This window comes from Candidatus Tisiphia endosymbiont of Empis tessellata, assembly GCF_964031035.1.
In the GTDB taxonomy this organism is placed as follows: domain Bacteria; phylum Pseudomonadota; class Alphaproteobacteria; order Rickettsiales; family Rickettsiaceae; genus Tisiphia.
Window position 1 is genome coordinate 576,713 of sequence record NZ_OZ034997.1, and the last position, 115,343, is coordinate 692,055.

128 protein-coding genes, 6 tRNA genes, 1 other RNA gene and 8 pseudogenes (2 of these 143 running past the window's edge) are annotated in these 115,343 nt (G+C 32.3%); 51 read left to right on the forward strand and 92 right to left on the reverse strand.

The window, feature by feature from the left end; all coding sequences use genetic code 11:
• The 4 genes in view from AAHM86_RS02985 to AAHM86_RS02995 are tightly spaced (at most 55 nt apart) and all read right to left on the reverse strand, a layout consistent with a single transcriptional unit that may run on beyond the window.
• Window positions 1-906, reverse strand: partial view of an IS4 family transposase gene (locus tag AAHM86_RS02985; protein WP_342268249.1) — the 5' portion only. The gene continues 534 nt to the left of window position 1, outside the view; only the first 906 of its 1,440 coding nucleotides appear in the window; the start codon lies at window positions 904-906; the stop codon falls past the left edge of the window.
• 55 nt (window positions 907-961) lie between these two features.
• On the reverse strand, window positions 962-1,105 hold the full coding sequence (locus AAHM86_RS07165) for a transposase (protein ID WP_410521572.1): 144 nt from the start codon (window positions 1,103-1,105) through the stop codon (window positions 962-964).
• Window positions 1,083-1,352: a transposase gene (locus AAHM86_RS02990; RefSeq protein ID WP_342268250.1), complete on the reverse strand. Its 270-nt coding sequence runs from the start codon at window positions 1,350-1,352 to the stop codon at window positions 1,083-1,085. The genes AAHM86_RS07165 and AAHM86_RS02990 overlap by 23 nt, the downstream gene beginning before the upstream one ends.
• 5 nt (window positions 1,353-1,357) lie before the next feature.
• Complete coding sequence (locus AAHM86_RS02995) at window positions 1,358-1,750, reverse strand: IS630 transposase-related protein (protein ID WP_341747473.1); 393 nt, start codon at window positions 1,748-1,750, stop codon at window positions 1,358-1,360.
• 54 nt (window positions 1,751-1,804) lie between these two features.
• Between AAHM86_RS02995 and AAHM86_RS03000 the strand changes: the two genes are divergently transcribed.
• Window positions 1,805-1,993: a winged helix-turn-helix domain-containing protein gene (locus AAHM86_RS03000; protein ID WP_342268251.1), complete on the forward strand. Its 189-nt coding sequence runs from the start codon at window positions 1,805-1,807 to the stop codon at window positions 1,991-1,993.
• Between the two features lie 176 nt (window positions 1,994-2,169).
• Here AAHM86_RS03000 and AAHM86_RS03005 read toward each other — a convergent pair whose 3' ends face one another.
• From AAHM86_RS03005 to AAHM86_RS03030, 6 genes are all read right to left on the reverse strand, one after another.
• Window positions 2,170-4,395, reverse strand: a complete 2,226-nt coding sequence (locus tag AAHM86_RS03005; protein WP_342268252.1) for a DNA translocase FtsK — start codon at window positions 4,393-4,395, stop codon at window positions 2,170-2,172.
• A 15-nt stretch (window positions 4,396-4,410) separates the two neighbouring features.
• Window positions 4,411-4,569, reverse strand: a non-coding RNA gene (gene ssrS / locus AAHM86_RS03010) — 6S RNA.
• A 42-nt stretch (window positions 4,570-4,611) separates the two neighbouring features.
• Entirely contained in the window at window positions 4,612-4,929 is a 318-nt protein-coding gene (locus tag AAHM86_RS03015; protein WP_342268253.1) for a cell division protein ZapA, read from the reverse strand.
• A 2-nt stretch (window positions 4,930-4,931) separates the two neighbouring features.
• Window positions 4,932-5,141 (reverse strand): hypothetical protein, encoded by a 210-nt coding sequence (locus tag AAHM86_RS03020; protein ID WP_341751306.1) that lies wholly within the window; start codon window positions 5,139-5,141, stop codon window positions 4,932-4,934.
• A gap of 5 nt (window positions 5,142-5,146) precedes the next feature.
• Window positions 5,147-5,491 carry a helix-turn-helix transcriptional regulator gene (locus AAHM86_RS03025; RefSeq protein WP_341747610.1) on the reverse strand — a complete coding sequence of 115 codons (345 nt, stop codon included), beginning with the start codon at window positions 5,489-5,491 and terminating at the stop codon, window positions 5,147-5,149.
• Between the two features lie 6 nt (window positions 5,492-5,497).
• Entirely contained in the window at window positions 5,498-10,321 is a 4,824-nt protein-coding gene (locus AAHM86_RS03030; RefSeq protein WP_342268254.1) for an NAD-glutamate dehydrogenase, read from the reverse strand.
• A gap of 323 nt (window positions 10,322-10,644) precedes the next feature.
• Between AAHM86_RS03030 and mnmE the strand changes: the two genes are divergently transcribed.
• From mnmE to AAHM86_RS03075, 9 genes are all read left to right on the forward strand, one after another.
• The gene (mnmE, locus tag AAHM86_RS03035; RefSeq protein ID WP_342268255.1) at window positions 10,645-12,066 is read left to right on the forward strand and encodes a tRNA uridine-5-carboxymethylaminomethyl(34) synthesis GTPase MnmE; all 1,422 of its coding nucleotides are present in this window, start codon (window positions 10,645-10,647) and stop codon (window positions 12,064-12,066) included.
• A 3-nt stretch (window positions 12,067-12,069) separates the two neighbouring features.
• On the forward strand, window positions 12,070-13,014 hold the full coding sequence (locus AAHM86_RS03040) for a tyrosine recombinase XerC (protein ID WP_342268256.1): 945 nt from the start codon (window positions 12,070-12,072) through the stop codon (window positions 13,012-13,014).
• Window positions 13,015-13,077: 63 nt separating this feature from the next.
• Entirely contained in the window at window positions 13,078-13,497 is a 420-nt protein-coding gene (dksA, locus tag AAHM86_RS03045; protein WP_341747613.1) for an RNA polymerase-binding protein DksA, read from the forward strand.
• A 281-nt stretch (window positions 13,498-13,778) separates the two neighbouring features.
• Window positions 13,779-14,069, forward strand: a complete 291-nt coding sequence (locus tag AAHM86_RS03050) for a SemiSWEET family sugar transporter (protein ID WP_341755245.1) — start codon at window positions 13,779-13,781, stop codon at window positions 14,067-14,069.
• 130 nt (window positions 14,070-14,199) lie between these two features.
• Window positions 14,200-14,370 (forward strand): 50S ribosomal protein L33, encoded by a 171-nt coding sequence (rpmG, locus tag AAHM86_RS03055; protein ID WP_341747615.1) that lies wholly within the window; start codon window positions 14,200-14,202, stop codon window positions 14,368-14,370.
• Window positions 14,371-14,384: 14 nt separating this feature from the next.
• On the forward strand, window positions 14,385-14,720 hold the full coding sequence (gene rpsP / locus AAHM86_RS03060) for a 30S ribosomal protein S16 (RefSeq protein ID WP_341747616.1): 336 nt from the start codon (window positions 14,385-14,387) through the stop codon (window positions 14,718-14,720).
• A gap of 159 nt (window positions 14,721-14,879) precedes the next feature.
• Window positions 14,880-14,954, forward strand: a tRNA-Thr gene (locus AAHM86_RS03065).
• Between the two features lie 23 nt (window positions 14,955-14,977).
• On the forward strand, window positions 14,978-16,741 hold the full coding sequence (locus tag AAHM86_RS03070; RefSeq protein WP_410521573.1) for an ABC transporter ATP-binding protein: 1,764 nt from the start codon (window positions 14,978-14,980) through the stop codon (window positions 16,739-16,741).
• 518 nt (window positions 16,742-17,259) lie between these two features.
• The gene (locus tag AAHM86_RS03075) at window positions 17,260-17,418 is read left to right on the forward strand and encodes a hypothetical protein (protein ID WP_341747619.1); all 159 of its coding nucleotides are present in this window, start codon (window positions 17,260-17,262) and stop codon (window positions 17,416-17,418) included.
• A gap of 153 nt (window positions 17,419-17,571) precedes the next feature.
• On the opposite strand, the gene AAHM86_RS03080 is transcribed toward AAHM86_RS03075, so the two are convergent.
• The 4 genes from AAHM86_RS03080 to rpmF all read right to left on the reverse strand — a co-directional run bounded on the left by AAHM86_RS03080 (window position 17,572) and on the right by rpmF (window position 19,511).
• Entirely contained in the window at window positions 17,572-17,874 is a 303-nt protein-coding gene (locus AAHM86_RS03080; RefSeq protein ID WP_341751314.1) for a MerR family transcriptional regulator, read from the reverse strand.
• 183 nt (window positions 17,875-18,057) lie between these two features.
• Entirely contained in the window at window positions 18,058-18,357 is a 300-nt protein-coding gene (locus AAHM86_RS03085) for an HU family DNA-binding protein (protein WP_341747620.1), read from the reverse strand.
• Entirely contained in the window at window positions 18,351-19,304 is a 954-nt protein-coding gene (locus AAHM86_RS03090; RefSeq protein WP_342268258.1) for a beta-ketoacyl-ACP synthase III, read from the reverse strand. Before AAHM86_RS03090 ends, AAHM86_RS03085 begins: the two co-directional genes overlap by 7 nt.
• A gap of 6 nt (window positions 19,305-19,310) precedes the next feature.
• Window positions 19,311-19,511: a 50S ribosomal protein L32 gene (gene rpmF / locus AAHM86_RS03095; protein ID WP_341751317.1), complete on the reverse strand. Its 201-nt coding sequence runs from the start codon at window positions 19,509-19,511 to the stop codon at window positions 19,311-19,313.
• Between the two features lie 108 nt (window positions 19,512-19,619).
• Here rpmF and AAHM86_RS03100 point away from each other — a divergent pair, with 108 nt between their 5' ends.
• The 5 genes and pseudogenes from AAHM86_RS03100 to AAHM86_RS03120 all read left to right on the forward strand — a co-directional run bounded on the left by AAHM86_RS03100 (window position 19,620) and on the right by AAHM86_RS03120 (window position 23,006).
• A complete protein-coding gene (locus AAHM86_RS03100; RefSeq protein WP_341747623.1) occupies window positions 19,620-20,081 on the forward strand; it encodes an outer membrane protein assembly factor BamE in 462 nt (153 codons plus the stop codon).
• A gap of 264 nt (window positions 20,082-20,345) precedes the next feature.
• A tRNA-Glu gene (locus AAHM86_RS03105) sits at window positions 20,346-20,420 on the forward strand.
• Window positions 20,421-20,749: 329 nt separating this feature from the next.
• The gene (locus tag AAHM86_RS03110) at window positions 20,750-22,027 is read left to right on the forward strand and encodes an APC family permease (protein ID WP_342268364.1); all 1,278 of its coding nucleotides are present in this window, start codon (window positions 20,750-20,752) and stop codon (window positions 22,025-22,027) included.
• Window positions 22,028-22,872: pseudogene (locus AAHM86_RS03115) on the forward strand (M23 family metallopeptidase).
• Window positions 22,873-22,929: 57 nt separating this feature from the next.
• Window positions 22,930-23,006, forward strand: a tRNA-Arg gene (locus AAHM86_RS03120).
• Window positions 23,007-23,129: 123 nt separating this feature from the next.
• Here the strand turns inward: AAHM86_RS03120 and AAHM86_RS03125 are convergent.
• Window positions 23,130-23,420, reverse strand: a complete 291-nt coding sequence (locus tag AAHM86_RS03125; protein WP_341747625.1) for a Panacea domain-containing protein — start codon at window positions 23,418-23,420, stop codon at window positions 23,130-23,132.
• Between the two features lie 189 nt (window positions 23,421-23,609).
• Here AAHM86_RS03125 and AAHM86_RS03130 point away from each other — a divergent pair, with 189 nt between their 5' ends.
• On the forward strand, window positions 23,610-24,440 hold the full coding sequence (locus AAHM86_RS03130) for an MFS transporter (protein ID WP_342268259.1): 831 nt from the start codon (window positions 23,610-23,612) through the stop codon (window positions 24,438-24,440).
• Window positions 24,441-24,720: 280 nt separating this feature from the next.
• Entirely contained in the window at window positions 24,721-24,891 is a 171-nt protein-coding gene (locus AAHM86_RS03135) for a hypothetical protein (RefSeq protein WP_342268260.1), read from the forward strand.
• A 329-nt stretch (window positions 24,892-25,220) separates the two neighbouring features.
• On the opposite strand, the gene lpxC is transcribed toward AAHM86_RS03135, so the two are convergent.
• The 4 genes from lpxC to AAHM86_RS03155 all read right to left on the reverse strand — a co-directional run bounded on the left by lpxC (window position 25,221) and on the right by AAHM86_RS03155 (window position 28,080).
• Window positions 25,221-26,081 (reverse strand): UDP-3-O-acyl-N-acetylglucosamine deacetylase, encoded by an 861-nt coding sequence (gene lpxC / locus AAHM86_RS03140; protein WP_342268261.1) that lies wholly within the window; start codon window positions 26,079-26,081, stop codon window positions 25,221-25,223.
• Window positions 26,082-26,310: 229 nt separating this feature from the next.
• Window positions 26,311-26,853: a septation protein A gene (locus AAHM86_RS03145; protein ID WP_341751322.1), complete on the reverse strand. Its 543-nt coding sequence runs from the start codon at window positions 26,851-26,853 to the stop codon at window positions 26,311-26,313.
• Between the two features lie 8 nt (window positions 26,854-26,861).
• The gene (locus AAHM86_RS03150) at window positions 26,862-27,689 is read right to left on the reverse strand and encodes an FTR1 family protein (protein ID WP_342268262.1); all 828 of its coding nucleotides are present in this window, start codon (window positions 27,687-27,689) and stop codon (window positions 26,862-26,864) included.
• Between the two features lie 16 nt (window positions 27,690-27,705).
• Window positions 27,706-28,080, reverse strand: a complete 375-nt coding sequence (locus AAHM86_RS03155) for a cupredoxin domain-containing protein (RefSeq protein ID WP_342268263.1) — start codon at window positions 28,078-28,080, stop codon at window positions 27,706-27,708.
• A 621-nt stretch (window positions 28,081-28,701) separates the two neighbouring features.
• Here AAHM86_RS03155 and AAHM86_RS07170 point away from each other — a divergent pair.
• A pseudogene (locus tag AAHM86_RS07170) lies at window positions 28,702-29,007 on the forward strand (phosphatase PAP2 family protein); the annotation flags it as partial.
• A 320-nt stretch (window positions 29,008-29,327) separates the two neighbouring features.
• Here AAHM86_RS07170 and AAHM86_RS03160 read toward each other — a convergent pair.
• Window positions 29,328-29,465 (reverse strand): hypothetical protein, encoded by a 138-nt coding sequence (locus AAHM86_RS03160; protein ID WP_342268264.1) that lies wholly within the window; start codon window positions 29,463-29,465, stop codon window positions 29,328-29,330.
• A gap of 23 nt (window positions 29,466-29,488) precedes the next feature.
• On the opposite strand from AAHM86_RS03160, the gene AAHM86_RS03165 reads away from it, so the two are divergent.
• The 5 genes and pseudogenes from AAHM86_RS03165 to AAHM86_RS03185 all read left to right on the forward strand — a co-directional run bounded on the left by AAHM86_RS03165 (window position 29,489) and on the right by AAHM86_RS03185 (window position 34,253).
• Window positions 29,489-29,935: a phosphatase PAP2 family protein gene (locus AAHM86_RS03165; protein WP_342268265.1), complete on the forward strand. Its 447-nt coding sequence runs from the start codon at window positions 29,489-29,491 to the stop codon at window positions 29,933-29,935.
• Between the two features lie 234 nt (window positions 29,936-30,169).
• The gene (locus tag AAHM86_RS03170) at window positions 30,170-30,709 is read left to right on the forward strand and encodes a demethoxyubiquinone hydroxylase family protein (protein WP_342268266.1); all 540 of its coding nucleotides are present in this window, start codon (window positions 30,170-30,172) and stop codon (window positions 30,707-30,709) included.
• Window positions 30,710-30,729: 20 nt separating this feature from the next.
• A pseudogene (locus AAHM86_RS03175) lies at window positions 30,730-33,207 on the forward strand (UvrD-helicase domain-containing protein); the annotation flags it as partial.
• Complete coding sequence (locus AAHM86_RS07175; protein ID WP_410521574.1) at window positions 33,193-33,918, forward strand: PD-(D/E)XK nuclease family protein; 726 nt, start codon at window positions 33,193-33,195, stop codon at window positions 33,916-33,918. The pseudogene AAHM86_RS03175 and the gene AAHM86_RS07175, both read left to right, overlap by 15 nt.
• Before the next feature lie 26 nt (window positions 33,919-33,944).
• On the forward strand, window positions 33,945-34,253 hold the full coding sequence (locus tag AAHM86_RS03185) for a nucleoside triphosphate pyrophosphohydrolase (protein WP_342268267.1): 309 nt from the start codon (window positions 33,945-33,947) through the stop codon (window positions 34,251-34,253).
• 401 nt (window positions 34,254-34,654) lie between these two features.
• On the opposite strand, the gene AAHM86_RS03190 is transcribed toward AAHM86_RS03185, so the two are convergent.
• Together AAHM86_RS03190 and AAHM86_RS03195 are read right to left on the reverse strand one after the other, a co-directional pair.
• The gene (locus AAHM86_RS03190; protein ID WP_342268268.1) at window positions 34,655-36,592 is read right to left on the reverse strand and encodes a hypothetical protein; all 1,938 of its coding nucleotides are present in this window, start codon (window positions 36,590-36,592) and stop codon (window positions 34,655-34,657) included.
• Window positions 36,593-36,770: 178 nt separating this feature from the next.
• A complete protein-coding gene (locus tag AAHM86_RS03195; protein WP_342268269.1) occupies window positions 36,771-37,493 on the reverse strand; it encodes an alpha/beta hydrolase in 723 nt (240 codons plus the stop codon).
• Window positions 37,494-37,684: 191 nt separating this feature from the next.
• On the opposite strand from AAHM86_RS03195, the gene AAHM86_RS03200 reads away from it, so the two are divergent.
• Window positions 37,685-39,340, forward strand: a complete 1,656-nt coding sequence (locus tag AAHM86_RS03200; RefSeq protein ID WP_342268270.1) for a hypothetical protein — start codon at window positions 37,685-37,687, stop codon at window positions 39,338-39,340.
• 11 nt (window positions 39,341-39,351) lie between these two features.
• Here AAHM86_RS03200 and AAHM86_RS03205 read toward each other — a convergent pair whose 3' ends face one another.
• The 6 genes from AAHM86_RS03205 to dapD all read right to left on the reverse strand — a co-directional run bounded on the left by AAHM86_RS03205 (window position 39,352) and on the right by dapD (window position 44,871).
• Window positions 39,352-41,427 (reverse strand): ATP-dependent DNA helicase RecG, encoded by a 2,076-nt coding sequence (locus AAHM86_RS03205; protein WP_342268271.1) that lies wholly within the window; start codon window positions 41,425-41,427, stop codon window positions 39,352-39,354.
• Window positions 41,428-41,649: 222 nt separating this feature from the next.
• Window positions 41,650-42,261 (reverse strand): ribonuclease H-like domain-containing protein, encoded by a 612-nt coding sequence (locus AAHM86_RS03210; RefSeq protein ID WP_342268366.1) that lies wholly within the window; start codon window positions 42,259-42,261, stop codon window positions 41,650-41,652.
• A gap of 14 nt (window positions 42,262-42,275) precedes the next feature.
• Window positions 42,276-42,593, reverse strand: a complete 318-nt coding sequence (locus AAHM86_RS03215) for an FtsB family cell division protein (protein WP_341751337.1) — start codon at window positions 42,591-42,593, stop codon at window positions 42,276-42,278.
• Complete coding sequence (locus AAHM86_RS03220) at window positions 42,571-43,251, reverse strand: phosphatidate cytidylyltransferase (protein ID WP_341755274.1); 681 nt, start codon at window positions 43,249-43,251, stop codon at window positions 42,571-42,573. Before AAHM86_RS03220 ends, AAHM86_RS03215 begins: the two co-directional genes overlap by 23 nt.
• Window positions 43,238-43,927 (reverse strand): polyprenyl diphosphate synthase, encoded by a 690-nt coding sequence (uppS, locus tag AAHM86_RS03225; RefSeq protein WP_342268272.1) that lies wholly within the window; start codon window positions 43,925-43,927, stop codon window positions 43,238-43,240. The genes AAHM86_RS03220 and uppS overlap by 14 nt, the downstream gene beginning before the upstream one ends.
• 122 nt (window positions 43,928-44,049) lie before the next feature.
• Window positions 44,050-44,871, reverse strand: a complete 822-nt coding sequence (gene dapD / locus AAHM86_RS03230; RefSeq protein ID WP_342268273.1) for a 2,3,4,5-tetrahydropyridine-2,6-dicarboxylate N-succinyltransferase — start codon at window positions 44,869-44,871, stop codon at window positions 44,050-44,052.
• Window positions 44,872-44,966: 95 nt separating this feature from the next.
• On the opposite strand from dapD, the gene AAHM86_RS03235 reads away from it, so the two are divergent.
• The 6 genes from AAHM86_RS03235 (at window position 44,967) to AAHM86_RS03260 (ending at window position 48,438) form a co-directional block, all read left to right on the forward strand.
• On the forward strand, window positions 44,967-45,617 hold the full coding sequence (locus AAHM86_RS03235; protein ID WP_342268274.1) for an MJ0042-type zinc finger domain-containing protein: 651 nt from the start codon (window positions 44,967-44,969) through the stop codon (window positions 45,615-45,617).
• Window positions 45,618-45,722: 105 nt separating this feature from the next.
• Window positions 45,723-46,208, forward strand: a complete 486-nt coding sequence (locus AAHM86_RS03240; protein WP_341751342.1) for an RDD family protein — start codon at window positions 45,723-45,725, stop codon at window positions 46,206-46,208.
• Window positions 46,209-46,486: 278 nt separating this feature from the next.
• A complete protein-coding gene (gene recR / locus AAHM86_RS03245; protein ID WP_341747653.1) occupies window positions 46,487-47,086 on the forward strand; it encodes a recombination mediator RecR in 600 nt (199 codons plus the stop codon).
• A 180-nt stretch (window positions 47,087-47,266) separates the two neighbouring features.
• Window positions 47,267-47,707, forward strand: coding sequence for a sensor histidine kinase (locus AAHM86_RS03250; RefSeq protein ID WP_342268275.1), 441 nt, complete (start codon window positions 47,267-47,269; stop codon window positions 47,705-47,707).
• Entirely contained in the window at window positions 47,682-48,032 is a 351-nt protein-coding gene (locus AAHM86_RS03255; protein ID WP_342268276.1) for a sensor histidine kinase, read from the forward strand. Before AAHM86_RS03250 ends, AAHM86_RS03255 begins: the two co-directional genes overlap by 26 nt.
• Window position 48,033: 1 nt before the next feature.
• Entirely contained in the window at window positions 48,034-48,438 is a 405-nt protein-coding gene (locus AAHM86_RS03260) for a response regulator (protein ID WP_342268277.1), read from the forward strand.
• Window positions 48,439-48,460: 22 nt separating this feature from the next.
• On the opposite strand, the gene grxD is transcribed toward AAHM86_RS03260, so the two are convergent.
• Window positions 48,461-48,793, reverse strand: a complete 333-nt coding sequence (gene grxD / locus AAHM86_RS03265) for a Grx4 family monothiol glutaredoxin (RefSeq protein WP_342268278.1) — start codon at window positions 48,791-48,793, stop codon at window positions 48,461-48,463.
• A gap of 50 nt (window positions 48,794-48,843) precedes the next feature.
• Here grxD and nth point away from each other — a divergent pair, with 50 nt between their 5' ends.
• The 4 genes and pseudogenes from nth to AAHM86_RS03285 form a co-directional block, all read left to right on the forward strand.
• Window positions 48,844-49,482: an endonuclease III gene (gene nth / locus AAHM86_RS03270; protein ID WP_342268279.1), complete on the forward strand. Its 639-nt coding sequence runs from the start codon at window positions 48,844-48,846 to the stop codon at window positions 49,480-49,482.
• Between the two features lie 412 nt (window positions 49,483-49,894).
• Window positions 49,895-49,982 (forward strand) — tRNA-Ser (locus tag AAHM86_RS03275).
• 326 nt (window positions 49,983-50,308) lie between these two features.
• A complete protein-coding gene (locus tag AAHM86_RS03280) occupies window positions 50,309-50,845 on the forward strand; it encodes a transposase (protein WP_342268280.1) in 537 nt (178 codons plus the stop codon).
• 178 nt (window positions 50,846-51,023) lie between these two features.
• Window positions 51,024-51,317, forward strand: a pseudogene (locus AAHM86_RS03285) (transposase); the annotation flags it as partial.
• Window positions 51,318-51,368: 51 nt separating this feature from the next.
• On the opposite strand, the pseudogene AAHM86_RS03290 reads toward AAHM86_RS03285, so the two are convergent.
• Together AAHM86_RS03290 and AAHM86_RS03295 are read right to left on the reverse strand one after the other, a co-directional pair.
• Window positions 51,369-51,536: pseudogene (locus AAHM86_RS03290) on the reverse strand (IS3 family transposase); the annotation flags it as partial.
• Between the two features lie 12 nt (window positions 51,537-51,548).
• The gene (locus tag AAHM86_RS03295; RefSeq protein ID WP_342268281.1) at window positions 51,549-52,565 is read right to left on the reverse strand and encodes an IS3 family transposase; all 1,017 of its coding nucleotides are present in this window, start codon (window positions 52,563-52,565) and stop codon (window positions 51,549-51,551) included.
• Window positions 52,566-53,200: 635 nt separating this feature from the next.
• Between AAHM86_RS03295 and AAHM86_RS03300 the strand changes: the two are divergent.
• The 5 genes and pseudogenes from AAHM86_RS03300 (at window position 53,201) to AAHM86_RS03320 (ending at window position 55,433) form a co-directional block, all read left to right on the forward strand.
• Window positions 53,201-53,743, forward strand: a pseudogene (locus tag AAHM86_RS03300) (recombinase family protein).
• A gap of 96 nt (window positions 53,744-53,839) precedes the next feature.
• Entirely contained in the window at window positions 53,840-54,019 is a 180-nt protein-coding gene (locus tag AAHM86_RS03305) for a hypothetical protein (protein ID WP_342268282.1), read from the forward strand.
• A gap of 20 nt (window positions 54,020-54,039) precedes the next feature.
• Window positions 54,040-54,717, forward strand: coding sequence for a hypothetical protein (locus AAHM86_RS03310; protein WP_342268367.1), 678 nt, complete (start codon window positions 54,040-54,042; stop codon window positions 54,715-54,717).
• A gap of 204 nt (window positions 54,718-54,921) precedes the next feature.
• The gene (locus tag AAHM86_RS03315) at window positions 54,922-55,176 is read left to right on the forward strand and encodes a hypothetical protein (RefSeq protein WP_342268283.1); all 255 of its coding nucleotides are present in this window, start codon (window positions 54,922-54,924) and stop codon (window positions 55,174-55,176) included.
• A complete protein-coding gene (locus AAHM86_RS03320) occupies window positions 55,176-55,433 on the forward strand; it encodes a type II toxin-antitoxin system RelE/ParE family toxin (protein WP_342268284.1) in 258 nt (85 codons plus the stop codon). The genes AAHM86_RS03315 and AAHM86_RS03320 overlap by 1 nt, the downstream gene beginning before the upstream one ends.
• Before the next feature lie 255 nt (window positions 55,434-55,688).
• On the opposite strand, the gene AAHM86_RS03325 is transcribed toward AAHM86_RS03320, so the two are convergent.
• From AAHM86_RS03325 to AAHM86_RS03345, 4 genes are all read right to left on the reverse strand, one after another.
• On the reverse strand, window positions 55,689-56,093 hold the full coding sequence (locus AAHM86_RS03325; RefSeq protein ID WP_342268285.1) for a type II toxin-antitoxin system VapC family toxin: 405 nt from the start codon (window positions 56,091-56,093) through the stop codon (window positions 55,689-55,691).
• Between the two features lie 2 nt (window positions 56,094-56,095).
• The gene (locus AAHM86_RS03330; RefSeq protein ID WP_342268236.1) at window positions 56,096-56,350 is read right to left on the reverse strand and encodes a type II toxin-antitoxin system Phd/YefM family antitoxin; all 255 of its coding nucleotides are present in this window, start codon (window positions 56,348-56,350) and stop codon (window positions 56,096-56,098) included.
• 421 nt (window positions 56,351-56,771) lie between these two features.
• Window positions 56,772-57,257: a transposase gene (locus AAHM86_RS03340; RefSeq protein WP_342268286.1), complete on the reverse strand. Its 486-nt coding sequence runs from the start codon at window positions 57,255-57,257 to the stop codon at window positions 56,772-56,774.
• Between the two features lie 15 nt (window positions 57,258-57,272).
• Window positions 57,273-57,668 carry an IS110 family transposase gene (locus tag AAHM86_RS03345; protein WP_342268287.1) on the reverse strand — a complete coding sequence of 132 codons (396 nt, stop codon included), beginning with the start codon at window positions 57,666-57,668 and terminating at the stop codon, window positions 57,273-57,275.
• A gap of 278 nt (window positions 57,669-57,946) precedes the next feature.
• On the opposite strand from AAHM86_RS03345, the gene AAHM86_RS03350 reads away from it, so the two are divergent.
• Window positions 57,947-59,146 (forward strand): ATP-binding protein, encoded by a 1,200-nt coding sequence (locus tag AAHM86_RS03350; RefSeq protein ID WP_342268288.1) that lies wholly within the window; start codon window positions 57,947-57,949, stop codon window positions 59,144-59,146.
• A gap of 26 nt (window positions 59,147-59,172) precedes the next feature.
• Here the strand turns inward: AAHM86_RS03350 and AAHM86_RS03355 are convergent, their stop codons facing one another.
• Together AAHM86_RS03355 and AAHM86_RS03360 are read right to left on the reverse strand one after the other, a co-directional pair.
• Window positions 59,173-59,472 carry a type II toxin-antitoxin system YafQ family toxin gene (locus AAHM86_RS03355; RefSeq protein WP_342268289.1) on the reverse strand — a complete coding sequence of 100 codons (300 nt, stop codon included), beginning with the start codon at window positions 59,470-59,472 and terminating at the stop codon, window positions 59,173-59,175.
• The gene (locus AAHM86_RS03360) at window positions 59,469-59,771 is read right to left on the reverse strand and encodes a hypothetical protein (protein WP_342268290.1); all 303 of its coding nucleotides are present in this window, start codon (window positions 59,769-59,771) and stop codon (window positions 59,469-59,471) included. The genes AAHM86_RS03355 and AAHM86_RS03360 overlap by 4 nt, the downstream gene beginning before the upstream one ends.
• A 1,852-nt stretch (window positions 59,772-61,623) precedes the next feature.
• Between AAHM86_RS03360 and AAHM86_RS03365 the strand changes: the two genes are divergently transcribed.
• From AAHM86_RS03365 to AAHM86_RS03375, 3 genes are all read left to right on the forward strand, one after another.
• Window positions 61,624-62,037, forward strand: a complete 414-nt coding sequence (locus tag AAHM86_RS03365) for an IS110 family transposase (protein ID WP_342268291.1) — start codon at window positions 61,624-61,626, stop codon at window positions 62,035-62,037.
• A 69-nt stretch (window positions 62,038-62,106) separates the two neighbouring features.
• Window positions 62,107-62,571 carry a transposase gene (locus AAHM86_RS03370; RefSeq protein WP_342268292.1) on the forward strand — a complete coding sequence of 155 codons (465 nt, stop codon included), beginning with the start codon at window positions 62,107-62,109 and terminating at the stop codon, window positions 62,569-62,571.
• A 164-nt stretch (window positions 62,572-62,735) separates the two neighbouring features.
• Window positions 62,736-63,545, forward strand: a complete 810-nt coding sequence (locus AAHM86_RS03375) for an IS5 family transposase (RefSeq protein ID WP_342268293.1) — start codon at window positions 62,736-62,738, stop codon at window positions 63,543-63,545.
• A 428-nt stretch (window positions 63,546-63,973) separates the two neighbouring features.
• On the opposite strand, the gene AAHM86_RS03380 is transcribed toward AAHM86_RS03375, so the two are convergent.
• From AAHM86_RS03380 to AAHM86_RS03390, 3 genes are all read right to left on the reverse strand, one after another.
• A complete protein-coding gene (locus AAHM86_RS03380) occupies window positions 63,974-64,162 on the reverse strand; it encodes a hypothetical protein (protein ID WP_342268294.1) in 189 nt (62 codons plus the stop codon).
• A 6-nt stretch (window positions 64,163-64,168) separates the two neighbouring features.
• Window positions 64,169-64,429: an AAA family ATPase gene (locus tag AAHM86_RS03385; RefSeq protein WP_342268369.1), complete on the reverse strand. Its 261-nt coding sequence runs from the start codon at window positions 64,427-64,429 to the stop codon at window positions 64,169-64,171.
• A 255-nt stretch (window positions 64,430-64,684) separates the two neighbouring features.
• Window positions 64,685-65,032: a hypothetical protein gene (locus AAHM86_RS03390; RefSeq protein WP_342268295.1), complete on the reverse strand. Its 348-nt coding sequence runs from the start codon at window positions 65,030-65,032 to the stop codon at window positions 64,685-64,687.
• Window positions 65,033-65,518: 486 nt separating this feature from the next.
• On the opposite strand from AAHM86_RS03390, the gene AAHM86_RS03395 reads away from it, so the two are divergent.
• Window positions 65,519-66,040 carry a helix-turn-helix domain-containing protein gene (locus AAHM86_RS03395; protein WP_342268296.1) on the forward strand — a complete coding sequence of 174 codons (522 nt, stop codon included), beginning with the start codon at window positions 65,519-65,521 and terminating at the stop codon, window positions 66,038-66,040.
• 549 nt (window positions 66,041-66,589) lie between these two features.
• Here AAHM86_RS03395 and AAHM86_RS03400 read toward each other — a convergent pair.
• Window positions 66,590-67,003 (reverse strand): helix-turn-helix transcriptional regulator, encoded by a 414-nt coding sequence (locus tag AAHM86_RS03400; RefSeq protein WP_342268297.1) that lies wholly within the window; start codon window positions 67,001-67,003, stop codon window positions 66,590-66,592.
• A 655-nt stretch (window positions 67,004-67,658) separates the two neighbouring features.
• A complete protein-coding gene (locus tag AAHM86_RS03405; RefSeq protein WP_342268298.1) occupies window positions 67,659-68,132 on the reverse strand; it encodes an ankyrin repeat domain-containing protein in 474 nt (157 codons plus the stop codon).
• 375 nt (window positions 68,133-68,507) lie between these two features.
• On the opposite strand from AAHM86_RS03405, the pseudogene AAHM86_RS03410 reads away from it, so the two are divergent.
• Both AAHM86_RS03410 and cydB read left to right on the forward strand, forming a co-directional pair.
• Window positions 68,508-69,860, forward strand: a pseudogene (locus AAHM86_RS03410) (cytochrome ubiquinol oxidase subunit I).
• A 251-nt stretch (window positions 69,861-70,111) separates the two neighbouring features.
• Window positions 70,112-71,135 (forward strand): annotated as a pseudogene (cydB, locus tag AAHM86_RS03415) (cytochrome d ubiquinol oxidase subunit II).
• Between the two features lie 157 nt (window positions 71,136-71,292).
• On the opposite strand, the gene AAHM86_RS03420 reads toward cydB, so the two are convergent.
• The 35 genes from AAHM86_RS03420 to AAHM86_RS03595 form a co-directional block, all read right to left on the reverse strand.
• A complete protein-coding gene (locus tag AAHM86_RS03420) occupies window positions 71,293-74,298 on the reverse strand; it encodes an efflux RND transporter permease subunit (RefSeq protein ID WP_342268299.1) in 3,006 nt (1,001 codons plus the stop codon).
• Between the two features lie 15 nt (window positions 74,299-74,313).
• Window positions 74,314-79,392 (reverse strand): hypothetical protein, encoded by a 5,079-nt coding sequence (locus tag AAHM86_RS03425; RefSeq protein WP_342268300.1) that lies wholly within the window; start codon window positions 79,390-79,392, stop codon window positions 74,314-74,316.
• Window positions 79,393-79,527: 135 nt separating this feature from the next.
• On the reverse strand, window positions 79,528-80,634 hold the full coding sequence (locus AAHM86_RS03430; protein WP_342268301.1) for an efflux RND transporter periplasmic adaptor subunit: 1,107 nt from the start codon (window positions 80,632-80,634) through the stop codon (window positions 79,528-79,530).
• A 676-nt stretch (window positions 80,635-81,310) separates the two neighbouring features.
• On the reverse strand, window positions 81,311-82,117 hold the full coding sequence (locus AAHM86_RS03440) for a glycosyltransferase family 2 protein (protein WP_342268302.1): 807 nt from the start codon (window positions 82,115-82,117) through the stop codon (window positions 81,311-81,313).
• Between the two features lie 395 nt (window positions 82,118-82,512).
• Complete coding sequence (rpsT, locus tag AAHM86_RS03445) at window positions 82,513-82,776, reverse strand: 30S ribosomal protein S20 (RefSeq protein WP_342268303.1); 264 nt, start codon at window positions 82,774-82,776, stop codon at window positions 82,513-82,515.
• A gap of 24 nt (window positions 82,777-82,800) precedes the next feature.
• On the reverse strand, window positions 82,801-83,220 hold the full coding sequence (gene rplQ / locus AAHM86_RS03450) for a 50S ribosomal protein L17 (protein ID WP_342268304.1): 420 nt from the start codon (window positions 83,218-83,220) through the stop codon (window positions 82,801-82,803).
• Window positions 83,221-83,493: 273 nt separating this feature from the next.
• Entirely contained in the window at window positions 83,494-84,513 is a 1,020-nt protein-coding gene (locus tag AAHM86_RS03455) for a DNA-directed RNA polymerase subunit alpha (protein ID WP_342268305.1), read from the reverse strand.
• Between the two features lie 15 nt (window positions 84,514-84,528).
• Window positions 84,529-84,915, reverse strand: a complete 387-nt coding sequence (rpsK, locus tag AAHM86_RS03460; RefSeq protein ID WP_342268371.1) for a 30S ribosomal protein S11 — start codon at window positions 84,913-84,915, stop codon at window positions 84,529-84,531.
• 12 nt (window positions 84,916-84,927) lie between these two features.
• Window positions 84,928-85,305, reverse strand: coding sequence for a 30S ribosomal protein S13 (gene rpsM / locus AAHM86_RS03465; protein WP_341748193.1), 378 nt, complete (start codon window positions 85,303-85,305; stop codon window positions 84,928-84,930).
• 61 nt (window positions 85,306-85,366) lie between these two features.
• Window positions 85,367-86,005, reverse strand: coding sequence for an adenylate kinase (locus tag AAHM86_RS03470; RefSeq protein WP_341748430.1), 639 nt, complete (start codon window positions 86,003-86,005; stop codon window positions 85,367-85,369).
• Window positions 86,006-86,101: 96 nt separating this feature from the next.
• On the reverse strand, window positions 86,102-87,403 hold the full coding sequence (secY, locus tag AAHM86_RS03475; RefSeq protein ID WP_342268306.1) for a preprotein translocase subunit SecY: 1,302 nt from the start codon (window positions 87,401-87,403) through the stop codon (window positions 86,102-86,104).
• A 3-nt stretch (window positions 87,404-87,406) separates the two neighbouring features.
• Window positions 87,407-87,862, reverse strand: a complete 456-nt coding sequence (gene rplO / locus AAHM86_RS03480) for a 50S ribosomal protein L15 (RefSeq protein ID WP_342268307.1) — start codon at window positions 87,860-87,862, stop codon at window positions 87,407-87,409.
• A gap of 20 nt (window positions 87,863-87,882) precedes the next feature.
• Window positions 87,883-88,092, reverse strand: coding sequence for a 50S ribosomal protein L30 (gene rpmD / locus AAHM86_RS03485; RefSeq protein WP_342268308.1), 210 nt, complete (start codon window positions 88,090-88,092; stop codon window positions 87,883-87,885).
• A 392-nt stretch (window positions 88,093-88,484) separates the two neighbouring features.
• Window positions 88,485-89,009 (reverse strand): 30S ribosomal protein S5, encoded by a 525-nt coding sequence (rpsE, locus tag AAHM86_RS03490; RefSeq protein WP_342268309.1) that lies wholly within the window; start codon window positions 89,007-89,009, stop codon window positions 88,485-88,487.
• A gap of 15 nt (window positions 89,010-89,024) precedes the next feature.
• Entirely contained in the window at window positions 89,025-89,378 is a 354-nt protein-coding gene (rplR, locus tag AAHM86_RS03495; RefSeq protein ID WP_341748188.1) for a 50S ribosomal protein L18, read from the reverse strand.
• A 16-nt stretch (window positions 89,379-89,394) separates the two neighbouring features.
• Complete coding sequence (gene rplF / locus AAHM86_RS03500; protein ID WP_341748187.1) at window positions 89,395-89,928, reverse strand: 50S ribosomal protein L6; 534 nt, start codon at window positions 89,926-89,928, stop codon at window positions 89,395-89,397.
• Window positions 89,929-89,937: 9 nt separating this feature from the next.
• A complete protein-coding gene (rpsH, locus tag AAHM86_RS03505) occupies window positions 89,938-90,336 on the reverse strand; it encodes a 30S ribosomal protein S8 (protein ID WP_341748186.1) in 399 nt (132 codons plus the stop codon).
• Window positions 90,337-90,603: 267 nt separating this feature from the next.
• Entirely contained in the window at window positions 90,604-90,909 is a 306-nt protein-coding gene (gene rpsN / locus AAHM86_RS03510; protein ID WP_341748185.1) for a 30S ribosomal protein S14, read from the reverse strand.
• An 18-nt stretch (window positions 90,910-90,927) separates the two neighbouring features.
• Entirely contained in the window at window positions 90,928-91,467 is a 540-nt protein-coding gene (gene rplE, locus AAHM86_RS03515) for a 50S ribosomal protein L5 (RefSeq protein WP_375331539.1), read from the reverse strand.
• Between the two features lie 2 nt (window positions 91,468-91,469).
• Window positions 91,470-91,802 carry a 50S ribosomal protein L24 gene (rplX, locus tag AAHM86_RS03520; protein WP_342268310.1) on the reverse strand — a complete coding sequence of 111 codons (333 nt, stop codon included), beginning with the start codon at window positions 91,800-91,802 and terminating at the stop codon, window positions 91,470-91,472.
• Window positions 91,802-92,170 carry a 50S ribosomal protein L14 gene (gene rplN, locus AAHM86_RS03525; protein WP_341748182.1) on the reverse strand — a complete coding sequence of 123 codons (369 nt, stop codon included), beginning with the start codon at window positions 92,168-92,170 and terminating at the stop codon, window positions 91,802-91,804. The genes rplX and rplN overlap by 1 nt, the downstream gene beginning before the upstream one ends.
• Window positions 92,171-92,275: 105 nt before the next feature.
• Complete coding sequence (gene rpsQ, locus AAHM86_RS03530; RefSeq protein ID WP_341757720.1) at window positions 92,276-92,521, reverse strand: 30S ribosomal protein S17; 246 nt, start codon at window positions 92,519-92,521, stop codon at window positions 92,276-92,278.
• A 4-nt stretch (window positions 92,522-92,525) separates the two neighbouring features.
• Entirely contained in the window at window positions 92,526-92,738 is a 213-nt protein-coding gene (gene rpmC, locus AAHM86_RS03535; protein ID WP_341761531.1) for a 50S ribosomal protein L29, read from the reverse strand.
• Window positions 92,731-93,141, reverse strand: coding sequence for a 50S ribosomal protein L16 (gene rplP / locus AAHM86_RS03540; RefSeq protein WP_341748179.1), 411 nt, complete (start codon window positions 93,139-93,141; stop codon window positions 92,731-92,733). Before rplP ends, rpmC begins: the two co-directional genes overlap by 8 nt.
• Window positions 93,142-93,156: 15 nt before the next feature.
• Entirely contained in the window at window positions 93,157-93,816 is a 660-nt protein-coding gene (gene rpsC / locus AAHM86_RS03545; RefSeq protein WP_342268311.1) for a 30S ribosomal protein S3, read from the reverse strand.
• Window positions 93,817-93,819: 3 nt separating this feature from the next.
• Window positions 93,820-94,179 carry a 50S ribosomal protein L22 gene (rplV, locus tag AAHM86_RS03550; RefSeq protein WP_341748177.1) on the reverse strand — a complete coding sequence of 120 codons (360 nt, stop codon included), beginning with the start codon at window positions 94,177-94,179 and terminating at the stop codon, window positions 93,820-93,822.
• Window positions 94,180-94,181: 2 nt separating this feature from the next.
• Entirely contained in the window at window positions 94,182-94,460 is a 279-nt protein-coding gene (gene rpsS, locus AAHM86_RS03555; protein WP_341748176.1) for a 30S ribosomal protein S19, read from the reverse strand.
• Between the two features lie 13 nt (window positions 94,461-94,473).
• Window positions 94,474-95,295, reverse strand: coding sequence for a 50S ribosomal protein L2 (rplB, locus tag AAHM86_RS03560; protein ID WP_342268312.1), 822 nt, complete (start codon window positions 95,293-95,295; stop codon window positions 94,474-94,476).
• Complete coding sequence (gene rplW, locus AAHM86_RS03565) at window positions 95,296-95,595, reverse strand: 50S ribosomal protein L23 (RefSeq protein WP_342268313.1); 300 nt, start codon at window positions 95,593-95,595, stop codon at window positions 95,296-95,298.
• On the reverse strand, window positions 95,592-96,215 hold the full coding sequence (gene rplD, locus AAHM86_RS03570; protein WP_342268314.1) for a 50S ribosomal protein L4: 624 nt from the start codon (window positions 96,213-96,215) through the stop codon (window positions 95,592-95,594). The genes rplW and rplD overlap by 4 nt, the downstream gene beginning before the upstream one ends.
• A 5-nt stretch (window positions 96,216-96,220) precedes the next feature.
• Window positions 96,221-96,871 (reverse strand): 50S ribosomal protein L3, encoded by a 651-nt coding sequence (gene rplC, locus AAHM86_RS03575; protein ID WP_342268315.1) that lies wholly within the window; start codon window positions 96,869-96,871, stop codon window positions 96,221-96,223.
• Window positions 96,871-97,194, reverse strand: coding sequence for a 30S ribosomal protein S10 (rpsJ, locus tag AAHM86_RS03580; RefSeq protein ID WP_341748171.1), 324 nt, complete (start codon window positions 97,192-97,194; stop codon window positions 96,871-96,873). The genes rplC and rpsJ overlap by 1 nt, the downstream gene beginning before the upstream one ends.
• Window positions 97,195-97,325: 131 nt before the next feature.
• On the reverse strand, window positions 97,326-98,510 hold the full coding sequence (gene tuf / locus AAHM86_RS03585; protein ID WP_341748170.1) for an elongation factor Tu: 1,185 nt from the start codon (window positions 98,508-98,510) through the stop codon (window positions 97,326-97,328).
• An 84-nt stretch (window positions 98,511-98,594) separates the two neighbouring features.
• Window positions 98,595-98,668: transfer RNA gene (locus tag AAHM86_RS03590), tRNA-Gly, on the reverse strand.
• 20 nt (window positions 98,669-98,688) lie between these two features.
• A tRNA-Tyr gene (locus tag AAHM86_RS03595) sits at window positions 98,689-98,774 on the reverse strand.
• Window positions 98,775-99,365: 591 nt separating this feature from the next.
• Here AAHM86_RS03595 and rlmB point away from each other — a divergent pair.
• From rlmB to AAHM86_RS03610, 3 genes are all read left to right on the forward strand, one after another.
• Window positions 99,366-100,100, forward strand: coding sequence for a 23S rRNA (guanosine(2251)-2'-O)-methyltransferase RlmB (gene rlmB / locus AAHM86_RS03600; RefSeq protein WP_341762591.1), 735 nt, complete (start codon window positions 99,366-99,368; stop codon window positions 100,098-100,100).
• A gap of 177 nt (window positions 100,101-100,277) precedes the next feature.
• Window positions 100,278-100,421, forward strand: a complete 144-nt coding sequence (locus AAHM86_RS03605) for a transposase (RefSeq protein ID WP_342267695.1) — start codon at window positions 100,278-100,280, stop codon at window positions 100,419-100,421.
• A gap of 18 nt (window positions 100,422-100,439) precedes the next feature.
• Window positions 100,440-101,474: an IS3 family transposase gene (locus AAHM86_RS03610; protein WP_342268316.1), complete on the forward strand. Its 1,035-nt coding sequence runs from the start codon at window positions 100,440-100,442 to the stop codon at window positions 101,472-101,474.
• An 83-nt stretch (window positions 101,475-101,557) separates the two neighbouring features.
• Here AAHM86_RS03610 and AAHM86_RS03615 read toward each other — a convergent pair whose 3' ends face one another.
• Window positions 101,558-101,671 (reverse strand): palindromic element RPE1 domain-containing protein, encoded by a 114-nt coding sequence (locus tag AAHM86_RS03615; protein WP_341748328.1) that lies wholly within the window; start codon window positions 101,669-101,671, stop codon window positions 101,558-101,560.
• A gap of 123 nt (window positions 101,672-101,794) precedes the next feature.
• On the opposite strand from AAHM86_RS03615, the gene AAHM86_RS03620 reads away from it, so the two are divergent.
• Together AAHM86_RS03620 and AAHM86_RS03625 are read left to right on the forward strand one after the other, a co-directional pair.
• Complete coding sequence (locus AAHM86_RS03620) at window positions 101,795-102,007, forward strand: hypothetical protein (protein ID WP_342268317.1); 213 nt, start codon at window positions 101,795-101,797, stop codon at window positions 102,005-102,007.
• A gap of 38 nt (window positions 102,008-102,045) precedes the next feature.
• The gene (locus AAHM86_RS03625; protein ID WP_342268318.1) at window positions 102,046-102,312 is read left to right on the forward strand and encodes a hypothetical protein; all 267 of its coding nucleotides are present in this window, start codon (window positions 102,046-102,048) and stop codon (window positions 102,310-102,312) included.
• A gap of 233 nt (window positions 102,313-102,545) precedes the next feature.
• Here the strand turns inward: AAHM86_RS03625 and AAHM86_RS03630 are convergent, their stop codons facing one another.
• The 14 genes from AAHM86_RS03630 to AAHM86_RS03695 form a co-directional block, all read right to left on the reverse strand.
• Entirely contained in the window at window positions 102,546-103,301 is a 756-nt protein-coding gene (locus tag AAHM86_RS03630; RefSeq protein WP_342268319.1) for a hypothetical protein, read from the reverse strand.
• On the reverse strand, window positions 103,295-104,011 hold the full coding sequence (locus tag AAHM86_RS03635; protein ID WP_342268320.1) for a hypothetical protein: 717 nt from the start codon (window positions 104,009-104,011) through the stop codon (window positions 103,295-103,297). The genes AAHM86_RS03630 and AAHM86_RS03635 overlap by 7 nt, the downstream gene beginning before the upstream one ends.
• A 21-nt stretch (window positions 104,012-104,032) precedes the next feature.
• Window positions 104,033-105,586 carry a protein translocase subunit SecD gene (gene secD, locus AAHM86_RS03640; protein ID WP_342267305.1) on the reverse strand — a complete coding sequence of 518 codons (1,554 nt, stop codon included), beginning with the start codon at window positions 105,584-105,586 and terminating at the stop codon, window positions 104,033-104,035.
• Window positions 105,587-105,589: 3 nt separating this feature from the next.
• The gene (gene yajC, locus AAHM86_RS03645) at window positions 105,590-105,994 is read right to left on the reverse strand and encodes a preprotein translocase subunit YajC (protein WP_341748332.1); all 405 of its coding nucleotides are present in this window, start codon (window positions 105,992-105,994) and stop codon (window positions 105,590-105,592) included.
• 137 nt (window positions 105,995-106,131) lie between these two features.
• Entirely contained in the window at window positions 106,132-107,574 is a 1,443-nt protein-coding gene (locus AAHM86_RS03650; RefSeq protein WP_342267306.1) for a Ppx/GppA family phosphatase, read from the reverse strand.
• A gap of 63 nt (window positions 107,575-107,637) precedes the next feature.
• Window positions 107,638-109,374, reverse strand: coding sequence for a type IV secretory system conjugative DNA transfer family protein (locus tag AAHM86_RS03655; RefSeq protein ID WP_342268373.1), 1,737 nt, complete (start codon window positions 109,372-109,374; stop codon window positions 107,638-107,640).
• Window positions 109,375-109,376: 2 nt separating this feature from the next.
• On the reverse strand, window positions 109,377-110,369 hold the full coding sequence (gene virB11 / locus AAHM86_RS03660) for a P-type DNA transfer ATPase VirB11 (RefSeq protein WP_341748334.1): 993 nt from the start codon (window positions 110,367-110,369) through the stop codon (window positions 109,377-109,379).
• Window positions 110,366-111,817 (reverse strand): TrbI/VirB10 family protein, encoded by a 1,452-nt coding sequence (locus AAHM86_RS03665; protein WP_342267307.1) that lies wholly within the window; start codon window positions 111,815-111,817, stop codon window positions 110,366-110,368. The genes virB11 and AAHM86_RS03665 overlap by 4 nt, the downstream gene beginning before the upstream one ends.
• A 69-nt stretch (window positions 111,818-111,886) precedes the next feature.
• Window positions 111,887-112,339 carry a TrbG/VirB9 family P-type conjugative transfer protein gene (locus tag AAHM86_RS03670; RefSeq protein WP_342267308.1) on the reverse strand — a complete coding sequence of 151 codons (453 nt, stop codon included), beginning with the start codon at window positions 112,337-112,339 and terminating at the stop codon, window positions 111,887-111,889.
• Window positions 112,326-113,045 carry a virB8 family protein gene (locus tag AAHM86_RS03675; RefSeq protein WP_342267309.1) on the reverse strand — a complete coding sequence of 240 codons (720 nt, stop codon included), beginning with the start codon at window positions 113,043-113,045 and terminating at the stop codon, window positions 112,326-112,328. The genes AAHM86_RS03670 and AAHM86_RS03675 overlap by 14 nt, the downstream gene beginning before the upstream one ends.
• A gap of 450 nt (window positions 113,046-113,495) precedes the next feature.
• A complete protein-coding gene (gene mlaD, locus AAHM86_RS03680) occupies window positions 113,496-113,951 on the reverse strand; it encodes an outer membrane lipid asymmetry maintenance protein MlaD (protein ID WP_341751375.1) in 456 nt (151 codons plus the stop codon).
• Window positions 113,951-114,292, reverse strand: a complete 342-nt coding sequence (locus AAHM86_RS03685; RefSeq protein ID WP_341748339.1) for a complex I NDUFA12 subunit family protein — start codon at window positions 114,290-114,292, stop codon at window positions 113,951-113,953. The genes mlaD and AAHM86_RS03685 overlap by 1 nt, the downstream gene beginning before the upstream one ends.
• Window positions 114,280-114,888, reverse strand: coding sequence for a ribonuclease HI (locus tag AAHM86_RS03690; protein WP_342267310.1), 609 nt, complete (start codon window positions 114,886-114,888; stop codon window positions 114,280-114,282). Before AAHM86_RS03690 ends, AAHM86_RS03685 begins: the two co-directional genes overlap by 13 nt.
• A 35-nt stretch (window positions 114,889-114,923) precedes the next feature.
• A protein-coding gene (locus AAHM86_RS03695) for a DNA-3-methyladenine glycosylase (protein WP_342267311.1) crosses the window boundary here: on the reverse strand, window positions 114,924-115,343 show its 3' portion. 87 nt of this gene lie beyond the right edge of the window; only the last 420 of its 507 coding nucleotides appear in the window; its start codon lies beyond the right edge, outside the window; it ends in the stop codon at window positions 114,924-114,926.

Consider the following 115,343-nt stretch of genomic DNA (forward strand, 5'->3'; position numbering starts at 1 on the left):
ATAGAGTACTACTTTATCACCGATTTTGTGTTCAGTATTTTTTGAACCATATAATGAAGGGGTTCTAATTGGTATTAAACCAGACATATATTTTATTTCAATATTTGCCATTCTTGCTGCTTCATTGTTCTTTTTTGCAACTTGAATTACTATTTCTTTCTTTGCTGATATCTGATTTATATGGGTTTGCAAATTTGTTTTTCTTCCCTCTGTAGAAATAAATTTTCTATTTTGTCTATTACGAACAATAAACAAACTACCCTTTTCTTGACACGACCATAATAGTTCAAAGATATCTGCTTCTCTGTCACCAATAGTTATAACTTTAGTGTCTTTAGGTATAATATGCATAGTGTCCTTAAGTGCTGCTATCCACTTATAACTTTCTTTATCTTCACTAGAAGAGATATATTTTCTTCTTGATTTCTCTTGTGCAGTTTCTTCACGTATAGCACGAGCCCAACATTGTTGAGAAGGTAATCCTTCCACTGTAAACATCAAGGCACTATGCACAATCAGCCCCATTTTATGTTTTGTATAAGACTTTGAGACGCTACCGAGTCCTTTAGTTTTAATATGAGAATCAAAATCTAGGTATGTTGTATCCTGAACTGAAAATACAAACTCATTACCTTTAATCCTTTCTTGTGTTTCTTTATAATATGAATGATAAATTCCCGCTGGATCAAATTTTTTATTGCTAAATAATCTATACGCTTCTTTAGCCTCTTTCCAACTTCTGCAACTTTGATTTATTGAACCAGAAGCTTTGCTTTCTATAAGTGAGCTAGTTTTAATAAGCCTTTTTATAAGTCTTTGATCTCCAAAGTTAACATGCCTAAATTCCCTTTCTAACCACTTATCACCTAAGTTGTAAGCATTAGATAATGCTTGTATATGCCTCATTCTTTCCCCTTCTTATATTTTAAGTATATAATTCAATATTATTTTATACTTAATTTTATATTTGTGGGTAAAAGTAAGGATTTAAATCAGGGGAATAAGACGGTAAGAATTTTAGTTTACAGCCAGCTTTTTCGATTAATTCTTTAGCCCTTTTGGATTTGTGAAAGCTTGCATTATCAGCAATGACAAACCTGTCCAGGCTTTAGCTCCGGCACAAGACAATTTTCTATATAAGTTTCAAATACCTTACTATCACAGCTCCCTGTAAAGATTAATGATGCGATTAAACTATTCCGATTTAACGCACCAATAAAACTTGTTCTTTCACTACGTCTCCTAGATTTACTTCCATTACAACGACTTCCTTTCATTGACCATCCATATTCATATGATTCATTATCATTCATGCCAGCTTCATCAAGATAAACTCGTTTCTCTATCGGCACTTTTTCTAATTCACTGAGAAAATCTTGTCGCTTTCCTTCATCTCTTTCTTTATACGCATATGTCTTTTTTTTCGAGTAATATTGAGTTTCTTTAATGCACGACTGATAGTCATTATACTTACAGTATTATCTAGTTTTTTTGCTATCTCTGTAAGCGTTAAAGAGTTATCTTCTTTTATTAAATTACCAAACGCTAATAAATCAGGGATTTTATGACCATACCCTTTCTGGTATCCTTCTTTTGCCTTTATATCTCCAGTTTGTTTCTTTAATCTAATCCATACATAGAGCATTGACCGACTAATTTTAAAGGTCTCGCATGTAAATGCTATTTTTTTATGTTTTTCATAATGTTCTATAACTCTAGAACGTAAATCATAACTGTATGGTAACGGCATATTTCTATTATATAATTTTTTTATTATCTATTATTATAACTAATATCTAACTATATGTTAACTGCTATAACTAAATCAGCAATCTACAAAATTTTACATCGTCATTGTTGGCGTAAAGTTTTCCCTTGTCCCCATCATCCAAAACAAAATAAAGATGAGATGGAAACTTTTAAAAAAACTTCAGCTCAGTGGTTACCGCCGCAAATACACAATCTAAATCACAGGGACTTGAATTACAAGTGATGTTTCAAGATGAGTCTCGTTTTGGAAGGATAAATGATATAAAAACCTCAGTTGGGGTATTATATTTTAACAATCAGGTGGGCAGCCGCTTCAAACCTGATGGTTTCGATAATTTCACCGAATTTGGGATAAGAATTTGTCAATTCTTATCCCAAATTCGCGTTATATATAAGAACTTAATTTTCTGGCAATAATATTTCTCTCTTACCAGTATGGTTAGGAGGAGATATTACCCCATTTTGTTCCATTTTTTCAACAAGAGTAGCCGCTCTATTATAACCAATTCGTAAACATCTTTGTATATAGCTAATTGATACTTTTCGTTCTAATTGTACGATTTGTACTGCTCTTTTATATAAAGTTTCATCACTGCTTGAATCATCTCCTGGACTTTCGCCATTTACTTCATCATCATCTAGTTGTTGGGTCACTGCTGAAATATATTCAGGCATTCCCGTGGATATTAAATATTGGGTAACCTTATCTACTTCTTTATCATCAACAAATGGACCATGCACCCTAGTAATCTTTGAAGAATTACCCATATAAAGCATATCTCCCATACCTAGTAACTGCTCAGACCCTTGTTCACCAAGAATAGTTCTACTATCAATCTTAGAGGTTACTTTAAAACTGATACGACTTGGGAAATTAGCTTTGATTACCCCAGTAATAACATCAACAGAAGGTCTTTGGGTTGCCATGATAATATGAATACCTGCTGCTCTTGCCATTTGAGCTAGACGCTGTATTGACAATTCAATATCTTTGCCAGCTACCAACATTAAATCAGCCATTTCATCAACAATTACTACAATGAATGGTAACTTTTCCATATTCATTTCAATCGTTTCATAGATAGGCTTACCAGTTTCTGGATCAAATCCTGTTTGAATAGTACGCTCTAATATTTTACCTGACGATGTAGCTTCTGAAATTTTAGCATTATAACCTGCTATATTTCTTACCCCAATATTTGACATTGCCCTATAACGATTTTCCATCTCTTTCACCGCCCATTTAAGGGCTACTACTGCTTTGCTTGGCTCAGTAACCACTGGAGTTAGAAGATGTGGTATGCCATCATAGGTAGATAATTCAAGCATTTTGGGATCGATCATTATTAAACGGCATTCCTCTGGGGTATAGCGGTAAAGTAGGGAAATTATCATAGCGTTAATTGCCACTGATTTACCGGAACCTGTCGTACCCGCAACTAACAGATGGGGCATTTTTGCTAAATCTGCAACAAAAGGTTTGCCAGCTAGATCCTTTCCTAAAATCAATGGTAGCATAATACTGCTATCTTGATATTCCGGTGTTTCGATTAATTCTCTTAGACAAAAGAATGCTCGTTGTTTATTTGGTAATTCAATACCTAAAACGTTTCTACCCGGTATTACGGCTATCCTAGTTGATATTGCCGATAAAGATCTAGCAATGTCATCTGATAAACCGATAATCCTAGAAGATTTAGTACCTGCAGCTGGCTCAAATTCATATAACGTTACCACTGGACCTTGGCTAATATTAATTACCTGACCTTTAACCCCAAAATCACCTAGAACAGTTAATAATGCTTGGGCATTATGTTGTAGTTCTGATGAAGTTTCTACTTTGATATTTTGACTGTCAGCTTGTTTTAATAATTCGATAGGGGGCAGGTCTAGTAATTGGTCATTTTCTTTTTTGAGTGGAGATTGTTGTTTTGAAAAATGGGATTGTATGTCATTATTTTTTTCTTGTAATGCATATATTTTATGAGCATATGCGGCTTCTTCTTGATTAATAAAAGGTATCTTTTTTATCAAAACTTGTTTCGTTGACTTGGTATTTGTCGATATTGTAGGTAAAAGTATAAATTTTTTATAAGGTATTAGTTTGAATAATTTAATTATAGCGATCCCAAAAACTGAAAATTTTATTTCAGTCAATAAAAATAATAAAATAAATGTAGTAATAATTAAAACGTAATCGGCTCTAGCGTCCAATTGCTTGATTATTGGATAAATAATAGTACCTGTTGTCCCACCTGCACCTGCCGGTAAATAATTAATTTTTATATTAGTGCAGACTATCGATAATGATATAATTGACAGCAGCATCACAATTATCCTGATGGTAGCCCATTTCTTCTTTAAATGCCATACACTCAGAGACCAAAAAATACAACAAATTGGTAAAATAAAGGACGCTATACCAAAAAACTGGTAAAAAATATCTGCCAAATAAGCACCGAAATGACCTAATAAATTGCTAGGATATTTGTCTGTGATAGAATTAAAGGAAGGATCATTTGGATTATAAGTCACTAGTAATAGAGCAGTAAAACAGCCCACCAGCATTAATAAAGCAGACTGCACTCTATTATTAGTAAAAATCCTGTTTATGTAATATAGCACAAAAGTTGCCTAAAAAAATGAACCACTTCGGTCGTTGCCTAAGATCCTCAAAGAACCTGTATGTAAGGTGGAATCCATATATCTGTATAATAGATTCAGACAGGGACGGTTTCCTAATAATAAAAATTATAGTTCCGGGGCAATACGTTAAGCTCACGAACCAAGCAGCCCATTACATTTCAAACATTGATGTTTCATACACGGGATTATATAATATCACTTTCCAATCTTTCTCGCAAGGTCTTCTAAATATCCTGCTATAGTACTTAACGTTTCTGCAAATTTTTCTTCTTCGGGAGGTATATTAGCACCATCAATTTTAGCAATTTTGTTAGTCAAGTTTTGTACTTGCTCCTGTAAACTCAATGCAGACATAACTAATAATAGTTCAAATGATGCTGATGGATTAACTTTTTTTATCTGAGCAATATTTTCATTTAATTTGGCTGCAAGATTGCATAATTCTTCTCTTAATCCTTCACTACATGCGAGTTGGAAAGTTTTGCTACCAAGTGTTATTGTTACTATAGACATCTTTATGTATTTTTATGTTTTATTGCTTCAAGTTCAGCAATATATATGGCTATTTGCTCAAGTATTTTTGCATAATTATCCCTGAGCTGTTTATTTTCATCCTGCAGTTTATTGATTTCTTCATGCTGTCTAGCGATATTTGATAAGAGACCTTCAAGACCTTGATCCACTTCTTGCATTAACTTAAGTAATAAATCATTAGTTATTTTCATTCAGATTATAATATTAAGTGATAAATTATTGGAATTATTATTAATATTAAAACAGAAATAATAATTAGTTGTTTTTTCCATTTATAGTCCAATATCATTGGATATGACCTATTTCTGAGGTCAATATCTTTTGAAGATTCCTGATTGTCTTTTTCACTGAGATTTACATCTATCCCTAAATAGTTTGAGTATAATTTAAGATAACCTTTTACATAAACTTCCGCTGGCATCGAACTAAAATCCTCCTCTTCAAGAGCTACCAAATATTGCTTCCTAATCTTCAAATAGCTAGATATTTCTTCAAGAGTTTTACCAGATTCTATTCTCGCTTGTTTTAGGGATGACGACATAATGCATTACTCAAGCTTACGCAAAAAAGTTTCAAATTTTTTGTTTGCTAAAATTAAAATATTTAAGTCAATAGTTTCTTGCAATCTAATTCCTTTTACAAAATCTAAAAAAATACATGCGGCATCTATATTATTATCAATCCATAACTCTAAATCAATATTTAATTTAGAGTTGTTAATTATTTTAGCCAATAATTGTCTTTGTTTATCATATAAGTCATCTTTTAATGATTGAATTGATAATCTATTCCAGTAGGAATCATTTAGTTGTTTATCACAAGATTTACGAAGCCAATCAATACTAAATTTATTACCAGTAGTGAAATATAAATTAGCAACATCATTATTTTTAGCTTTTGTCTTTTTTGCAATATATATTATATCAAAGACAGACACTAGGCTGTCAAGAGTTGCAATCCTGTGAGCTATTTCATCTGTCACTCCTGATAAAGTATATTGCTTAACTTTATTATCGAATTTGTTTTTTGCTTCTCCTAAAAGAAGATTACCAACCACTTTACTAAGCATTCTAGCTGGTTCATAAAATTCATCAATGGTATTGCTAATATTGATAGGATGTTTTATATGCTTTAGAAACCAAGAGATACCTCTACGCATAATTTTAGCAAGCTCAGTGAACATGTCAATTTTAACTTTATGATCTATATTACTTGCTAGAGATTCTACTATAGCCCATAGATTATCTAAATCAAAAATTTCACAGATAATAGTATACGAACGAACTATATCACAAAGAGCAGCCTGAGTTTCACGTTTTATAAGATTAAGTGATGGTCCGCCTAATTGATTGACAATTTTATTTGTTACAACGGTTCGAATAATTTCATGCTTAAGCGGATGAGCTAAAATTTCCTCACGGAATTTTTCTTGCATTAGTTTTGGAAAATAATTAATCAGATAAGATTCAAAATACTTATCTTTTGAAAATGTTGCTGTTATTAAATCATGATAGACTGAGCGTTTACTATAAGAAAGTAATACACAAAGCTCGGGGCGGGTCATATTTTCCTTATTAACTGCCCTTTTACTGAGTTCTTCCTGAGTTGGTAAGAACTCAACAGTTCTATTAATTAATTTTTCTTCTTCTAAAGTATCAATAAATTGGCTAAATACTCCGATAGTTGAAGTACTAGATAATTGCATTATATCAAGTGCCTGAGTTTGTTTATAGTTATCAACTAAAACCAGTTCCTCGACGTGTTTTGTCATAGTAAATAAGAACTTATTACGTTCTTCTAAACTAATCTTATTAGAGGATATAGCCTGATTAAGAGCAATTTTGATATTTACCTCATGATCCGAACAGTCAACACCAGCTGAATTATCAATGAAATCAGTATTTATTCTCCCGCCTAGCTTGCTATATTCTATTCTACCTTGTTGTGATACGCCAATATTTCCTCCTTCTCCTATTACTTTAGCTATGATATCTTTACCATTGACTCTAAGATTATCATTTGCCTTATCGCCTATCTCTAGGTGATTTTCCATTGAAGCTTTTATATAGGTTCCTATACCACCATTCCAAAGCAAATCAACTTCTGCTTGTAGGATAGCTCTAATCAGATGTTCAGGAGATGATTCGTTAATGTTTATCTTTAGCAATAACTTGGCTTCTAGGGATAATGATATAGACTTACTGCTTCTCTCAAAAACTCCGCCACCTTTTGAAATTAATTGTTGATTATAGTCAGACCAATTTGATGTAGGTAACTTGAATAGTCGCATACGTTCACTGAAACTAATAATTGGATCAGGTTGTGGGTCAATAAATATATGTTTATGATTAAATGCCGCAACAAGTTTTATGGTATTAGACCTAAGCATGCCATTACCAAAAACATCCCCAGACATATCGCCAATACCAACAACAGTAATAGGGTCTTTTTGTACATCAATACCCATAGCATGAAAATGGCTTGCTACAGAAATCCAAGCTCCTTTTGAGGTAATAGCTATTTTCTTATGATCATAACCTACTGATCCACCGGAAGCAAAAGCGTCGCCTAACCAAAAATTATATTCAGCCGACACACTATTTGCATAATCCGAGAACGTTGCCGTACCTTTATCGGCTGCAACCACGAGATATGTATCTTCTTGGTCGTAGATAATAGTATTTTTTGGCTGAATAACTTTACCATCAATTATATTGTCAGTAATATCAAGTAATCCACGGAGAAAATTTTTATAACACTGCACCACTCTTGCCATATATTCTTGGCGAGTCATATTATCATCAGTGAAATTAACGAAAAATCCACCTTTTGAGCCAACAGGTACAATAACTGAATTTTTGGTCATTTGGGCTTTCATTAGTCCTAATACTTCTACTCTATAATCCTCACATCTATCAGACCATCTAATACCTCCGCGAGCGACGACGCCCCCTCGTAAATGGATAGCTTCAAAATCATTATCGTAAACAAATATTTCGGCAAATGGTACTGGCAAAGGCAAGTGAGGAACTTTTTGCGAGTCAAATTTAAAAGAAAAATAATTTTTACTGACTGTACTATGCTTGTTAGCTGAATTTTTTAAGTCATTAGAGCTAGGCTGATAACAGTTAGTTCTTACAATAGCTTCAATAATATCAAACATCTGTCTTAAAACCTTGTCCTCACTACTGCTAGTAATTGTATTAAGATAGTTAAAGATACTATCTTTTATAGTTTTTAAACGTTCATCTGAGAAATTTGCGGGATTAAATTTAGTATCAAACAAATCAACCAACATTTTAGTATATAAAAAATGCTTTATTAAGGTCAACTGAACGTAGCCCTTGCCATAGACAAAGCCGGTTTGATGTAAATATCTAGTTAATGCTTTAACCAACTTAACTTGCCACCAATTAAAGCCCGATAACACTATTAATTTGCTTAAAGAATCATTAGCCAAAAGTCCAAGATATATCTTATCTAGAGCCTCTTCTACGTTTGCTTTAAGTAAATCAATATTGCTTTCAATAGTTATCAATGTTTCGAGAGTGAACTCATATATCCAACTTTCTTCAATATCTCCTGCTCCTTTTATGGTAAAGCTTTGTTCATCTATAGCTTTGAATCCCAAATTTTCTATAGATGGTAATAAGTCTGAAAGAGCTAATTTAGGTGTTGGGCTGTAAATTTTTAGCTGGAACTCTTTATTATTTATAGCAATTAAATTAAATATCGGTTTGCGATAAATACTAGCTTCCTTTAAATAGTCAATATCTATTAAAGCTGTTTGTCCATTAAATTTTTCTCTATAGTCGATAGGAAAAATTGGGTCAAAAAGCTTAAAATTTACTCCCCCTTGGTATTCACCAAATTCTTTACATAACTTTTGGTAAAAATCTTCACTCCAACGAGTGGAGAGCTTATCTAATTCTTGCTCTATTAGTTCAACATCAAAATCAATATTCTTTTTACCCTGTAGCTCCAACGTAACAAATAAATATGAAAAATTTTCTACCACTTCTGCAGTATAATCTAAAAGTATTAGACCACTAAGTATATTTGATAAATAATAATTTATGCTACTATGTACTTCTAGTGTCAAACGATCTCTTGGTAAAAATATTATGACATTAATAAACGAACCAGACCAATCTTGCTGAATAAATAATTTAAGTTTTTTACTCGTTATCCCTGAGAATACGTGTAAGCACATACAGTATAGATCACCTTCATCAATTTGTATCAAAGCTTCTTTAGGCAGAGATTGAATTATATTTTTAAGTTTCTTGGTATTATATCCACCAATCGGGAAAGCGGCTTTATCTACAACAAATTTTAGTTTTTGTCTCAGTATGGGAATATCAGTAACTAATTGATAATACATTGCAGAGCTATATAAGCCAAAAATTATACTACCTGAATGATATTTTTTTTCCTGATCAATTTTCTTAATTAAAATATAATCTACTAAATTACTTCTATGTACTTTTGATAAGATATTAATTTTACCTAAAATAATTAGTTTATTTTCATGTAATGAATTTGCTGAACGTTCTATAATATCAAGCACTTCACCACTATTTTGCCATATCTTTTTAACACCATCTTCCAATGAAAAATTTTTAGAAGTTAGATCAAAGTTAATCATACCTAGAAAAGTAAAATTATCATCTTTTAACCAATCTAAGAAATTTATAGATTCATGATAATCTAAATGATTCTCATTATATAATTGCTGATTATTTTGGATATCGTTTGAAATTAACGTCACTCTGTTTAAGATTTTAGACCATACATTATAAGTAGTATCTACCTGATCTAGAACTTCATTTAAAGTCATTTCCAAAGAGTTAATATCTTTTTGATCAAAATTTCCTAGAATAGTGATATGGACTAAAGATTCCTCTCTATCTTTCTTTATATCCAATATTTCTTGTAAGTTACCATCATTGTTCCTTACACAAGCTATAATAGGATGAAGTAAAAATTTAGCTTTTAAATTTAGACTTGTTAATAAACAAATGATCGAATCAACTATAAATGATTTGTTATCATTCAGTAGCAAAATATTAATTGCAGGATCATTTTCAATTACTGTACTGACAATCTGCAACTTTCTTTTATCAGGCTGTTTTTCTTGAAAGAACTGAAAGGCCTTATTTGTAAACTCATCAAATAATTCTAGTCTATCTCTGAATCTATAGTCTACAGGGATATAAGCTAGAAATTTCTGTACAAACTTACTATAAAGAGGGATGCTATAAAGTGGATTCCCATTTTTTACTGTACTCAGTGATAAAATTTCTGATTTATAATTAGGAACTTGACAAGTAAGCTTACTCAAAGCTAAAGATGTCTTTTCTGTTGTCATAGTTGTTACCAAACTTTATAATTGTTTCAATAGATTACCAAGTAGGCAACAAGTGTTTAAATAGCTTAAATTATGAATAATATCACAGTATACTCGATGTCATATATGGACAAAGTTCATGCAATCATTCCTACTTCCCTTAATGTCATCCCTGCGTAGGCAGGGATATAGATTCCCGCTGCAGCTCGAATGACATTAAGTAATATAGTCCCCTGTCAAAGCGGAAATGACATCTTTGTATAGAATTTAAGTTGTTTAATTCTTGTCTACTTGCTATTGATTATAATTAAATAAATTACTTAAGCAAGAGGATCACTACTATTGTGGAAACTATTTTCGCTCAAAGCTCTAAACTAGGAAAAGCTGGTGTTGCAGTCTTTCGTATCTCTGGACCTAAAAGCCTATTTGCCTTAAAACATTTGCTTAAGAATAATAATATAGAGTTTGTTCCAAGAATTATGTACTGTAAAAAACTCATAAATCCTAAGAATCAAGAATTAATTGATGATGCGGTGGTAGTATACTTCCAAGCTCCAGCTAGCTTTACTGGAGAAGATGTAGTAGAAATATATACACATGGCAGTATAGCAATTGCTGCCATGCTAACTGAAACATTGTTAACCATCGATGGTTTAAGAATGGCAGAGCCTGGAGAGTTTACCCGTAGGGCGTTTTTAAATAGCAAATTTGATTTAACTGCAGCAGAAGGTATTGCTGATTTAATTGAAGCAGAAACTGTTTGGCAACATAGGCAGGCGGTTAAACAAGTTGGCGGAGGACTTGAAGAACTTTACAATGGGTGGAGACAAACTTTACTGACCATCATCGGTTTCCTAGAAGCTTATATTGATTTCCCCGATGAAGATATTCCACAAGAAATATTAAATATAGTTATGACTCTTAGTGGTGAACTTAAATATGCTATAATAAAACACCTTAACGATAATAGACGGGGGGAACTGCTTCGAACCGGTATTAAATTGACTATTTTAGGAACTCCTAATGTTGGTAAATCTAGCTTACTTAATTTTTTGATGCAAAGAGACGTTGCTATTGTATCAAACATTGAAGGTACAACTCGTGATATAATTGAGGGGCATCTAGATATAGGAGGATACCCAATTATATTACAAGACACAGCTGGTATAAGGGCGAGTAATGATTTAATAGAGCTAGAAGGTATCAAACGTGCAATTGAGTCAGCAAAAATGGCTGATATCAAAATAATTATGCTTGATGCTATAAAGTTAAGCAACTCACCCTCATATTTTGAGGAGATGGCTGATATTATAGATTTAATAGATGATAATAGCATAATGCTGGTCAATAAAATTGATCTTTTGGATAAAAGTTTGGGGCATTGTCATCCTGCTTCAGTGCGGGATATAGATTCTCGCCTACGCGGGAATGACATCATGGAAGATAGGTTGCTGCCATTAAACAAAAATTATTTAAAAATCTCTATAAAAGAAAAAATAGGACTGGATATTTTATTAAAGGAAATCGAAAATATTGCTCATAATATAGCAGGTTTAACCGAATCGCCGCATATTACTAGACAACGTCAACGAACCTGTATAGAAAAAGCGTTGGAATATTTAGAAAATTTTAATATTGAAAATGACTTAGTGCTAGCCACAGAAGATGTTAGAATGGCTATCAGAAGTTTAAGTAATGTTACTGGTAAGATTAGTGTTGAAGAAGTTTTAGGAGAGATATTTAGTAATTTTTGTATAGGTAAATGATCAATGATTCAGAAAAAAACACAAGAAGTATTAGAGCTAATAGATAAATGGCAAAAATATCTGAAATTACAAAAAAATTGTTCAGAACATACCATAATTTCTTATAAGAATGATTTAGAACATTTTCTGAATTTTATGACTCACTATAATTCTGAAATCATAACCATTAGTTCTATAAGGCAAGTTGACATAAGATTAGTACGGAGCTGGCTTTCTAAAAGGCAACAAGATAATTACCTAACAGCTTCTAACTCTAGAAGTTTGTCTGCTATAAAGAATTTTTATAAATATCTAGAGAAGACTGCTAATATCACTTGCCATGCAATTTTCTCCGTCAAAAATCCTAGGAAAGCTAAAATATTACCGAAATCTTTATCGCAGTCAGATGCTCAATTATCCATTGAACATATTGATGATTTCGCTGATTTAGAATGGGTGGAGTTAAGAAATAAAGCCCTTTTAGTGCTTATTTATGCTGCTGGGCTTAGAATATCCGAAGCATTATCTATGACTACATCTCATTTACAAAACTTAGATTTTATAAAAATAACAGGGAAGGGTAAAAAAGAACGGATAATACCATGGACACCAGTTGCTAGAAATTTAATAGAACAATATTTAAGTAAATTACCTTATAGTATAGATGAAAAAGATCCGATATTTCGAGGTAAAATGGGTAAAAAATTACAAGCTCCAGTATTTAATCGTGAACTGATAAAATTACGTCGCTTCTATGGATTATCAGAACATTTATCAGCTCATTCCTTTAGACATAGTTTTGCCACGCACTTGCTTGAGAATGGAGCAGAGTTAAGGTCTATTCAGGAATTACTTGGGCATAAAAGTTTGTCAACTACCCAGCGTTATACTAAAATTAGTCTAAAACATTTGGAAAATATTTATAATAATGCTTACCCAATATCAAAATCTAAAGGGGAAGTATTATAATCTTCTTGCCATGCTTTTTAATTATAGGTTATATTATCCCATGTTTGAATATGAGAAGCCTGTATGTCTAAAATTATTTTACTAAAAGGGTATAAACCTTCCAATGATGAAGAATATATGAATCCTCAACAGTTAGAATATTTTAGACAAAAACTCCTTGAGTGGAAAAGTTCTTTACTAGAGGAATCACGAGAAACCTTAACCCATCTCAAGGAAGAAAATTGGAATGAGCCGGATTTAAATGATCGTGCGTCAATTGAAACGGATACAGCAATTGAACTTAGGACAAGAGATAGGTATCGTAAGCTTCTTGATAAAATCGAAGAAGCTTTGGTAAGGATAGAAAAAAATGAATATGGTTATTGTGAAGAAACTGGAGAGCCAATTGGCTTAAAACGTTTAGAGGCAAGACCAGTTGCAACTTTGTGTATTGAAGCACAAGAGCGACATGAGAGTTATGAGAAACAGCATATAGATATTTAACCTCAATTTCGGATTAATTTCATTAATCCGAAATTGGAATGAGAATGTAAACAATCAGGCTTAAAGCGGTTTGACGCCTGATTGTTAAATATTTCATTTGCTAATAATCTTATTTTTATACCAATAAAAATAAGATTATTAGCGATAATAGATTAAAATGCATTCGTAGAAGCGTTTCAAGAATGCATTTTTCTGATATTTTAGCTAGTTTTAGATTAAAATTAAAAATTTTAATCCAAAACTGAGGTTATTTAGGTTCTAATAGTTAAATAGGTGCATATATGGCATATACAGAGAAAACAAAAAATAAACTAATTATTTTTTTTGATAGGTATATGATACTTGCTGGTACAATGGGACAATATTTGTTTTATACTCAGGCCTATAAAATTTTTACTACTAAGAGTGCAGATGATTTATCTCTTGATGGTTTTCTTGTGATAATTATTGTTACTTTGAGTTGGTTAATTTATGGTATAATCCACCATAACATTACAATCATTGTTGCTCAAATAGTTGGATTAGTAGGAATGATAATGGTGGTGATTGGTATATTGCTTTATGCTTCTTGAACTCAGTCTTGGGATAAATTAAGGACGATAAACAGTTGAACAACCGTTATTTTACTCTTGACTATTTTCCAGCTTACTTTATTATGACCAGCAGTTTATTTTATAAATAATACAAAAAGGTCTGATAGTTGTGGCTAAAAAAAATAAGAATGTTTTGGTAAGACTTGTTAGTACAGCTGGTACAGGGTATTTTTTGGTAAAGAAACGCAACCCTAAAACTCAAACTGAGAAGTTATCATTTAAGAAGTATGATCCTGTAGTCAGGAAGCATGTTCCTTTTAAAGAAGAAAAGATTAAATAGTGAAATAGAGGTATATGGCAACAAAAATTCGTTTGGCAAGAGGTGGGGCAAAGAAGCGTCCTCATTATAGAGTAGTTGTAGCTAATGCAACAGCTCCTAGGGATGGTGATTTTCTGGAGAAAGTAGGTACTTATGACCCAATGCTTGTCAGAGGTGATGCAAATCGTGTGGTTCTAAAATCTGATCGTATAGAATATTGGTTAAGTACGGGTGCTCAGCCTACAGATCGTGTTGCTAGGTTTATTGAAGAAGCCGGTATATTACTTCCGGCATCAATCAAAAAGAAAATGGAAGTTAAAATTAAGAATCGTAAAATAAAACCTCCTAAGAAAGAGTCAAAAAAAGCTTAAGGTGGATAAAAATATGTTCCCCGTGAGGGAGATGTCATTTTCGTGTAGGCGGGAATCCATAATATCTAATAACCTTTGTAGGCTATTTTTTGGATTTCAGCTTTCGCGAAGATGACAACAACCTTAATAGGTGCTTGACTTTAGAGCTTTTTCTTATTTGCCGGATTAGCTCAATGGTAGAGCAACCGCCTTGTAAGCGGTAGGTCGTCAGTTCAAATCCGACATCCGGCACCAGCTATTTAATAATTATGTTTACAATACATAAGACAATTCCTTATAGATTTATTAGTTACTTAAAGCTCTATAAATTAGATATAGCAATTGTTATGTTGGCCTTATTATGTGTGTCAATTTCGTTGCTAGCAATAGGTAGTAGTTTTAGACAGTTAATTGATAATGGTCTAAAAACACATTATCTGCTGTCAATTGATCAATCGATATTATATATTACTATTTTAATAGTAATTTTTAGTATAGGTAGTTTTTTCCGTTCTTATTTCATTAATAATATTGCTGAAAAAATTGTGAGTACAATTAGGCAAGAAGCTTACAGTAATATAATTAATTTTGATATTGCTTGTTTTGAAGAGCTAAAAATTGGTGATATCATCTCCCGCCTGACTATAGATATAGAACTTATCTCCAAGTTGATTATCAATTTTCTCTCTTTCTTTGTTCGTAACTCAATAATGCTAATTGGTGGAATTATATTGATGTTCTTTCAGAGTCCTAAACTTGCTGTGATTGTCATTACCATTATACCATTATTATTGTTACCACTAATGAAATTTGGTAAATATGTAAGAAATTTGTCAAAAAATGCTCTCAAGTCGCAAGCCAATATTGCAGCTAATTTAGAAGAAACTGTATCAAATATTTGCACGATACAAGCTTTTAATCAGCAGGCAAATAAAATAGCTGATTTCAATAGGAAAATTTCTGATTATTTAAAGTATACGGCAGATCGCTTAAAAATCCGTTCTATATTTTTCGCGATAGCTATTTCAGTTATACTATTCTCTATCACTATAGTTATATGGGTAGGTAGCAGAGATATAGTACATGGCGATTTATCATCAGGTCAGATGATATCATTTATTTATTACGCTATAATCGCCGGTATGAGCAGCGGGGGTATTTTTGAGCTTCTAAGTGAGGTACATTCATCTCTTATAGCTTCAGAAAGGGTTTTTGCTCTTATGGATTATTCTTCCAAAAATAATCAACACACCAATATCCAAATATGTGATTATCAAGATAATAAGACTTCTAGGATTATAGAGTTTGAAAATGTAAGCTTTATATATCCATCAAGATTAGATAGTTTAGTTATAGATGATCTGTCATTTAAAATAGATAGAGGTAAATTTATTGGTATAGTTGGCAGATCAGGTGCTGGTAAAAGTACCATGATGCAGTTAATGTTAAAATTTTATTTTCCTAAAAAAGGAATTATTAGAATTGCCAAGCAAGATATATCAGAGACTAATGACCAGCAGATAAGGCGTATGATTGCCTATGTCCCACAGGATTCAAGTATTTTCTCTGGTACGATTAGGTCAAATATCGTTTTTGCTAAACCAGATGCTAGTGAAGAAGAAATAATAAAAGCAGCTAATTATACCGGAATAATAGATTTTGTTCAAAATCTTCAAGAAGGACTAGATACCGAAATTGGTGAGAAGGGCATTAAATTATCTGGAGGACAGAAACAACGAATAGCTATTAGTAGGGCAATTCTATATAACCCAGAAATTTTACTTCTAGATGAAGCAATGAGTGCTTTAGATAGCGAGAGTGAACAAAAATTACTAGATAGATTACAAAAAATAATGAAAGACAAAACTATATTATCTATCGCTCATCGTATTTCAAGTATAGAGCAGGCTGACGAAATTTTGGTAATTGATCATGGACGGTTAATTGCAAGGGATACTCACGCTAAACTGCTTGAGAAATGTGAAATTTATAAAATAATTTGCAAAGAACAGTCAATAAACTTACCAAGTGTGCAAGTTTAAGTAAGTATAATAGTCCTTCACAATTGTCATTACGCAAATTCGGGATAAGAATTTGTCAATTCTTATCCCAAATTCGGTGAAATTATAGATCAACTATGTTCGCAATAAAAATTTAAATAAATTTGGTTTAAATTTTTATTGCTTCGTCGACCTACAGTCTCCTCGTAATAGACGTTTTATAGACGTATATGTCTATTAGCGAGCGAACATACGTGAGCATGGCAATCCATTTTGCTAAAAACATGATTTTAATTTTTTAAAATCATGTTTTTAGCTTTAGCAAGGTTTAAAATGCATTCGCAAAACCGCTTTAAGCCTGATTGTTTACATTCTTATTCCAATTTTGGATTAATTTCATTAATCAGAAATTGAGGTTTAAAATAAATATATTAACCAAAATGACACAGAGTTATTACATTAATAATATATTTTTATAATAAAGGGTAATTCTACCTATTTTGACTTGAATATTATACAGTTTAAGCTAGAATCACCAATACAAAAAAATGAGGTTTATTATGAAAAATTTATTAACTATTCTTCTAACTTTAGCTTTCTCTATTTCTGCTTTTGCTGCAGCGACTCCTGAGAAAAAAGATCCGCAGCAAGACGAAGTGAACGTGGATGAAAACAACATGAACAAGAAAGACCCGAAGAAAGAAGAAGTGAAAAAATAAATCCCTGTTTTCTAAAGCTGGTGTGGAGTTTTTCTATGCCAGCTTTTTTGTAATATGATTATTAATCGTATTCAGTCTTTTCAAGGCTTTTCTTTGGCAATTCATACAGAATGTTCCTATTTAAGTGCAATTCTATGTAAGAATTATTAATTTTTATCTAGAAATAATTCGCTGGATAGTCAACGATAAGTCATAAAAATTTTTGATCAGGCAATCAATTTTATTTATTTGATTATGGGATAGCTTTGAGATAATAGGCTGTGATTCTATTGGTATATTCTTGGTTGTCATATAGGTTTTCAAGTATTCAATATCTTGTCTTGTATAATATCGTCTGTTACGTATCTTATGTATAGTTAGATTTGGTAGTAGCCGCTCTAGATATCTTAGCTGGTGAGAGTGAATATTTAGAAGTTTTGTTACTTCACTAATGGAGTAATATTTCTTATTCTGCATTTTTAATAGACCTCTTGCATAATTCTACTGTTGCTGGCAAAATTTAAAAGTCATAGGAAAAATAGCTTGGCGTCATTGCGAGAAGGCACTTTGTGGCGACGAAGCAATCTAATGAATGTGGATTGCCACTACACTCACGTGGTCTTCTAATAACGTCTTGTACTTTTCTGCAATTTTTAAATGCTATACGTAAGGTGAATTAATTAATAATTTTAACTTTTTAGCTGGTATAAAACGCATTACCTCTTTTTCTGGAATTATCACTATCTCTTTTGTATGAAAATTTATGCCAGGCCTAGGTTTTTTTGTGCTAGTACAAAAGCTTCCAAAACCTGCTAACGTCAATCTTTGATTGCTTGCCATTTGCTGAATATTCTTAAATATTTGATCGACTATTTCCTCGCATATAATACTTGATAGCCCTAGCTTAGATTTTAATATGTGAGCAATTTTTTCTCTAGTAATAGTCTTAGTTGTTACCATCTGATTAAAACCGATCCCCAAGTTATTCCAGCACCGATAGCTGTAAAAAGGAGTATATCACCTTTTTTGATATTAGCATAAGATTTAAGAGAAGCAAGAGCCAAAGGGATTGAAGCAGCAGAACAATTAGCATGTTCTGCAACCGTTTTTACTACTTTACTTGGATTAATTTTTAGTCGCTCTATAACTGCATCTATAATCCTTATATTTGCCTGATGTGGAATAAAATAATTAACATCATCTATGGTAAAATTATTATTATGTAATATGTATTCAGCTGATTTGCTCATTTTTTCTACTGCATGCCTAAAAACTTCCCGTCCTTTCATTTTTATTTTACCGCTTTTGCCATCTGTACTTACACCACCATCAGTGTAAAGAATATCAAAATAACGACCATCCGAGTAAATATTACTATCTATTATACCAGAACTATCCTCACTATATTGCAGAATTACAGTACCAGCACCATCACCGAATAAGACGCAAGTAGTTCTATCGCTCCAATCTAGTAGAGACGACATTTTTTCAGCACCAACCAGTAATATTGTTCTATATTTTCTAGATTCAATCAAAGAGTCAGCAACATGTAAACCATATACAAAACCCGAACATACCGCTTGGAGATCAAATGAAGGTACATTATTAAGCTCAAGATAACCTTGTAACTTAGAAGCTATAGAAGGAAAACTATTATCTGGAGTGGTGCTGCAGGTAATTATTAAATCTATAGATGATGCCTTTAATCCAGCATCATCTAGAGCATTCTGACTGGCTTTAAGAGCTAAATGTGACGTATATTCATCGTTCCCGGCAATGTGCCTTTGTAATATACCCGTCCTTGAGCGAATCCATTCATCGTTGGTATCAACCGATAACGATAATTCTGCATTGTTAACAATACGTTCCGGCAAATATGCACCACACCCAAGAATTTTACAAGCCATACTGGTTTATGCTACTTCTTCATCTTTTTCTTCTTTCTTCACAATAACTTGACGACCATTATATGTGCCATCAGCTAAAGATATATGATGAGGAAGTTTATATTCTCCTGTTTGAGAATCTACTACTACATTAATCTTACCAAGTGCAAGATGAGAGCGTCTCATATTACGTCTTGATTTTGATGTTTTCTTCTTTGGAACTGCCATATAGCCTCTTAAAAATTATACTTAATTTGTGAAAAAGTGTTTGTCAAATCGATGAAGCAGTATATTATACTTCCATTGCAAAATCTAGGTATTTCAAACATAAATTTTATGAAATTTTTTATAATTCGGACTTTTCTTGTTTCATCAATATTCTTTACATTATGTAGTTGTCAAACTATAGAATCAAGAGGGCAGTATGTGGATGATAATTTATTACCTACGCTTGAGGAGAGGAGGCTTAGTAAGTCCGAGGTAAAAGATTTAATTGGCACACCAACAATTATACCTGACTATACACCGAATACTTGGTATTATATTCAACGTTCTTTAGCTAGGAGAGCATGGTTTAAACCAAAAGTGATTGAACAAAGAATAGTAAGAATTACTTTTAATAAAAATGATATAATTGAAGAAGTTTTAGTACTTAATGACTCACATAAAGAAGATATAATGTTAATTAAAGAGTATACTAAAACTTATGGTACAGAATTAAATGGACTACAAAAGTTTGTAAAAAATATTGGTAGGTTTAATAAAACTACCGACGGAAAAAATAAGAAGAAACGATAAAATCATACTTGCAATATTTCATAGATACTGTATAAACTAGAACGCTCTGATTCTGAGAATATTAGATAATCTGAGAATGTTTTAGTTGCATGTTGATATCTTAGTTAAAAATATGTTATCCCTGCGAAGGTAGCGGAATATATAATATCTAATAGTCTTTTAGGCTATTTTTTTAGATTCCGCTACCTACGTGGGAATGATATTAAGGCTATCACCATTGCTATGGCTAAAACCTTCTTTGGTTAGCTATACCAAAGAGTTTATGACCCCTTCGTCTAGTGGTTAGGACGTTACCCTTTCACGGTGAAAACACGGGTTCGAGTCCCGTAGGGGTCACCAGTATCTTTATGTGGTAAAAATGATGTCATCCTTGCGTAAACTTTGCCAACGTAGATCACTAGTATGTCATTCTTAGCAATGGCGGAAATCTATAATATCTAATAGCCTTTTCAGGCTATTTTTTGGATTCCCGCTTTTAGCTAGGAATGACCTACTCATGATCTACGCCGGCAAAGCTATATGCGGTCGTAAGAAACAACAATATAATTGTCGAATGTAATATATTGCTTGCAAAAACTTGAAAATTGATAGATCAGTTTTCAAGTTTTTATTTTTTTATGTAAAGTTTATGATTACTACATCTTAAGGATTATATGTCACAAGATTACATGTCACAAAAGCTTGGTTTTTGGTCAGTTTTGGGTTTAGTTATTGGTAGCCAACTTGGCACTGCTATTTTGATATTACCAGCAGGTTTAGCCCCATTTGGTATTTTTAGTTTAGTTGGATGGATAGTATCTTCCTGTGGTGCCATAATAATAGCACTTTTATTTGGTATACTTTGTGCACGATTTCCACAAACAGGTGGACCTCATGTTTATTTAAAGCAGGCATTTGGCAATGATGTAGCATTCTTCACTGGGTGGACTTATTGGATTATTTCATGGGTTAGTACAGCTGTAGTAGTTATTTCAGCTGTTACATATTTAACACCTTTAATTGGTGTGCATAATAGTTTTATATGCTTAATTCTGCAAATATTATTGTTATTTGCTGTTATGTTACTAAATTTTAAAGGTATAGGAGTAGCAGGGCGTGCTGAATTTATACTAGCAATGTTAAAATTTATTCCATTAATAATAATACCAGTTGTAGCATTATATCAGTTTGATAGTAATAATTTTGTTATGGATAAGAGAATAACTAATTTAACTTTTTCTCAAATTCTTGGTGAAGTAACGTTACTGACATTTTGGGGATTTATTGGTGTAGAGTCAGCAACTGCTCAAGCTGGTTCAGTAATTAACCCATCAAAAACAATACCAAGAGCAATAGTAATGGGTACACTCTGTGTGGCTATTTTATACCTTATTAATAGTATTGGAATAATTGGTTTAATTCCACGAGAAGATTTGATACATTCTAACGCCCCTTATGTAGATGCTACTCAAATAATTTTTAGCGGTCAGTGTCATCTACTTATTTCTTTGCTTGCTTCAATTATTTGCATTGGAACGTTAAATGCTTGGGTATTAATCAGCGGACAAATTGCTTTAGGATTAGCACAAGACGGTTTAATGCCATCTTTTTTTGCTAAGAAAAATAAAAATGGAGCTCCAATTTGGAGTTTGTTTGTAAGTTGCATTGGAATATTATTATTATTGATTAGTACAACAAATGAAGATTTGTCAGAACAAGTTACCGCAATAATTAGTTTTTCAGTTATCTCTTTTTTATTTGTATATCTAGCCTGTAGTGTAGCTTTTTTAAAATTACTGCTAGCAAAGTTAGAAGAATCTTCACTATATAAATGGTTAATTGCTTTCGGATCAATTGCTTTTTGCCTATGGATTATTTGTGAGACACCATTAAAGGTCATAATACCAGCTATCTCATTTATATTAAGCGGAGTACCGGTTTATTTTCTTTGGTATAAAAGGCAATAAATGCTTAAATTTTGTATATTTTTGTTAACTATACTATTATTATTACAAGGATGTAGCTCCTCATCTACCAACAAGACGCTTTTAACTATTACTACTCAGCAATTACAAAAAGATCATAAACTAAATCACGGCACTTTAATTATACAATATAATTTAGCAGCACTAAGTAAAAATAACTGCATCTATGCAAAAGATTTTGGTCTTATTATTAATGATAGACAATATAATAAGACTTTCTTACAAAAGTTTAAAGCCAGTTGTGCTGAGAATATTAATAACCAAGCAATGATCAGGTCAACCAAGATTAAGAACCTGCTACTAAAATTAAATTGTAAGTATAAGTTCTTATCCCAAGAAGAATTACGATTTGTTCAAAAAGCTAGTAATAAAAATAGTTCCCATAATATTAATGAGCTAGCACAATTAGATAAGCTAACTGCTACTATTCCTATAATGTTACCACAATATAATAACGTAAAGATTATCAGTCATTACGGCGTACGCAAACATCCTAGGAAAAAACAAAATTCCACTGTGGGACAGACTTAAAAGGCTATAGTAGCTCTCCTATTTATGCCTCTGCTGATGGAATAATTACTACCATAAGGCGAGAACGTGCTTATGGAAATTTGATAGAAATAAAACATTCAAATAAATTTATCACCAAATATGCTCACTTGAGAAAAATACATGTAAAAGAAGGAGATATGGTTATAAAAGGTCAAATGATTGGGCTTCAAGGGAATAGTGGCAATAGTACTGGGGAACATTTACATTTTGAGATTTGGCTTAATAATAAACATGTCAATCCTTTTGATTTTGTGTCACATGCTTGTAACTGTTGAAAATTTTGCTATAATAGACCTCTTGTCTAATGATTAATCTTCAAAAACAGTAAAAAAGAAGCCGTAGCTCAGCAGGATAGAGCGAGCGATTCCTAATCGCTAGGTCGGAGGTTCGAATCCCCTCGGCTTCACCAAATAAATGTAGTAAATTCCCTACATTTCCATATTTTTTTCTAATATTTTAGAACAATTAGATTTAGTTTAACAATTTAATTTAATAACTGTAATTTATTTAGGTAGTATATATGCAAAACAATTCATTTACTTTTACTAAAGAGGCTATAGACAAAATTACCCCTCCTGCATTTACAAGAGATAATAAAGGCAAAGTTATTCGTCCTGAAATTGTACAACATGTTTACATATTTAAAATTATCAAATATTTTCTGCAATACCCTAACTACAGCCTCCTGTTTCCACGCTTCAATTTCTTCATTAAACAAAGGTCTATCTAATAAAGCAAGGCTTACCCCTTGTGCAAAATAAATTAACTTCTGCAATTTTAGTTGAGTTATGGTATCTCCAGCTTCTCTATCTACTAAAACCAAGAAGTAATTAGCTATATCAAAGCAGCTTAATATTCTTTTCTATTACGTGCATAGTTCTCATTTTTTTATCTAATTACTTTTATAACACACATTTGTTATTATTAACATACTATTAGTAAGAAATTCATTTTAACTTAAATATTAATAATGTTAAGATACACTAAAAATTAGTATGTAAAGGGTATAACTATGGATGAAATTATTCAATCAAAGGTAACACTTACTCAGACTCATCTGACAACAGAGCAAAAATATACTACAGGTTTACTTTTGATAGGTACATTTTTAGAGTATTTTGATCTGATGCTATATATTCATTTAGCAATTCTGTTAAATGATCTATTTTTTCCTAAGACTGACCCACACGCTGCTTCACTCCTAGCTGCTTTAACTTTTTGTTTGACCTATATATTCAGACCTGTTGGTGCTTTGATTTTTGGTTATATAGGAGATAATATTGGTTACAAAGCAACAATTGTTACAACAACTTTTATAATGGCTATTTCATGTATTATTATTGCTAATTTACCTGTTTATGACCAAATAGGTATTGTCTCTACTTGGATAATTATCATATGTCGAATTTTGCAGGGCATATCATCCTTAGGAGAAATAGTAGGTACAGAACTTTTTCTGACTGAAATGACCAAGCCACCCATTCAATATCCGGTTGTCGCATTAGTTTCAGTTTGTACGATCATCGGAGGAATGGCAGCACTTGGTATAGCATCTTTTAGTACGTCATTTGGAATCAGTTGGCGTATGGCTTTTTGGGCAGGTGCATTAATTGCCGCTGTTGGGACAATGGCTAGGACAATGCTGAAAGAAACACCAAAATTGTTAAGGCAAAAATCAGTAGTGGATAATTCTATTGGGTCTACAAAATCTAATATGACAACAATGTTAGCTTACTTTTTGATACAGTGTGGATGGCCTATATGCTTCTATTTTGCCTATATCCATTGTAGTAGCATTTTAAAAAACTCTTTTTTATTCGTCGGAGGCAGTAATTCATCATAATTTTATTCTTTCTATATTATCTTTGGTTGGCTATTTAATCTTTGCTTATTCAAGTTATAAAATATACCCATTAATAATTCTTAAGATAAGACTAGTAATATTCTGTATTTTTGTTATTAGTTGTCCTTATTTGCTAGACCATTATAAAACCCCATTTACCCTATTGCTAATCCAATTCATTACTGTGGTATTTGGTTTCTACTCCATGCCAGCTGATACAATTTTTTTCCGACATATCCCTATTTTTAGACGATGTACTCACGTTAGTTTGTCTTTCGCTTTGTCTCGTACTTTAATGCATATTATTGCTTCTTTTGGTTTGGTATACCTAATAGAATATTTTGGTAATTATGGGTTATTAGTTATTATGATTCCAATAACCCTAGGGTTTGCTTTTGGCATCTATCACTTTGAAAAGTTAGAAAAGCAAGCTGGTTTTATTAATCCATAGACCTTACGCATGATTTTTCTAAGATATCGGGTATCTTGTAACGTGTTAAGCGTTTCTACTATTTTTCTCATATAAACCTCTTATTATCTGAATACTAGTTTCGATAGGTAATTTTGTGGTCACAATCCCTCTACCATAGCTAGTTAAAAAAAAGAGACCTATTAATAGCACTAAATTATGACCTTATCCCGAATTGACATAATACCGATACTAGAGTTAACGATAGCTGCACATAAGGCGTATAAATATCCCCTCTTTAAATTATTCAAGTATACTGCAAAAACTTGAAGAGTTGGTAAACCAATTTTCAAGTTTTTGGGTAAAAAAACCTAAATTTCTCTAGCACTAACCCATTGATAGGAGCTGCGATCACTAAACACTTGTCGTAAGAATTGGTTATTCAGAGCATGACTAGTTTTATAACCCGTGATGTCAGCTATTAGATGACCTCCTGTAGTATATAAATCTCCGAACAGATCGAGAAGTTTGTGCCGTACAAATTCATCTTTATATCTAAGTCCATCGTGATTTATTATAATATCTTGATCTATACCTATAGCATTATCGAGAGATGCACCACGTGCCAAACCCTTGCCTTTTAAATATTCAAGTTCATGGATAAATCCAAAAGTTCTAGCATCAGCAATGTTATTCTTGAAAGACTCATTCTCTGAGAAGACTAAATTTTGCTTGCCAATAGCTTTGCTAGCAAAATCTATTGTCATATCAACTGTCATGCTATGAGCAGGGCTGCACACTAGCTCACAATCTTTGTGAATTGCCCTAATTTCTTTTAATATTTTTAGGTATTTCTTTGGAGCATTTTGTAATTGTCTACCAGCACATTCTATCATAAAGACGAATGGTTTACTGCTACCATCCATTATCGGGATTTCAGGACCATCGATTTCAATTATTAAATTATCGATTCCACATCCCCAAAGAGCTGCCATTAAATGTTCTATAGTTGAAACATAAATATTATGTTCATTTTTTATAGTAGTAGATAAAGAAGTTTCTGAAACATTTAAACAACTAGCTTGAATAAAATTTATCTCTTGCCTTACATCAGTTCTGACAAAAACAATACCGGTATTTTCTACAGCTGGTCTTAAAGTCATCTGAGTAATGTTACCGGAATGAACGCCTACACCATAACAACTTACTGGGTTTAGTATTGATACTTGCATTGGTTAATTTTGTTAACATTTTAGAAATTCAACTTATTTTAATGCCTTAAACAATTACATGCAAGTTACATTATGTTACAAAATATTTCATCAATCTATATACTGCTCGTAAATGAAGATTTGATAGACGATAGAATTAAAATCATGGTAGTAGTGTGACTAGTTGTACGTGAGCATGCGAATCCATGATATTTTCAAAAAACAATTCTTAGGAACAGAAGAGTATACCTTACTCTGTTGAATCTGGAAGTCTGTTCTTCAGTATAAAAGGTAGTTGTAGTAAAAAGAAAATGATCGTTATAGGTATTGCTCCAAATATTTTAAATATAACCCATGTAGATTCTGCAAAATTACGCCATATTATTTCATTTAACACTGCCATGAACAGTAAAAAACCAGCAGATCTATAGCTTAAAATATTCCAGTTCTTATCTTCAAGTTGGACAAAATGATTAAACATATATTTCAAAAAGGCCTTATTTCTTATGGCACTGATAAAAAATGTACTACTAAAAATTACATATAGAATAGTTGGTTTGATTTTGATATACATAGAGTTACCACTAATCAAAACTATACTAGCTGAGACTAACAACACTCCAGAAGATACTAAGGAGGATTTGGAAACTTTGCCTTCTATAAGATAACACAGACTAATACAAATAATTGAAGTAATAAGTATATATAACGTCGCACTTTGTATACTACCACCATAAAAATAGCCAATAAAAAAAGCTATAAGCGGAGCAACTTCTGATAAAAAATTAATCATAAATAGTTTTATTTCTCTGTTACTACTTTTGTGTGTCTGATTTTTATTTGTATTAAGATATTAATTAAACCTAGAGTGCAAACATAAAAAACAACTTGTAATCCGTTAGGTCTAGCAATATATCCAGTAATCATTTTTAGGAATTTACCATAGATACTTCTGTCAGAAATGAGCCAAGAGCTATCCCAAAGCTGGTCGGATAAAATAGTAATAATCCCTGAAGAACTCAATATACCAGCAGCTTCCGCTGCAAAACCACTAGCAACAAGCATTAATAAAATGGAAGATATACGAAATATATATAGTTGGTTTACTATTTTTATTAAACCTAAATAGATAATGACACCCAAGGTTAGACCACTGACTATACCAATAATTAGTCCTAGTAGATAGCTATTACTGTCAATAATTTCGACTGAAGAAATACTATAAACTAATATAATAATTTCCATTCCTTCTCGAAGAATAGTTGCCGCAACAATCAGTACTAGCATTATATAACTACTATCACCGCTACTAATTTTTACAGACAAATCATTAAGATTTTGTTTTATCTTAATACCATAACCTTGCATCCATACTATAGTCCAACCAATTAATGCAACTGTTAACAAAATAACTCCAGAGTTAAATATCTCATCACCTAGACCACTAAATGCTACGGTTATACTACGAGCAAAGAAAGCGAATAACGCAGCAGAAACTGTACCAAGCATGACTCCAGCAATTATATAAATTCTAGATTTTTCTAATTGTTTTGTCACAGCAAGTATTACACCAAGCAACAAAGCTATTTCTAAGCATTCCCTGAATAACACTAATGCTATTTTAAACATCTAAACCTAAATAAATTTAATTAACAATGAGAGACCCTTGTGCTGTCTCTTGATGAAAGTCTCCAAAAAAATCATATTTACCTGGGGCTAAAGGGGCAAGGATGATATTTATAGAGTCATTTGGCATAATAATCTTTTCTCGGTGCAGATCATGACTCTCAAACTCTTCTACTGTACTATCTTGGTTGTGTATAGTAAAACGAATCTTCTTACCACTTTCTACTCTAATAATATTTGGCTCAAATCTATGATTCTTTATAACCGTTACAATTTCTACTATATGAGTATCTACATCATTCTTAGATGTGCTTCGATGATTAATTGCAAAAATTATTATACCTATCAATAGAATAATACCTCCAAAAAATTGAAGGATAGTTTTTTTTCCCATAGTTTTAACTTGAAAGCTTTATTAAAGTTACAAAATACACCAATACAATCATAGCTACAAGCATATATAATAGAGTGTAGTTTTTTTGTTTTTTATGATCCTTCATTTTTTTGGGTAAATTCATAAGCACCCTCCCTATATTATACAATATATTAGATTTCCACTAAGTCATCAAGAATCAAATATTTTTTATAACAATACTTTGTTTCTCCTCTAACCAATTAATGATTAAACTGAACAAGATTCTAGAATTAGCTAGCTAACTCTGATAGTTTGTACAATAAGTAATTAGCTATTGATAAAATGATAAAATCTTGTATACATAGTATCTGTACAATGGGTGAAGATTAATTGACAACCAAGTAAATAATAGTGTTTATAAGTTCAAATCTTCTACAATTTTTTATGTTAGATAATGTTGCTAAGATTTTTTTAAGTTTTAGTCATGATATAGTCATTATCCCACTACTGATACTAGGCTATATTTGGTTAGAGCAAAAAGTGTTTTTTAATGCAATATGTTTAATATTAATAAGTATGTTATTTAATTTTGCTCTAAAAATTACATTTTAAGTACCACTATCCGCTCATATTGGTAAATAAGGTTTTGCTTTTCCAAGTGGTCATATGCAGTCTTCAGTTGTTTTGTATGGTTGGCTGATGACAAAAACACAAAGCCGTATATGTAAAATTCTGATAACTGGCTTGCTATTTGGAATAGGAGTGAGTTTAGTCTATTTTGGCTATCATAATTATTTTGATATTCTAGGAGGCATATTTTTTGGTTCTTTATTAATAGCCTTTTATACATTTCTTGCGAGCACAAAAAAGCAAATATTGCCAGCAATTTTATTGACTTTTACTACATTTTTGATGTTGTACATTGCATCTATACATAGTTGTACATTGCATCTATACATAAGGTAGAAGAACATCTATATATGGCATATTACGCTCTTATTATAAATCTACGAAGCAAAATATCAGCAACAATACTGTGTTTTTTCATGCTCTTTATAGTCAAAATGCTTTTTACAATTGGTTATATCTCCTCTTTACCATTAGCTATCAGGCAAATACAATGGGCTATAATCGGATTTTGTATCCCAGCATCAGTTTTTATTGCAAACTATATTAATCATTATAAGCGTTCTTTCCATGATAGATTCTAGTTGGATTGTAGAAATAAGAACAGATTTTCTAACAACCATATTTAAGTTATTTCCATTTTTTGCTAGTGATTACTTTTATATTACCATTACTGCTTTAGGATATTGGTTAAATCCATCGGCATTATTATTTAGATCATTAGGATTTTTAATATCTTTTTGTACTTTACTTAATTGCTTGTTAAAGAATTTATTTAAAATATCGCGTCCTGACATATCTTTACATTTAATATCTGTGTATGATCCTTTTGGCTTTCCTAGTGGTGATGTTCAAGTGGCAACCAACTTTTTGGCTAGCAATCTTTTTAAGTCTTAAAAATAGTCCTTTCAAGTATTTATGTTTACTGCCAATAATTGGTATTGGTCTTTCAAGAGTATATCTTGGTGTTCATAGTATATATGATGTAATTGGTGGTTTGATATTTGGATTTTCTGTTTTACATATATGGAAAACATATTTAGAAAGAGCATTGCTTGTAGAAGTGTTTCAACATAGTTGCAAAAAATTTTGGTTTTTACTTGCTATAATAATTTCACTATACACCATAGTGTCTCAATCTTTACCATGGCCACCTATGATACCGATGGCAATAGGAGCTCTCATTAGCTTTGGGCTATCCTTACGATGGATAGAAAATCAGGCAGTTGGTCTAACCAGCACAAAATTAGTATTCCAACCGCTCTAATATCCCTAGCCATTTTAATTGGCATAGCAAAATTCATACCTACTGTAAAAATAAACATTTTTATTTTCTATTGTAGTATTATATTAAAATATAGTTTTCTTGTTTTTGGAATTTTTGTATTAATTCCTAGTACTATCTCTAAGATCACTAGATCTAATAAAATTGATATATTATAAAATACCCGAATTCGCGTAATGCAATAAATTATCCGTTATTTAGATACTAAGGCAGCATATGGCAAGACCAGATTTCACCAATTCAGACAATATCATAAAAGAAATGATTAGAGTAAATCATGCTGGAGAATATGGGGCTAAACGAATTTATCAAGGGCAATTAAATTATTGCAAAAACCACGAAGATTCCTCTACAATAAAACATATGATGCAGCAAGAAGAAGTACATTTGAGCTACTTTACTAACTTGTTATTACAACATAATGTTAGACCAACTATTTTGATACCATTTTGGCATATTATTGGCTATGTACTTGGTAGTGGATCGATATTGATAGGAACAAAAACTGCCATGCTACTAACGCAAAGTGTAGAAGAAGTGATTGAACAACATTATCAGAAACAAATAGATTATCTCGAATTGTATAATTTAGAGAAAGAATTAGTAAATAGCATAAAACAATTTCAGGCTGAGGAAATTGAACATAAAGATATAGCTCTAGTACAAGGTAGCAGTAAGGTAGTATTTGCTTCCTTAATTAATAAAGTTATTAAATTAATGTGTAATATGGCTATTAATGTGAGTAAAAAAGTTTAAGTTACTCAAATAGAAATAAAATGAATGAATTACAACAACAAGCATCTGACCCAGAATATTCTGTTTGGGTTTCTGCCTCATCTGGTACAGGCAAAACCAAAATTTTAACAGATAGGGTGCTACGGTTACTAATTAAGGGAGTTCCATTTGAAAAGATCCTATGCTTAACTTTTACTAATGCAGCCACCCTTGAAATGCAGAGTAGGATTAAAAATAAGCTTGCTCAATTTGCTGCAAACGAAACCGCTAAATTAACTGAAGAGTTAGGTTTATTACTTACTAGAGAGCCTTTAGAAAGTGAGGTACAATATACCAAAACTTTATATAACAGACTACTAAACTCTGAAGATGGTATTAATATTTATACTATCCATGCTTTCTGTCAGAAGATGCTTAAATTATTTCCTTTTGAAGTTGGCATTAATCCAAAATTTCAGGTTCTTGACGAGATTACAGCACAAGGGGTTGTTAGCAAAATAAGAAACCAAATCTATTTAGATCTGACTTATAATGAGCTGATTAGTTTTTTTCTGACAAATTTCCATGAAACAACTATCAATGATATTTTCTCTGAAATAATCCAGCAAAAAATTAAGTTTAAGAAATTATTTGCCAAACAAATGGATTTTGTAGAGTACGATGCTCAAACTATTTTTGCACAATTATCAAATATTTATGACCAAGCTAGGCAATTATTGGCAAAATACTCAATAGCTATTGACTTAGATCAAGAAATTCAGCAATTTTTTCTTACTAAAGAAAACCTTAAGCGTAAGAATATATTGCCTAAATCTATGGCAATGAAGTATCCAAAGTTATTGAATGAACTTGAATATATTCAAGAGAAAATTTTTCAGCTAGATCAACAAGCTAAAATGCAAGATATGGAGAATTACTCAAATTCATTACGTAACTTGGCAAAGATTTTTCTTGATAAATATGATTCCTACAAAACCCAGCATAGTTTGCTTGATTATGATGATTTAATTTATCTTACGCAGTTATTATTAACGGATAATGCTGCAAAAAATTGGGTAGCTTATAAACTTAATGGTGGGATTGACCACTTGCTTGTTGACGAAGCACAAGATACTAGCCCGGAACAATGGGACATTATCACTGCAATTATAGCAGACTTTACTTCTAGCACTAAGCAAAAAAGTACTATTTTTGTCGTAGGCGATGAGAAACAGTCGATTTTTAGCTTCCAAGGAGCAGATATTAGCTTTTTTAGTTATGTTAATGAAAATTTGTATAAAAACCTATCTGATGCAAATAAGAATTTCAGAAATATTACTCTCCAGTGGTCTTATAGATCTACTAAAGAAATTATTGATATTGTCTATCTAATTTTTCAACAAATTAAACATACTACTCCACAATTATTTACATCTGATAATCCTAAAATTTTGCCATTTCGTCAAACTCATAAAGGTAGAGTTGAACTTTGGCCATTAGTTAAGGGTGAAAAAGAGAGTAAGTTGTTTTGGCCTTTACTAGAAGAGCATAATAAATCCAAATCTGCTCAGCAATTACTTGCACAACAAATTGCTAGTTTTATAAAAAGCCAAATAGCAAGTAGAAGAATCCTGCCTGCTACTAATTCCGCAGTCAAAGAATCAGATTTTATGATTTTGGTACGCAAGAGAGATGAGTTGATTTTTGAGATTATTAACTGTCTTAAGCAACATGGTTTGCCAGTAGAAGATGTTGATCGGATCACTTTAAATAAAAGTTTGTCAGTATTAGACTTAATGAGCATAGCGAAATTTGTACTACTACCTCAAGATGACTTGAATTTGGCTAGTCTATTAAAATCACCAATAATTGGTATGAGTGAACAGGCACTACAAACTATTTCAGTTTCTCGGGGCAAGAATTCTATTTGGGGTTACCTACAAACTGTCCTAGACTATGCAAGTATATATAAGAAACTATGTCATTTCTTGCAGCTATATAAGGTTGCCAATTGTGAGAATTTTTTTTCACTTATTGTCGATTGTTTGGATGTTAGAAAAGTTTTAGTTGAGGCTAATGGATTTGATAGTAATGACGTAATAAATGAATTGATATATTTGAGTAGCAATTATGCTAATAATATAGATAGCTCATTGCAAAGCTTTGTTTATTGGTTTGAAAATAACAAAATTGAGATTAAAAGAAATTTAGAATCGTCAAGTAAGATAAAAATTATGACCGTGCATGCTTCTAAAGGTCTGCAAGCACCTATTGTTATTCTGTGCGATACTAGTTCAGTACCAACTAATAGTAATAAATTCATTTGGGACGAAAATCAAGTGTTCTCTACCACTCAATCAGCCAATAGCCCAGAATTCTTTAAAGTTCTCAAAGAAAAGGAGCAACAAAAAGACTTACAAGAATATATTAGACTACTTTATGTTGCAATGACTAGAGCCGAAGACCATTTAGTGATATGTGGTTATCAGTCAAGTAGTAAGCTACCACAAAATTGTTGGTATGAGTTGGTTGCTAGAACAATGAATATGCACGGGAAGGTACAGGAAAATGGTATTATAGTTTATGAATCAGTTATTGAAGGAAGTGGAAATGGGCAGGAATCTAAAGAAATAGACCAAAAAGGTGCTTTAGATATTCTAGATCCCGCACCAAAGCAGGATGACATTGAAGGCAGCCGGAATGACATTGAAGATTGGATACCAAACCTTTTTTTAATTAATAAAATCACCAAAAATACAAAGCAAAATTATTCAGTCAATTCTCCTCTTATAGTTAATGATCATTTGGAATATGGTAAGATATTTCATAAAATTCTAGAAGATGCCACAAAGATCAATGATTTTTCTATGATGAATAAACATCCGTTTATTCACAAGTTACCAACAACTCTGCAAGAAAAGATTCATAGCAATATTGATAAATTACTGAATAATATAGAATTTATGGCACTTATTTCCCAAGAGCTAAAAACTGAAATGACGATAGGAACAACTCTAAATGATGAGGTTAAGATAGGAAGAATTGATTTACTTGCCATTGATACAGGGAAAATAACCATTATTGATTATAAATCCGATGCTAGTCCACCTAAGACCTGTCAATTAGTTAAGGAATCTTATATTGACCAGTTGAATTTTTACCGACATATAGTAGCAAAACTATATCCTAACAATGAAATGATTTGCAAAATTTTATGGCTAGAAAATGCCAATTTTATGACGATTGGTTAACCTTTAACCAATAATACACAGGTAATATGACAAAATTAGTGAGAGATTTAGTTCCGCAAATTATCTTAAAATCTGGTCGAATACCAGTCTTTCGTATTGCAGAATTGGCTGAGTATAAACAATTATTAAGACAGAAACTTTCTGAAGAGGTAGAAGAATTTTTAGAAAGTGAATCTATCAAAGAAATTGCTGATATCATAGAAATACTTGAGGCAATATGCAATAGCAACTCTTATAAATTAAAGGATATACTAAACATTAAAAAGCACAAAAAAGATACCAATGGTGCTTTTGACAATAAAATAGTTTTAGAAAAAATAACCATAAAAACCTAAGCTACTCAATAACAATCAAGTGAGTCAATTATTAAAGGGCTGGTGACTAATTTCAAAGATTGTAGTGATAAGCTGGAAGACATGGCGGTTTAAAAGTCACAACTAATGATAGAAAATTTGTTTTTTTAAAATGCATAAATGTCATTGCGAGAAAGCACTGCAAGCGGCGACGTAGCAATCTTTTGAAGTAATACTTGTCCCTATTTCACAAGATTGCCGCGTTGGCGATTCCATCGCCTCCTCGCAATGACCTTGGTTATTTTTCTGCAACTTTTAAACTGCCATGATGAACTCTAAAACTGCTTCCTCTTCGAACTTTCGATAGCTCTGACCTACAATCCCTGAAGACGATAACACAATTCTTGATTTTCTATCTGAGTATACCCTGCAAGGTCTTTTGTTTATCTTACTTTACCCATTCTAGCTTTTGGTGTAGATTTTACCGTTACAGGTTTTACTTTGGGTTCTAACAATATTTCTTTAATTTTTAGGCTTTCAGCTACAACCTTTTCTGTGTCATCTATCTTAGCCAATTTTTCAGGAGTAATTTTATGCATCAAATGCTTCGATAAACTAGAGAGTCCTATTTTCTCACAAAAATTTGCTACCTTATAACGCATCTTATCTGCAACAGTTAAATTAGGGGTCGTCATTTCCATTAAGTGAGCTGTTGCTACAATATTCTCTTTATAATGCAGATCGTTCTGTATTGCCTTAACATCCTCATCAGTAAGGTGTTTTTCTTTGTTTAGATGGGTTAATAATTTGTCGTAAAACCTTTCTAGTTTTTCTATAGTAATCTTTTTACTTGCTGTTACTGTTTCTTTTATGAAATCCTCAACTTTCTTTCCAAAAGATTCAAGACGTTTGTCTATATCTGCAACATATTCTGTTGGATTCAAACTTGTTACACTTTTTTGAACCTTCGACACCGAGACTTCTAGCTCTTGCCATTTACCATCTAGACTCTTTTGCCATTGTTGTTCTTGAACATTTATTGTTACAGGTTGAGTAGGAACTTTAATTTGATAATCATGTTCGCTAGCCCACTGTAAAGCACTTTTTCCTTCAATTTCAATATTATGGTGAGCTGCATAGGCTACCGGGTCTTTAATAGGAGATTTAGCAAAAGTTTCTAACCACTGACCGTTTTTAAATTCAGGAGATACATTACTAAATTTAGCCACTATGTCTGCTGCTCTTGCTACCTCTTTCATATTATTGAGGTTTTCCTTGATATGTTCTTTATAAAATGTACTTAATTCATTAAAATCATTAATTTGCTTTTCTTCAAATTTATTACCTTCAAATCTAGCTGCTACAATGAGACCTTCTGGAGAGAACCCATGTTTTTTCAATTCATCAACTTTTTGATCAATTATAGCCTCTATTTGCTGATCGTTTAACTGATTGGTCATTTGTGCTAATGCTTTACTATATTTTTCAATGTTAAACGATAAGTTACCTGCCTTAATAGCTTCAGTATAGTTAACTCCATTCTCTGAAAACATTTTATGTGTTGCCTCAATCATCGCACCAAAATCTTGGTGAAACATTTCAAAAGATCTACCGTGATCTATTTTAGTTACAGTCTTCCCATCCTGCACCATCAAATTACCGGCATGATAATCCAATTCCCCTAACATATGACAAGCAGCAATAACCTTTTCAAATCCTTCTAATTCTTTTAATTTTTGATCATTTGCTCCAACGCTAGTAGTATAAGTACCCTTAGCAAACTCTGCAAGCTGCACCACGTTATTAAAAAATTTAGAACGTATAGCAATTGATGGTGAATTGACCTGATCAGATACTACTAATGCCTCTTTAGGGGTGCGATCATATAATAAAAACTGATACATAGAAGAACCGATTAACTCCCGCACACCATCATCCCGATCTGCTAAAGCTTGCTGCTGTTTTTCTCCCTGTAGAGCTAAACAACTCCTATGCTGTTTATAGAAACGTTTTAACATGAAAATATTACCAGTTGCGGTTTCCTTAGCAATATATCCAGCAGATACACCAGCTTGCTTATTACCTTTTTTTGTAAATTCTGTATTTTTAACCGTTATTCTATCTCGTAGCATAGTTTCAAGCGAATCTTTTTTGGATTCTTCTAGCTTTTTTGGACGTGCTGGCTTATTTTCTGCAACTAATGCATCCATAAGTGGAATATCTATTAGCTCTCTTAATATTTGATTTTGATCTCCAGGAAATGCTTCTTTTATTACCTTTAATGCTTCACTTACAATGTATTTAGAATGTGTAAGTTTCCGCATTTTCTTTTTATACAAATCAATATTAGAGTCTGATGGCTCTTGAGCAAGTGCTATCACGCTACTAGCAAGTTTTTCACATTTTTTAGAGATTCTATCATTTACAACTTGATCTTTACCATTTGACTTTGTCAGTTTTATTAAAGTTGTAAATAATTGGGTATGTAAAGATTATTTAATTTCTTCTTGGTTTGTTGCCATAAAAATCTAACTCTTTATAATTAATTGTTAATTGCAGTTAATCTAAAAAAACCTTTTGTAGCGGTTTGTTTGCTAAATTTTCTTCAGTAAAAAAATCCTTCTTTAAATGCGTAACCTGATTATTCAATAACCTTAATTGTAAGTAATCATTAATTGCTTGGGTAAATTCACCAAGTTTGTTTCGAAAAAAATGATCGGCTCCTTGGATAATCTTATAATCGACAGTTATATGTTTCTGCTTAGATAATTTATCTACTAGTTCAAGCACTGATTCTTCTGGTACAATACTATCATTGTCACCTTGTATTACAAAGCCAGAAATAGGACATTGAGATAAGAACGAAAAATCATATTTATTCACTGGCGGAGATATCGCAATAAAATTATTAATCTCTGGCCTTCTCATGATAAGTTGCATGGCTATCCATGCTCCAAAAGAAAACCCCGCTATCAAATTTAGACTGCTAGTAGGGTTGTTAAGTTGCAGCCAATCAAGTGCTGTTGCAGCATCAGTCATTTCGCCAATACCATTATCAAACTCTCCTTGGGAACGTCCAACGCCCCTAAAATTAATTCTGAGTACTGTGAACCCATTAGCTACTAATGATTTATATATATTGTAAATCACTTTGTTATTCATAGTACCACCGTAAAGCGGATGTGGATGTAATAATAAAGCAAGGGGGGCTTTAGGATTACTAAATTTAGTATAAAGCCCTTCGATCCGACCGGCAGGACCATTAAAAAAAACGTTAGCCATAATTATAACATATAATATATCAATTTATATCGATCACTAAGACCAAAAAATAAAATTATAACATGCCATTTTATAGATTTCAAGATAACTATATGTTAGTAATGTTATAAGACTGACTTTTAAATTCCCCTAGATATCAATTAGTATTTCCGCTAGGTTCTTATTATGCAAATTTGTACGTTTAAATAACCATGAAGAATATATTAATTATTAAACTATTACTTTTATTATTTACGATTACAACCGCTTTGGCACAGCCATTGTCAATTGATAGCATATATCAGCATTTATTGATAACATATCCAAGTTACAACAATATTACCTATAATAAACCTTCAACCAATTATTTAATAGCAAATAATTGGTTACTGCAAACGCCAAATATTTGGGGTGCTACTTTAGAAGAATATGGAGAAGGGCTTACGCCAGTTGCAGATAACGTGATAGATGCACAATTTTTTGTCCCAACATGCCGTACTCAATCAGATTGTCGCGGAATCAGTACTTGTAAAACTGGTGATTTTACTTTGGATAATAGAACATTATGTTTAACAAATGCATATAATGTGTTAAACACTATGTATAATACAATTATTAACGCTACTACATCTGTAGATATTACAACTATTGGTAGAAATTACTTTAGTTCAGGAGCATTTACTGCTATGTTGCAAAATGCTATCATAACGCTAGGTAAAAAAAGCATTAATTCTCCTCATCTTATAACTATACGCTTATTATTACGGTTATTATATGGTACGTATAAAGAAGTCCCACCTGAATGGATGAAAAGCTATTTAAATAATATTATTTCTAAATTACCAGCCAATAATAAACTAATTATATCAATTGCTAATATTAGGTCATGTACATTTAAATCCAATTGTGGAAATCAAGAGAAACAACATGATATCTCTCTTGATTTCTCTTGGAATCATGGCAAAATTATTGCGGTGGATGGTAATACATTAATCACTGGTGGAGAAAATTTATTTGGTCAGGATTACACTCAAGCAGAGCCAGTTAATGATGCCAATATTAAAATATTTGGACCTGTTGTAAATGGGGCAACAACTTATGCTAATATATTATGGAAATATGTACAACATCATCGAGCTATAGCAGTAAACCGTTGTTATACATATAAGAAGGGGTATATTTCAACAAAATGTGCTAAAGCTATTTCCTTAAATAACGAATTTAATGTTAATAGTTCATTACCTGTACAGGCAATGTTTATTAGTAAATTGAACAATGGAATTGGCATTGGTGATGATGCTGATCAATCAGAAATTGCAAGGGTATTTGCTCTAAAAAATGCTACTCGCTCTATCAAAATTAGCCAACAAGCCCTATTTTTTAAAGAGAGTAATTATCCACTGCTAGATAAAGTACTGCCACCAATTAGTACTGTTAATGGCAATATTATTCAAGCAATAGCATATGCTATACATAATAATGCAGTAGATACATATATAGTGACCAGCAACTTATTCAGATTTAATTACTCAGATCATGTAGATTTACAATATTTATATGATTATATACTTAATACGATAGTTTCTAATTATCATGTTGAGAGTAAAATAGCCGCACAAGAATTAAAACAGCATCTCCATCTTGCTTATATAAGTTATAATCATATTATCAATACCAATGCAAGAAGCCATAATAAGTTTTGGATAGTAGATGACAAAGTTTTTTATTTTGGTAGTCATAATTTTTACCCAACATCATTACAACAATTTGGCATTATTGTAGATAGTATAGAAGCTAGTAAAATATTATTGGAATCCTATTGGAATCCTATGTGGGAATATTCTGCTAAATATAATCTGAATGAATAACGATTGAACTGTTAGTTCAATTCATTCAACTCTACTCTAGCAAATAATTTTATTTGAAGTAAAGAGAATTTAGAAAGATCTTTTGAACCTTTTTCTGCTAATTTATTGGCTTTAGTTAAAAGGTCTAAATCTCTAGCTAGATCAGCAAAAAAGAATCTTATTTCACCACTTTGCTTTGTTCCTAATATTTCTCCGCTACCTCTTAAGAGTAGATCTTGCTCTGCTATATAAAAACCATCATTGCTGTTTCTCATCACTTCAAATCTAGATTTTGCAACCATAGTTAATTTTTGAGGATCATATAGAATAATACAATGAGATTGTAAAGTTCCACGTCCAACTCTACCTCTTATCTGATGTAACTGAGCTAAACCAAACTGTTCAGCATTTTCTATGACTATTAAGGTTGCTTCTGGTACATCGATACCCACTTCAATTACAGTTGTAGCAACCAAGATTTTAATATTACCATTCTTAAATTGGTGCATAATCATATCTTTTTGCTCATTTTTCATTTTGCCATGTATAGTACCTGTAATGTTAGGGTAGGCATTCTCAATGGTAACTAGTCTAGTGTTGATGTCGGTTAATCCTGTATTTTTTGCCTGTGTTGTTAACTCTTCATCATTTTGATCGATAAGGGGACATATCCAGTAAATTTTCTCTCCAAATTTTAGCTTTTTATCTAAAACTGAGATTACGTCATTTAGCTTGGTCTTTGGCAATATGCTAGTAATAATTGGTAGTCGATTTTTTGGTTTGCTTGTTAATTTAGCAATATCCATATCTCCAAACATGGTCAAAGTAAGACTTCTAGGAATAGGGGTTGCGGTCATCACCAAAACATCGGGATGAGAGGCTTTATTAATTAAATCTAACCGTTGTTGTACACCAAATTTATGCTGTTCATCAATGACGATATAACCTAAATTTTTAAAGTTTACTTTTTCTTGAAATAATGCATGAGTGCCAATTAATATATCAATATCTCCATTTTCTAAGCTTGATAGAACTTTATTTCGTTCTTTGGTAGATATTTTTCCAGTAAGTAAACCAAGCCTTATTCCGGTTTCACTTAAGGCTTTAACGAAGAATTGGTAATGCTGGTTTGCTAATAAATCGGTAGGGGCCATTAGTGCAGCTTGAAATTTATGGTATGCTACAGTGACCATTGTCAATAAAGCTACTAATGTTTTACCAGAGCCAACATCGCCTTGGAGTAAACACATCATTTCTGTAGGAGATAATTGATGTTTTTCAATTGCTTCTATTACTTTTTTTTGGTCGGATGTGAGTTCAAAGCCTAATGTCTTAAGTATTGATTGTTGTAGCTGACTAGACCCCGTAAATGAATTACCTTGTTTTAATTTTGTTTGCTGGCGGAGATATTGTAATGAAATTTGATTAGCAAAAAGTTCTTTTTCTGCCAATTGTCTTAAAGCTTGAGTATGTAATTCTTCTAATTGCTTAGTTTTAACCTGATATAAATGTAAAGTTTTTAAATCTTCTAATAATGATTTAGTATAGTCCTTCACTTCTTGAAAACTCTCAGGAATACAGCACCACTCTTTCTCAAACAAATCAAGGCCCTTTATTATATAGGAATAAAGTTGCTTATTAATTATCCCATAGGTCAAAGGATAGATTGGTTCTAGGGGGCTGGTAAGTTTTTGATCCAAAATAAATATTGGGTGGACTATTTGAGGTAAGCTAGAGAAAACTTGTACCTTGCCATTAATTGTATGTTTACTGCCTATTGTAAGTTTACTTAGGATAAAATAAGAGGGCCTATTAAAAAATATCAACAGAATTGAGCCAGTCTCATTGTATCCTAAGATTTTCAAAGGCTGTTTTTTGTTCTTAGGCACAAGCACTTCTTCAATTGTTATTTCAGTTTGAATTAACTGACCATTTTTTAGTGAAGATAAACTTGGTGAAATTATTTTAACTTGATAAGAAGTAGGGCGGTAAAATAACAAATCTCTTAAATTGATTATTCCCAATCTTTTAAGTCCAATAATTATATTATCACTAACGTTAATACGTGATTTAATCAGCGAGAAAAAAAACTTGTTAATTGTTAACATATATTTTTTTAATTAACCTGAATTCGATGTAATATACTCAAATGATTTGAAAAATTGGATTTGAAAATGAATGGTGAGCAGGCGTAGCATACATATAGTATAGTTACGCATGCGAGTCCATGATATTTTCAAAAAACAATTCGTAGGAGCAGAAGAGTATATTAATTTGTTACATCGAACTCAGGTCAATAATAACTATATTTTATTTACAGCATCTAGAGTTTAGTGCATAAAAATATCAATATCGTTCCATCCTACTAGGTCTAAGTTGGCTCTAATAGGTAAAAACTTAAAAATCTGTTTTGCAATATCTAACCTATTTTCGGTCAGTAACATATCTTGCAAGGTAGCACGAAGTTGATGTAGGTAAAGGACGTCTTTGGCAGCATATTCTTTTTGTTCAGCTGTAAGATCCAACCTTCCCCAGTAGGAAGATTGTTGTTGTTTAGAAATTTGGACTGAAAGTAATTCACGGCATAAGTCTTTTAAACCATGAGCATCAGTATAGGTTCTAACTAGTTTAGAAGATATCTTTGTACAAAATATGTTCTCCAAATCTATTCCAAGATATTTTCTTATTGCTGCTAAATCAAATCTAGCATAGTGAAATATTTTGCATCGATTCTTATCAAGCAATAGTTTTTTTAAATTAGGTGCTGCGTAATTCTTGTCAATAAAGTTTACTAAGTAAGCCTTACCATCTCCATTATTCAGTTGCAAAAGGCATAACCTATCCCTATGTAAGTTTAATCCCATCGTTTCTGTATCGATTGCTAGGTCTCCTGCAATATTAAAATCTTCCGGGAGATCATTCTGAAAAACTATAATACTGATAATAACCTCCTAAGTTATTTTATGGTAAAAACCTGTTCTTTTGGCGACGCTACCCCTAGAACTCTTCTTGCTTCTTGGTCAAGCATATCTCTATCTAGAGATTCTGGTCTAAGTAGTTTTACTTTATGTTCAAGTTCAATTCGTTCTGCCCTTAAATTTTCTAGTTCACTATAGGTTTTTTCGAGTCGTTGATTTAATGTAAAATAAGCAATTATCCCTCTATTACCACAAATAGAATGGAAGATAAAATAAGCTAATAATAAAGATAGCAAAACATTAAATATTATCTTTTTGGAATTTTTAACTGAATCAATAAAATATTGATAATTCATAATATTTTAATAATAAAAATAATATTGGAGCGGTAAGAATTATGCTATCAAATCGGTCTAGAACACCGCCATGACCTGGTATTATAGTACCAGTATCTTTTATAGCAAATTTACGCTTAAAATATGAAATAAATAAATCGCTCATTTGTGCTATTAGTGCTAAACAAATAGCTGCTATAATTAAGTGCCGTTTGTTTAATAAATAGTCAGTTGGTAAGTCAAAGCTAGGTACTAAACTTAATAAAAATGCTGTAAGCCCACTAGCTAATACCCCTATGATTAATCCACTCCAAGTTTTGTTAGGACTAATCTTGGGGGTCAGCTTAGGTCCGCCTATATTCTTCCCACCAATCATAGCAAATATATCAACTGACCATATTATAATGAAATATAGTAATAATAGCCATCGATTTTTATCTTCAGTAGCAATTATTATTAAAGATATAGTGGGAATGGGAATGATAACAAAGCCCAGTAATATATGGGAAAAGGACGATTTTGTCATTTGATACCATTCATATGACATAATTATGGCAATTAATAACATAATTATATAAAATAATGACTTAATGAACATTATCGCTATAATAAATACTGGTCCTATTACTAGGGCTGATAATATTCTTACTACTATATTAGACCTCTTATCTAGCACCAAAATTCCTTTTTCTTTTTGAATAATCGTTTAACGCTTCTAGTATATCTTGTTTGTTAAAGTCAGGCCAGTATTTAGGTAAAAAATATAGTTCAGCATAGGCAGCTTGCCATAGTAGAAAATTACTGATTCTACATAGACCACCAGTACGAATTAACAAATCTACATCAGGCATTCTTGGATCATATAGATAATTACCAAACTCATTCTCGCTAATTTGTGTTTTACTAGAATTGATGATTTTCTGACATGCGTCAACAATCTCTGCTCGCCCGCCGTAACTAAAAGCAATACAAAGAGTTATGTTATTATTATGTTTTGTTAATTCTATAGCATCATGGATTTGTTTTTGTAACATATTATCTAACATATCCAATCTACCGATAACTTTTATTTTGACTCCGTTTTTGTGTAGTAGTGTAGTCTCATTTTTTAGATAATAACGTAATAATTTTAGTAAAAATGTCACTTCAGTCTTTGACCTACGCCAATTTTCTGATGAGAAAGTATAAAGTGTCACGTAAGGTATATTAAGTTCTATAAAATCTGGTAATAATTTCTTTACTCTATTAGCACCTGCTCTATGTCCCTCAGATTTTGGTAAGCCTTTTTCTAAAGCCCACCTTGCATTACCGTCCATGATTATGGCTAAATGATTTACTGTGTTGATTATACTCATATTTATTGTATATACGCTGGGATGACTAGAAGTTATCACCATTACTATTGCTCAGGTTAGCTATATAATAACACAGAAATGCCATTAATGAACATATATTTGCGGTCAGTTATAGGAAATTTTCATCGTAATAGATCATTTATGGATACTTTACTTCTAGTTCCTTTATCCACCTGTTTAACGATTACTGCACAATATAAACTTGGTTTTCCTGAATCAGCAGGTAAGCTGCCTGGTACTACAACTGAGTAGGCCGGAACTCTACCATAAATTACTTTTCCACTTTCCCTATCTACTATCTTGGTAGATGCACCAATAAATACTCCCATACTAATTACACTTCCTTCTTCTACTAAAACCCCTTCTGCTATTTCTGATCTTGCACCTATAAAACAATTATCTTCAATTATTACCGGGGTATCTTGTATTGGCTCTAGTACCCCACCAATACCTGTTCCGCCGGAAATATGACAATTCCTTCCTATTTGTGCACATGATCCTACGGTGGCCCAAGTATCAATCATTGTTCCTTCTCCTATATATGCACCTATATTAATAAAAGAAGGCATAACAATAACGTTTTTAGCTAAATATGCCCCCGTTCTTATAAATGCTCCGGGAACGATACGACAGCCATGGGTTCTAAATAATTCTTCATTATGATTTGTAGCAAATTTGGGAGCAATTTTATCATACCATTTCATACAATCACCAGAATGGATTTGCGAATCAGTTACAATAAAATGTAATAAAATTGCTTTTTTTACCCAAAGATTAACTCGCCAATCAGCCCCTTCTTTTTCACAAACCCTAATTAATCCTTGATTTAAACCATCAATAATATTATTCAATATTTGTTTGGCGTAGTTAGTTTTTTCTGAATCCTTAGTTAATTTATCGCGTATTTGCCACAATTCTTCTATAGTATTGATATGTTTTTGCATAACGTCCTTGCTAAACTATTAAAAAAATCATAATTTACTTTATTTTTAAGTCAACCTATATACTCAAATTTGAGTATACAAATTAGATCACGTAAATGAGTATTGCTTGCCCAAATTGTAACACTACCTTTATAGTTTCAAAAGAACAAATAGGTATGACTGGTAGGAAGGTCAAATGTTCAAAATGCCACCATATATGGTATCAAAAGGCAGAGCTTGATCAGCAAGAACCTCCCATTATATCAGATAATAACACAAAAAACGCTAGCACTAATGAAAATAATAAAATATATTTAACCAAAGGTACTAACTTACCGGCTTTATTACCAACTAAAATTCCTGAGCAATCGCATATTTTATCTATATTATTGTGGCTTAGTTTAATTGTCTTCTTATTATTAATGTTATTTCACGAGAAGTTTAATATACCAGCTCTGTATAAAGAGAATAATAATATATTAACTATAAGAAATATACATGTTGAACAAAATAAAGAAATGGGACAAATTAAAGTTTCCTACAGGATAAGTAATACTTCTGACCATGATGTGACAATACCACTTATTCGGGTTAGATTGCTCAATAAAAAATATGTAACAGTAAAATCCTATATAATGAATCAAAAAAATATTAAATTGCCACCTAAGCAACATATCGACATCGCTACGTATCTTGATGTAGTTCCTCGTTCAAGTGAGTTGTTAAATATTATGCTTGGTAATAGTTTAGATTTCATATTACATTAGACTTCTTTTGAAAGAGACTTATAATCAATTCAAATACTCCCATAACATAACCGGAAGTTCGATGTAGCTTGTTACATCGAACTTCCGTGATATATATAGAAAAAAATGAATAAACAAATTATATACCCTAAACTAATTCCTAGGCTCTTTGCTTCTTGCTTAGATTCGTTTTTGTTGTCAATTTTTACAACTCCGATCACCCACTTTATGTTATCTAGACTGTCTTTATTTTTTTTTAAAGCTAGTATAGCGGACATATTAATAATGGGTAGCACGAAACCGGAGTTAGTTCAAAATGTAACTGCTAGTAATGTTCTTACATTATTTATTTTAATGTTTATAATTAATTTTGCCCTAGCTGCAACATATTTTATTGGTTTTTGGATTTATTTGGGTGCTACTCCAGGAAAAATGGTTATGCATATGAAAATAGTAGACGCAATCACTCTTGGAAAACCTAGTAAATGGCAATTAATTAAAAGATTTTGTGGATATGTATTAGTGCTAGTTGGTATTTGGTTTATACTCTTTTCTAAACAACGCCAAGCTTTGCATGATAAAATTGCTGGAACAGTGGTTATTAAAAGTTAAAACACAATAGTATTAATTTTAAAAGTTGTAGTATACTCTTCTGCTTTGAAGAATTGTTTTTTGAAAATATCATGGATTCGCATGCGTAACTATACTGTATGTATGCCTAGCATGCTCACCACTCATTTTCAAATCCAATTCTTCAAATCATTTGAGTATATCACTAGATTATTAGTAGTAAAAATGATATCTCATCCCTAATGAGGATGATACTGAGCCTAATATTAACTTGTTACATCGATATTTGAGGTTATTATAAGTAGTAAAGGTATGCTAAAATGAATAAACTAAATGAAATAGATCAGTTGATCTATCTTTTCTCCAAACTACCTAGTCTTGGTCAAAGATCAGCAAGGCGTATAGTCCTGCATCTTTTACAAGAAAAAGACGTTAGGTTAAAAGGTTTAATTTCAGCTCTTTCTTACGTAGATAATAATGTTGTCAAGTGCGATATTTGTGGTAACATAGATTCTCATCATATTTGTAGAGTATGTTCATCTGATGATCGCAACAAATCTATTATAGCAATTGTTGAAACAGTGACAGAATTGTGGGCAATAGAGCGTAGTGGCATTTTTAATGGATATTATCATGTACTAGGACATAATTTGTCAACTGCAAATAGCCATAATTCTAAAGCATTAAGACTACCAGAATTACTAGCTAGATGCCAAGAGAATAACATTAATGAAATAATTATTGCAACTAATTCCACCTTAGAAGGTCAAACTACAGCTTATTTCATTACTGAATATTTTAAAGATTATACTATCAAAATATCAAGATTAGCTAGCGGCATTCCAATAGGTGGAGAACTAGACTATTTAGATGAAGGAACTTTATCAGCTGCAATAACCTTAAGACAGCCTTTTGACTAATTTATTAAAAATTATTTATATGAAATGTTAATTTGAAATTTTTAGATATTTTCATTAGTTTATTTTATATTTTACCTTGCATATAATTATTTTAACTAAAGTAAGCATATGTACCAATTTTTTTGGACTATTTTAGTCATATTTTTGATTCCTGTAGTTCTTTATATTTGCAGGTACAAGATGTTTTCGTGGTTTAATTTAAGAAATAATTCAAAAACTAAAATATTAGAGTTAGAACAAAAGATATCAGAGCAAGATAATATTTTGAATCACGTTACTCACGAAATTAGGACTTCGATATATGGGGGAAGTAGTATCGCTCAGTTTTTATATGAAAATTGGGATAAAATGGATGAGCAAGAACACGTAAAGTATGTCAGTATAATAGCTAAAAATAATCAACGTCTTATAAAATTAATTAATGACCTACTAGACCTATCTAAGTTTAGTACCGGGAAAATGCAGTTTAATTTTGTTGCTATGGATCTATTATCTTCTATAAAAGAGACCGTGCAGCAACTTACAGAATTAAACATAATTAACGATCGAATTAATATTATTCTTATTGATCATAGTATTACAAAAGCAATGATTAATGGAGATAAAATTAGGATTAAATAATTTATTTAATAATGCACTCAAATATACTAAGGAAGGATTAATTATAGCGGTAATTGATTTAAAAAATCATGAAAATATTCCTTATTGGTGCTTTAGCCTAATCGATACAGGTATAGGAATTCCAGACTCAGAACTTGAGACTATTTTTGAAGTATTTACTCGTAGTTCACGAACTAATAATAATTTTCTTGGTACAGGTGTTGGTTTATCTATTTGCCGAGAAATTGTACTGGCTCATAATGGTTATATTTATGCCGAGAATAACCGTAAAAGAGGAACAAAATTAGAATTTATGATTCCTGTATACGATAAAAAAGAGACATAAAATGCTTACAAAGGATAATATTGCAAAAGTATTTACTATACTTTTTGTTGATGATGAACCAATTTACCATGACGTAATAAACTTAGTGCTACATTATGAACAAAAATATAAAATTATCAGTGCTTATTCCGGACAAGAAGCAGTTAATTTATCTAAAACACATGCTAATACAATAGAGTTAATATTTCTTGATATTTCTCTTCCTGATATGACAGGTTGTGAAGTACATAAACAAATAAGAAGTGATGAGAACCTTGCACATATTCCTATAATTTTTCAAACTGGTTTGTCTAGCAATCATCAGGAAATGCAAAAGCTCTTACAAGAACAAGCAACATACCTAATCCATAAACCTTATAAAAACGAAGAACTGCTTGAAACTATAAGGCAATTAGATATAAGATAAATATTCTTATATCTAATTGAGGTTACTTAGATATTATATGTTTATTTTTTAATAATGAAACAAGGTCACCGTTTTCATACATCTCACGTACTATATCGCAGCCACCTATCAATTCCCCTTTTATATAAAGCTGTGGTATGGTAGGCCAATTACTGAAAGATTTGATATCTTCACGTAAGCTAGGATTGATTAAAACATTAATATCACGAAATTCTACGCCAAGTTTTTTTAAGATAGAAACAACGGTAGCAGAAAAACCACATTGAGGAAAATTGGCAGTGCCTTTCATAAATAATACAATATCATGATTAGCAATTTCATTTTTTATAAAATCAAAATTTCTATTCTCTAACATTCCTAAACCTGATAAAAATTATAACTTCTTTTACTCTTAAATGTTATATTATGCAAGCTCAAATAGTTGATAAAATTTTTGAAATTTTAAGTCAAAATAATCCTACTCCCCGAACGGAACTAGAATATGTTAATAATTTTACTCTATTAGTAGCGGTGATATTATCCGCACAAGCAACTGATGTTTCAGTTAATAAAGCAACTAGATTATTGTTTGTGAAGTATAATACACCAGAAAAAATATTAGAGCTCGGGGAAGAAGGGGTAAGAACCTATATAAGATCAATAGGTTTATTTATAACCAAAGCAAAAAATATTGTTGCACTTTGTCGAATTTTGATAGATAAGTATGACAGCAAAGTACCTAACAATTTTGATGACTTAATTAAATTGCCAGGTGTCGGAAGAAAAACTGCTAATGTAGTATTGAATTGCCTCTTTGGTAAGTTAACTATCGCAGTTGATACGCATGTATTTAGAGTTTCTAAAAGATTAGGACTGGCAAATAGTAATACTCCCAAAAAAGTAGAACTTGAATTAGTTAAAGTTATCGATAAAAAATGGTTACAACATGCTCATCACTGGTTGATATTGCTTGGTAGGTATATTTGCAAAGCACGAGTACTAAATTGCCCTGCTTGCCCAGTTAAAGAATATTGTGAATATTATGCTAATAATTTTCTGAAGTAGCAAACTGTAGATACACTTCTGCTTTAAAGAATTGGCTAGGAGTACGAGTGGCAAGTTAACTAATCGTATATTTGTATGTGAGTACGCAAAGTCCCGATAGTAAGACAATGCTAACACTTTAAAGACGAATAGTATACCAAACCTATTGCTTACGTAACCTTAGTTCGATATAAGAATTAATAATTCTTATATCGATACTTGCTTTGTTATAAGGAAAAATGCACTCTTGAAGCGGCTGACGCGAGTGCATTTTAACTTTTTTCATCATTCAATATGTGATTTTAATTATTAAAATCACATATTGAATGGAGTATTATATTTTAACAATCAGGTGGGCAGCCGCTTCAAACCTGATTGTTTCTATATATAATACTGAATTCGATGTAACTTGTTATTCTGAATTCCCATAGATGGAGAGGTGGCCGAGTGGTTTAAGGCGCTCGCCTGGAAAGCGTGTTCACGGTAACGTGTCAGGGGTTCAAATCCCCTCCTCTCCGCCAGTTCTTATCAGGATTTCAGGATTTTTTTACTTTACTAAAAATTTCATATGTAACTTCTCAGACAAATTTCCTGAAATTTGACCTACAAAAAAATATATTCTTAACCCTATTACAAAGGGGGAATATGACAGAATCGTTAATTTTTCTCGCCCTATAGTTGAAAATCAAGATATTGTCTTTTATAATTTTGTTGGTAATTTCATCCTGCCTGAGTGGGGAAATCTTACCAATAATTGTGGTAAACAATTAAGTAAAACGTCTCGTCAACTTTTATCGTTGATAGTTTCTTGCATGAAAACTGGTAATTTGTAAATTGTAATCAGGTTTTGCCCCCCTATTGTAATAGACTTCTTTCGAAACTCGCTTATGCTGAGGGATTTGAAGGAGACGCTTCACCTCGAACCGCAGCGTACTCTAATTCCGTTACGGATTCGAGTACCGCATCGACGTACAAATCACCAGCAGAAGTAGAGTTTCGAAAGAAGTCTATTACAATAGGGGGGCAAAACCTGATTACAATTTACACAGGTTGGCTATTTGCTGATAAGGGGTATTTAGGACAGCCTATTATTAAGCAGCTTAAAAAGCAAGCAGTAGATATATTTACCAAAGTGAGAAAGAACATGAAAGTACGTATAATGACAGAGATTCAGGAGTTCTTTTTAGGTAAAAGGGGTATCGTAGAGACTGTAATAGATCAGTTAAAAAATTGCTGCCAAATTGAGCATTCAAGGCATCGAAGTCCAACTAATGCATTTGTCAATATAATCTCAGGGCTTATAGCTTATTGCTTCAAACCACGCAAACCAGCAATAAAGCCTAATAAATTAAAAGCACAAAAATTGCTCCTTACGTCAAACTGAGGTTAAGTTATTATTTTTTTATTGACTTCTATTATGGATGCTTGCGTAAATTGTTTTAACTATGGCTTTTATCATGAGAAACTCCTGTACACTCTATGCTAGGGCATGTCGTCATGAGATTATAGTTGAATAATTTGTGAAGTTGTTTATACTAATTATAGTAATAGGGATAATAGTTATGGGGCTAGCACATAGAAGACATGATATAAATGATGAACTTTGGAATAAGATACAAAGGCATTTGCCTGGCAGGGAAGGTTGTTGGGGAGGGGTTGCAAAAGATAATAGAACCTTTGTAAATGCAGTAATGTGGATATTTAGGACAGGAGCTCCTTGGAGAGATTTGCCACCTGATTATGGGAATTGGAAGAATGTACACAGAAGATTCTGTAGATGGCGCGATAATGGAGTATGGGAGCATGTACTAAATATTTTTATAAATGCTCCTGATTTCGAATGGTTGATACTGGACTGAAAAATCAAGACAAAAAAATAATAATGTTGTTTCCCATTTTTGCATTTTTCAAGCTGCAATTTGTTCATAATTTTGTATAGAATTTAGATAGACATTCATAGGCTTTTTGTAACCAATACTTGAATGGAATCTTCTATAATTATAGTGATTGATGTAATCATCAATACCACTCTTTAGCTCTTTAACATCTTTAAAATCATTAATAAATATACAATTATATTTTAAAGTTCAGAAAAATCTCTCCATAATTATATTATCAATACTTCTTCCTTTACTATTCATCGAAACTTTAATGTTATGCTCTTGTAAAATTTCAATGTGTTCATGACTAGTATATTGACTGCCCTGATCACTATTAAGTATCTGCGGTGCAGGATATTTGTTAAGTGCATCATGCAATACTTCAGTTACCAAACTTACATCCATACTATTTGACAATTTATAACTCAACACAGCTCTACTATGCCAATCTATAATTGCCGCCATGTACATAAATCCCGAATTAGTTCTAACATAAGTGATATCTCCGCTCCAAACCTCGTTAGTGTTAGGTACATCTACAGTTTTACTTGTACCTAGATTAGACCAATATTTATCAAGCAAATAACTATAAATTTTATGCTGTTTATCTTTTCCAGATGTTAACTTTTTCCTCTTTGGATAAATAGCCTCTATGCCAATCATGTTCATATATTTTAGAATCCGATCCTTACCAATAACCAAGCCATCTTCTAATAATTGTCTATGGATATAACGATAACCAAATTCAGGATTATCAGTATATATTTCATCTATTTTATTTAAAATATTTAAGTTATACCCACTAAATGGTTTTGCTTTATAGTACATTGAAGAACGATTAATCTTTAATAATTCATATTGCCTTGTCTTTGGTAACATTGCTAGCTTGGAATCGACAAATTCTTTTCTATTTGATAAGTCCAAGCTTTGTAGCTTTCCCACAGCCCAATCTCTCTCTACTATTGTTTTTCCAAGAGTTTTCGCTAATTCATCATTTTGTTCTTTCAGCATATTAATTTGTTCCTGATATTTACTTACCAGTTTTGCTGGTTCAAAAGCCAATGCTGCATTTGATATAAATTGTTTTTTCCAATTACTAATTGTCTTGGAGTTTATCTCATATTTTGATGCTATCACTGATAATGGACTCTCTTCTTTCAGCACTTCTAATACTATCCTAGTTTTTTCTTCAGCACTAAAAACTCTTACTTTTTCTTTTGTCATTTTTTCTCCTAATTTTTTCTTATTATTTTATCTTAATTAGGAAACTTTTAACTCTATTTTTTTGTCCATTTTCTTCAGTCCATTATACTGTTGGCAAAAACTGAATGAACTGACTATACCTAATTATTTCACCACTTATATGAACTTTATCATCTTTTATGTTACAAAGGGGTTTAGAAGGGGGCGACACGACACGCCCCCTTCTATCACCCCCTGCTCTACACCTAAGTAGGGGAAGAGTTCTTGCTTAAAGTATCTTGTCACTATCTTCTCATTATCCCCTATTTTTCAGGGGGGATAATGAGAGGGGCTACGTTCCCTCATGTCACCCTATTTTACCTCCCGAACAATGAGGTTAGATATTTGTTATGTTACATAGCTAACTTATTAGATTTTGAAAAAGACATGACAATTGCCCAAGTGCGTTATCATAACGACGAGCTGTAAAGTTAGACATATGTTTAACTTTACAGTCTTGTAAATTTGAAGGAAGTAGATTGTGACTGGGTTTTTTTAATCATAAACCGTCAAATATAAATGTAAAGCAAGTAAATGTAAAATATAAGCATATTATTTGACAGTTATACTAAAATGATATATAATAACTCTCTGTGCTAACAAATAAGGTATAAAATATGAAAATTGGTTACGCTAGAGTCTCTACTAAACATCAACGCGAATCTTTAGACCAACAAATAGCTTTATTAAAAACTGTGGGATGTAAAGAAGTCTATTTTGAAATTATTAGTGATACGAATTCTAAAAGACCTGAGCTAACAAAACTATTAGATAAAATTTAAATTGCTTCCATTGACAGATTAGGTAGAAGTTTAAAAGATTTGATAGATATAATTAGCCACTTAAAAGAGCATTCTATAAATTTTCAAAGTCTAAAGGAACAAATGGATACTGGAACAGATGCAGGAATGTTGATGTTTAATATGATGGGTTCTATAGCTGATTTTGAAAGAAGATTAATAAATAGAAGAATTTATGAAGGGGTGAAAAGAGCAAAAGAACTAGGAAAGTATAAAGGTCGAGTTTATTCAGCAGATGAATCCGTAAGAAAGGAATATGTAAAAATGATGGAAACTGGCGATTATCCAGTATCATATATAGCAAAAATGGCAAAAGTTTCTAGACAAACCCTTTATAACTGGCAAGCAGAGTTAGCATAATTAAAGTGTTTCTATACTAGACTATGCTAAGATTAGTAGTTTACAATGGTAAAAAGTATTTTTTAAACAAAGATTTTTTTATAATGAGGATAACTTATGAGTGAAAAAACGTTAGTATCGTTGGACTATGCGATTAAATATCTACTCAAGAATAAAGGTGATTACGAGATAATCGAGGGCTTTATTTCGGCAATACTTCAAGATGCTGGCTATCCAGCAGTAAAAATCACTAACTTGCTTGATGGTGTGAAAGTAATAAAGAAAGTGAGGAGCTAAAACAAAGTGTTGCTGACGTTATTGTTGAAGACCAACAAGGTCATAAATATATTGTTGAAATAGATAGCTACTATGCTGGTTACTTTTTACATAAAGCTTGCTTTAATACTAGCCGGTTGATTGTTGATACTATTCGTGCTAGTCAGGATTATACTAGCATCAAAAAAATATTTCATATCAACTTAATATATTTTGCTTATGCAAATATGAAATCACCTATATATCACGGTCAGACTATTTTTAAAGAAATAGAACACGAGTCATCTAGAAAATTACACAGTAGCGATAAATATGATAAGGTAGTTGATATTCATAATTTATTTCCGGAATATTTTATTATTTCTGTACCAATTTTTAATGATATCATAAGAAATGAAATGGATGAATGGTTATATGTGGCTAAACATTCTGAGGTTAGGGATGATTTTAAGTCACCTTATATGAAGAAAGTAGCTGAGCGTCTTAATCTTCTTAAAATGACTACTAAAGAACGTATAGCTTATAATAAATATGTCAATGAATCCTTAAAACAACGTGATTATCTACTTTCAGCTGAGGAAAAAGGTAGGGAAGAAGGCGAAGAAAACAATGCTATAGCTACAGCAAAAAAGATGTTGGCTAAAAGAAAACCAATAAATGAAATCATTGAATTTACCGGGCTAACCATTGAAAAAATAGAACAGTTAAAAGAAGAGTAAGCCGATGAGCAAAGAAGGAACTGCTAATAACTATGAAACTAGTCGGGGTTCTTTACAGGAAAGGACGAAGATTTTTTGAATTAACTTTATGCCAACTTCAAGTTAGTAACTTTGAAAATTTAGTTTGGTTTAATAACTAGTTTTTTCTATTGACATTTATACGAGAATATACGAGAATATACGAGAAATAACGAAGGGGTATTTATGAGCGTATCATTAACTATGAAGTTACCTGATGAAGATGCAAAATCTTTAAATCTTATTGCTTCTCATTTTGATAGATCAAAAAGTTATCTAGCTCTTCAAGCTGTAAAAAAATATATCAATGAGATGCTAGAACAAATCAACGATGAAAAAGATGCAGATGAAGCATTAAAGACTTGGAAAGATATGTCTCAAAAGCTTCATAATGGTGACGAAGTAGAAGCTTTTATAAACGCTAATTGTCATGAGGAATAGTGTATCATTATTCTTGGAAGGATCAAGCCCTCCATCAATTAGGGGGACTGTCAAAAACTGTTGCTTTAACCATAGCTGATAAAGTTAAAAATTACCTTACTCAAGAACCTCGTGGTAATAATAGTAAGCCTTTAAAAGGCAAACATTTGGGGCTTTGGAGATATAGAATCGGTGATTACCGTGTTACTTATGCAATAGAGGAATCTGAAAAGATGATAATTATAACAAGAGTAAGCCATCGCAAAGATGGCTATTAATAGCACTATTTATACAAAAATAAAGCGATAGACACAGGTAAAAGGGGTTCTCCACAGGAAAGGACGAATTTCTTCCTGTGTAGAGAACCCTAATAAACTTTAGGTCGTTTGATAGTTCACCTTAAAAAATCGGATAGCTATTAAAATAATACTCTAAATACACCTTCTAAAGACATTCTAGTGTAAATATTTATTTTTTAGGTATCACACAACAACTTTAAAACAAAAATTCTTCTGTAATAGCCTTATGGTGGCCTATATAATAACAATTCCTCCAGCTTGACTAGCACGCTTTAGTAAGTTATCAGAGGTCGCTAGTGGTAAGTTATAATGTAATGCTAATTCTAAATAACTAGCGTCATACAATGTTAATCCGTGATACTCTGCTAATTCCATTGTTTCAAACCAAGCATGTTCTAATCTTGTTTGATCAATTTTTATTGGAATATCTTTTAAAATATACATTGCTTGTTTACGTTGAGTTACAGTAATACGCTTAGCACGCTCTGCACATAGTAAAACATTACCTGTTTCAAGTAACCAAATAGTTGGAACAATTGCACCTTCTTTCACAGTTTTTTTTAATAAATCCAAAGAGGCTATCTCGTCAGGCATAAACCACGAAAGAATTATTGAAGAATCTAAAACAAAAGATGTCATAGTTACTTCTTTCCTACATCTCTATATTTTTTCCATTCTTCTAAATCAGATGGTTGTAAATTAATTTCTTTAGCAAGTTTTCTAAGTCTTACAGCTGCCATTTCTGCAATTTCAATATCTTGTACAGTATTAACTGGAACAATTTTTGCAGCAGCCTTTCCTCTCCTTGTAACCAATATTTCTTCACCCTTGCTAGCTCGGTCTAATATTTTAGAAAAATGAGTTTTAGCATCAAAAGCTGTAATTGAATTTTGCATAAAAAGAGTTATCTAGTTTATTGTCTAGTTCTATTATAATTAGTACTTTAAAAAGTACTTTAAAAAAATGCTATAAAATTTTTTATCAATGTATTATCGAAACAATCAGATTTGAGACGGCTCTGCATCTGATTGTTAAATTAATATTTTGCCAACTATTAGAGCTTCTTGGATTTTTCCCATTTTCTCGGGATTAATAGCCACTGGTCTTCCACCATATAGACCGCGATGTTTAGTTAATAGACCTCTTTCGAAACTCTACTTCTGCTGGTGATTTGTACGTCGATGCGGTACTCGAATCCGTAACGGAATTAGAGTACGCTGCGGTTCGAGGTGAAGCGTCTCCTTCAAATCCCTCAGCACAAGCGAGTTTCGAAAGAGCAATTATCTTTTATCTAAATTTTATAAAAATAGATAAATATTATTTAATAACAAAAACACGTTTTTGTTGAATAAGTTTATGGCACACTTCAAGTAACTTACGCATACAAGCAACTATCGCAACTTTCTTAGGTTTAAAATTATTAACAAGCCTATCATATAAAATTTTTAAATATTGGAAACCATTCTTACCAGCTAATACTGCCATGTATAAAGCATCTCTGGGTATTTTCCTGCCTCCTCGAATAAATCTTCGTCCTTGCTTATTACCACTATCACGAGCATATGGAGCTATACCAACAATTGATGACAATTCATTGCTACTATAATTTTTATCCCCTAATTCAGGTACAGTCTCTAATATTTTTACCTTCTCTTTTAACTCTTCTGACTCATCTATTGTTTTGTTTAACTTTTTATCAAGCTCAGCTATTTCATTTTGTAAAAATTTAATGTGTTTTTCTATACTCTCTTTATTAATACCATCAATGCTATGATGTAGTCTTTTCTTTTCATTGCTAAGCATTAATACTAAATCTTCTCATCTTTGCTGACATCTCTTCAAAGTCTCTGATTCAACTTGATATATATAATTCGCTGAAAGCTGCATCTTATCCGCATAATATGCTAATTTAAATGCATCCTTCCTATCAGTTTTACACAAATTCACCGATTTACTAAAAGAATTAAAACTATATGTATTGACCTTATGTATTTGTTGGTTATTATTATCCAGCTTTTGACAAATCTCAGCTTCGTATCCTCCAGTAGGTTCACATATTATTAGCTTAATCTCTTGCTCTTTTGCTAATTTAATCATCTCTTCATGACCAGCTGCATCATTGGCAAAACGATGATATTTAGGTTTATCTCTTGTATTATATACACATATATCAAGCCAGTTTTTACTTACGTCTAGACCTATTATTTTATTCATGATATAATCTCCTTCATCTTATGGTGCAAGGCTGCTCTTTTTAAGACCACCTTCTGCAATTTGTTCAAGGTAAACTACCAAAAAGAGGGTACTTATTCTCTTAGCGACTATTTTAGTCAAGGTCTATTCAAGTTACCCTCTTTAATTACTTATAACACATTTTTAAGATATAAGGTCTAATATAAAAAATTACTAGAAACCATTAATAAGCACAAAATAATTTACTAACTATGAAAATTAGAAGTATAATTGCTAATTTTCATAGTTAGTAAATTAAAATGCTTAGACAAAAATTCCTTTCACTAGTTGAGCAACATTTTCAAATTCATAAAGTTTGTGCATTACTTGGACCAAGACAGTGCGGTAAAACAACATTCTCTCGACAATTTGCTAGTTTAAAGAATATCCCCCAAATTAATATTTTTGATCTTGAAAACCCTTTAGATTTAGCAAGACTTAGAGAACCGATGCTTGCTCTTTCCGACTTACAAGGTTTCGTTATTATTGATGAAATCCAATATAAACCTAATTTATTTTCTATTATTAGAGTGTTAGCAGACAGAGAAAATATTAAGTTCTTAGTATTAGGAAGTGCCTCAAGAGACTTAATTAAACAAAGTTCAGAAACATTGGCTGGACGAATTGGTTACATAGAAATGACCCCATTTGAGATATCAGAAATTTCAGACACTAACCAATTATGGTTACGTGGAGGATTCCCTTTATCATATCTTGCTAAAAGTGATGAATTAAGTTTTTTATGGCGACAAAATTATATCAAAACCTTTTTAGAGAGAGATATACCAAATTTGGGATTCTCGATACCTGCAATGCAGTTACGTAAGTTTTGGATTATGATTTGTCATTATCACGGAGGGATATTTAATGCTTCAGAGTTAGGTAAATCTTTAGGTATTTCTTATCACACGGTAAAGCATTATCTCGATATTTTAGAAGGAACATTTATGATTCGAGTCCTGCAACCATGGTATGAAAATTTAAAAAAGAGACAAGTTAAAACACCAAAAATCTATTTTAGAGATAGTGGCATTTATCATACTCTCTTAGGACTAAATAATAGTGAAGCTATTATCTATAGCCCTAAAATAGGTGCATCTTGGGAAGGTTTTGCCTTAGAACAAACCATTAGATATTACAATGCAGAAACAGAAGAGTATTATTTTTGGTCTTCTCATAACATGGCGGAAATAGACCTTTTAATTTTCAAAAATGGTAAACGTATAGGATTTGAATTTAAGTACACTGATACTCCTAAAATTACACCATCAATCAAAATCAGTTTAGAAGATTTAAAACTTGATCAAATAAAAATCATTTTTCCTGGAGACATCAATATATATTTGCAACTAATCTTAGAGTTTGGATTGTCATTTGTAACTCATAATCTATCTTTTTTTATTAACCCAGTTTCTTCAAATTATTTTTGGTTCTTTACTCATAATTTTTTAAATATCTAACAAGTTATATTAGGATTATACTCTATTTATTTCTTAAACAAATCACTGTGAGTACCTGTATTTTCTAATATTAATGTTTTATTATTTAAATCAAAAATTAATAACCAATCAGACTCTAAATGACATTCCCAAAGACCAGAATAATTACTAGATAATTTATGCAAATGGTACTTATTTGGTAATAATAAATGATGTTTAACATCCTTATTAAGCCCTTCTTCTATTAAATTAATAAATTCATCCAGTTTTTTTCTGTCTTTACCTCGTTTAAGCATTAACTTAAATTCTTTTTCAAACTTAGTGGTATATAGTATTTTAAAAGTCATTGTATCTTATTTTCTTCAGCTAATTCTTGTTCTACCTCTCCTTGTAGTTTATCTAGATGTTTAAAAAACTCTTCTTTTGAATTACAATAATTAACATTAATACCTTGAAACGACTCTTCTATAATTTTTATAGTTTCATCATTCAACACATTTTTAGACGTGCGAGATTTGTATTCTAACTCAATTTGTTTGTTTAATGCATGTATAACAAAACTCTTGATACTAACACCTTTCCAAGTTGTAAGTATCTTTAGTTTAAGATGAAATTCATCCGAAATATCTAAGCTTAATCTAGACATAATTTTATTTGTGTAAATGTTGTAATGAACATTATAATATTATATTTTATTAAATGACATTGCAATAAAAAAGAATAATGTTACATGAAATGAAGATGAAATTTATTTATAAACCGCTCAATTTCGCGATTACAGACTAGTACAGCATATGTATTTGTATTTTGCATTAAAAGATATATAAGGTATAATGGAATGCTTTTATAAATACCCTTAAGAGTAAAAATACTCTTCCTTTATTGACCTCTTTTAAAATTTAAGCATAGGTGTTGTTGATTTTTGAGAAACCTAAATTTAAATTTTTGTGAGCGTAGCGAACTCAATTTTAAATTATCTGAAAAAGTAGAGGCTATTGGTCTAACATACTTAATCAAAAACTCTTAAATTTAGCTTTAGTTAGTTATCCAAGTTAAAGCTGTTAATCAGCAAGCTTCAATGACAGAGATCATAATAGATACTTTAGAAAAATATGTTAAGTAATATATATGTTTTAACATATTAATGAGCGTTTTATTAGTGCTATTGCTATAAATTATTTAGATCAGAATCACTATTGGAGCTTTGCTCAGAAGATTTGTCTTGACACCTTAAAAATAACTATAATAAACTCCCAAAAATAGGATGAGACCATAAAAAATAGGTCAGTAACTACTGACTATTTTTTTGAAACCAAAATACACATTTTGGTTTAGCTATCCGATTAGTATTTAGCCATATAAATTGGCGTCATTGCGAGAAGCTACTTTAGTAGCGACGAAGCAATCCAAATTTAATTTTTCTAGATTGCTTCGTCGTGCTTACGCACTCCTCGCAATGACGGAGTAATGCTAATCAGATTAGCTATAAATCTCAAACTAAAAAAGCCAGTATAACACTTAAGCTCTACTCTTAAATAAAGCTTAAGTATTACACTGAGTATTACAATTAACTGGTAAGTACTCAAAGTTTTGCAGGCTCAAAAGTACTTACTAGTAGCATTAATCAAACAACATCAAATGCTATTTAAATAATAACCCTTTTGTAGAGGTATCACTATGATCATATACAAATTCCTTAGCCAAATCAACCCCATTATTTTTACAGCTTTATCTAGCAGAAACTGAACAAGCACAACACTTGGCAACAAAGGAACTGGAACATGCATTACCAAATATTAGTTTGGGTCATTGGAGCATTTAGCCTAACCATTGGGCAGATATTCTTAATCCTCCTCTCGATCAAATGGCTTAATCAAATCAGATTAAGAAGGAACATCACCTATTACATACTACCTTTCAGTTAGAAGATATAAATCTGCATCTTAAAATGCTACTTGATGAATTTAGAGTATTTGCTAACTCTAGTAATACTACACCATAAACTAAGAAACAAAAATAATCCTACCTAACCTGAATTCGATGTAACAAGTTACATCGAATTCAGTATTATATATAGAAACAATCAGGTTTGAAGCGGCTGCCCACCTGATTGTTAAAATATAATACTCCATTCAATATGTGATTTTAATAATTAAAATCACATATTGAATGATGAAAAAAGTTAAAATGCACTCGCGTCAGCCGCTTCAAGAGTGCATTTTTCCTTATAACAAAGCAAGTATCGATATAAGAATTATTAATTCTTATATCGAACTCATACAATAAAAAAACCATGATAAATATAACATGATCAGTTATATTTAGTGGTAGGATGGGTAAACTGTATATCGAATTGAAGCTTTGAATTTTAAAGACTTCGTACCTCAGCAAAGACCCATCCTGTTTTGGATAAAGACTACGAACGATGTCATAAGGTTTAAACCTTGCGTATGAGTATGTAGCATATCCTATTATTAATATAAATCATGAGGCTCTATATGGCAACAACTTATATTGGTGTGGACGTTAGTAAAAAAACTTTAAATATCTATCTACCAGCTACCAACAAGGCTTTTGAAGTTACCAATGATCAACATGGCTTTACTACTATGCTTAGCACTATTAATAAATACTATCCTGCCTTATCTGAGTTAATTGTTGTCTTTGAACCTACTGGTGGATATGAACATAATTTAAGAGAATTTTTAAAAATAAATAAATTGCCTTTTGCTACAGTACACCCTAATAAAGTGTGTAGTTATGCTAAAGATAGAGGATGGCTTGCTAAAACTGATAATATCGATAGTAAATTGTTGCATGATTATGCAACGTGCTTTGCTTTACCAATGAAGGTTACTTATGATAGTAATAGCCAACAACAGTTACATGCTTTATTAAAAAGAAGAGAATAATTATTACTATTTAAGAATCAAGAAATTGCTAGGCAGGATACTGAGTTTAATGCGGTCGTCATTTTATCCTTGAACCAGCATATTGCTAGTTTAACAGAACAATTACAAGAGATTGAGGATAGTATTAAAGAATTAATTTCTCAAGCTCAAGAAATAAAGGATAAAATTGATCGGCTTACTTCTATTCCAGCAGTTGGAATTACTCTTGCTAGCACTGTAATATGTGAAGCACCGGAGCTTGGCAATATTACTTTTAGGCAGTTAACATCTTTAGTAGGTCTTGCTCCTTTTGCTAGAGAAAGCGGTAGTTATAAAGGTAGAAGAAGTATTTTTGCAGGTAGAGGTAATCTTCGAAGAGTTCTTTATATGGCTGCAGTAGCTGCCTTACGATGTAATAAGCGTTTACGTAATTTTTATGACCACTTAATTGCTAAACATAAACCAGCAGAAATTGCTCTTGTTGCTGTTATGCGTAAATTACTAGCTTTTATGCACTCTATTGTCAAAAATAGTTCTTCTTGCAATAAAAATTAGAAACATTTCGTATCCTGGCTTGGCTTTAGCCCTACTAATAAAATTACTGGTGGTAAAGTATTTGATACCAGAACAAAGAAGGTACAAAATAAAGCAAGTATGGCATTTAGGATGGCGGCACTTAACCTAGGGCATATCGTCACGAGATTATAGTTGAATAATTTGTGAAGTTGGTTATACTAATTATAGTAATAGGGATAAGAGTTATAGGGCTAGCACATAGAAGACATGATATAAATGATGAACTTTGGAATAAGATACAAAGGCATTTGCCTGGCAGGGAAGGTTGTTGGGGAGGAGGGGTTGCAAAAGATAATAGAACCTTTGTAAATGCAGTAATGTGGATATTTAGGACAGGAGCTCCTTGGAGAGATTTGCCACCTGATTATGGGAATTGGAAGAATGTACACAGAAGATTCTGTAGATGGCGCAATAATGGAGTATGGGAGCATATACTAAATATTTTTATAAATGCTCCTGATTTCGAATGGTTAATGATAGATTCAACATTTGTAAAAGTTCATAAAGCAGGACTTGGGGCAAAAGGCGGGAATCAAACGATTAGCCGTACAAAAGGGGGCTCAATACAAAGATACATATGGCCGTGGATGTGCAATGGTATGCCGGTCAGAATTATTGTTACAGAAGGTTCCAGAAACGATTGTACTCAAGCTTGTGAATTAACCCAAAATATAGAGGCAGAGTACCTTATAGCAGATAAAGCTTATGACACAAATAGCATCGTAGAATTTGCTGAACAAGCAAATATAATTCCTGTAATACCATCAAAAAGAAACAGAAAGATTCAAAGAGAGATAGATAAGGATTTATATAAGTTAAGGCACATTATTGAAAATACATTTCAAAAATTTAAAGAATGGCGTGGTATAGCAACAAGATATGCTAAAAATACAAAATCATACATGGCAGGCCTTTGTCTAAGGGGATTACTAATGTGGGCTAAAATCTCGTGACGATATACCCTAGGTAAAGGTAAATCAGCACTAGCAGGATTTTACAGAAGGATAAAAAGTAGAGCTAATGCTCCAAAAGCTATTACTGCTACAACAAGAAAACTGGCATGTATGTTTTATCACTTGTTAAAATATGGTCAAGACTATGTAGAACAGGGAATTGAAGCTTATGAAAAACAATACCAGGAAACGATGGTGATAAATCTTCAAAAGCAGGCTGCAAAATTGGGTTTTGAGGTGACCAGAATAGAGCCTTTACCACAAGTTTGTTAAGAGAAATAAAAGAAAAGTTCTTTTACAACAAACTATTCCATTCAATGGAGAATGTGTTAAATAGAATGTCGGATGCTATATTAAAATATGAAGCAAGTCCTCAAATTATTAAGTTTATCACTAGTTGGAACTGGATTATTAATCCTATTAATTCTTTATTGAAAGATAATTAGTATCAGACTTGCCTCAAACTGGACTTCCGGTAAAATATAATCATATAAATATGAAGCTAAATATTTATGAATATTCTGCGAAGCTATATAATGGTCTAGAATAAGCCCATGATTACATATTTTATGCCAATTCAGTTCTTTCAGTTCAGGATAACATAGTGGTAAAAACATATATCTCTAAGCTCTACCTCCAAGTAAATTAGCTCCAGTTGATTTTAATCGCCTTGCACTTGATCCACAAAGAATAAATTGTAGAGAATTATTTGCCAAAAACTTATTTGATTCTATTAAATGATGCACTTCAGCAAGAAGCAAAGGTACTTTTTGTACTTCATCGATAATGATAGTAGATACTTTATTTTGTGCGTTTATTTCTCCTCTTAAACGTTCCGGATGTTGGAAATAAATTTGATATATATCTGCTTGCAGTAAGTCTATATAAAGAGCGTTTGGAAAACATTTTTTTTAAATATGTTGATTTACCAGTTTTACGAGTCCCCCTAAAAAACAAGATTGCTTCTCAGGTAATTTTAAATTTAAAAATCTCTTGATAATCATGAATATATTCCTAATAAATCTGATATTTAGAAGATTATATTCCTAATATATCTCTTTGTCTCTTATTTTTATATATATATTGAGTTAGGGTATATACTTGAATGAATCTTGAACATACAAGGATTATTATAAGAATTATTTTTCCTCCTTGGTCTGTGACGTAGTATTGCTATATCTAGTAAGCTGTCTAAATTCATTAAGTAGCATTTCTATGCATATATGCATCTCTTCTAAACGAAACGTCATATGTAATATACCTTGCTCTTTCTTAGTAGTTAGAGTAATTAACTCTATTATTTCTTTATGCAATAGTGCTATTTCATCTTTTGCCTTAATGTAGGTATTGGGGAAGTCTTTACTGATGCTAATAATATTGTTATAGCTTAGCTGGATATTACTAAACCACCTGACAAATAACCGAATTAACAACATCTGCCCAATGATTATGCTAAATGCTAGAATGACTAATAGTGGGTAATACATATTCTAATTCCATTGTATTGTTCTAAGATTGATATCATTTACATTATAGAATTATGGTATTACCAGGATTGTGAAAATAAATGAGGTTGAAATAAGTTGATTTAGGGTTGATTTGGCTAAGAAATTTGTATATGATCACAGTAATACCTCAATAAAAAGGTTATTATTTAAATAGCAGTTGATGCTATTTGATTAATGCTACTAGTAAGTACTTAGAAATTTTACGAACTTGAAAGTACTTACCAGTTAACTATAATATTCAATATAATACTTGAGCTTTATTTAAGAGTAGAGCTTAAGTATTATATTGGTTTTTTAGTTTGAGATTTAGCAAAGTATATTCTTTGCTTTAAAAATTAATCAATAATCACTGCTCTCTTTTTTAATAATCTCATTCTATTTTGCTAGTTTATTATAGTTATTTTGAGGTGTCAAGAAAAAATATTTCTATGGTGGGAGTATTTAAATTTTAATTGTTCTGAGTATATGGCCCTTGTTCACCAAATACAAGAATTCCTCAAAAGAAAGTTTGATGAATTAAAATTAACAAGAAAAGATTTTGCTGAACAAAGTGGCATTCCTTATTCTACTGTAACTAATATTATGCAATGTCTGAAAGCCAACCCAACTATTAGTAATATATTGAAAATTGCTGACTACTTTAAGTGTTCTATGGATGAAGTTGTAGGAAGAAATGAATATATTTCTTTACCTAATATAGAAAGTCTAGAATTTTATAAAATTACATCAAGTGACATCACTTCTAATATAAAGAAGTTTTTGATTGATAAGGTAAAGAAACAAAATTTAAACTTATATAAATTAGGCATGACTATAGGTTTTAGTAATAACTCTTTACATAGTTTTGTTAATAGTAATAGGGAACAAAAAACTTTAAATAGTCAAATTGTAGTAGCCCTAGCAGATTATTTTGAAATATCACTAGATGAAATGATTGGCAGAATTGCCCCTACTAAAGATACTGACAATAGTAAATCTTCTGATTGAATTTTTAGTTGCTGCTGACAGGCCATAGTACCCTACATTTTTTATATAATCACTATTAAAATGCCTGCTGATCGTCTATTAGCGAGGAGTCGCGAAAAAGCGGCAACACGGCAATCTAGGATACGCGAAGCGTTACTCTAAAAAACAGCTTCGCTGTTTACCTAGATCGCCACGGCATCTAAAGAGCCTTGCTATGACAATTATAGAAAAATGTAGGGTACTATGGACAGGCATACTCAAATGATTTGAAAATGAATGGTGAGAAGGCATAGCGTATATATAGTATAGTTACGCATGCGAATCAATAGACTTCTTTCGAAACTCTACTTCTGGCTGGCGATTTGTACGTCGATGCGGTACTCGAATCCTCACGTACATTAAGAGTACGCTGCGGTTCTGTGTTCCGCGTCTCCTTCAAATCCCTCAGCATAAGCGAGTTTCGAAAGAGGTCTAATGATATTCTCAAAAAACAATTCGTAGGATCAGAAGAGTACACTATAAATTTATTCATCTGACAATTATCTTGTAACCGTGTTTATAATCACACAATTAAGGTTTATGATATTTATCAATTATCCAATCTATAAATGTATTATCAACAGACTGCTTCTTCAAAGCATACTCATATACTTCTTTTATTAGAGTTGTAAGGTTTCTCAATGAGAAACTTAAGTTTCTTTCAATTAATATATTAATTGTTGCACTAGTAGCTTTGCTAAAAATTTTTATCTGATCAACAGTTAGTATCTCGAGGTTTATTTCATTATCAATAACAAGAGCTTCCAAGTTAATGTCTAAGGCTTTTGCAATTAATTGTAAATTATTAGCACTAGGATTTTTTGAACTACCATACAAAATGCTATAGACAGTATTTCTACTTAGTCCAGTTTTCCTCTCTATATCTATAGCATTTATGTTTTTTTGAGCCATTAACGAATTAAGTCTAGCCTGTAAATTTGTCATAAGTAATACTTTGTATATAAAATTAATATTTTTAAAATATAAGGTATAATAATCAAAAAGTAAATACCAATTACATTATTTTTTCCGTGTTAATTCTAATTGTTCCTGCTGCTCTAGCTGTTGTTTTTGTCTATATATAAATTAATAGTAAGCTCAGTATGCCATTAGGGATGACATCCATAACTGTTGAAAGTTTACAAATACCTATACCACAACGTCATTGCGAGCGTAAACGAAGCAATCTAGGAAACAATCTATAGATAAATGATTGTTACTGGATTGCTTCGTCGACCTTACGGTCTTCTCGCTAATAGACGTATAAAGAAGCTGTATTTACTAACTTTCAACAGTTGTGGGGTGACATCTGAGACACCCTAGGCTATTAAACCGATGCCTTACATCGAATTGAGGTTAATATATGTTTCATCCATTTTCCAGTTGCTACCCACTTGCTTCATTAATAATCAAAAGATAGTCCATCATCTACCCCTGACAATGGAACAGACGCTGCACCAATACCACGCTCAAGTACATTTTGGTATATAGTAGTACATTTATTATTAAATGAATAATCAGTATCAGTAGTGTAATCATGACTTGTTGCTTTATATAAGGATTCTACAATATCACTTATCTTTTTTAAATGAGCATCAGATTATAAACCCATTGATTTGTTCTCCAATAATATAGATAAAATGTCCGAAAGATCATTTATATTCGTACCTAGCTGTATATTCTTAGCTAGCTGTGCCTTAACCAAATTTGGTTTTTTAATTTCAGCACCATATGCTTTTAATAGACGAACATTTGGATAATTACCATTTATAGAAGCAATGTCTAATGGTGTATTAGTGTCCTTATTAGCTATATTTGGATCTGCTGCCATTTCTAATAACATTTCAGTGATCTTAGTACTATTAGGATTGTTCTTATGTTCTGTTGCATAATGTAGTACAGTATTACCGTCTTGATCTTGCTTATTTACATTACCTTTTGTAACTAAATGGTTTACTAACTTCACGTTACCTGTTTTTACAGCTGTAAATAATGGATTTTTATCGAATAAAGTAGTTAAACCACCATAGCGTACTTTAGCAACAACTTGCTTACACACTGTTCCAAACGTCATATTTATTCCTCCAATTAGTTTTTACATTTAGTTTTTACATCACAAATATCCGTTTTAAACGGATATTTGTGATCATACTACAGTAAAATCCCATTACGTGCAAGCAATATTTAAAAAATTTTTAAGTTGAATGAATAGAATCAAAGGTTTATATACTCGAATGTGACTCCGAATTGGCTTTGAAAATGAGGTTAAATTAACGTGACAATCTAGTGCGAATAGTGTATGGTAGCATTTGAAAATAAAATTGACTATAGCATTTTTTATCAAAGAAGTCTCTTATCACCTCAATTTCAGATTAATTTCATTAATCCGAAATTGGAATGAGAATGTAAACAATAAGACTTTTAAAGCGGTTTGACACAAAGTAACAATATGGAATTCGATCCTAATCTACTATCTCGTATACAATTTGCCTTTACCATAAGTTTTCATATAATTTTTCCGTCCTTTACCATTGGTCTTGCTAGCTGGCTTGCTGTCGTAGAAGGGTTATAGATTAAAACTGGCAATAATATTTATCAAGAAATATATAAATTTTGGATTAAGATTTTTGCTATTACTTTTGGTATGGGAGTGGTATCAGGCGTTGTTATGTCTTATCAATTTGGTACGAATTGGTCAGGTTTCTCTGATAAGGTAGGTAATGTACTTGGACCACTATTAGGTTTTGAAGTGCTTACTGCATTCTTTTTGGAATCATCTTTCCTTGGAATTATGCTATTTGGCTGGAATAGAGTCAGTAAAAATATGCATTTCGCTGCCACTTTAATCGTGGCAGTTGGTACAATTATCTCTGCTTTTTGGATTCTTGCAGCTAATAGCTGGATGCAAACTCCTACTGGTTATGAAGTACGAGCAGATAATATTTTATACCCGGTAAGTTGGTTGGAAATTATTTTTAATCCTTCATTTCCATATCGTTTTTGTCATATGATTGTAGCAGCATATTTAACTACAGCCTTTGCAATTGGTGGTGTTGCTGCCTGCTATCTTTTACATAAAAAATTTGTTAACCATGCTAGAATCATGTTTGGCATGGCAATGTTGATGGCAGTAGCTGTTGCCCCCATACAACTTTTTATTGGTGATCAACATGGGTTAAATACTCTAAAACATCAACCGGCAAAAGTTGCTGCTATAGAAGGTATATGGAACACGGAGAAAGGAGCAGGCCTTAGACTCTTTGGCTGGCCTTCAACAAAAGAAGAGACAACAAAATATACTATAGAAATACCAAAAGTTGCTAGCTTATTACTGACACACAGCTTAGATGGAGAAGTAAAAGGTTTAAAAGAATGGTCAAAAGAAAATCGACCTCCCGTATTATTAATAGTATTTTTTTCCTTCCGAGTAATGGTAGGAATCGGTATATTAATGGTAATTACTGGGGTTATTGCATTAGTTTTATACTTACGTAAAAGATTATTTGATACAAAATGGTTTCAATATTGGTGCATGTTGATGACTCCATCTGGTTTTATAGCAATATTAGCAGGTTGGTTTGTTACAGAAGTTAGTAGGCAACCTTATGTAGTATATAATATACTCAGAACATCTGAAGTATCTTCACCAGTATTAGGTCAATATATCTTTGCCTCACTAATTGCTTTTGTTATAGTGTATGCTTTTATATTTGGCAGAGGCATTTATTATATTATAACTTTAATAAGGAAAGGACCTAGTACTACAAATATAGTAACCTCAAATATTGATGTAATAAATTAATAGTAAGCTTAGGTATCATCGCCATTAGGTGTGATGTCACCGCTGCGTAAGCAGGGGTCTAAAAATAGCATAGATAGTGTATATTACGTAGTTTTATATCCCAGCTTTCGCTGAGATAACATAATGGTAAGCAGGGGTGACATCCGAAGGGGCAAGAATATCCCCTAGGCTATTAAACCGATGTCTTATATCAATAGTTGAGGTTACAACTATAATACTAGAGAATCTAACCGGTAAAAGGATATATCACCATGCTTAATTTTGCTCCCTATATAGATTTACCTTTAGTTTGGGGTGGGCTAATTGTCATTGCAATCTTTCTTTATGTATTACTAGATGGTTTTGATCTAGGAATTGGTATATTATTCCCATTTGCTCCTACTCAAGATTGCCGCAATAAAATGATGAACTCTGTAGTACCATTTTGGGACGGTAATGAAACTTGGTTAGTTTTAGGTGGCGGAGGGTTATTTGCTGCATTCCCACTAGCTTATTCAGTTTTGATGTCAGCCTTCTATATACCAATTACCATAATGCTTTTGGGATTAATCTTCCGCGGAGTAGCTTTTGAATTTAGATTTAAAGCCTCTCTAAAATATTGTTTCATATGGGATTACTCTTTCCATTTTGGCTCTATCATCGCTACATTATTTCAGGGAATTATGCTAGGAGCTTTTATACAAGGAATTAAAATTGATGGCAGAGTATTTGTTGGCAATGCTTTTGATTGGCTAACACCTTTTTCTATCATGACAGGTATTGCTCTAGTATTTGGTTACGCTCTTCTTGGTGCTACTTGGCTGATAATGAAGACTGACGAAAATACCCAAATATAGGCTCGTAAATCCGCATCATACGTATTAATATATGTTATGTTATTTATGGGTTTAGTAAGTTTATGGATACCATTTTTAAACGAGAGAATTCGTATATTCTGGTTTACTATGCCTAATTTTATATATCTCTCATTAATCCCCGTTTTAACTATTTTTACATTATTTAGGTTACTTTCAACTCTTTATAAGAATAAAGAATTTCAGCCTTTTTGTTACTCAGTTTTACTTTTTATTCTAGGCTATTTAGGGCTTATCTTAAGTATTTGGCCTTTTATAGTACCATCAAATATCTCTGTGGCAAGCGGCAGCGGCAGCGGCAGCAGAATCACAATCTCTAATGTTGGTAGGAGCGGCAACACTTTTACCAATAATATTGGGTTATACAACTTATTGTTATTATATATTCCGTGGAAAATCAACTTATCACCCTATGTATTAATAAGTTGAGAAAAATTTTTATTTCTCAACAATTTTCTCAAAAATCCAAACAATGGATTTGGTTTGTAATTTTATACTTAGTGGGGCTAATATTTGTGCTATCATTATCCTGTATAATTAAAGCTATCTTTTATATATTAAACTAATAGCTTTTACTATTACCCCCTAGCTCTTCTAACTTTCGACAGTTGATGAAAACCAACATAAAGCAAAGGTGTTACATAAAGTGTTAATATCGATCCGATAACAATCCCTATTACCAAAACTATAGCCATTTGAAAACGACTATTAGCATAGTTGCCATTATCAAAGAAAAGTGACAACAAACCAATACTCATAGCTAAAGAAGTAATTAAAATTGCCCTGATTCTTGACGTTGCCGCTGTTACTATTGTTTTTAGAGTTCTTTGTCCCTTCTGATGCATTGCACTACATAACAACACACTATGCTTAGTCATTAATCCTGCTAACGTGATAAGTGATATTTGCGTATATATATTTAATCCACCTTGAGAAAAATATAAGCTCAATAATGCTACACTTAAAGCAGCTGGAATTCCCCCAACTAAAATAAACAATGATAGAATTGAGTCGTTAAAGCGTGCAAACATTAATAAGTAGAGTCCAAGTACAGATAGTAAAATTAGTACTGTAAATGATGATGTTGAATCAATAAGTATTTGCGTTTGCTCACTATAGCTAATATCACTATCATTTGGTAACTTGCTGTTTAACTGATTAATAAAATGAACTGCATCCTGCAATTTAATACCATGTTTAGCAGTGGCAATTACTTCAATGGAATATTGCTCATTATAACGCATAATTTGATTAACGGTATTCACCCTATTAATATCACATATATCCTTAAGCTGAATAAGGTTTTCTCCATTTTTCTGTGTTGTAATGAACATATTTTGTATATTACTTAGTGTTTTGCCAAATTTAGGATCTGATTTAGCAATGACATCATAGGTATTATCATAGTGCTTAAAGTTCCCTATCTTCCTAGCATTAAACAGAATATCTAATGTACTTGATATATCTTTCTGACTTAAACCATATTTAAATAACTTATCTTGATTACACCAAATTTTATAATCTTGTACAGGTGAAGCCTCAATAGCTATAACATTAGTAAATAAATCTTTTGAGTTACTCTGTATAAAATGAACAGCCTGCCAAGCATTCTCCATGGATGATTGGTTATTGACATAAAAGCTTAACTCAACGTTACCCTTTGCTGAACCAGCATTTTTCCCTTGAGCAAATTTCACTGAAATATCTCCACCCACTGCTATTTTTGCTAGTTTAGCTTCAATTTCATGCAATGTTTGTACCACTTTAGCTTTATCTTTTAATATCAACCAAATTGTTGAACGTGGTGATTCTTCAATGCTCAGAGTATATTTTATATTATCATTATCTTTGATTATTTTAGTAATTTTCTCCATATAGTGATGGATGTAACTTAAATTGGTATTAACCATAAATGTGTTAGTCAGTATAAGCATATCTTTTTTTTCAAATGGCTCAATTTCTATTTTCATATTGTTAACTGCAACATATGTACCAGCCGCTACAACGATAGCCACCAAGGATAAAAATACTTTGGCATGGCGTATAATAAAAAATAAAGACTCCTGATATTTGTATGTAATCATATCCAATGTCTTATTAACAATTTGAACAAATTTGCTTTCATGCGTATTATTTGCTAGTTTTAAAAACAATATGGGTGTTAAGGTAAATGCAACGATAAAGGACATTACTAAACAAGCAATTACTGACAAAGCAAATTCCTGCAAAATTTTTCCTACTTCTCCTTTAATAAATAAAATAGGGACATATATTACTACTAGCGTAAACATCAATATTAAAACAGATAAAAAAAGACTATAAATTGCTTGCAATATACTAGTTAAAGCATCTTTATTCTTCCGATAATAATGTTCAGCATTCTCAATCACTACAATAGAGTCGTCAACCACTAACCCTATAGCCAATACTATAGCCAACATTGTTATGGCATTGAGTGTAAAACCACATAAGTACAGCATAACAAAACAAGCTGCAAGCGAGACTGGAATTGCACAAATTGCGATAATTGAATATCGCAATGATCCCATTAGCAGTAAAACAATTACTGACACCAACAAGACCGATTCAAGCAAAGTTTTTCTTACTTCTTGAAATGCTTGTAAAATATCTTGGCTATCATCAATAATAACCTGAAAGATAAATTGGGAATTGGCTTTTTCATAATGTTCTAGGAAATGCTTTACACTCTTTGATACATCGATTGGATTTGCATCCGACTTAGCAAAAATACCTAATAAAACAATTTTATCCATGCCAAAATAAGCAAGGCTAAGTAGCTCTTTATCTGATATTGTAATGCTGGCAATATTTTTTAATTTTATAGCAACGTTATTACTTTCTAAATTGATTTCGCCAAAATCACTCAATTTATTAATTGCTGTATCAAAAGAAATATACTCTGTTTTATATTGATTTGATAACTTACCACCAGAGAAATCACTGTTTTGTAGTGTTAACGAAGCAAGAATACTATCTAACGGAATATAATATTTTGCAATCTTTTCAGGATCAATATCGATATTAATCACTTTTTCAGTCACACCAAAACTAGATGTATTGGCTACACCATCGACATATTTAAGCTTTTTTTTGATCAACTCAATATCATCAGCAGTAGCTGATACATTGTTCTTAGAACTCACCGCAATATACATCATTGGTAAAACAGAAAAGCTTTCAGTAGATATTATAGGCTCTTTAGCCCCCTCTGGCAGGAGAGCCTTATTTTTTAATATCAAATCTCTAACTTGATTAATTGCTTGTTCTATAGGAACTTTTTTGGCTATACTTAGAGTTATTTTACTCTCTCCTAACTGACTAATAGCAATAATCGACTTAAGGCCATCAATATGTGAAAAAACTTCCTCAAAAGGTTTGGTAGTATATTTCTCTATCAGGTCCGGCTTTACATTCGGATTGATGATAGAAATGTAAATATTTGAAACAGGAATGTTTGGTAAAAGTTGAATTTTCAGCTGCAAATATGAGTATATACCAAATAGTATAACCACAATATTTATTACAATAAAGAAGCTACTATGTTCCAACAATTTTTTTATCATAAAAGTTTTTTCATATTAATCCCTAATATTCTTAGTAGAACCCTGCACCCCTATTTTCCTCTGTCTTGGGTCTTGCGAGATGTAGCCATGGCTTATTCTAGGTGCAGCTGAGGTTCTAGTTGTATTTGCTGATCTTCGCAGGGTATTGGATGGCAGCTTGGTATTGTCTATTCCATTTACAACTGGAGTTACAACAGTATCTTTTTTTATTACTACCGCTGGATCGATTACTTCAGTTGCAGACCGCTTTGAGGGTACAAGTTGAGGAATATTCTGTTCTCTTAAACCATTCTGTCCTTGTTCTCTTAATACATTACTAGCTCCAATTCCTACTGTTTTTACTGGACTAGCTACCTCAGTTGGGGATTCTCCTTTTTGGATTACAACTGGAGTTTTTTTGCTCTGTTGTTCTACTAGTAGCTTAGTTTCAGCACGTTTCTGATCTAATGGATTAGGAGATTGTGTCAAATCACCTACACTACCTATACTACTTATACTAGATATACTAATTGAACGATTGCTTCTAGAAGTTACACTATTATTATTACTATTCAATGGTGTACTGCTCCCCTGTACCTTTTTCATTTCATTTCGCACCTTAGTTAAGTTTTGACTTGCTGTTTTTACTCCTGATGAGTTTCGTTGATTAACGTGACTACTTCGGAATTTCATAACCTGTGTAGTATCCCCACTCTCAAGGTTTTGTTTCTTCTTAGTTACATCCACCTCTGTTATTTGTAATGCCGTCACAGCCTTTTTACGTTCCTCCTCCTGTTGTTGTATTTGCTTAGTTGTGATCTTATCTTTTTCTGAGAGTATAGTAAAAGCTTTTGTATGCTCCTCCTCCTGTTGTTGCATTTTCTTAGCTGTACTCTTCCCTTGTGCTACGAGTATAGTGAAAGCTTTTGTATGCTCCTCTTCCTGTTGTTGCATTTTCCTAGCTGTACTCTTCCCTTGTTCTGCGAATTTAGTGAAACCTCTTTTATATTCATCCTGTACTTGTTGCATTTTCTTATCTGTACTCTTCCCTTGTTCTGCGAATTTAGTGAAATCTCTTTTATATTCATCCTGTACTTGTTGCATTTTCTTATCTATACTCTTCCCTTGTTCTGAGAATTTAGTGAAACCTCTTTTATATTCATCCTGTGCTTGTTGCATTTTCTTAACTATATCAGTATCAATTTTATTAAATATAACCCAAGTTTTTGTAGATTCATCTTCCAGTTGTTGCATTTTCTGAACCGTATCTTCTTTTACATTCACTTTTGTACGTTCATTCTCCAATCGTTGCTTTTGTTTAGTTATATTATCCCTCCCTTCCTTAAATACATTCCAAGCTTTTATACGTTCCTCCTCCAGTTGTTGCATTTTCTTAGCTGTACTCTTCCCTTGTTCTGCGAGTATATTGAAATCTTTTGTATGTCCCTCCTCCAGTTGTTGCATTTTCTTAGCTGTACTCTTCCCTTGTTCTGCGAGCATATTGAAATCTTTTGTATGTCCCCCCTCCAGTTGTTGCATTTTCTTAGCTGTACTCTTCCCTTGTTCTGCGAATTTAGTGAAATCTCTTTTATATTCATCCTGTGCTTGTTGCATTTTCTTATCTATACTCTTCCCTTGTTCTGCGAATGTAATGAAAGTTCTTTTACGCTCCTCCTCCAGTTGTTGCTTTTTCTTAGCTACAGCCTGATCTTTCTCTTTGAATGCATTCACAGCCTTTGTACGCTCCTCCTCCAGTTGTTGCTTTTTCTTAGCTATATCGTTCTTTTTTCCTTCTAATGCGTCCATAGCCTTCTGACGTTGACTCTCATTTTTTTCTTTCTGCTTACTTACTTGCTCCTTTAATATTTCTTTGGCTTGTCCAGTTGCCAGTGCATACTGATCCTCAAGCTCTTTCATCTGCTTATTTCTTTTCTCCTCTTCTTTGGCTAATGCTTCTACATCCTTAGTATACTCATCGTCAATATCTTTTATTTGCTTGTTTATTTCCTCTTCTTTTTTTGCTAATACTTTCACATCATTAGCATGCTCATCATCAATATCTTTTATTTGCTTGTTTATTTCCTCTTCTTCTTTTACTAAAACCTCCATATTCTTAGCATACTCATCATCAAGAGCTTTTATATCCTTGTTTAGTATATCATCTTTAGCATCTGCTAACTTTTCTTCCAACTGCTTATTATATCTCTCCAATTCTTCTATACTGTCTTGGGCACTTTGTTTTTCCAATTTGTTAGCTTCAAGCATTTGAGCAAACTCAACTAACTTAGCTTGTGCATCATCATTTTGTTGAGTCAAAGCAAGTACTTGTTGTTGTGATTTTTCATTAGCATCCGCTAATTCCTTGTCCCTCTCTGCTATCGTAGCTGCGTGCTTCGTAGTCACTCCATCCAATTCATCTCTTTCTTTAGTCAAAGCCTCTATCTGTTGTTGTGATTTTTCATTAACTTCTGCTAACTTCTCCACCGCTACCTTATTCTCTTGCTCTAATCTTTGTTTATCTAAAGCGTGATTTCTAAGCACTTCCTTTAACTTAGTCTGTACAGCATCTTTTTCGTTACTAGCATCTACTAAGTCCTTTTCCAACAGCTTCTTACCATCTTCTAAGGCTGTCATCTCTTTTTGTAGATTCTCACTTTCTTCCTTAAATTTGGTCTTCTCTATTTCTAATGCTTTCTGAACTGACTCTAATGCCTGTTGCTTATTTGTTATCTCAGCCTGTGCCAACCTTTCTGATTCTTCTGCTTTATCAAATTTAGCCTGAATAGCATCTTTTTCATTATTAGCAACTTTTAAACTATTCTCCAACTTCTCCTTAGCTTTAGCCACTTCATCTTTTTGTTTCATCAAAGTTATAATTTTTTCTTCTTTTTCTTCCTGAGCTTTAGTCACAGCTTCAATCTTTTCTTCATGGGCTTTAACCAATTGCTCTTTTTCTTTAACCAAATTTGCTATTTCTTCCTCTTTTGCTTTAGCTAGAGTGGCTTGCTCTGCCTGAGATGTAGTCAAAGCTGTTATTTTTGCTTCGTACTCCTGCTCTTTTTCTTTCTGAGCTTTAACCTCTCCATCCAACTTATCCTGTAGTAACTTTAACTCTACCACTGATTGGTTTTGAGCTGCCTGCAACTTATTTAATTCCTCCTCTTTTACTTTAACTAGAGCAGCTTGTTCTAGCTGAGCTTGAGTCAAAGCTGCTATTCCTGCTTCATGCTCCTGCTCTTTTGCTTTATGAGCTTTAACTGTTTCATCTAACTTATCCTGTGCTACTTTTAATGCGTCATCTTTTGCCTGTTTCTCTTTAAGCAAATCTGCCATTTGTACTGCATGCTCTTGCTCTTTTACTTGCTGAGCTTCAACCGCTGCAGCTAACTTAGCCTGCTCTGCTAATACCGCCTGTTTTTCTTTATCCAAAATTGCATTCAAATCAGCAATTTTTTCTTCTTTTTCTTTCTGGGCTTTATTCAAATCTGCAAATTCCTGCTCTTTTGCTTTATTAGCTTCCGTCAAAGCTTCTATTTCTTTGCCTTTTTCTGCTAGCTGCTTAACGGCATCATCCTTCTCTTTAGTCATATCTGCTGCCTTTTTTTCAGCATCTACTAAGTTCTTTTCCAACTGCTTTTTATTTTCTTCAAATTCCTTCTTAGCTAATTCTAATGCCTCATCTTTCTCTTGATTCAAAGCTGCAATTGCTGCGTCATGCTTCTGCTTTTCTTCTTCATTAGCTTTAACCACTTTAGCTAACTTATCCTGTAACACTTTTAATTCGTTATCTTTTTTCTGTTGTGCTGTAGTCAAAGCTTCTGCCTTATTTCTAGCATCTAATAAATCCTTCTCCAAACCATCCTTATCTTTACCTAAGATTGTTATCTGCTCTTGCAAATACTTATTTTCTTCTTTCTTTTTTTCTAATTTTTGCTGAACTTGCTCATGATATTTTCTATCTTCAGCCAATTTAGCTTGTAAATCTGTATTCAACGCATTATATCTTAAATCTTTTTCTGCACTAAGTGTTGCTAGTTGATTTTTTGCATTTTTTTCTGTCTTTTTTAACTGACTCTTTAACTGATTCTGAAATACTGAGTTATCTTTAATCTTGCCTTGAGTCTTTTTAGTGGATTTTTCCTTCTTTAACTCTACAACTGATTGATTTTTCTGCTTTTTAAGTTCAGTATGATGATTCGTAATAGCTTGTTCTAATGCTGTTTTCTTTTCTTTAATCTCATTCTTTAAGAACTTTATCTGTTGTTGTGAATCATCAAGCAATTTTTTTTGAGTATCCAAAATACCTTGTAAACCAGCCACATTCTCAACCACATTTTTTTGAACTTCTTGATTTTGCAGCTGATTTAATGAATTATCTTTTATCTCCGATTGTTTAGGCAATTGTGATTGCAGTTGCTCTAGTTTTTCAAATGCTAATTTTTTCTCCATATAAGCATTATTCAAATCATCTTCTTTGGTCTGCAACTCTAATAATTTTGCTTCAGCTTCCTTAATATCACTCTGCAATAGTTCAAATTTCGAAGTATTTTCATGTGTTTCCAGTGGTTCACCATCTGAATCCAATTGGTTAATTTGATTATTCGATTGCTTATTATCACCTAACATTAGTTCTTGTTGGTTCGAATCTCCAAGTATAGCACTTTGTGATTGATTAGTTTGTGATGGATTAGTTTTCTGCACAGAATCAGCCGTATCTGAAATTTTTACAATATCAAGCTTTTTGTCATCATTTACATATACTTTAGAATTAATTTGAGAACTTGCATTATCTTGAGTATTACGATTATTACTAATATACTGTTCTGGAGAAACATTATTGCCTCCTGTAGTTCTTTGTCCAGTATTTGATGAAGAATGTGAGTTATCTGAGGTATTACTACTATTATTTTGAGATTCCTCCAATTCTTGCACTGTTTTCTCTAATTCTGCCTGAAGCTCAAGTTTCTTCTTCAGCAGGTCCTGTATAGCACCTGCTTGAATTGCGTTTAATTGCTTAAGTTTAGCTGTGTTATTATCATTATTCTCAAAAGCATTAACAGAACTACAAAATAGCAGTATCATAAGAAAGTATAGTTTTTGGATTTTTTTATTCATTTGTATTCAGTTCTCCAACAATGAAAAAAAGTATTAATATGTTGTAAATAAAAATTGAAACATTCTTGACTTATCAAACTATTGTTATAATTTGTCAAGTTTCGATTCCGGTGCGTCAATAAGTTATGACCTATTTCATATTGTTGAGTGAGTTGTCTCATCTTCAATCAAAACCTTGATTCCATCATGCAATCCCTTCTTTCCTGAAATAACCACTTGGTCATTCGGTTTGATGCCAGTAACTACCTCTACACTTTGGCTATCACTATCACCTATTTCAATCCTTACTTTTTTAGCTGTATTATTCTCAATAACATAAACATAGTAATAAGAGTCAAAGAAAACAGCTGAGTTTGGTAATTTTATCCGTTGCTTGTTGCCATTGAAAATAACATTTACGTTAACAAATAAGCCCGGCATGATTGAATTATCATCATTTGGAATCAATGCCTCAATATAGACTGAGTGATTCTTATCTTGAGCAATTTCTGAAGTTTTAAAATCACTTAGTTTAAGGGCTAAGTTTAAAGCGGGAATATAGATGTTGACATAGCTCCCTCCCGCACTTTTAAATTTTTGATAGTCGCTTTCATCAAGACCAAACGCAACCTTGATAATATGAATATCATAAAGAACGACTATTTTATCCTTTTGTGTAACAAGCTCTCCAACAGTAACAAGTTTTCGTTCAACAATTCCACTTAATGGGGCAACAACATAATGATTGGTTTTTTCATCAAGTAATGTATAATATTTTTGTTTAGCATCAAGGTATTCTATGTTATGGTTCACATACTCTGTATATCTAATTAGATTCTTATCCAATAACTGCTTCATCGCATTAGCTTTTTTCTCTTTAAGACGATACTCTTCATTTGCTAGTTCAATCAGATAGTCAATTTGCGTGGTATCTAATACCGCTAAAATATCACCTTTTTTAACATAGCTACCTATAGGCAAGTCAAGTTCTTTAATTCTTCCTGTTGTATTGACTTTAACTGCATGTGTTTCATAGGCTAAGGTTTTGCCTGTTGTAACCAATATATCATTTGTCTCCTCTGAATATTGAGCCTTAACCACTTCAACAGGAATTACGACAGCTTGAGTGTCCACTTGCTGTGTTGAGGCTTGTCTATTAACTACTTTTTTGATAGAAACTATCACTACAACAACCGATACTGCAACAAATAATAGTCCATATATATAGTATTTTCGACTTATTAATATCTTCCCTAGGGTCATTTGAATTTTACCATATTTCTGATTAGATTGCTAACCTTCTCTTTAATCTATTCATTTTCAATTTTCAACTTCGATTATACTCAAATGATTTGAGTATAATTTCTGATAACAAAAGAACCGTAGCGAACGGTTTTATTGTTTTCTAGTCACATATACAGTAAAATTTTATTTTATGCAAGTAATTATTTTAAAATTTTTTAATTTTATTTACAGAAAGTAGTAGTGTAGCTAACATGGAAATGTTTCAACCATAACTAGTGTATAGCCTTATATACATTATAGCCAATAGACCTCTTTCGAAACTCTACTTCTGCTGGTGATTTGTACGTCGATGCGGTACTCGAATCCTCACGTACATTAGAGTACGCTGCGGTTCTGTGTTCCGCGTCTCCTTCAAATCCCTCAGCATAAGCGAGTTTCGAAAGAGGTCTAATATAGAAATGTTTGAGTCATAGTAATAGAATTGATGTGACCCCCTGCAAAACAAGGGTCTACAATCTATAAATATCCCCTCAGAACATTGCTTTCCTGCACCGAGGCTGGTATAACATCGATAGAAGCTAAATCTATATTTATACCACCCACTGGTAACAACTTTTAAACTGCCCTGTACTTATGTCTATATGCTGAGCTTACTACTAAACTCCTTACAAAAATTGTAGGCTATTGATGTAATCTACGCTTCTATGTTGCTATCGTCTTTTTTATTATTTAACAACTCTCTTGCTTTAGCAAGTCTTATAAACCGTGCAAAAGCAAAAATCATAGAATCAACAAAACCATCAAAACCAAATACCCAATATCGTCTTATAAAAAATGATTTTAAAAAATAAAAAATACTTTCTGTAGAAATTCTTGTTTTTGATGGATTCCTACCTAATTTAACTAAATCTTTTGCTTGCTCGGAGGAATAAAAATTTGCCTTAGCTACTAGTTGCTCAATTGACGTGCCAGACCTATGATAAATTATACCATTTAAATCATAGATTTTGTTTTGTGAATTAATATTTGGATTAAACAACACCGAATCATGAGTAGTAGTGTTATTATTAGAAAAACTACTATATTTACGATTATATAATCTGATACATTTATTATAAGGAGCAAAACGACGACCTTTCTGATCATTACGGTGCAATATAACAATTTTAGTACGGTAAGCTAAATAATTAGCTTGATTATTTGAAGCAAATATAAACTCTATTTCATCTTGTAATTCTTTTGATAGTTCTTCATCAGCATCAATATTTAATATCCAGTCATTCTGACATAAATTTTCGCCAAAAGTCTTTTGTTTAACATAACCATTCCATTCGTTAAAAATCACTTTGATTCCTAAATTTCTAGCAATTTGTACTGTATCATCAATACTCCCACTATCAACAACAATAAGCTCCTCGACAATGTCCTTAACACTGTTGATAGCTCTTGCAATCCTAGTAGCTTCATTTTTTGTGATAATAAAGGCTGAAATCTTTAGCATATCCCTCTCAACCCTTGCATACATTTTCTATCTAGCTTCTGTAAAGGTTTCATTTCTATAGTCTATATGTTCATTATTTTTAGGAAGTACCCACAAATTGAATAATTTTTGAGGAATTTCTGAGTAAAAGAGTAGCCAAGTAACCACAAGCAGTACATAATATGTCCATGAGGAACGAAAGCAAATTTTGACAACAAAATTACCAAAAGGAATCAATTCGTGAACACTCCTTTTTGTTCTCGAATCCTCACTTGCATACCTACTATTACCTACATCTTTTAAAAGTCGTATATTTGAACCTATAGTAATAAGGCAGGGATAATACACCCTAGGCTATTAAACTGTCTTTCATCGAGATTGGTATTACATAAAAGGCATACACAAGAAGCTAGAAGCTAATTCATATTTTTAATTTTTTGAGATAATCTACTGATTTTACGTGAGGCTGTATTTAATTTGATAATGTTTTTTGTTATACCTTTCATTATTTCAGATTGTGCAACAGTCAAAGCTAATTTAGCTGATTCTTTTGAGCCACTAATAACTTCTTGCAAAACTTTTTTTATATATGTTTTAATTCTACTTGACCTATTCTTATTTATTAAAGTTTTTTTTATTGTTTGTCTTATTGCCTTTTTTGCTGATGAATGATTAGCCATATTTATTATTTTCCTACAGATTTATTAGTTTTGTTCTTCATGGTTATGATTTTCTACTTTTGGGGTCATACAGCCTTTACTATTTACATCTCTATCAACGAACTCAATATAAGCTACTGATGCCATATCTCCATAACGAAAACCAGCCTTTATTATCCTAGTATAACCACCTGGACGTTCACTATATCTTTTACCTAAAACACTAATAAGTTTTTCAGTAGCAACTTTATCTTTGATTTTAGCAAGCAACATTCTTCTAGTCGCTAAATCAGATTTCTTGGCCTTAGTTATTAGTACTTCAATATATGGTCTAAGCTCTTTAGCCTTAGGTAAAGTTGTTTTTATTTGCTCATTCATCACAAGTGCAGCAGCCATATTAGCAAACATCGCCTGTCTATGACTACTTGTTCTATTAAGCTTTCTACCCTTAATTTTATGTCGCATGTTATTACCTTTTTATTAACCTCAATTCGATATAAGAATTGTTAATTCTTATATCGAATTGGCTTGTTATAAGGAAAAATGCATTCTTGAAGCGGCTTTTACGAATGCATTTTAATCTATTACCACTAAATAATCTTATTTTTATATCATATAAAAATTAAGATTATTAGCAAATTAATATTTAACAATCAGGTGACGAACTGCTTCAAACCTGATTGTTTCTATATGTATCCCTGAATTAGATATAACCTGTTACATCTAATTCAGGTTTTATTAATATGGATCTTCATAACGCTTAGATAGTTCCTGAATATTTTCTGGAGGCCATCCTAGTATGTCCATACCAAATTTTAAACCAAAGCCTGATAATATATCCTTAATCTCATTAAGAGACTTTCTACCAAAGTTTTGAGTTCTAAGCATTTCTACTTCTGTTTTGATAACAAGATCACCTATATAAATTATATTTTCATTTTTTAAACAATTCTGAGATCTAACAGATAATTCTAATTCCTCAACTTTCTTCAACAAAGCTGGATTAAATGCTAATTCTTCTAACTTATCCTGCTTATCTTCTGTTTGTTCTTCAAATGTAATAAATAATTGTAACTGATCTTGCAGAATTCTAGCAGCAAGTGCTATAGACATCTCAGGAGAAATACTACCATTAGTTTCAACGGTCATAATCAATTTGTCATAATCTGTAACTTGACCAACACGTGTATTATCAACTTTATAGGTAACCTTTCTTACAGGACTGAATAACGCATCTATTGGGATAACGCCAATAGCTAATTCCGAACCAACGCTGCTTGCAGCGGGAACATACCCTTTTCCCGTCTCACACACTAATTCCATTTCAAGCTGAGCCCCTTTTGCCAAAGTACAAATCACATGGTTAGGGGTTAGTACCTCCACATCATGCCCTGTTCCAATCATCCCAGCAGTTACAACGCAAGGACCAGTAGCACTTAATCTGACAATCTTTCTTTCCGAAGAATGCATTTTAACGACCACAGACTTAAGATTCAAAACTACATCAACTAAATCTTCCTTAACCCCAGGTATAGCAGAAAATTCATGCACCACCCCTAGTATCTTTATTGATGTTATTGCAGCACCCTGAAGAGATGAAAGTAGAATTCGCCTCATAGCATTACCTATTGTTAAACCAAATCCTCTCTCTAAAGGTTCAACCACAATTTTTACTATATTACTACTCTTATCAGGACTGTCATAAACTATCTTAGAAGGTTTTATTAATGCACTCCAGTTTTTATTTAATGATAACATTATTTACCTATGCCCCTATACTCTTCTTCTTTTTGGTGCTCTAACACCGTTATGTACAACAGACGAAACATCTAAAACTGACGTAACTATAAAATTTTGACTAAATACCGCACGCATAGCCGATTCCCTTTGAGCTCCTGCACCTTGCACTCTAATTGAAACAGTTTTCAGACCGTGTTCTTTTGCAACTTCTGAGGCTTTATCAACAGTTATTTGAGCAGCATAAGGCGTAGCTTTTCTAGCCCCCTTAAAACCATGTGTACCTGCTGTTGAAAAAGCTATAGCATTACCTTGCACGTCCGTAAAAGTAACAATAGTATTATTAAAAGTTGTCTTTATATGAACAACACCAAGAGTGATATTTTTTCTTTTTTTCTTGACCTTAGTATTAGCCTGACTCATCATTATACCATATTACTTTGTAACTTTTTTCTTACCGGCAATCGCAACAGCTTTACCTTTTCTTGTTCGAGCATTAGAATGAGTATTCTGACCTCGAACAGGCAACTTTCTTATATGTCTAAGACCTTGGTAACTTCTAATATCCTTTTTCTTCTTGATATTAAGATTCACCTCTCTTCTTAAATCACCTTCTACTTTATATTCTTTTTCAATAATATTACGTAAAATAATAAGCTCTTGATCTGTTAAGTCTTTGACCCTTTTACTTTCAGATATTCCAGTTTTTCGACAAATCTCTTCTGCAGCAGAAAAACCAAGCCCATAAATATATGTTAAGCTCACTACTAATCTTTTGTTTGCTGGAATATTAACACTCGCTATTCTTGCCACAAATAATCTCCAAAATTTCGATAATAACCAAAAGGGAATAATATAAAAATATCCCTTAAAGTCAAATCATTTTTAATACTTTATATAAAACAAGCTCTACTTCTTCTTTATCCTTATTTGCATCAACAACATAAAATTCACTATTATCTCTATAATAGTTAAGTAACGGATAAGTTTCTATTTTATATTCTTCTATTCTTTGCTTAATAGTCTGTTCATCATCATCTTGTCTGTGCATAAATTTATCTGATCCACAAACATCACAGACATTATCAACCTTAGGTTTAATGAAATAACTATTATAAATTTGTCCACAATTTTCACAATTAAACCTACCTAGAATCCTCTTGATAATCACTTGATCGTCTATGTCGAAAAAAACAACTTTAATCTTTTGATTAGCAAACATTCTTAGAAAATTAGCTTGCTCTAAATTACGAGGATAACCATCTAGAACATAACCGTTTTTATATATATCCTGAGTTAAAAACTCCTTAACTACATTATTCACCAATTTAGGAGGGACAAGTTTTCCTTGTGCCATATACTCTTTAATTAACAAACCATCCTTGTTATTAACCTTTACCATTTGCCTGAATATATCGCCAGTAGACACATGAGGTAAATTTAACTTTCTTGCCAATAACTGCCCTTGAGTTCCCTTCCCTGAACCAGGAGACCCTATAAGCACTATAATCATTTGAAACTCTTCTTTAAACATAACATAATATATACCCTCTACTAAGTTAAAATGTATAATTTTTTGCTTTAAAGAATTGTTTTTTTATAATACCAGTTAGTTTTTTAACTTCATTTTTTTAATTAATCCCTCATACTTACTGCTAAATAAATGAGTTTGAATTTGTACAAATGTATCTAGAACAACATTAACAACAATTAAAAAACTTGTACCCCCTAAGGCAAAAGATACGGCATATTTATTCATTAACATTTCAGGAACTATACATATAAAACTAAGATATATACCACCTATTACAGTTAACCTAGTTAACAAATAATCAAAATATTCCGCAGTATTCTTACCAGGCCTTTTGCCAGGAATATATGCCCCATATTTTCTTAAGTTATTTGCTGTTTCTTCTGAATTAAAAACTACTGCTGTATAAAAAAAACTAAAAAACATTATCAACGCAACATACAACAAAATATATAAAGGCTTCCCATGCCCTAGATGGAAAGTTAATAAACTCATAATTTCTGAATTATTGCTAGAAAAATTAGCTATTGTCACAGGAAACAATAAAATCGAACTAGCAAATATTGGCGGAATTACCCCAGAAGTATTAAGTTTAAGAGGCATATGAGTCGAATCACCACCATAAATTTTATTACCAACTTGTCTTTTTGGATATTGTACCAAAACTTTTCTCTGTGCCTTCTCAAAGAAAATTATTATAGCTATAATTACAATAACTCCTAAACAAATAGTCATAACTACTATCGGAGACAAACCACCACTTCTTGACAACTCAAACATGCTTATAATACCACTTGGTACACCCGACACTATACCTATAAATATAATTAAGGACGATCCATTACCAATACCTCTACCAGTAATCTGTTCACCAAGCCACATTAAGAACATAGTACCTACAACTAAAGTAATAACGGTAGTAACCTTGAAAAAAAGCCCAGGTATAATAACTACTGGACCTACATTAGTCACAACATGTTCTAAACTTACTGCAACACCATATGCCTGAAAAGAAGCTAATAAAACAGTTAAATACCTAGATAATTGATTGATTTTCCTTTTACCAACCTCACCTTCTTTTTTTAAATTCTCTAAAGGCTTGTAGGCTATTGACATTAATTGAATGATAATTGAAGCAGTTATATATGGCATAATTGCTAAAGCAAAAATAGACATTCTACCTAGAGACCCCCCAGATAGCATATTAAACATACCAAGTATACCAGATTGATTTTGTTCAGCCACACTGCTTAATGCAACCGAATCAATACCCGCTATAGGAATAAATGAGCCAAATCTACATACTATAAGAGCCAAAATAGTAAAAATAATCCTATTAGCTAAGTCTTTATTAGATTTTTGTGTGGAATTTAAACTCATAAATTACAATATTTGACCACCAACTTGTTCTATTAACTTCTTAGCAGAGCTAGAATAAGCATCTAATTGAAATGATAAGGGACTATTAAAATCACCACTGCTAACAGATAATAACTTAACCAATAAGTTATTATTCTTAATTAACCCGACTTCAACTAATCTATCCTTTGTTACAACTTCTGTTGAGTTCAAACGATTTTCTGCTATTAAAAATTCTATATCAGCAATATTTACTACACTATATTTCTTAGAACTAGGACAGTTAAAGCCTCTCTTTGGCAATCTTTTAATCATAGGCATCTGCCCCCCTTCAAAACCTTTGATAGCTACACCAGATCTAGATTTCTGCCCCTTAACACCTCTGCCACATGTTTTACCTTTACCACTGCCAATACCGCGACCTACTCTTTTTTTATCTCTCTTAGCACCAAAATTGTTAGATAACTCATTTAATTTCATTTTCTAAACTCTAATTTATTCTAATTTATATTTTCTACTTTTAACAAATGTTGTACCTTCTTGATCATCCCTCTAACAGAGTTTGTATCTTGCAAAATAACAGATTTATGCATTTTATTTAAACCCAAACCTACCAAGGTTTCTTCCTGATCATATTTACGACCTATACTACTACCAATCTGGGTAACTTTAAGCTTTGCCTCATTCACTTTTTCTTGATTACTACTCATAAATTCCTACAACCCAATTATTACTTTACTTTAAATATAAAGACTCACTATAGCCCATTGCTTCAAAGCCCCATTCACACGCAAATTCGGGATAAGAATTTGTCAATTCTTATCCCAAATTCGGTGAAATTATCGAAACAATCAGATTTGAGACGACTCTGCATCTGATTGTTAAATTAATATTTTGCTAAAAACATGATTTTAAAAGATTAAAATCATGTTTTTAGCTTAAGGTTTAAAATGCATTCACAAAACCGCTTTAAGAATGCATTTTTCTTTATTTTTTAGATTCTGCTACCTACCCAATCAAAACTTCTTAAGTTGACACTCATGAGTCTACGCTGGAAGGACTATTACACTACTTAAACTTGCACACTTGGTTCTGATATTATTTATTGCCCTTTTGTAGATTTAGTTGATACCTCATTTATTCTTTTTCCTCTCCTTTCAGCAATATTCTTTGGAGAAGATAATTGAGATAACGCATCAAAAGTTGCAGCAATCATCGCATATACATTACTAGAACCCAAAGATTTGGCAACAATATCATGAACTCCTAAAGAATCAAAGATTGCCCTCATAGCACCACCAGCGATAACACCAGTACCTGCCTTGGCTCTTCTTAAAATGACTTTAGCTGCTCCACTTTTACCAATGACATCATGATGAATAGTTCTATTTTGATAAAGAGGAATTTTAATCATATCTTTCCTTGCTTCTTGAGTAGCCTTAGCTCTAGCTTCTGTTACCTCTTTCGCTTTGCCATGACCATAACCAACCTTACCGGCTTTATCACCAGCAACAATACAAGCAGAAAAAGAAAATTTTCTACCACCCTTTACTACTTTAGTAACTCTGTTTACATCCACCAAAGTTTCTGTTAGTGCTTCACCCGTATTTTTTTTAGCTTTAGCCATTTCTTAAACCTAAAATTAAAATTTCATTTTTTTTCTTGCTGCATCAGCTAAAGCCTTAACAACACCATGATATTTATAACCACCTTTATCGAATACAACTTCTTGCACCCCTTTAAGCGATGCTCTTTCACCTATTAAATCACCTACTTTCGTGGCTGTACCAATATTACAGTTGGATTTTTTTAACTGTCTAATTTCTTTATCTAAAGTCGAAGCAGATGCAATAGTTATTGATTGTTTGTCATCTATGACTTGTGCATATATGTGCTTTCCAGACTTAAAAATAGACAGCCTGAGTCTGTTTGATTTTGATATCTTAGACCTTACTCTAGCCTTTCTTATATCAAACTTTAACTTTGAACTACGCATATTGAACTCTTAAATTTTAATTTTTCTTACCTTCTTTTCTCTGAACATATTGACCTTTGCGTTTAATACCTTTACCTTTATATGGTTCAGGTGGTCTCTGCTTTATAATAATTGATATAAACTGACCTAATTTTTCTTTATCAACACTTTCCAATATAATCTGATTTTGTTTAGGAGCGGTAACTTTAATATTTTGAGGTATTTCTACTTTAGTATTATGACTTTTAGCAAGCATTAAGTTTAAATATTTATCCTTCACCAAAGCCTTATAACCAACGCCATTGACTTCAAGCTCTTCTGTAAAACCTTCTTTAACACCTTTTATCATACTATTTATTATACTTCGTGCCGTACCCCACATAGATCTAGCACTTTTAGTCTCTGCTAATGGTTTTACAAAAAGCTGATTATCTTGCAATAAAATTGCTATATTTCCTGCGAAAGTTTTTGTTAATTCTCCCTTGGGACCAACAACATTAACTTTCAACCCATCAAGTTCAACTTTCACCCCTTCAGGCACAGGGACTGGTAATTTTCCAATACGTGACATCTTTATACCTTAAAACACTTTACAAATTACTTCACCGCCAATTTTTTGGCTATGTGCTTCTCTATCTGATAAAACTCCTCTAGAAGTAGAAAGAATATAAATACCCATATTGTTATAATATCCTTTTAATTTATCAATAGAAGAATAAATCCTCTTACCTGGTTTTGAAACTCTACTTATTTCACATATAGCAGGTTTTCCATTAACAGAATATTTTAGATCCACTTCAATATGACTTATATTACCATCCTTGACAACTACATACTCTTTTATATAACCTTCTTTTTTTAAAACATCCAAAATAGCACATTTTATTTTTGAACAAGGTAGAGATATATTCATCAATTTACTTTTTTGACCATTTCTAATTCTAGTCAACATATCCGCTATATTATCTGTCATTGACATACGATAAACCTACTATTTTAACCTCAATTCGATATAAGAATTTTTATATCGAATTGGCTTTGTTATAAGAAAAAGTGTACCCTTGAAGAGACTTTTACGAGTACATTTCAACTTTTTTCATCATTCAATGGGTGATTTTAATTATTAAAACCACCCATTGAATAGAATATTACATTTTAACAATCAGGTACTGAACCGCTTCAAACCTGATTGTTTCTACTTAACCCTTGAATTCGATATAATAAGTTATATCGAATTCAAGCTATTTTACCAACTTGCTTTAATCAAACCAGGAACTAATCCCTTACTACCAAGATCTCTCAGCTTATTTCGCGATAGACCAAATTTACTATACACTCCTCTTGGACGTCCAGTAAGCTCACACCGATTTCGAACTCTATTCATAGCTGAGTTTCTAGGTAACTTAGCTAAAACCATCACTAACGAAAATCTTTCTTCCAAAGATAAAGTTTTATCGTAAATCTTGTCCTTTAATTTAGCACGCTTGTTATATAAACTTTGTGCCATCTTTCTTCTTCTATTATTCTTTTTTATAGAACTTACTTTAGCCATCTATTTTTCTTCTAAAAATTAATTATAAAAAGGCAAATTAAAGCCAGAAAGTAATAATTTACCTTCTTCATTATTCATAGCACTTGTAACAATCGTGATATCCATACCACGAATTACATCTATCTTGTCGTAATTAATCTCTGGAAAAACAATCTGTTCTTTTATACCAAAAGTAAAATTACCTCTACCATCAAAGCTTTTGCTTGAGAAACCTCTAAATTCTTTAATACGCGGTAGAGCAACGATTACTAATCTCTCTAAAAAATCATACATTCTATCTTTGCGCAGAGTAACTTTACAACCAACTTTCATACCTTCACGAAGCTTAAAAGTAGCAATAGACTTTTTGGCCTCAGTTACTAAAGGCTTTTGTCCTGAAATTAGAGTTAGATCATTGACAGCATTATTAATTACCTTAGAATCTGCAACCGTCTCACCAACACCCATATTAACAACAATTTTTACAACCTTAGGCATTTGATGTTTATTCTTGTACGCAAACTCTTTCTGTAAGTTTGGTACAATCTCTTTAGTGTATAAATCTTTAAACCTGAGCAACATTACTTACCTTCCTTATTACTAATAATTTCACCAGACTTCTTAGCTACTCTTACTTTAGAGCCATCTTCTAGAAATTTAAAAGCAACTTTTGTATGGTTACCTGTTTTAGTATCTATGTGAGCAACATTAGATATATGTATGGATAATTCCTTTGACACTATACCACCTTCACTTGTTTTACTCGCCTTAACATGCTTGCGAACAATATTTATACCCGAAACAATAGCTCTATTTTGCTCAGGCAAAACCTTTAAGACCTTACCCTTTTTTCCCTTATTTTTTCCGGTGATAACAATAACTTCATCACCTTTCTTAATTTTTAGCTTAATCATTACAACACCTCTTCTGCAAGTGACATAATCTTAACGAATTTTTTTGCCCTTAATTCTCTAGTTACAGGACCAAAAACTCTTGTACCTATTGGTTCTCCTTGCTTATTTAAAAGTACTGCTGCATTAGAATCAAACTTAATTGTACTACCATCTGCCCTTCTAACACCCTTTTTTGTTCTAACAATTAGAGCCCTATGTACGTCACCTTTTTTTACTTTTCCGCTTGGTAAAGCTTCTTTTATAGATACCACAATGACATCCCCAAGATTTGCTATCATGTGATGTGAACCACCAAGCACTTTAATACACATAATTTTTTTAGCACCAGAGTTATCCGCAACATCTAAGATGCTCTGCATCTGAATCATAACTTACTTCCACTTGAGAATTTAATAACGCAACAAAATAAACAATCTAAATAACAAAGTCAAAGGATAAAACTCACCATTCTGTGACAACCAAACCTATCATTATTAGAGAGACACCTTTACATCCCCTAACACCACCCAAGACTTAGTTTTAGATATAGGACGACTTTCAACTATACTAACCTTATCACCATCCTTATAAGTATTCTCTGGATCATGAGCAGCATATTTTTTAGAGACTTTTACAATTTTTTTGTATATAGGATGCTTAAACCTACGCTCTACTTTAACTGTAATAGTCTTATCAGTTTTCGAACTTACAACAACGCCCTGTAGCACTCTTTTCGGCATTTCCCTATTCTCCAGTTTTTGATCTTATAGTTAACTCTGTATTAATACGAGCTATTGTTTTTTTTACAAAAGAAAACCTGCTAGTATTTTGTAATTCACCTAATGTTCTTTGAAACCGTAGATTAAAAAACTCTTTTTTAAACAAAATTCTCTTTTTGTGAAGCTCTTCCGTAGTCTGCCCAACCAATTCCTTTGCTGATACCCCTAAATTATTCATAACGCCTCACTATCTTTGTTCTTACAGGCAATTTTGCACTAGCAAGCTCAAGTGCTTTCGTCGCTATATCATCTGTAACCCCTTCCACTTCAAACATAATTCTTCCAGGTGATACTCTCACTGCAAAAAATTCAGTAGAACCTTTTCCTTTACCCATTCTAACTTCCGCAGGCTTCTTTGACACAGGCAAATCCGGAAAAATTTTAATCCATAATCTCCCCTGCCTTTTCATACAACGAACTGCAGCCTTTCTTGCTGCCTCTATTTGTCTTGCGGTAACCCTTAAACCATCTAACGATTTCAAGCCAAAAGAACCGAAAGCTAGCATAGTACCAGCCTTTGCTTTTGAGGAAACTCTCCCCTTATGTGCTTTTCTAAATTTTTGTTTTTTCGGAGCTAACATTATTTTACTTCAAAATTAATTATGTTTCTTTCTATTTTCCACATGATCACCCCTATAGATCCAAACCTTTATACCTATAACTCCATAAGTTGTCATAGCTTCAGCAGTCGCATAGTCAATATCAGCTCTCAAAGTATGTAAAGGTACTCTACCTTCTCTATACCACTCTGTTCTCGCTATTTCAGCTCCAGCTAAACGTCCAGAACAAGCAACCTTTATACCTAACCCTCCTTGCTTAAAGCAGGCTTGGATAGCAGTTTTCATAGCTTTTCTAAAAGACACTCTTTTTTCAAGCTGCATAGCAATCGTTTGAGCAATAATGTTAGAGTCTATATTAGGCTTCTTTACTTCATGTATGTTAATATATATTTCTTCTAAACCCATAATTTTTTGGACAGATTTTTTTAATTTATCAATGTCGTTACCACTTTTACCTATAATAACTCCAGGCTTTTTAGCAAAAATATTAATTATAACATTCTTATTAGAAGGCCTCTCTATTAATACTCTACTAACTTGTGCTTGCACATAGTTCTTATTAACTAGATTTCTAACCTCTAAATCTTGGATAAGAAGGACTTTATACTGCTTCTTATCAGCATATAACACCGAGTCCCAACCTTTAATTAATGTCGGACCAACTCTAAAGCCATGCGGATTAACTTTCTGCCCCATATCTTATTTCCCCTCAACTTCAGTAACTGTAATATATAAATTACTAAAAAATTTATTAATCCTTGTTGCTCTTCCTTTAGCTCTTGGCATAATTCTTTTCATCACCAACGCCTTACCTACAGTTGCAGAAGTAATAAACAAAGTATCAATATCTAAACCAAAATTATTTTCAGCATTAGCAACAGCAGACTGTAAACATTTTTTTACATCTTGAGCAATTCTTCTAGGGGAAAAGGTAAGCTGAATTAGAGCCTCAGACACTTTCATATTCCTAATAGAAGTTGCAACCAAATTCAATTTCCTCGGACTCACTCTAAGAGACTTAGCAATTGCTGTAGTAGAACCTTTATTCACCTTCACCATATCTATTTTCTCTTAACTTTTTTATCTGTGCCATGACCATGAAAAGTCCTAGTTGGAGAAAATTCACCTAATTTTTTACCAACCATTTCTTCACTTACAGTAACAGGTATAAATTTATTTCCATTATGTACAGCAAATGTTATTCCAACAAAAAATGGTAAAATTGTTGACCTTCTAGACCAAGTCTGAATCATTTCTGATTTACCAGATTCAATCAATTTTTGTACTTTTTTTATCAGATAACCATCTACAAAAGGTCCTTTCCAAACTGAACGAGCCATAATTACTACCTAATTACTTTCTTCTCTTAATAATAAATTTTGATGTAAGCTTATTCTTACGTGTTTTCTTACCCTTAGTTGGGAAACCCCATGGAGTCACTGGATGGCGACCACCAGAAGTTTTTCCTTCTCCTCCCCCATGTGGGTGATCGAATGGATTCATTGCAACACCACGAACATGTGGTCTCCAACCTAGCCATCTATTTCTTCCGGCCTTACCTAAATTGGTATTCTTTTGATCAGGGTTTGAAACAACACCTATGGTAGCCTTACAATCTAACGGTATCAATCTAAATTCTCCAGATCGAAGCTTGATCTGTGCATAACCCGAATCCTTACCTACTAAATTAACAGAAGTACCAGCAGATCTTGCAATTTGACCACCTTTACCAACTTTCATTTCTACATTATGTAAAGTAGTACCAACAGGAATAGATTTCAAAGATAAACAATTTCCTACTTTTATGTCAGCTTTATCACTTGATACTATTCTATCTCCTACAATAAGCTTTTGTGGTGCTAAAATATAAGAATACTCACCATCATCGAATTTAATTAAAGCAATGAAGGAAGTTCTGTTAGGATCATATTCTATTCTTTCAACAGTGGCAAATATATCCTGTTTATTTCTTTTAAAATCGATTATACGATAAAGTCTTTTATGCCCTCCTCCTCTATGCCAAGAAGTGGTTCTACCCAAATTATTTCTACCACCAGTCTTAGATAAACCTTTAGTTAAAGGTTTATGAGGCTTACCATTCCAAAGATCAGATTTATCAACCTGTACTAATTCTCTAAGGGATGGAGTAACTGGATTAAACGTTTTTAAAGCCATTTATTTAATACCCCCAGTAAAATCAATAGTATAATCTTTTTCTAACGTCACAATTGCTTTCTTTTTATCTGATTGTCTGCCATTAACACCCTTGAATCTTTTTCTCTTACCTTTTACATTCATTATGTTAACTTTTTTAACCTTAACCTGAAAAATCTTTTCAACAGCCATCTTGATAGAAGATTTCTCAGCACTACCAGCAACATGAAAAGTAAACTTATTTTGTTGCTCAGATAAAATATTGGTCTTCTCAGTGATCACAGGATTCCTAATAATATCATAATGTTTATAAGACTTCACTTTAACCTCTTTTCTAAAGCATCTACAGCTTCTTGTGATAACAAAACATAATCATGGCGTATTATATCATAAACATTTGCACCAATTTGCGGTACTGAAATAGTATTTGGAATATTTTGTACTGCCAAAGAAAAATTGATATCAACTTCATCACCACTAACAATAAAATAACTTTTACCATGAAAATTATTTAATAATTTTATAAGATTAGAAGTTTTGGATTCATGTAATTTTAAAGAATCTACTATTAGCAGCTTTCCCTCAGCCAATTTTTCTGATAAAGCATGTTTTAAACCAAGTTTTCTAACTTTTTTTGGTAATTTTGTAGCATGACTCCTTGTTACTGGACCGTGAGAAACTCCACCACCTCTCATTTGGACAGATCTTAAAGATCCTTGCCTTGCATTACCCGTACCTTTTTGCTTAAAAGGTTTCTTTGTAGTACCAGATACTTGCGACACTGTCTTTGTTTGATGTGTACCAGCCATAGCTTTAGCTCTCTGCCAATTAACAACAAGCTTGATAATATCTTCCCTAACAAAATCTACGGCAAAAACTTCGTTATCTAAATCAATCTCACCAACAGCTTCATTTTCAAGATTTAATAATTTGGCTTTCATATAGTTTATCCTATAGCTGTAATGGTTTTCTTAATAGCATCCTTAATGTAGACATAAGATCCTTTTGAACCAGGAATATTTCCACTAACTATGATTATGCTTTTTTCCATATCAGTATCGACTACTTTCAAATTTTGAATAGTAACTCTTGTATTTCCCATGTGACCAGCCATTTTCTTATTCTTAAATACTTTACCAGGATCTTGTCTACCACCAGTAGAACCATGCGAACGGTGAGACACAGATACACCATGTGAAGCTTCAAGTCCTCTAAAATTATGCCTTTTCATACTACCAGCAAAACCTTTACCAATAGTAGTACCTACAACATCTATAAACTGACCAATAACAAAATGATCCACATGCAATACAAAACCTACATCAAGGAAACAAGCTTCAGAAATTCTAAATTCCTTCAATTTTTCCTTTGGCGTAACTTGAGCATTAGCAAATACCTGCTTCATTGGTTTTGTTACTTTAGATAATTTTTTATCTTTTACCCCAATAACCAAAGCATTATAGCCATCCCTTTCTAGGGTCTTTTGTCCTACTACTTGGCAATCTTCAACTTGTAGAAAAGTAACGGTAGATCTCTCACCTTTTTCATTAAAAATTGAACTCATACCAATTTTTTTAGCAATTAAACCGGTTCTCATCACTCAACACTCTCTAACTTAATCTCAACATCAACACCAGCAGGCAAATCAACTTTTTTTAAAGCATCAACAGTCTGAGGAGTTGGATAACTTATTATCAAAAGTCTTTTCTGAATTCTAATCTCAAATTGCTCCCTTGATTTTTTATTGACATGCGGAGACCTATTAACGGTAAATCTCTCAATCGTCCTTGGCAACGGAATTGGACCAATTATATCAGCACCGGTTCTTTTAACAGCCCCTACTATTTCTCTAGTACCTTGCTCAAGCGAGCGGTGATCAAACGACTTTAAACGAATTTTGATTTTTTGATTATTTTTCATTAACTAAACCTTTTTATAAACAGCTAGACCAGTCAAAGCACATTCTTTAATAGACTTACTCTAATTAAACATATTTTGCCTAACCCTAAAAAAATAGTCATCCTGAACTTTTTCAGGATGACTATTTCTTATTATTTTATAATCTTTGATACTACACCAGCTCCTACTGTCCTACCACCTTCACGTATAGCAAAACGTACGCCCTCTTCCATAGCTATCGGAGCGATCAATGCAATTTTCAGATTCGCATTATCACCAGGCATCACCATTGTTTTACCATCTTTCAAAGTGATTTCTCCAGTTACGTCAGTCGTTCTAAAATAAAACTGTGGTCGATATTTATCTGTAAATGCTGTATGACGACCACCTTCTTTCGTGGTAAGTACATAAACTTCAGCTTCAAACTCAGTATGCGGAGTTATACTTCCAGGCTTAGCTAACACTTGACCTCTGCATACATCTTCCCTTTTAGTTCCACGCAGTAATATACCAACATTATCCCCGGCTTCACCTTGATCTAATAGCTTCTTAAACATTTCCACACCAGTACAAGTAGTTTTTTGAGTATCTCTTATACCGACAATCTCTACCTCTTCACCAACTTTTACTATACCTTTTTCGATTCTACCAGTAACAACCGTACCTCTTCCAGAAATAGAAAATACATCTTCTATCGACATTAAGAAAGGTTTATCTGTATCTCTCTCAGGTTGAGGTATATATTCATCAATAGCATTCATCAACTCTTTAATCGCAGCTTCACCTTCAGGTTTTCCTTCTAGAGCCTGTAAAGCTGAACCTCTGATAACTGGTATATCATCTCCAGGAAAATCATACATTGATAAAAGTTCTCTGACTTCCATTTCTACTAAGTCAAGCAATTCTGGATCATCAACCATATCAACTTTATTCAAAAATACAACTATTGCAGGTACGCCAACTTGCTTAGCAAGCAATATATGTTCCCTTGTTTGGGGCATTGGACCATCAGCAGCAGATACTACCAATATAGCAGCATCCATTTGAGCTGCACCACTTATCATATTCTTTATATAATCTGCGTGACCAGGACAATCAATGTGAGCATAATGCCTTTTTTTAGTTCTATATTCAACGTGAGCAGTAGCAATAGTTATACCCCTTTCCCTCTCTTCAGGAGCTTTATCAATGTCATCATAATTAGTAGCCTGTGCTCCACCTTCTTTTGATAACACTAAAGTTATTGCAGCTGTTAAAGAAGTCTTACCATGATCTACGTGTCCTATAGTACCTATATTACAATGGGGTAGATCCCTTTCAAATTTTACCTTTGCCATAATTCATTCTCCACAATTTAAGATTTAATACAATTTAACATAAAAATACAAATTTATCCAATTTCCAATTATCACCAATACTCTTGGAGCGGGTGATGGGAATCGAACCCACGTGGCCAGCTTGGAAGGCTGGAGCTCTACCATTGAGCTACACCCGCGTATCTACCTAACCAACTTGTGGTGGAGGAAGAAGGATTCGAACCTTCGTACGCTCACGCGGGCAGATTTACAGTCTGCTGCCATTGACCACTCGGCCATTCCTCCAAAGAATTTACGCAAGTATTAAATGGTCTAATTAAACGTAAAGCATATATATAACTTAGTATAAGTACCAACAAATCTTCTCTGCTCTTTTCCAAGGACATTTGAACTTCGGGCTACAAGCCTTTATAAATAATGATACAACCCTTTAATACATCAGTATTATTCCTGTGCATCGCATGGGTATCAACTTAAGAAGTCTCGATATCCTTCCCGCGGCAGCAATTCAAAAAACAACCTAAATGGCTGTTAGGTATCATGGACTCGCCTACGCGGAAAGGACATCTTTTTTGTTATAAAGCTGAAACTCAAATGATCCCGACCCTTTTCTCTTGAACTATCCTAGGTTCTGTGAACGTTTCTATCTAATGGTCGATTTCGTCGTTATTTTCGTTCTCGAATCCTCACGTACATTTAGTACGCTACGGTTCTGCGAGTGAAAATGCCTATAAATCTACTCATTACACAGAAACGTTCACAGAACCTAAATAAGCTAATATTAAACTTATATTACTTCAGAACGTTTATCAGTTGTAACTTTCTATAATAAATAGTAGTTTGTGTCAAGAATAAATTACTCTAGGTTCTAATAAGATGAGAAATAAAGCTAAAATTTCTAAAGATTTGCACTATATATACGGCAAACATCCAGTATTTGCAGCATTAAGCAACCCAAAACGTTATATTCAAAATGTTTTATGTACAGAAGATATTTTCAATTTGCACAAAAATTTAATCTCTAACCACCCGTATGAGATTACCAACATAGATTACTTAACCCGTCTTTTTGGTTCAAATCATAATCATCAGGGAATAGCCGCTAACGTTAAAAGTATCTTCTCTAATCGTATTGAAGATATTGACATAACTATTCCTAATTGTAAAGTTGCTATTTTGGATCAAATAACCGATCCACAAAATATTGGTGCTATTATTCGTAGTGCAGCTTCTTTTGACATCACGACCATAATATTACCTCTAGATAATGCACCTGATGAAAATGCTACCATAGCAAAAACAGCTTCTGGAGCTTTAGAACTAGTACAAATGGTTAAAGTCACTAATTTAAGGTGGTCAATAGAATATCTAAAAAAACATGGTTTTTGGATTATTGGTCTTGATGGCAATGCAAAACAATCTTTAAGTACAAAAATATTTTCAGATAAAATGGCAATAGTACTTGGTTCTGAAGATAAAGGAATCAGACGTCTAGTTAAAGAAGCATGTGATCACTTAGTTAAAATACCCATTTCAAGTAAAGTAGAAAGCTTAAATGTCTCAAATGCTGCTGCAATAGCGTTTTATTTGATTTCATTAGAGGCAAAATAATAAAGCTTAATTATACTAGACAATTAAGTAATTTTGTATATAATGACCGACCATAACCCGTTTTAAACGGATTATGAATTTAATGATGAGTATAATGGACTGAAGAAAATGGACAAAAAAATAGAGTTAAAAGTTTCCTAATTAAGATAAAATAATAAGAAAAAATTAGGAGAAAAAATGACAAAAGAAAAAGTAAGAGTTTTTAGTGCTGAAGAAAAAACTAGGATAGTATTAGAAGTGCTGAAAGAAGAGAGTCCATTATCAGTGATAGCATCAAAATATGAGATAAACTCCAAGACAATTAGTAATTGGAAAAAATAATTTATATCAAATGCAGCATTGGCTTTTGAACCAGCAAAACTGGTAAGTAAATATCAGGAACAAATTAATATGCTGAAAGAACAAAATGATGAATTAGCGAAAACTCTTGAAAAAACAATAGTAGAGAGAGATTGGGCTGTGGGAAAGCTACAAAGCTTGGACTTATCAAATAGAAAAGAACTTGTCGATTCCAAGCTAGCAATGTTACCAAAGACAAGGCAATATGAATTATTAAAGATTAATCGTTCTTCAATGTACTATAAAGCAAAACCATTTAGTGGGTATAACTTAAATATTTTAAATAAAATAGATGAAATATATACTGATAATCCTGAATTTGGTTATCGTTATATCCATAGACAATTATTAGAAGATGGCTTGGTTATTGGTAAGGATCGGGTTCTAAAATATATGAACATGATTGGCATAGAGGCTATTTATCCAAAGAGGAAAAAGTTAACATCTGGAAAAGATAAACAGCATAAAATTTATAGTTATTTGCTTGATAAATATTGGTCTAATCTAGGTACAAGTAAAACTGTAGATGTACCTAACGCTAACGAGGTTTGGAGCGGAGATATCACTTATGTTAGAACTAATTCGGGATTTATGTACATGGCGGCAATTATAGATTGGCATAGTAGAGCTGTGTTGAGTTATAAATTATCAAATAGTATGGACGTAAGTTTGGTAACTGAAGTATTGCGGGATGCACTTAACAAATATCCTGCACCGCAGATATTTAATAGTGATCAGGGCAGTCAATATACTAGTCATGAACACATTGAAATTTTACAAGAGCATAACATTAAAGTTTCGATGAATGGTAAAGGAAGAAGTATTGATAATATAATTATGGAGAGATTTTTCCGAACTTTAAAATATAATTGTATATTTATTAATGATTTTAAAGATGTTAAAGAGCTAAAGAGTGGTATTGATGATTACATCAATCACTATAATTATAGAAGATTCCATTCAAGTATTGGTTACAAAAAGCCTATGAATATCTATCTAAATTCTATACAAAATTATGAACAAATTGCAGCTTGAAAAATGCAAAAATGGGAAACAAATTATTATTTTTTTGTCCTTGATTTTTCAGTCCAGTATCGAGTAGGAATTATATGCCAAATTTAGAATATGACAATAGACCTCTTTCGAAACTCTACTTCTGCTGGTGATTTGTACGTCGATGCGGTACTCGAATCCTCACGTACATTAGAGTACGCTGCGGTTCTGCGTTCCACGTCTCCTTCAAATCCCTCAGCATAAGCGAGTTTCGAAAGAGGTCTAATGACAAAATATTAAAATTATTAGAAGATGCTGGAAACAGCATAGGAACTAGCACCTTAACTATTGACAATTGTATATTGAGAACCATTAGTTTTAAAGGAATCCAGTATATTTTACAAAATAAAGCACAATTTCCAGGAACGCTTGATAATGTCGATTCTATTAATATTGACTATCTTGAGCAACGTCGTTTTGATAACTTTGAAGAGTTTATTTTATCAGCCCCTCCGCTACAATATATACAACTAAGTCGCCATAATTGCTATGATAATCACATTACATCTTTATAACATCTGGGGTAGATATTAAATTTAGTGCAAACGATACTTTGATTAAAAATTTTTATAGCCAAGTTAAGGACTGTGATACTAATAATCTAAGCAATGATGACTTAGCTAAGTTTGTAAAGAATGCTTGTAATACCTATAATGAAACAAAATCTACAGATAACAAATCAATGCAGTATCTTCATGCTTTAAAAATACTAACAAATTTTGATTTTACCACAATTGATCAACGACATTCTAATCTTAAAGAACCTCAACTGATCATGTTATATTTATCATGGTTTTTTTATTGTATGAGTTCGATATAAGAATTAATAATTCTTATATCGATACTTGGTTATAAGGAAAAATGCACTCTTGAAGCCATTCTGCAAGTACATTTTAACTTTTTTCATTATTCAATATGTGATTTTAATTATTAAAATCACATATTGAATGGAGTATTATATTTTAACAATCAGGTGGCAGCCGCTTCAAACCTGATTGTTTCTATATATAACACTGAATTCGATGTAACAAGTTACATCGAATTCAGGTTATATTATATTTCTTTAATTTTTGGTATTGGAGGTATTGATTTAGGATCAGGGCATTTACGAGTTTGGAACATTAATTGATCAATAGAATGCCCAAATTTATCAGTGCTTAGTAGATTTTTATTTATCCATTTTGCCGTTATCAACTTACCCAGTTCAGAATGAATAATTGGAATATCCGGTACGGCACTAGCACCTATCCCTGCAATTTTAATATGATAACCCTGTTTATCTAATCCATATTGTTGTAATACTTTATCAACTTCTCTTTGAGTAACAATTGTTTGGCGTTCAATATGAGGATTATTACTGACAAATAAAATAACAAAGTCTTTTTGTCTACCAAATTTTCTACTTAAAATTCTTTCAGCAAAATTAACTGCTGCATCATGAGCAGTAGTGGCTGTATCAGGCCTTTCGTTATTCTTACCTACTTTAGTATTGATTATTTCAGTACGTTTAACTTGATCCTTATTAAGGAACTTGTTTACTAGGTCACTACTCATCAGGTCTTCTGTGAGTTTTCTCTCATTGCTGCTTGCATAATTAGGATAGAATCTTCTAGGAAAAAGACCTAATGGACATTCTTCTTGTGTTTTATATTGAATAAATGGCTGAGCTTTATTTAACTTAATACCGTAATCTTTAGCAAGAGACTCGATATATCTTTCACATTCCTCAATACAAGCTGAATCATTTCCAACTAATTGTACAGTATCCAATCTATTAATATCTGCCTTTCCTTGCCATGCTTCTAGCAATTCAGTGTATGTTTTGTGGGGTTAATGCCATCGAGATTAGCCCATAAGGGTCTTGCTCCTGTTAATACTAGTACTAATCCGTTAACTTTAATTTGTTCTGTTAATTTATTATAATAGATTATACGTGTCAATAACCTAATTCTAGCTGCCCCGGCAATCCAAGCTTCGTCGTATTCTTGATAGTTAGGTTTTATTTCATTAATAAGTCCCAATTGTCTAGCATCTACAATATATTGAGACTTATATTTAGTCATCCAATCTTTAGTGGTCAGTTCATTCCGTTCCTGACCAAGATTAAGATCAAACGCATCCTGAGCAACAAATAGTAACCAATCTTCAATATTTCGTACATTTATCTCATTAATAGATTTAAATAAATTTTTACGCAATGATTTAGCATTGAATTTACTAGGAGCGTTTTGATTAGCACCAGCTTTAGCCAAACTGCCCTGAATCAAACGAAATATTTTGTCTGCATTAGTCTTGTCAAAACATACTAGATCGTGCCATAATTTTTGTGGTTCAAAATATCCAGCTAGATAAAAAATCTTTAACAAAGCTTCTTGCTGGGTTGGTGAGGTAAAACCTAATTTGCTAGCAGCTAATTCGAATCCTGAAAGTTCTGATGAATGTTTATAATCCCCGTATGTTACGCTGGTAGTTAGGGCAACTGTTACAGATAGTAGCATTCTTTTTAAGGCTTGAAGCATAATATAATTTTCTTCGTTTAATTATAACCCTAGATTTTTGGGCTTTTGATACTTAATCCAAGTATCAATCAACAACTTAGTAATAATAATCGCAGAGAACATAGATGATATTATACCAATAGTTAGTGTTACTGCGAAACCTTTTATACCTCCAGCTCCAAATATAAAAAGTAAAAATGCTGCAATCAAAGTTGTAACATTTGAATCAAGGATTGTAGCAAAAGCTGATTCAAATCCCATCTTTATGGCATATAGATTAGATGCACCTTTTTTAAGTTCTTCCCTTATCCTTTCATAAATGAGTACATTGGCATCAACTGCCATACCAATCGTTAGGATTATACCAGCAATTCCTGGCAGAGTTAATGTAGCTTGAAAAAGTGACAATAACGCTAAAATATAAAGTAAAGCTAGGCTTAATGCTATATTGGCAAAAATGCCAAGAATTCCGTAAGACCAAATCATGAATATTACCACACTAACAAAACCAATCATACCTGCTTTCTTGCCTGCCTCTATTGAATCTGCTCCAAGATTTGGTCCTACGGTTCTTTCCTCTATTATTTTTAAAGGGGCTGGCAACGAACCAGCCCTAAGTAATAACGCTAATTCATTTGCTGATTCAACAGTAAAATTACCTGAAATTATACCACTTCCTCCAAGAATTGGTTCATTAATTACTGGTGCACTTAATAATTTGTTATCAAGCACGATAGCAAGCCTCTTGCCAGAATTATTCTTGGTTATTTCTGCAAATAATTTACTACCAAGATTATTAAAAGAAAAAGCAACAGCAGGTTGGGAATTTTGATTGAAAGAAGCTTGGGCAGTTGTTAGCTGGTCACCACTAACAATAGCTTTTTTCTTAACAACTACGTAATATTCTTGCTTATTTTCATTTTCCCCTTTCACTAAAATTGAACCAAAGGGTAAATGTCCATTTAATGCTTGTTGTATGTTGGCAGTTTCATCTACTAAATGAAAGGTTAGTTTTGCAGTTTTGCCAAGAATATTTTTAAGTTGTTGTGGATTTTCCTCACCTGGTACTTGCAGTAATATATGTTTATCACCTTGCCTTTGTATGTTAGGTTCTGTTGTGCCGGTGCTATCCACTCTCATTCTGATTATTTCAATTGATTGGGCAATAACTTGATACCTTAATTCAGCAAGCTTCGAATCACTATAGCTAAGCTTAATATTAGTATTATCGTTTTCTACAGTAATTTCTCGGTCAACTTTACCTAAGATATTTTTGACCTGTTTATAATCTTCTAGGTTTCTCAATTCAAACTGCACCGCCTTGTTCTTAACAACAAGATTTTTATAACCTATTTTATCTTCCCATAAATATTTTCGTAAATGGTCAGCTAGACTGTCCATTACATCATTTAAGTAACTATCAAAATCTACATCTAGCAATAGATGAGCACCACCTCTTAAATCAAGACCAAGATTCACCTTATGGTTTGGCAATATTTTAGAATCTATAGTTGTAAAATTAGGTAAAGCACAAATAAAGGCTGCTATTGTACATAAAATAGAAAGGAATATTTTCCATTTAGGAATATTATACACAGCTCATTTCCCTTTATCTTTTTTACTTTTGGCACTAACTTCTGTTTTATGACGACTTGTAATATCAAGTATTGAAGATTTCAGAATTTTGATTCGTATATTTTCAGCTACTTCAAGATCTACCGTGTTGTCAGCATCGTTAATCTTGCTTACTACTCCGAAAATTCCACTATTAGTTACCACCTCTTCTCCTTTCTTAACGCTACCAACTATAGCCTCTTTCTCACGACGACGTTTATCTTGTGGTCTAATTAGAAAAAAATAGAATACAACGAAGATTAATACCATCGGTACAAGGCTTGTTAATATTGATTGAGTAGATGATGGTTCAGCTACTGGAGCTACTTCTTCAGTTTCTGTTATTGATATTGTATCGTTGTTATCTGCGTAGGCATTTTCTATAAACATATATATCTCCTGACGTATTATGTAAAAGTAGTTGTATTAATTTATTGTATACTCTTCTGCTTTGAAGAATTGTTTTTTGACAATGAGGAACTCACGTACTCTAAAAAAGCTTGTACACTTGCAATATAAGACTGTTATCATTTTATTTCAATAAATATTTTTCGGGCGAAACCTATAGCTTTCAGACGTTCGCACACTTTTTCAAACACCGCTTTTGGTAAAATATTTAGTGTAGAAATTTCAATATATCTATTATCTTTTAACTCAAGAGAAAAAGATGGTGACTGAAATCTTGGTCCATCAATTTCCCTAGCAATTTTTATAAAATTACCTATTATATGACTGTTACAATAATCATATGAATTAATCATTCTTTTTGCTAATCTATTAATATATGTATCACTTCTTGCTGTATAGGTAAGTGCAAGAGCAATACTAAGCATCAACCTCTGACGATGACTAAAAGGAATATCTGAAGCTAAAATAAATTCAACAATAAAATTAGAGCGAAGAGTTTTATCGATATTTTTATTATATTGTGCAAGCATTATGACCAAAGTAATTATACTAATTGTTGTTGTATCTGGTTGAATTAAGATAGGCTTAATGACTTCTGTATAATTTTTGATATTACAAGTAGTTTCATCAAAATTTACTAATGTCTTGATTCTTTCATAAATAATATCTTTCTCCTGTTCTTCTTTAGGGAAACAAACAAATCTAACACCTTCTTTTAAACCATAATTTGAAATTATTACCTTTTTAGGTAAAAAGACATTCAGCATAGATTTTGCCACTAAAACTGCGTTAGAATGAATTCTTGATTTATATTGTGTTCTCATACTATGAGCATGAGCTAATTTTTCGAGATATAGTTCAAATTCTCTACGATTTATTTCAAGGTTATGTAAGTTCTTAAGAGGATAATGAACAAACTCCATGTAAGAGCGTCCAATTAGCCTTAAAGCTCCTCCTATTAAGTATAAGTTTGGACAATGATACTCTTGTTGACATTGTTGTATACCCGAATGATTTGGGTATACCTCTCCAAACTCTTTGTTGATCATTTGGCTAATTATATTAATATCGTCAAAATGATTATTAGTGATTAAGCTAGTGCCTAAAGGTAGAGATTTTAAGATTCCCACTTTTTTGTCTTTGATTTGGGCAAGCTCAAGGCTACCTCCACCTAGGTCTGCTGCTATGCCACAAGCATCATTGATACCAGAAATTAATCCGGCAGCTGTAAGATAGGCCTCGCGATTACCAGAAATAATTTCAATATTAATATTAAATTTTCTTTTAACTATTTCTCTAAATTCTTCAGCTCTTGGATGCCCTCTAAGTACAGCAGTAGCAACGCATTTAACATCTGTTACTGATAACCTATCAAAAATATGTACAAAATATTGTAGTGATAAATATACTTGATGCTTTACTTCTAGGTCATCTAGATTAAGTAAATTGATAATATCACTTTTAAATTTATCATTGAAAATTTCTGGAGCTCCAAGTCTATCACATTCATAAACTACAGCTCTTATGGCATTATAACCAATATCAATAATGGCTGAACGCATAGAGGTTTATCTTATTGCTTACTTAAAAAATTAATCTTCTTTAGTAGTAGAATCTGTATTTTCTTATTCCTCATCTACATTATTTTTATTTGGATCATAAGGTTTTTGAGTTGGAACAAATGTAGGCGGTAATAACCTATTTGTAAAGAACTTATCCTCATAATACTTAATTTTTAAAGATTTAATAGGTGGGAAAGACTCAATTAAAACGATTTGTTCATCTTTTGGTAATTGAATTACTTCTTGAGGCAAAAGCAGAGCTCTTGAAACTTGTGATACATTCTGCGTTCTTGTTGAAATATTAAGATCAAAAAATAGTGGTTTACTATAAGATCGTTGTTCAACTGTTTTATTACCCACTAGCTGTGATATCAGGTTGGCTGTTTCATAGTTATTAGCTGCAAAAGTAATACGATATGTAGCATTTGACAAGAATGAGTTCATTCCAGCATCCTCATAAGTTCCTTTGAGCTGCTGAGTATCTTGTATAATCAAGAATAGGCGAACTCTATATCCCCTGAAAAATGCGATACCAGCCTTAAATGTATCCATTTTGCCTAAAGTCGGGAATTCATCAAGTAGAAACATAACCCCATAAGGTTCTTCTTTTAAATCAGGCATTTTGCGGCTTAAAAACTCTGTAGCTTGCTGGTAAAAAACCTGCATCAATTTTTGTAAACGCTGTATATTATCCGGAGTTAAACCAATATAAACGCTTGTTTTAATCTTCTTAAACTCAAGTATATTAAAGTCAGATGATGCAGTAGCTGAGTCAATTAGCGGGTTTGCCCATAATTCTAAAGAAGAGTTCATTGTAGAGATAACACCTGAACGCTCTTTATCTGCTTTTTGTAGAAATGCAGCAATATTCATATAGGCCACAGGATGTATTACCTTGCCTAAAGTATCTAGAACTACTGCCAAGTTGTACACTACGTCATCACTACGCATTGTCCTGACCACTTCGCCAAAGGATTTAGTTTTTGTCGGGTCAGCAATTAAGTATAGTACTACACCAAGAAATAAACTTCGTGCTTCATTATTCCAAAAATCTTTTTCAGGCATAATCAGATTTGAGATTTTTTGTACGTCATCCACCATTTGACCTGGTTTGGTACTTACCCAGTCTATAGGATTGTAACAATGAGTTATCCCATCAGGATTGGAAGGTTCCCAAACAAATACTCGTTGTCCTTGCTTCTGCCTCCAACCACTTGTAAAACCATGATTTTCTAGCTTAATGTCATGTACTATAATAGAGTGTTCCCAAAATAATAAATTAGGAATTACAAATCCTACCCCCTTACCTGAACCGGTTGGGGCAAAAAGCAAAGCGTGCTGAAATCCATCAGCAACAAAATATCCTCCGCTATTGGTGCCAAGCAACATACCATGCTTTGAACGTAGACCAGCTTTATCTACATCAGCTTCAGTAGCCCAACTAGCATCACCATAAACTTTTTCCGGTTGAATAAAAAATTGTAAATTCTTTATTCTTTTAAAATTTTTCCAGTAAAATATGATAACTATAATTATCGGCATAGTAAGGGATAATATTAACTTAACTTTTAAGTAGTTATATGCTTGAAAAGTTAATTGCGACCATACACTAACTAGCCAATAAGTCCACTTATAAGCTATATCTATGGCTGTTAAGTCAACATTTATAGCTCTAATCTCGTTAGTAGTAAATGCAACTAGCACTCCACTAATCCATATCGTACAAAATACTACCAAAGGGTGTATTATAAAATGACCTAAGAGGTTACGGATAATGTTTACTATTCTCTCCAATCCCATCATTAGTCTTGCCTATTCTTACTATAGTATATTTCTGAGACATATCTCTTCCCACCACTACCACGTTTTAATTGTATCACAATATCGACGACCGCTAATATATATTTTTTCACTTCCTCTGGTGGCATGCCTAAACTAGCTTGCATAACCATTAGCTTAAGTTGTTCTATGGCCATTGCTGGTGCATCAGCATGTAAAGTAGATATAGAGCCAGGATGGCCTGTATTAATTGCTCGTAAGAAACTAAATGCTTCAGCTCCTCTAAGTTCACCTACAATAATTCTGTCAGGTCTTAGACGTAAACACGCTTCAATCAAATCCTGAGTAGTAACTTTTGCACGACCTTGCCCCCCTTTTGAAGCGAGGAGATGTAATTTATTAGGGTGATTTGCTAAGATTACCTCCCTAGCATCTTCAACAGTAATTAATCGCTCGCTATTTGGAATTTCTGCTAAAGCAGCGTTAGTAAAGGTTGTTTTACCAGTTGATGTACCACCACTAATAATAATATTTTTTTTAGAAATTACAGCATGTCGAATAAATTCTTTTATTTTATTTTCTTTTAAATAATTATTTAAGATTTTTGCATTCTCGTCAATTAATTCTCCAGTAGATGTTGAATCAAAAGCTCCCAGCTTGGCATATTGATCTAGTGTAAGGTTCATTGTACTACCTTTCCTGATAGCATATCCGACATGGCCTGGTTCACAAGCAGGAGGAAATACTATTTGGATACGATAGCCATTTGGTAGGGACGCAGAGAGTAAAGGTTTTTCCTCAGAAATTGTCTGATCAGTTGACTGAGCTACAAGCCTACCAAGAGATATAAGATGTTCAAAATCAAGTTCAGGTACTGATTTACAAAACAAATCTCCTTTCTTCTCAACCCATACTTCTCCTGGTTTATTTACCATGATCTCATTAACACCATCTTCTGCGAACAGTTCTTTAAATGGTAATAGAAAAGTCTCTAATGCAGCAAAATTATCACTCATTTTATCAATCTTGATTTTCTTAGTACAGATTGAGGAAATTTATAATCTTTATTGACATAAATTTTAATTACCGTACCTTGATCTATAGTAATAGTTGGTTTAAATTCATATTGCTGAATCATACCTTTCATAGTATCACTGATATCAGTAAAAGCTTTTTTTGAAACTGCTTGTGCTTGGGTTGGAGTGCTAGCAGTTGCAGTGCTAGTTAACAAACTAGCTGCTGCATTAGTTACTGCAGTCATTAATGCAACAAGCCTTTGACCAGGCTGTGATCCAGTTGGATTTTGTGCAGTATTACAAGCCTGCATCATAGAAATATAGGCTGCTGAGGTCTTATCGGGAATGGCGTTCATGACACTAGAACATATCTGTGAAATTTTAACATCCTCAGTACCAGGACCATTATTAATACTTTGTGCTAAACTTTGTATATTAGCAGCAACAGCAGCATTAGCAGCAGCAGCTTGTGAATTAACTGGGGGAGCTACCACTTTGTCAAGGGCATTGGCAAGTCCAATATTAAATGCCGATAATAATACAGCATTGGTTAATCGTTCTTTATATTTATTATCTACTCTTCCTTGCTCACCTTTCCTTCCAAGATTATCAACAGCTATAGCATCTAAGGTAATGGTATAACCGTTTGACAGATCAATACGATTCCATATTATTGCAATTCGACCATACGCTCCATCAATACCAGTTGTATAAGCACCAAAAATCTTTGATCCTTTAGGAATTAAAATAATCTTTTCCCTTTCAGAAAATACATCTCTGCTAATTATTGCCCTTACTTCCCCACCTAAATCACTATTAATAGCAGTCTCTAGTACCGCTTCAATTATCTTACCACGACCAAGAACAAATGCCATATCTCCACGATCTTGAAAATTTGCTTCTTCGGCAATTTGACTTGGTGTTTTTTTCTCTGGAACTCCTGCAATTAATACTATAGAAGATTTTCTCTTTGCTTCACGGCGTTTCTTTTCCTCGTCACTTTCAGCTATTCCTCCAGGAAGGGGTGATGATACAACGGAAGGAAGAGAAGCGTTATCAGCACTATTATTATCTACTAAAGTAGTAGGTAAAGGAAGTTTTGGCACATCAGCAACTTTAGGGGGAGGAGGTGGTGGAAGCTCCACAGGTGTTTCGAGTTTAGGTGCTTCTGGTAATTTCGGAATCTCTGGTAGATTTTTAGAATTATCTTGTGTCGGTTTAGTAATATCAGTAGGTGCTGATGGAGCTACCACCTCAGGTGGTTTATTATCAGCAATAAAAAGTTTAAAAAAAATAAATATAAAGACAGCAGAAATGACAAGTAGAATCAGAATGCTTTGCTTAGGATTAGTGGCAACTTTTGATAGCTCATTTTGAACTTCTGGTATGTCTTGTTCCTCTGCACTCTGTGTACTGATTTGAGAAGAGGTGTTATTTTGCTTTGCCATAGTAAATTAATATCATTATTACGCGAATTTGGGATAATAATTAATTAATTCTTATCCCGAATTGAGGTATTATTGTGAAGTACTAAACCTTTTTTTAGAATAATAAAACCTAACTACATATACCAAGTCTTTTTCACGACCTTCTTCCAATTCTTTGGATACAACATCGAATTGGTAAGTCCTTTTATTAGTTATGATAGTCATATTTGTTCTAATGTTTTTTTCCAATGGCTTAATGAATAATCTATTTGCCAACGGAGTCATTTTCCAAGCATAGGATTCCCCTAGAACAATATTTTGGATATCCTCATTTTTGGCAAATTCTATACTTGACTGAAAACCAAAATGCAGAACTAATAAATAAACTTCATTAGGATTATGTATATAAGTTTTAATTCTGTTATCAGTAGTTATGGCTAGATCATCTACATCATTATCTATATGCATATTACCTGCACAAGCGTTGGCAATAACCGAATGTAATAATATTGCCGCTACGAAAAGAAGTCTAGCTATTATCATCATCTACCCTATAATCATTAACTTGAAAACCTACTGGATTAATATCTCGATCTGCATCTGTTAATTCCATTGGAATATATGCGTAACTTACCACAGCTATTTTATTGAAAACCGTTTTATTGCCTGTTGTTTCATTAATAGAGAACCTAACCATATATTTATTTTTTTCTACTCCTGACCAAGATTTAATTACTAAAAAAGTTGTGTTGTTTTGACCATATATTAAAACTGGATTTACATCTTTATTTTGTATATATCCTAGATAGTTATAATATACTGGACTTGAAGATAATAATCTAACGCTTTTCCTTGCTTCAGTATCAAAATCAACAGGATTATATGTTTCTCTAGCTATGAGGTATTTTTTAATAAAATACCTTGAAAGTGCCTCGTCACCGTTTAGTATCTCCAAAGATATTGGATTTACAATCGTTGCCATTCCCGTACTATCATCAATTTGGATAACAAAAGGACTAAACTCTCTTGAATTTACCACTATAGTTACCGCTGCTATGGATGCCATTATAAGTATTATTAGTAATATAGATAATACAAACAAGATATTACGTTGTACAATTAACCTATCATATCTTTCCTCGTACCAATTCCTAGTAGCTTTAACAAAGTTATTAGACTGAACGCTTTGGTTCTCTACCACATCAGAAGGTGATTTTAGTATATTTAATATATTAGCTAACTTAAACATTGTACATCCCCACTACTTGTAAAACCTAAGACAAGTTAGTGAATAAATTAATTCAAACAATATAATCATAAATTATGATCATAACTTATTTCATAACAAAAACATTGACAATATAATTCATCAATTCTCAATATTTTTGCAGTATACACTAATTTCGAGCTACACTAATAGGTTATTTGTCATAATTTAAAAATATTACTTAACCTTAATCCGATATAAGAATTAGTAATTCTTATATCGAATTAGCTGTGTTATAAGGAAAAATGCATTCTTGGAGTACTCCTACGAATACATTTTAATCTATTATCGCTAATAATCTTATTTTTATAAGTATAAAAATGAGATTATTAGCAAATTAATATTTAACAATCAGGTGAAGAACCGCTTCAAACCTGATTGTTTCTATATATATTCCTGAATTCGATGTAACTTGTTACATCGAACTTTCGGTTACTTACGACCACTACCAAAGGAATAGATTAATTTACCTATTAAGGATTCAATATTAACTGCTGACTGGGTGTATTTTATCTGATCACCTCCAGCTAAATTTTCTTCAGATGAACCGGGAGTTACGGATATATATCTACTACCAAGTATTCCACTTGTGACTATTGCTATACTAGTGTCTTTAGGTAACTTTATATCATTATTGATGTTAATGGTTAATAAGGCAAAAAAGCTAGTTTTATCTAGAGTTATGTTAGTTACTGATCCGATTTTTATACCCGCTAACATCACGCTACTGCCTTGAACTATCCCTTCCGCATTCTGAAAATTTGCCTTAACTATATACCCAGATGCAACTTTTGATGAGTTACCAATTTTATAAGCAAAAACAAAAAAGGCTAAAGCAACTAGTATTACTATAAAGCCAACTAAAGTTTCTATAACATTATGTTTCATTATTTTGATTTATCTAAAGGTTTCCAGCTACTATATTTAGCTTCAGTTGTACTATTTTTTATTAGATTATGAGATAAGCTAGTGCCAGTAATATTAGGGAGATAGTTTTGTTGCCAGTCAAATTTATTATTGTTAGTTGGTACTTCATTAGTCATATAATGCAACCAAGCATGCCACATGGGAGGAACTTTCGATGCTTCCACTTTACCTTTATAAACCACCTGTCTTCTAGCTTGACCTAAATAATTCTGCTTTTTACTTTGATAATATTTGTTACCAAATTGATCTTTTCCAATCTCCTTAGAGAAAATAGGTATAAAAAAATTATCTATGAATGACATTTAAGTATTTTTATAGCAGTTTCTTTTCCTTGCACAGCTAGTCTATCAGCCACTTCATTACCTTCATTATTATTGTGACCTTTAACCCAATTCCAAATAATATAGTGTTTACTTAACTCTTCGTACAATTTTTTCCATAAATCAACATTCTTGACGGGATCATTGTTGTTTTTATGCCAGTTATTTTTTATCCATGTGTTAATCCACTGTGTTATTCCAAGCTGTAAATACTTACTATCTGTGTAAACTTCTACATAGCATGATTTTTTAAGAACTTTTAATGCTTCAATTACTGCTGTCATTTCCATTTGATTATTAGTGGTATATAGTTCATGACCAAATATACTCTTCTGCTTTAAAGGCAAGCTATCACGAAACTTCTTAGAGTTCTCACATATATCTAACATGTTTAACTTTTTTTTGTTATACCAATTTTTCAAAGCATTTGGGTCTAGCTCTACACTAGCTACATGAAACTGTAATAACGCTCCCCAGCCACCTGACCCAGGATTACCTGAGCAAGCTCCATCAGTGTATATGGTAACCTTAGGCAAAGTAGCTTGACTCTTTGAAATATTTGGGTCTTGTAGATTCATTATAATTTAACCTGAGTTATGCGAATTCGCGTAAATTATACCTCTAAATAACGCCAAAGTCTGTCTGTACCTTTGCTAATACTAATCCTAGGAGTATTAATAAATTTAGGGGTATTACCTACATCAATAATACAAAAAGACTTATTACTAGTTACATCTTGACCATTTTGGGTTTTATTAATTCCAAGAGTACGACATAATTTACCAGGTCCATCAAGTAAAACTTGTAAAGGGCTATATTGATACACTCCCCTAATTAATACAGCAGCTGGAAATCCCTGTTGTTCTGTTACTATATTTAAACAATAATACATACCATAAATCAAATATACATATGCATGACCTGCAGAACCATACATAATCTTTGTACGGGGCGTTATACCTTTTGCTGCATGACAAGCAGGATCATCTTCTCCAACATAAGCTTCTGTTTCAATAATTCGTGCTTCTATATT

Excerpts from the sequence above, each read along its gene's own strand:
- AAHM86_RS03390 (WP_342268295.1), bottom strand. The coding sequence starts at position 65,032 with ATGTATTACCCACTATTAGTCATTCTAGCATTTAGCATAATCATTGGG.
- rplD (WP_342268314.1), bottom strand. The coding sequence starts at position 96,215 with ATGAAAGCCAAATTATTAAATCTTGAAAATGAAGCTGTTGGTGAGATT.
- rplX (WP_342268310.1), bottom strand. The coding sequence starts at position 91,802 with ATGATTAAGCTAAAAATTAAGAAAGGTGATGAAGTTATTGTTATCACC.
- rpsN (WP_341748185.1), bottom strand. The coding sequence starts at position 90,909 with ATGGCTAAAGTAAGTTCTATAAAAAAGAATAATAGAAGAAGAAAGATG.
- AAHM86_RS03340 (WP_342268286.1), bottom strand. The coding sequence starts at position 57,257 with ATGCTTAGCAATGAAAAGAAAAGACTACATCATAGCATTGATGGTATT.
- rplB (WP_342268312.1), bottom strand. The coding sequence starts at position 95,295 with ATGGCTTTAAAAACGTTTAATCCAGTTACTCCATCCCTTAGAGAATTA.
- rpmC (WP_341761531.1), bottom strand. The coding sequence starts at position 92,738 with ATGAATAATTTAGGGGTATCAGCAAAGGAATTGGTTGGGCAGACTACG.
- AAHM86_RS03440 (WP_342268302.1), bottom strand. The coding sequence starts at position 82,117 with ATGCTAAAGATTTCAGCCTTTATTATCACAAAAAATGAAGCTACTAGG.
- rpmD (WP_342268308.1), bottom strand. The coding sequence starts at position 88,092 with ATGAGTAGTAATCAAGAAAAAGTGAATGAGGCAAAGCTTAAAGTTACC.
- rpmF (WP_341751317.1), bottom strand. The coding sequence starts at position 19,511 with ATGGCAGTTCCAAAGAAGAAAACATCAAAATCAAGACGTAATATGAGA.
- rpsE (WP_342268309.1), bottom strand. The coding sequence starts at position 89,009 with ATGGCTAAAGCTAAAAAAAATACGGGTGAAGCACTAACAGAAACTTTG.
- AAHM86_RS03020 (WP_341751306.1), bottom strand. The coding sequence starts at position 5,141 with ATGAAAATAACTAATGATTTATTACTTAAGTTAATGCAAGAAGTGGAT.
- rplP (WP_341748179.1), bottom strand. The coding sequence starts at position 93,141 with ATGTTAGCTCCGAAAAAACAAAAATTTAGAAAAGCACATAAGGGGAGA.
- rplC (WP_342268315.1), bottom strand. The coding sequence starts at position 96,871 with ATGAGAACCGGTTTAATTGCTAAAAAAATTGGTATGAGTTCAATTTTT.
- mlaD (WP_341751375.1), bottom strand. The coding sequence starts at position 113,951 with ATGAAACATAATGTTATAGAAACTTTAGTTGGCTTTATAGTAATACTA.
- rplN (WP_341748182.1), bottom strand. The coding sequence starts at position 92,170 with ATGATTCAGATGCAGAGCATCTTAGATGTTGCGGATAACTCTGGTGCT.
- AAHM86_RS03255 (WP_342268276.1), top strand. The coding sequence starts at position 47,682 with ATGGAGATAAAATTAGGATTAAATAATTTATTTAATAATGCACTCAAA.
- AAHM86_RS03650 (WP_342267306.1), bottom strand. The coding sequence starts at position 107,574 with ATGCGTTCAGCCATTATTGATATTGGTTATAATGCCATAAGAGCTGTA.
- AAHM86_RS03215 (WP_341751337.1), bottom strand. The coding sequence starts at position 42,593 with ATGAATTATCAATATTTTATTGATTCAGTTAAAAATTCCAAAAAGATA.
- AAHM86_RS03030 (WP_342268254.1), bottom strand. The coding sequence starts at position 10,321 with ATGACAACAGAAAAGACATCTTTAGCTTTGAGTAAGCTTACTTGTCAA.
- AAHM86_RS03470 (WP_341748430.1), bottom strand. The coding sequence starts at position 86,005 with ATGATTATAGTGCTTATAGGGTCTCCTGGTTCAGGGAAGGGAACTCAA.
- AAHM86_RS03405 (WP_342268298.1), bottom strand. The coding sequence starts at position 68,132 with ATGACGTTTGGAACAGTGTGTAAGCAAGTTGTTGCTAAAGTACGCTAT.
- AAHM86_RS03240 (WP_341751342.1), top strand. The coding sequence starts at position 45,723 with ATGAATAAACAAATTATATACCCTAAACTAATTCCTAGGCTCTTTGCT.
- AAHM86_RS03260 (WP_342268277.1), top strand. The coding sequence starts at position 48,034 with ATGCTTACAAAGGATAATATTGCAAAAGTATTTACTATACTTTTTGTT.
- AAHM86_RS03050 (WP_341755245.1), top strand. The coding sequence starts at position 13,779 with ATGGCATATACAGAGAAAACAAAAAATAAACTAATTATTTTTTTTGAT.
- AAHM86_RS03690 (WP_342267310.1), bottom strand. The coding sequence starts at position 114,888 with ATGAATCTACAAGACCCAAATATTTCAAAGAGTCAAGCTACTTTGCCT.
- AAHM86_RS03025 (WP_341747610.1), bottom strand. The coding sequence starts at position 5,491 with ATGTCGTCATCCCTAAAACAAGCGAGAATAGAATCTGGTAAAACTCTT.
- AAHM86_RS03315 (WP_342268283.1), top strand. The coding sequence starts at position 54,922 with ATGAGCGTATCATTAACTATGAAGTTACCTGATGAAGATGCAAAATCT.
- rlmB (WP_341762591.1), top strand. The coding sequence starts at position 99,366 with ATGAGAAATAAAGCTAAAATTTCTAAAGATTTGCACTATATATACGGC.
- AAHM86_RS03100 (WP_341747623.1), top strand. The coding sequence starts at position 19,620 with ATGAAATTTTTTATAATTCGGACTTTTCTTGTTTCATCAATATTCTTT.
- virB11 (WP_341748334.1), bottom strand. The coding sequence starts at position 110,369 with ATGAGTGATAATTTTGCTGCATTAGAGACTTTTCTATTACCATTTAAA.
- AAHM86_RS03250 (WP_342268275.1), top strand. The coding sequence starts at position 47,267 with ATGTTTTCGTGGTTTAATTTAAGAAATAATTCAAAAACTAAAATATTA.
- rpsS (WP_341748176.1), bottom strand. The coding sequence starts at position 94,460 with ATGGCTCGTTCAGTTTGGAAAGGACCTTTTGTAGATGGTTATCTGATA.
- AAHM86_RS03325 (WP_342268285.1), bottom strand. The coding sequence starts at position 56,093 with ATGACATCTTTTGTTTTAGATTCTTCAATAATTCTTTCGTGGTTTATG.
- AAHM86_RS03150 (WP_342268262.1), bottom strand. The coding sequence starts at position 27,689 with ATGTTTAAAATAGCATTAGTGTTATTCAGGGAATGCTTAGAAATAGCT.
- AAHM86_RS03430 (WP_342268301.1), bottom strand. The coding sequence starts at position 80,634 with ATGACCCTAGGGAAGATATTAATAAGTCGAAAATACTATATATATGGA.
- AAHM86_RS03420 (WP_342268299.1), bottom strand. The coding sequence starts at position 74,298 with ATGATAAAAAAATTGTTGGAACATAGTAGCTTCTTTATTGTAATAAAT.
- AAHM86_RS03145 (WP_341751322.1), bottom strand. The coding sequence starts at position 26,853 with ATGATTAATTTTTTATCAGAAGTTGCTCCGCTTATAGCTTTTTTTATT.
- recR (WP_341747653.1), top strand. The coding sequence starts at position 46,487 with ATGAATAAACTAAATGAAATAGATCAGTTGATCTATCTTTTCTCCAAA.
- AAHM86_RS03195 (WP_342268269.1), bottom strand. The coding sequence starts at position 37,493 with ATGGCTAACGTTTTTTTTAATGGTCCTGCCGGTCGGATCGAAGGGCTT.
- AAHM86_RS03655 (WP_342268373.1), bottom strand. The coding sequence starts at position 109,374 with ATGGGATTGGAGAGAATAGTAAACATTATCCGTAACCTCTTAGGTCAT.
- AAHM86_RS03350 (WP_342268288.1), top strand. The coding sequence starts at position 57,947 with ATGCTTAGACAAAAATTCCTTTCACTAGTTGAGCAACATTTTCAAATT.
- uppS (WP_342268272.1), bottom strand. The coding sequence starts at position 43,927 with ATGAGTATAATCAACACAGTAAATCATTTAGCCATAATCATGGACGGT.
- AAHM86_RS03155 (WP_342268263.1), bottom strand. The coding sequence starts at position 28,080 with ATGGGAAAAAAAACTATCCTTCAATTTTTTGGAGGTATTATTCTATTG.
- AAHM86_RS03200 (WP_342268270.1), top strand. The coding sequence starts at position 37,685 with ATGAAGAATATATTAATTATTAAACTATTACTTTTATTATTTACGATT.
- AAHM86_RS03400 (WP_342268297.1), bottom strand. The coding sequence starts at position 67,003 with ATGACAAATTTACAGGCTAGACTTAATTCGTTAATGGCTCAAAAAAAC.
- AAHM86_RS03670 (WP_342267308.1), bottom strand. The coding sequence starts at position 112,339 with ATGATAATAGCTAGACTTCTTTTCGTAGCGGCAATATTATTACATTCG.
- AAHM86_RS03000 (WP_342268251.1), top strand. The coding sequence starts at position 1,805 with ATGTTAACTGCTATAACTAAATCAGCAATCTACAAAATTTTACATCGT.
- AAHM86_RS03075 (WP_341747619.1), top strand. The coding sequence starts at position 17,260 with ATGAAAAATTTATTAACTATTCTTCTAACTTTAGCTTTCTCTATTTCT.
- AAHM86_RS03085 (WP_341747620.1), bottom strand. The coding sequence starts at position 18,357 with ATGGTAACAACTAAGACTATTACTAGAGAAAAAATTGCTCACATATTA.
- rplO (WP_342268307.1), bottom strand. The coding sequence starts at position 87,862 with ATGAAATTAAATGAGTTATCTAACAATTTTGGTGCTAAGAGAGATAAA.
- AAHM86_RS03185 (WP_342268267.1), top strand. The coding sequence starts at position 33,945 with ATGACAAAATTAGTGAGAGATTTAGTTCCGCAAATTATCTTAAAATCT.
- AAHM86_RS03080 (WP_341751314.1), bottom strand. The coding sequence starts at position 17,874 with ATGCAGAATAAGAAATATTACTCCATTAGTGAAGTAACAAAACTTCTA.
- AAHM86_RS03665 (WP_342267307.1), bottom strand. The coding sequence starts at position 111,817 with ATGGCAAAGCAAAATAACACCTCTTCTCAAATCAGTACACAGAGTGCA.
- AAHM86_RS03165 (WP_342268265.1), top strand. The coding sequence starts at position 29,489 with ATGATCCTTTTGGCTTTCCTAGTGGTGATGTTCAAGTGGCAACCAACT.
- AAHM86_RS03345 (WP_342268287.1), bottom strand. The coding sequence starts at position 57,668 with ATGAATAAAATAATAGGTCTAGACGTAAGTAAAAACTGGCTTGATATA.
- nth (WP_342268279.1), top strand. The coding sequence starts at position 48,844 with ATGCAAGCTCAAATAGTTGATAAAATTTTTGAAATTTTAAGTCAAAAT.
- rpsK (WP_342268371.1), bottom strand. The coding sequence starts at position 84,915 with ATGAGTCAGGCTAATACTAAGGTCAAGAAAAAAAGAAAAAATATCACT.
- rpsH (WP_341748186.1), bottom strand. The coding sequence starts at position 90,336 with ATGTCAATGACAGATAATATAGCGGATATGTTGACTAGAATTAGAAAT.
- AAHM86_RS03090 (WP_342268258.1), bottom strand. The coding sequence starts at position 19,304 with ATGGCTTGTAAAATTCTTGGGTGTGGTGCATATTTGCCGGAACGTATT.
- AAHM86_RS03130 (WP_342268259.1), top strand. The coding sequence starts at position 23,610 with ATGGATGAAATTATTCAATCAAAGGTAACACTTACTCAGACTCATCTG.
- AAHM86_RS03355 (WP_342268289.1), bottom strand. The coding sequence starts at position 59,472 with ATGACTTTTAAAATACTATATACCACTAAGTTTGAAAAAGAATTTAAG.
- rpsJ (WP_341748171.1), bottom strand. The coding sequence starts at position 97,194 with ATGAAAAATAATCAAAAAATCAAAATTCGTTTAAAGTCGTTTGATCAC.
- rplR (WP_341748188.1), bottom strand. The coding sequence starts at position 89,378 with ATGCGTAGTTCAAAGTTAAAGTTTGATATAAGAAAGGCTAGAGTAAGG.
- AAHM86_RS03360 (WP_342268290.1), bottom strand. The coding sequence starts at position 59,771 with ATGTCTAGATTAAGCTTAGATATTTCGGATGAATTTCATCTTAAACTA.
- AAHM86_RS03455 (WP_342268305.1), bottom strand. The coding sequence starts at position 84,513 with ATGTTATCATTAAATAAAAACTGGAGTGCATTAATAAAACCTTCTAAG.
- AAHM86_RS03205 (WP_342268271.1), bottom strand. The coding sequence starts at position 41,427 with ATGTTAACAATTAACAAGTTTTTTTTCTCGCTGATTAAATCACGTATT.
- AAHM86_RS03235 (WP_342268274.1), top strand. The coding sequence starts at position 44,967 with ATGAGTATTGCTTGCCCAAATTGTAACACTACCTTTATAGTTTCAAAA.
- AAHM86_RS03365 (WP_342268291.1), top strand. The coding sequence starts at position 61,624 with ATGGCAACAACTTATATTGGTGTGGACGTTAGTAAAAAAACTTTAAAT.
- rplV (WP_341748177.1), bottom strand. The coding sequence starts at position 94,179 with ATGGTGAAGGTGAATAAAGGTTCTACTACAGCAATTGCTAAGTCTCTT.
- rpsQ (WP_341757720.1), bottom strand. The coding sequence starts at position 92,521 with ATGCCGAAAAGAGTGCTACAGGGCGTTGTTGTAAGTTCGAAAACTGAT.
- grxD (WP_342268278.1), bottom strand. The coding sequence starts at position 48,793 with ATGTTAGAGAATAGAAATTTTGATTTTATAAAAAATGAAATTGCTAAT.
- dapD (WP_342268273.1), bottom strand. The coding sequence starts at position 44,871 with ATGCAAAAACATATCAATACTATAGAAGAATTGTGGCAAATACGCGAT.
- rpsC (WP_342268311.1), bottom strand. The coding sequence starts at position 93,816 with ATGGGGCAGAAAGTTAATCCGCATGGCTTTAGAGTTGGTCCGACATTA.
- rpsT (WP_342268303.1), bottom strand. The coding sequence starts at position 82,776 with ATGGCTAATCATTCATCAGCAAAAAAGGCAATAAGACAAACAATAAAA.
- rplQ (WP_342268304.1), bottom strand. The coding sequence starts at position 83,220 with ATGCGACATAAAATTAAGGGTAGAAAGCTTAATAGAACAAGTAGTCAT.
- AAHM86_RS03110 (WP_342268364.1), top strand. The coding sequence starts at position 20,750 with ATGTCACAAAAGCTTGGTTTTTGGTCAGTTTTGGGTTTAGTTATTGGT.
- AAHM86_RS03395 (WP_342268296.1), top strand. The coding sequence starts at position 65,519 with ATGGCCCTTGTTCACCAAATACAAGAATTCCTCAAAAGAAAGTTTGAT.
- rplF (WP_341748187.1), bottom strand. The coding sequence starts at position 89,928 with ATGTCACGTATTGGAAAATTACCAGTCCCTGTGCCTGAAGGGGTGAAA.
- tuf (WP_341748170.1), bottom strand. The coding sequence starts at position 98,510 with ATGGCAAAGGTAAAATTTGAAAGGGATCTACCCCATTGTAATATAGGT.
- AAHM86_RS03160 (WP_342268264.1), bottom strand. The coding sequence starts at position 29,465 with ATGTCAGGACGCGATATTTTAAATAAATTCTTTAACAAGCAATTAAGT.
- AAHM86_RS03605 (WP_342267695.1), top strand. The coding sequence starts at position 100,278 with ATGACAAAAGAAAAAGTAAGAGTTTTTAGTGCTGAAGAAAAAACTAGG.
- AAHM86_RS03295 (WP_342268281.1), bottom strand. The coding sequence starts at position 52,565 with ATGACAAAAGAAAAAGTAAGAGTTTTTAGTGCTGAAGAAAAAACTAGG.
- AAHM86_RS03040 (WP_342268256.1), top strand. The coding sequence starts at position 12,070 with ATGATTCAGAAAAAAACACAAGAAGTATTAGAGCTAATAGATAAATGG.
- lpxC (WP_342268261.1), bottom strand. The coding sequence starts at position 26,081 with ATGCAAGTATCAATACTAAACCCAGTAAGTTGTTATGGTGTAGGCGTT.
- AAHM86_RS03685 (WP_341748339.1), bottom strand. The coding sequence starts at position 114,292 with ATGTCATTCATAGATAATTTTTTTATACCTATTTTCTCTAAGGAGATT.
- AAHM86_RS02995 (WP_341747473.1), bottom strand. The coding sequence starts at position 1,750 with ATGCCGTTACCATACAGTTATGATTTACGTTCTAGAGTTATAGAACAT.
- AAHM86_RS03675 (WP_342267309.1), bottom strand. The coding sequence starts at position 113,045 with ATGTTTAAGTTAGCTAATATATTAAATATACTAAAATCACCTTCTGAT.
- rpsP (WP_341747616.1), top strand. The coding sequence starts at position 14,385 with ATGGCAACAAAAATTCGTTTGGCAAGAGGTGGGGCAAAGAAGCGTCCT.
- AAHM86_RS03380 (WP_342268294.1), bottom strand. The coding sequence starts at position 64,162 with ATGTTTTTACCACTATGTTATCCTGAACTGAAAGAACTGAATTGGCAT.
- AAHM86_RS03635 (WP_342268320.1), bottom strand. The coding sequence starts at position 104,011 with ATGCTTCAAGCCTTAAAAAGAATGCTACTATCTGTAACAGTTGCCCTA.
- AAHM86_RS03305 (WP_342268282.1), top strand. The coding sequence starts at position 53,840 with ATGAGTGAAAAAACGTTAGTATCGTTGGACTATGCGATTAAATATCTA.
- AAHM86_RS03015 (WP_342268253.1), bottom strand. The coding sequence starts at position 4,929 with ATGTCTATAGTAACAATAACACTTGGTAGCAAAACTTTCCAACTCGCA.
- AAHM86_RS03425 (WP_342268300.1), bottom strand. The coding sequence starts at position 79,392 with ATGAATAAAAAAATCCAAAAACTATACTTTCTTATGATACTGCTATTT.
- dksA (WP_341747613.1), top strand. The coding sequence starts at position 13,078 with ATGTCTAAAATTATTTTACTAAAAGGGTATAAACCTTCCAATGATGAA.
- AAHM86_RS03170 (WP_342268266.1), top strand. The coding sequence starts at position 30,170 with ATGGCAAGACCAGATTTCACCAATTCAGACAATATCATAAAAGAAATG.
- yajC (WP_341748332.1), bottom strand. The coding sequence starts at position 105,994 with ATGTTTATAGAAAATGCCTACGCAGATAACAACGATACAATATCAATA.
- AAHM86_RS03330 (WP_342268236.1), bottom strand. The coding sequence starts at position 56,350 with ATGCAAAATTCAATTACAGCTTTTGATGCTAAAACTCATTTTTCTAAA.
- secY (WP_342268306.1), bottom strand. The coding sequence starts at position 87,403 with ATGAGTTTAAATTCCACACAAAAATCTAATAAAGACTTAGCTAATAGG.